The sequence below is a fragment of the Nostoc sp. genome (assembly GCF_036917435.1).
In the GTDB taxonomy this organism is placed as follows: domain Bacteria; phylum Cyanobacteriota; class Cyanobacteriia; order Cyanobacteriales; family Nostocaceae; genus Nostoc.
Genome location: NZ_JBALDM010000040.1, coordinates 57,672 through 169,966, shown reverse-complemented (window position 1 = coordinate 169,966; position 112,295 = coordinate 57,672). Strand labels below are relative to the sequence as shown.

Sequence of the window (112,295 nt, the reverse complement as noted above, 5' to 3'; positions counted from 1 at the left end):
TGCAGATCCTCAATAGCATAAAAGCTTTTCTCAATATCTTTGATGCGCCAGTACACAACACCGTCCACTTCCACAGAAATATTATCTTGGGTGATCACCTCTTGAGGCTTAATGTCTAGAATTTGCTCTCGTGTAGTATCTTCCATCACAACCTGATCTACCAAGGGAACAATAAAGTTTAGCCCTGGCTTAAGTTTCCGATGATACCGCCCCAAGCGTTCGACTAGGGCTTCATTACCTTGATTAATCAGTTTTGCAGAACCTAATGCATAACCTATAAGGGCTAAAACTATAGCAATAATTGGCTCCATGTATGCTCCTATTCAGCTTTCGGGAGAATTTAGTGTCAAAGATATGCTACTAGATTGTCATATCTTTAGAGTTTAATGTTTTAAGTCTGTAATTTTATCAACACCAGCAGCGATGTCGAGTCACTGCGCGTCTTGTACATATTTTGTAAGTAAAACTATTTTGCGGAATGCGATCGCTATTAAAGCACCTCGATCGCACCCTGGCAAGGACTAATTCATGTAATTAACATTACTTGTACTGATTTAACTCAGAGGTGGGGAGATAATACTCGCCATCGACTCAACCCCTGCTTCCTTAAGAATTATTCGTTAAGCATTTCCAACAACTGCGCCTCGGTTAACTGCGTAATTCCTAAAGAGAGCGCTTTTTCTAATTTAGAACCGGCATCTTCTCCTACCACCAGATAATCTGTTTTTTTACTCACGGAATCAGTCACTTTTCCACCGGCTTTTTGAATCAAAGCCTTTGCTTCATCTCGCTTTAAGGTTGGCAATGTCCCTGTAACGACAAAAGTCTTACCTGCAAACTTTTGATTACCATCACCAACTGCTTTTGTCTCTTCTGGGGCAGTTAATTGCAATCCTTCTGCTTGCAGGCGTTCTATCAAAGTTTGGTTGGCATCAATCCGAAACCACTGGTACACAGATTGGGCAATTTCAGCACCGATACCGTAAATTCCTTCAATATCTGATTGTTTTGCTGTGGCTAACTGGTCTACGGTGAAATATTTCTGAGTCAAAAGTTGAGCATTCACACTGCCAACGTGACGGATACCTAAACCATACAATACCCTTGACCAAGGTTGATTTTTTGATTGAGCGATCGCATCCACTAATTTCTCTGCTGACTTTTGTCCCATTCTTTCCAATTCATACAATTTGTCTGGTGTCAACTCATATAAATCAGCAACGCAACGCACGAAATCTTTATCAACGAGTTGATGCACACATTTTTCGCCCAAACCTTTAATATCCAAAGCATCACGACTTACCCAATGTTCAATAGAACCTTTGAGAATCGCCGCACAGCAAGCGTTGATACACCGAGTTACCGCCTCACCTGATTCTCTTACCACTGGTTGATTACACACTGGGCAATGGGTGGGCATAACGAAGGGTTCGGTATCAGCAGGACGGAGTTCTTTTAATACCCTCACCACTTCTGGAATGATTTCTCCAGCTTTGCGGATAATGACAGTATCGCCAATGCGGATATCTAATTGAGCAATGCGATCGCTATTATGTAAAGTGGCGCGAGAAACTGTTGTCCCCGCCAGTTGCACAGGGCGCATTTCTGCTAATGGTGTTAACGCCCCCGTTCGTCCGACATTTACAGCAATATTTTCCACACGGGTGGGTGCTTCTTCGGCGGGGTACTTTAACGCAACTGCCCAGCGAGGAAATTTCTGGGTAAACCCTAGCTGTTCTTGGAGTTTAAAAGAGTTCAACTTTACTACCACTCCATCAGTCATGTAGGGTAAATTCAGGCGTTCCGTATCCCAATATTCATAATATTTTGCCACTTCTGCGATCGCGGGACAAAGTTTGTGGTTGGGGTTGACTCGAAAACCCATCTTTTCTAACAACTCCAACGCTTCCCATTGGGTATTAGCAATACTGGTGTCATCTCTACCAGGAATGTGTAGGGTATAGCCAAAGAAATCTAATCGCCGTTTAGCGACAATGCGCGAGTCTAGTTGTCTAAGTGTACCTGCTGCGGCATTACGGGGATTGGCGAATAATTGCTCGCTCGCTTTTTGCCTTTCCTCATTAATTTGTTTAAATACTTCCAACGGCAAAAACGCCTCGCCGCGTACTTCCACCCTTTCGAGAATTTCTAACCCTTCAAAATTCAAACGCAAGGGAATTGAGCGAATTGTCCGTACATTTTGGGTGATATCTTCACCCATAACGCCATCACCCCTAGTTGTCCCTCTAACTAGAATCCCATCTTGGTAGGTAAGAGCCAAAGCAGAACCATCAATTTTCAGTTCAGTGACATATTCCACCGAATCTATTTTCGGTACTTGTCGCCGCCAACGCTGATCCCACCCTTGCAACTCATCAATATTGAATGCATTCTCTAGACTGTACAGGGGGATATTATGCCGCACCGAGGTAAACTGCGTTGCCGGTTTTTCACCCACGCGCTGAGTCGGACTATCGCGTGCTGTCAACTCTGGATATTCAATTTCTAGTTGTTGCAATTCTCGATATAGCTGGTCATAGACTGCATCCTCCATCATTGGAGCATCTAAGACGTAATAAGCATAGCTAGCTTGTTGCAATAACTGGCGCAATTCTTCTGTGCGCTTTACTTCCGGCTTAATCTGTGTCATTAGAATAATTACAAAATATCTAGCGAATAGAATTTAAAGATAATGAAGCCTATTGTTTGGATTGTTGCAACTAACCCGTGAAATCAAGGCTTTTAGGAATTAATCTTTATTATATTCTACCCAAATTGCATGTCTTGGTTGGCGATCGCCACAACAAGGGCAAGGAAGTACAGGATATCTTTCAGCAGCTTTCATTACTAGTAAAGCAATCTTGATTTATCCCAGATTACATAGTAGATATACACCTAAAGTATACAAACATAATATCAGTATCCTGAATTCAGGAATCGCCTACAAATCAGGGGTATACACAATTGCCAGCATTGCTAACTGGGTATTGCATAAAAAAATAAATCCAAACCTATTTAGTAAGCACAGTCCAAATTTAGAGTTTTATTTTCCTAATATGTTTATCCGCTCTTTAACATTTACTGCCTCTAGTGCAGCGTTACTTGCAACTTTAATCAGTTCCGCTTTTGCCGCTCCTATTAACTTTGCTAATAGTGTCAGCAATACCAAAACAAACACAAAAGTAATTGCTCAAAATGTTGTCCAGTTACAGAAAATTCCTCATGACACAAGACAAGCAATAGCTAACGGAAAAGAACGATATGCTGCTATTTGGGTCAAGTCTGGTGGTTCAGCTTGGGAAGCACGACATGGATTGACCTCAGCCCAGTATCAAGCGACTTTTGACAAACTGGTTGGTGAAGGATATCGATTAGTTGATGTCAGTGGTTATGATATCAACGGACAAGACCGATACGCCGCTATTTGGGTGAAGTCTGGCGGCCCAGCTTGGCAAGCGCGACATGGATTGACTTCATCTCAGTATCAAGCGACTTTTGACAAACTAGTTGGCCAAGGATATCGATTAGTTCACGTTAGTGGTTACAGCGTGAATGGACAAGACCGATATGCCGCTATTTGGGAAAAGTCTGATAGCCCAGCTTGGCAAGCACGACATGGATTGACTTCATCTCAGTATCAAGCGACTTTTGACAAACTGGTTGGCGAAGGATATCGATTAGTTCATGTTAGTGGTTATGATGTCAACGGACAAGACCGATACGCGGCTATTTGGGTGAAGTCTGGCGGCCCAGCTTGGCAAGCACGACATGGATTGACTTCAGCCCAGTATCAAGCGACTTTTGACAAACTAGTTGGTGAAGGATATCGATTAGTTGATGTCAGTGGTTATGATGTGAACGGACAAAACCGATACGCCGCTATTTGGGAAAAGTCTGATAGCCCAGCTTGGCAAGCGCGACATGGATTGACTTCAGCCCAGTATCAAGCGACTTTTGACAAATTGGTTGGTGAAGGATATCGATTAGTTGATGTCAGTGGCTATTAGTACAACATCTCCAATTATCATTGCACACCGAGGCGCTAGCGGCTATCGTCCAGAAGATACTTTAGCTGCTTATGAATTAGCCATTGCCTTGGGTGCTGATTATATTGAACCTGATTTAGTTTCTACCAAAGACGGCGTTTTAATTGCTCGTCACGAAAATGAGATTTCGGAAACTACTGATGTTGCAAGCCATGCAGACTTAGTTACTGCATCAGGTTTTGAAGAGATTGCTAATTCTAGAAAATACTCACTAAATCTAGGTAATTCTATAGGACTCCTATTTGATTTTTGAACAATCAAGCTGCCTAGAAGCTTGACATACAAAGCTTGACTTCTCAGTATACTGAGCAAGATTCAAGTAGGATTCCTATAGATATTTGGACTACTGTTGATAACCCTACCCCTCTCTCGGCTTCGGAGAGGGGAGTTTAGCTCGCCCAACCCTTGTAGGGTTAGGGGCTGGAGGGTTAGATTTTTGATTACTGAATCGATGGTCTAGAAACTATAGCTTAGGTGCTTAGACGCGCAGCGACTTGTCGTCAGAGATAGCGCTTGAACAAGACTATTTTTTATTTATGTACCACTACTAAAGTTCCATAGCTAGCCCAGTTGTAAACATTGCGTGCTTGCTTAACAGGTAAATTCACGCAACCGTGGCTAACTGGAGTGCCAAAACGATTATGCCAGTAAGCACCGTGGATGGCATAGCCTTCGTAAAAATACATTGTGTAAGGAACATCAGGAATATTGTAGCCCTTGCCTCGCATCCGGTGAGTGCGATACTTAGAATTAATCCGAAATCTACCTATGGGTGTGGGGGTAGATCGCTTTCCTCCAGAAATGCGGTATGAATAAACAAGTTTTTTGCCTTCCCATGCACGCAAGCGTTGCTCTGACAGGTCAATTTCAATCCAGCGAGGTTGGGATGTTTGCCTGAGATTAGATTGAGTGATGCCATTTTCATCGAGTGACGCAGCGATCGCTGTGGTAGAGTGGCGATCGCCTGCTAACGGTGCCGACCACGAAAATAAAGTCACTACCACCAACGCCACGCTTGTACAAAAAGTTTTTGAAGAACGAATCCCACCACTACGAATCCAGAATTGCATTATGCCTGACCTTCTAAAGTACGCAAAAATCATGAAGTGAAGGATTTACGCAATTCATCCGCTAATACTTTTCAAAACAAGTCCTAAACTAATCCGCATCTAATTAGTCATTGGTTGTTTATCATTCTTTACAGCAGATTGCAACAGGCGTGAGGTACAGATCCTCGTAGGGGCACAACATGTTGTGCCCCTACCCGTGTACTTCATTTACCCGCAATACGCTGTAATGACCAAGAACAACCTTTACAAAAAATATGTAATTTAAATGCGTCAATGCAAACTTTTCCCTAATTAATATTTGCATTTGTAGTTTCACACAGGAATTGTCAGGATTTACGCTTATTTATTTGGGGGAAAGCGGATAATATCAAATTAGGAAAAGACTTTTAATCCTCAATCCCAAATCTAAAATCCAAACTTGGGATGAATACCCTCTTATATATTTTATTTCAAATCCATTAATTCCGACTCCGAAGATTCCCAGCATAAAATATTGCTGGGAATCACTCAATTGTCTTGATTTGTTGTTATTAATGATTTTATCTAAATTGCCTTATGATTGCTTCAACTACTATTTCTGAATGACTATTGGTGTCCCTATGGATGCCCACTCGAATAGCCATTTTGCATGTTTAGGTGAGAGATTCACACAGCCGTGGCTGACTGGAGTGCCAAATCTTTTATGCCAGTAAGCACCGTGAATACCGTAATTACCTTGGTAAAACATCACATAAGGAACGTTGTCAACGTTGTAGTCTTCTCCGCGCATCCGCGTAGTTTTGAACTTGGATTGAATTTTAAAAGTACCAACAAGAGTGGGAGTAGCTTTTTTGCCAGAGGAAATTGCACTTCCATAAACCACTCTGTCACCTTCCCAAGCTATTAAGCGTTGCCTTGAAAGATCGATTTGAATCCAGCGCTTATCTGATTGTTGTAATGTCTGGATTGTTTGTGCAATCACTTGCTCTTTGGAATTCGCCCAAACTTCACTTGTTCCAGTAGTAGTAAAAACACTTAAAGAAAGTGCTGTACCAGTAAGAAGTATTTTTAAGCGACGCACCCAGTCAGAATAAATAAGTCTTTTCATTTTAGATACACTCACACTCAAATCATCAGGTATTGAGAAACTTATCAGGCTTCACTTTTATTTCCTTATCTATTACTTTAATAGACGTTAATTTTTGATGATTTGATTCTAATTTAACCTAACTGTTGCATGAGTTTTTTTGCCCTAGATGCGATCGCTTGCCAATTTCCCTCTGTGACAAGCTTTTTGGGAAATAATTCACCGCTCAAACCGATAGCGATCGCTCCGGCTTGCAAAAATTCTTTGGCATTTTCTAGAGTCACGCCGCCAGTAGGAATTAAGGGAATCTGACTTAGTGGCCCTTGCAAACTTTTGATATAATCAGCCCCTCCCACTGCTTGCACGGGAAACACTTTTACACAACTAGCGCCCTGATTCCAAGCGGTAACAATTTCTGTAGGAGTCAGCGCCCCTGGGATAATGGGTACATTTTCTTCTTGTGCTGCTTGAATCATTGCTGAGTCAACATGGGGTGTAAAGAGGAATTGCGCCCCAGATGCGATCGCTTCTTGTAGCTGTTCGACATTGAATAGCGTACCAGTACCAATGGTGCAGGCTGGTAATTCTGAGCGTAGTTGACTGATTAGTTCTCCAGCGCGATCGCTATTCCAGGTAATCTCAACGATCTGCATTCCCCCAGATGCTACAGCCATTGCCATTTGATGCCCCACTTCAATTTTAGGGGCGCGGATAACTGCGATCGCTCTATGTCTTTGCAACTGTGATAACCAAATTTGATTGGGCATTTTAACTGGGAATTAGGGATTGAGGACTAGGGAATGGGAACTAGAGAATAGTGAAAATCAAGTTGCTGCAACTACGCCCATAGTAGACATCGGCTGATTTTACTTCTTTTACATTACTTTAGAGACAGTCTCTGAAAACTCAGCTTAATTCTTCTAGTAGAGGAGAGAGCTAATTAAAAAGACATATACTACAATTACCAAGCAATAATTTGATACGGCTTCTAGTTAAAGACCTACTAGGAGCTTTTTTTAACTAATTATCGTGTAAATATCAATAAACCTAGTTGCAATTAAACTATTCCTCATGGATATTAACGATTAATTCTGATGGTAGATGAAATCAAAAGATTAAGATTGATAATATGTATTCGTGAGTGAAAGACGTTTACCCAATAAATAACAATGAATATTCTTGCTTGGATTGTTTTAGGTCTAATTGCTGGTGCGATCGCAAAGGCTATCTACCCCGGTCATCAAGGTGGCGGAATTCTGGGAACAATCTTGTTAGGAATCATCGGTGCTTTCGTTGGCGGTAGTTTAGGAGTATTTTTCAGTACAGGAACATTAAGTTTAGCAGCACCGAGTCTCAGCATTCCAGGTATTGCAGTAGCAGTCCTTGGTGCAATTGTTGCAGTTTTCTTGTGGAATTTAATAACCAACCGCAGTGCTGTATAAAAGCAAAGTTGCGGATAATGACTGAAGGATATTTAGTAAATTGTTTTAACTATCGTGAATTAAATTAAAAAAATAGCGCCAGCCTGTTATCAAGGTGGAGCTATTTTTTTATTACAAGTCTTAATTAGCTCTAAGAATTGCTATACCAGCTTCTCTTTCAATGTAATCGGCTAAATTGATAAAATCTTCACGCGGGTAACATCTTCCGCCAACCAAATCAAAAGCTAATCTACTCGCAGGATTTTCTGGGTTTTCAAGGATATGTATACCCCAGTAATAAAGGAGGTCGCTAGCGCGAATACAAACTTCTTCTGGATCTATACAATGAAACTTATTATCTATTTTACTAATTTCTTTATAAGCATTATTATAAACTTCTTTCAAAAGCCTTAAACGTTTAATTCCAGGGTCTTTGAAATTGTTAACTAACACAAATAAATGAGCTAAATTATTAATTTCACGTATTTGTGTAACAGTTTCTTTAATAACTTTACCATGCTTGCTTATCCCTAATGGATTAAAGGTTGTTGGGATAATACAATAATCTAATCGCTGAACTAGATTTTTAGGATTACGTTCTAGTGCTGGCGAGCAATCACAAATTACTATTTGACAGTCACGGGCAGCATCTTCATTCCAATCATCTCCATCAAATACTTGAATAGTTGTACCTACACCTTTAGGATTAGGAACAAAAACACCATCACCTACTAATTTGTGCAGATTTTGTTCTGGATCTAAGTCAACAAGTGCCACATTAAATCCTTGCAGTGCTAATGCCCCTGCCAAATGTCCTGCTACTGTTGTTTTTCCTACTCCACCTTTACAGGTAAAAATTCCAAAGTAAACTTTTTTTGGCGTGTCTTCGGTAGTATCCTTATTATCTCCGTTACCAATTACAGAATCGCCATCGCAATCAATCGCAACCAGTTTATTTTCATGGGCAATCCCACAGCGAACTTTAGTATCTTTACCCCAGCTTCTGATTAATGCCAATGCTGGGCCGCCAAATCCTTTTGTGGTTATGAACCAACCAAAATTAAATTTTTTGCCTTCGTTAGAATCTAAAAAGTCAGCAAATTTTAAAAGCTGGGGCGCTGTTACATTACCTTTTAGCCATTTAACCTGAATAACACCAACTAGGTTTCCTTTTTTGACCACTAGATCGTAGCCAGGTTGATTGGTCTTTGCAGTTTCAACTGTCCAACCCGCTTTATGGATCAGTTTTGCTACGTGCTGCTCAAAGTGGGTAAAATCCTGGATGAATTGTGGTTCTAATAGTGATGACATAAACAGCTTTAAGTGTTTTTGTTCGATCCGGTAGTATCTAATACAGTATAATCTACCAAAATAAACCGTGACCGTATAGTTGATTTATATACGTAACTTCAATCACTATCTGCCACTATCTGCTCGCTTATAAGATAAATGCAACATACTCTGAAAGAAAATAACAACAAAGCTGCGTCTAATTTAAGTGAGTATAAATACGCTACGAGATAGAGCTTTCATGAAATTTTAAAAAAGTTGCCCTAGTCGCTACATACAAAGCAACGATGTTTGGTTAAGCTGTAAACGCTATGATTAGAGTTTATTGAACGTCTTATGCACTGGTTATTATCCGGGCCGTTGAGTACTGAAAAATTGACGGTTAAGATTGCAGGGTTGCCTGCATCGTTACAAGGTAAGAAGCTGGTGCAGTTATCAGATTTTCACTACGATGGTTTGCGGCTGTCGGAAGAAATGTTAGAAAAAGCGATCGCAGTTACTAACGAAGCTAAACCAGATTTAATTTTATTAACTGGCGACTACGTAACTGACGATCCGACACCGATTCATCAACTGATACTTCGACTCAAACATTTGCAAAGTCGTAGTGGTATCTATGCGGCTCTTGGCAATCATGATATACATTACAAAAATGCAAAATCAGAAATTACAGATGCCCTTACTAGCATTGGTATCCACGTCCTTTGGAATGAAATTGCCTACCCACTAGGAAAAGAATTGCCACTCGTTGGACTGGCGGATAGTTGGTCACGGGAATTCAATCCTGTACCAGTGATGAATCAACTAAACCCCGACACACCCTGTATTGTATTATCCCACAACCCAGATACTGCGGAGACACTGCAAGCATGGCGAGTTGATTTACAATTATCTGGTCATACTCACGGTGGTCAAATCGTAATTCCCGGACTTGGGCCGGCGGCGTTGATTTACAGCAAGATTGCAAAAAACATACCCTTAGCAGTGCGCCGTCGAGTGCCATTTTTTGAAGTAAATGTTTCTGTAGTCAAGCATTGGGAATGGGCACAGGGTTTACATCGGATCGGAAAAAATCAGATGTATGTCAATCGTGGTTTGGGAACTTATCTCCCCGGACGGTTATTTTGCCGTCCAGAAGTTACTATAATTACGCTACAAAGTGAGTAAGCGATTCAAATTTCAAAATAAAAAACGGAATCACAGCAGGTATTCTGGCTAACGAGTACCTGCAAACTAAATCAAGGTCTTCTTTGTTTATCTTTAGGATTTAGGCTAATTAATTTTTTTGGAGCTTATGACATAAATTATTGCACTTTATCAAGTTACATTTTTATTTTTGGTAAGCTGTAAGCGCTGGTATGAGGAGTATTACTTGCCTTATGCATTGGTTGTTTACGGGACATTTAAGAGTAGATAAAATCACGGTTAAGATTGCGGAACTTCCAGCATCTTTACAAGGTACAACGCTAGTGCAGTTGTCAGATTTTCACTACGATGGTTTGCGGCTGTCGGAAGAAATGTTAGAAAGAGCGATCGCACTTACTAACGAAGCTGAACCGGATTTAATTGTATTAACTGGTGACTACGTAACTGACGATCCGACACCGATTCACCAATTGGTGCATCGACTCAAACATCTGCAAAGTCGCTGTGGTATCTACGCTGTACTGGGTAATCACGATATCTATTACAGCCATTCAAAAGCAGAAGTTACACAGGCGTTAACTAGCATTGGGGTGCATGTACTTTGGAATGAAATCGCCTATCCATTCGGAAAAGAATTACCATTGGTAGGACTAGCTGATTATTGGTCACGGGAATTTTACCCTGCACCAGTCATGAATCAATTAGATTCTGTTACACCCCGGATTGTTTTATCCCATAACCCAGATACAGCGAAGATACTACAACAATGGCGCGTAGATTTGCAATTATCTGGTCATACCCACGGCGGCCACATTGTAATTCCTGGCATTGGCCCTGTAGTTTTCTATTATAAAAAGTTACTCAAACAAATTCCCAAAAAATTACGGTCTTGGGTAACATTTTTACTAGGAGACTGTTCTAAAGTAGTACGATATTGGGAGTGGGCACAAGGGTTTCACAAAGTACAAGAAAATCAACTATATGTCAATCGGGGTTTAGGAACTTATAAACCAGGACGTTTATTTTGCCCGCCAGAAGTGACTGTAATTACCTTAGTTGGTCATTAGTCATTGGTCTTACATGATAAAGGACAGCCCTTATCTATCAGAGTGCAATTTCATTAATAACACTCAAAGCAGAAACCGCCGCAAGCTACGATGGATAAGTACAACATTAACCGTGAAGTGTAAGGGCACAGCAGTGCTGTGCCCTTACAGGTGTATCTCACTCAACCGAGAACCGCCATAACATTTATTGTCCTGCTGCCGAACTTTTTCGTTTTATGCTACCAGTCATCTATTCCGACGAATTTTTAGATCACAAGACTGGAAAATACCATCCCGAAAAACCAGAACGTTTAAGTGCGATCGCTACTGCCCTAAAAGCAGCTACATTTGCAGATAAAATTGACTGGCGATCGCCCACACCAACATCAGAACAGCCAGCGCTGATGTCTATGTTGGTTAAAGCCCACAGCCCAGCTTACATCAAAAAAATTTGGCAAATCGCTTCTAGTGGCGGCGGCCCTTTGGATGGAGATACGCCAGTTTCCCCGCGTAGTTATGATGTGGCTTTGCTAGCAGTCAGTGCATGGTTGGACGGTGTTGAGGCTGTATTAGAGTCGGCTAATCCAGCTTTTGTACTAGCACGTCCTCCAGGACATCATGCAGAAAGTGATGCGGGGATGGGCTTTTGCCTATTTTCTAATGCTGCGATCGCGGCTTTCTTTGCCCTCGAACAACCCGGAATTAATCGTGTCGCCATCCTCGATTGGGATGTACATCACGGTAATGGTACGCAAGCGATCGTTGAAAGTGAAGCACGCATCGCCTACTGTTCCCTACATCAATATCCATGCTACCCCGGTACTGGGAAAGCAACAGAACGCGGCTTTCATAATAATGTCTTAAATTTACCAGTACGCCCTGGGAGCGATATTGCCGAATATCAGCCACTTTTTGAAAAACAGGTAGTACCGTTTTTAGCCAACTTTCAGGCGGATTTACTGATTGTGAGTGCTGGTTATGATGGCAATGCCGCAGATCCTTTAGCAAGTATCAATTTACAGCCAGAAGACTACGCTTTATTTACTGATTATTGTTTAGGACTAACTCGTAAAATTCTTTTTGGCTTAGAAGGTGGTTACGATTTTGACACTCTTTCTCAATCAGTTGTAGCAACCATTGAGCGCTGTTTACTTTAACAATTGAAACTCAAAAACAGGTTTAATCATTGTTTATGCCCTTGTTTTTTCTTTAGACTTGTATCGATACTAGGACTAGCCCTTTCAAGGTGGCTCATAAAACTCTGCGGTCTCTGCGCCTCTGTGGTTCAATAAATTACTTTTAAACCGCAGAGGCACAGAGGACACAGAGTAAAGAGCTTAAAGAGGAATTTATCGACTAAAATTTTTACCTACCTTGAAAGGGCTAATCTTAGATATTTGACTATATTTATCATTACTGGATAAAAGTTAATAGAAATAGAAGAGGCAAAGATTTATTAAACACGTGAGTAGAGAGAAAGTTGCATAAATCTTTCCACTCTACTAAATGCCCAATGACATTTTTTGTCAAGTTTATCGAATCTTCAGAAATAAAAATTTTGAATGAGGTTCTGAAAGACCTAAAGTTTTGTTAAGATGCAATTGCTAGTACTTTCTCAGCGAAATTCGCCTATCTGGGTGTGGAGAAATAAAAAGCACTAGCAGCACAAAATTCAAAAGGTGAAGCAATGACCACCTACATTTTTTTCGATGAAGCCCTACGGATGCTAACCAACGCCTATTTGATATCAGTAGTATTGCTAATAGCAGCTTCTGGTATAGGTTTGGTGGTAATTGAAACAATAGAAAAGACAGGAGAACGCTGAGTTTACAAATGGCATTATAGTTTTTGCCAAAAACCATTGGGTGCAGGTGTTCGCTGTTGAGAAATCCTGGGAATACTAAAGCATGAAAGTCTCATAACGTTACAGTCTTACCTGTAAATTTACCAAACACACAGGTAGTAGTAACGCTATTGAGACTCTACCAAGGAGTCACTATAATGGGTCTACTCGACACTGTTTTGGGCACAGAAAACCAACCCCAAGCGGCACTCAATCCAGCAGAAGCGTTTGCTGTCATTGTTTTGATGGCAACAGCCTCAGACGGTTATCTTTCTGTTGAGCAAGAAAATTCTATCACTCTTGTGCTGTCTGGGATGAAACTTTTTCAAGGTTATCCCTATGAGATGATTCATAGACTGTTTGACAAAATCTTAGACATTCTCCAGGGAGATGGTTTTAATTCTTTATTTAATGCAGCAAAAGATTCTCTATCTCAAGACTTGCGGGAAGCTGCCTTTGCAGTAGCCACTGATTTCGTCTTAGCTGAAGGTATCACAACTGAAGAAGAAAAAAACTTCTTAAACGATCTATATCAAGCTTTAGGCATTTCTAGTGAGAAGGCAATGCAAATTGTGCAAGTAATCTTAATTAAAAATCAGGCATAGGCTGATCAAATATATGCTTAATTAAACTATACAAATAACTTATAAAGAAATCATACCAAAGGAGTTAAGCTTCTTTGGCACAATTTTTGGTGTTGTTATAACTAGGCTTTGGTTGGTAACTTTTTCGAGAAGTCGCAAATTTAAGACTTATAGTATTTATGTCAGAAATTTAAATTGTAAATTACTTATGCATTGTTCTGCTACCCTAACCCAACTGGTTGAAGTTCTTTTGGCTAGTCCGATAAACTTATCTGAAACTGCTTTAATACAAGTAAGTAGTGGTATACAAACAGATAGCCGTAGCCTAAAGCCGGGTGAAGTATTTTTAGCTTTGCGAGGCGATAAATTTGATGGACATGAATTTGTGCCAATTGCGATCGCAAAGGGTGCAATCGCTGCAATTGTAGATTTTGAATACGAAAATCCTGGTTTACCGGTTTTACAGGTAAAAGATACCCTCAAGGCATATCAGCAAATTGCTAGATGGTGGCGCGATCGCTTTAATATTCCTGTAATTGGTGTAACAGGTTCCGTTGGTAAAACTACAACCAAAGAATTGATCGCCGCAGTTTTAGGAACAAAGGGACGAGTTCACAAAACTTATGGAAACTACAACAACGAAATTGGTGTCCCAAAAACTCTCTTAGAACTTGGTGCAGAAAATGACTATGCCGTGATTGAAATGGCGATGCGGGGTAGGGGACAAATTGCCGAACTAACCCAAATAGCGCGTCCAACAATTGGAGTAATTACCAATGTGGGGACAGCACATATTGAATTACTGGGTTCCGAAGAAGCGATCGCTGAGGCAAAATGTGAGTTATTAGCCGAAATGTCTGCTGATAGTGTGGCAATTCTCAATCACGACAATCCTTTATTAATTTCCACGGCGGCGAAAGTTTGGCACGGAGAAGTTTTAACTTATGGCTTTTCTGGTGGGGATATTCAAGGGCAGTTAGTTGATAACGAAACTGTGGAAGTCGCAGGAATCCAACTACCTCTACCTCTAGCCGGTCGTCACAATGCGACTAATTTCTTAGCAGCTTTAGCGGTGGCAAAGGTGTTGGGGATCGATTGGGCAACCCTGAAAGCAGGTGTGGCGGTGGATATGCCCACAGGACGATCGCAGCGATTTAACTTGGCCAACGATGTGGTAATTTTAGATGAGACTTATAATGCTGCACCAGAAGCTATGATGGCGGCGTTGCAATTATTAGCAGATACGCCCGGAAAGCGAAAGATTGCCGTTTTGGGTGCGATGAAAGAATTAGGAGAGCGATCGCAGCAGTTGCACCAGCGAGTGGGAGAAACAGTGCGAAAGTTAAATTTAGACGGTTTGTTGGTTTTGGTAGATGGAGAGGATGCCGAAGCGATGGCTATTAGTGCCGAAGGCATCCCATCGGAGTGCTTTGCAACTCATGCCGAGTTAGTGGCTAGGTTGAAGATATTTGTGCAAACAGGCGATCGTTTATTATTCAAAGCCGCCCATTCTGTGGGACTAGATCGAGTTGTCAATGAGTTACGTGCAGAATTTCCTAGATAAGTCTAGATTTCAGGCGTTGTTGGAAAGACTAGTAGTCTGTAAAAAAGTAATTGACGAATAAATCTTCTGTAGAGATGGCGATTTATCGCGTCTTTCAAACCGTTAAAATGGGTTTGAAAGACCACTAGGGCTATTATTGTAGCGTATTTGATAAAGAATTGCTGCCAAGTTAGTCACCAAACAAGTGATTGCTAGCCACAGCAAGATGTAAGTAGGAGCCATCACCACACCAATCATAAACCAAGTATATACGTGCAATATCATTACAGAAGCGAAAAAGCTGGCAATTCCAGCAGATTGCCACACTTGATACGATGGGCGACGTAAGGCTACTAGGCTCATCGTTAAAATTGTGACAATCAAGTTCGCTGGTACGAGAAATGCACAAATACCTATGCAGTTGCAACGAGAGAAATCTACTAAGGTGTTAAAATCGGGCATTAATTTTCTTGGGATAGATGTTAGCTTTTTAGGAACTTAATTTATTTTAAAATAACTAAATTTACATTAACAGATGAGTGAGTACTCACATTGCAAACATAACATAAATTAAAATATTGAGTTGCGTTTTGATAAGTAGGTAGGCGTAATTAAAATATAAGATCAAACCTCACCCTCAATCCCTCTCCAAAGTATCGGAGAGGGAAGCCGGAGGCAGGGTGAGGTTTGATATTTAATTTGACTCATTTACTTACTACTCAATACTTAGTTAATTGTAAAGATTTTGGATAAGTAGGGTGGAAAACACCCACCCTAGCTGAATTAACCTGGTAAAATCACCGTATCGATAACGTGTATCACACCATTATCGGCTTCGATATCTGCTGCTAAAACTGTGGCATTTTTAACTTCAAAACCATCTGAAGAATGAATTTTAATCGGTGAACCTTCCACAGAATTAACCGTACCGAGTTCTGCTAAATCAGCCTTTAGAAGCTTTCCGGGAACGACATGATACTTTAAAATCCGCGTTAGCTGGGGAATATTCTGTAACAGAGTTTGGATAGTTCCGGCTGGTAACTTGGCAAAAGCATCGTCATTTGGTGCAAATACAGTGAAGGGGCCAGGACTTTTTAATGTTTCTACTAAACCAGCAGCTTGTACAGCCGCTACTAGTGTTTTAAAAGACTCAGCCGTAACTGCAATATCAACAATATCAGCCATATACTTTACCTACATTGATGCAAAAGATTTTAAAGGATGATAAACCTATTTGAAGTTTTATTAAACAAAATAAATTTAAAATCAGCCGTTTAATAAACTTGACGTGGACGCATACTTCACCGTCAGGCATTACCTTATGATGTTTATAGAAAAATTCCTATTTGGTTAAACACCTGATGTATGAAGTGGTGGCAGGGGATTATTAGCGATCGCTTCATTCAAACAACGCTCGATTATTTTATCGAGATGAAGCCTTATCGCCCAGCATAAAAATTGACTACACGAAGTAGTCTACGATAAAATTCATCACTTCGCAAGTCAAGTAAGGATGTTTGACAAACACGCCTTGGCTAGCCCTCTATCGAGGAAACTGAGCTTCTTGTTTTCTATCTCTTCACCAGCAGTACTAAGTAAATTTTGGTAGTATAAATAATAAAAATTTGCCTTTCCTTGTTCTTCAAGGTGAAGCGAATAATATTGCTAAATCCTTGACTACAGTACGTTTCGTAGAAAACAAAAAAGTAGTATTTATCCTATCATAGTGTAACTGATGACACCATTGCCAAAATAAGTTACAAATGAGCAGTTATTGACTTGGAAGGTAGAACATCTAGTTAGTGGTTTGTCAAATCCATTTTGACGGTTTGAGAGACGCGATAAATCGCCGTCTCTAGAGAAAATTTATTCGTCAATTATTTCTTGACAGACTACTAGAACTATTTGTTGGGAAAAATTCTTTTCATCCAAAGGCAGTACTTGCAGCCGGGGTTATTTAAGCCCTGGCTACTCTCTGATTTTCATATCCGCATCAACCAGTAATATTTTGAGGAGACACTAACTCATGGACTATCAAAGCCCTTTAAGCAAAAAATCCTCTCGCCGTGCACTAGTAGTGAGTGGGGCAGTCGGTGGTATAGCGACTGCATTGGGTTTGCCGATGATTGCCCAAGAAGCTGATGCTCGACCGGCAACTTATAATCAGAAAAACGATGCGAAAATACTGAACAATGCTCTTTATTACGAACACCAGGCGATTTGGGCTTATAGCGCTGCTGCTGGCAAACTAACTAATACTGAAGTTGGTAAAGCTGTTTTGGCTTTAGCGCTTCGCAACCAAGCCGATCATAAAAACCATCGGGATGCTTTAACAGCTACTATCACCAGTTTGGGTGGAACTCCAGTAAAAACAGAATCTAGCTATGATGTTTCATCATACATCAAAAAGGGTGAGGGGAACTTGGATAGCGATGTGAATATTGCCAAGCTAGCTTTAGCTTTGGAGACTGATGCCGCGATCGCCTATAGCCAAGAAATTGCTAAGTTGAAAACTCCAAAATTGATTACTATCGGGGCGAGTATCGGTTCTACTGAAACTGCCCATGCTGCGGCTATTCGTGCCACTTTCAAATCTCTGGGAGTAAATCTCGAAATTGTACCAGCGCCTTTTCTTAGCATTGAAAATCGTGAAGCCTGGGTTCTGAAAGTATAGGGAGTGGGGAATTTCACTTCTTTATTCAGAACTCAGGACTCCAACTATTTTGCCCAATGCCGATTAATTATGATTAGCTTTCCAGTTTGTTAAATCGGTTAAAGAGCGATCGCGGTAATGTCCGTAACGCTCTTGTTTACTTTTGATTTTTGTACCCAATTCGGGAAAAATCCCAAAATTGGGCGGCATTGGTTGGAAATGCTTCGGCGAAGCGGAACTAATAAATTCCAATAACGCACCCATCATTGTTGTTGCTGGTAAAACCAAAGTTTCTTTACCCAAAGCTAGCCGCGCTGCATTAATTCCCGCCAAGCAGCCACCCGCAGCCGCAGCAGTGTAGCCTTCAGTACCAATCAACTGTCCCGCAGCTAACAAAGTTGGACGTTCTTTAAATTGCAGAGTTGGATGCATTAACTGAGGTGCATTAAGAAAAGTGTTGCGGTGCATCACTCCCAACCGGACAAACTCTGCCTTTTCCAAACTGGGAATTAGCTGAAATATGCGTTTTTGCTCACCCCAACGCAGATTAGTTTGGAATCCTACCATATTCCACAGTTGACCGGCTTTGTCTTCTTGTCGCAACTGCACCACAGCATAAGGACGTTCCCCTGTGCGAGTATCTGATAATCCCACTGGTTTTAGGGGGCCGTAGCGCATGGTATCTTCGCCACGTTGTGCTAATTCTTCAATGGGTAAACAGGCTTCAAAAAATTTCGCTGTTTCCCGTTCAAAACCTTTGAGTTCTGTTTGTTCAGCCTTACAAAGTTCTTCTCTAAAGTGCAAATACTGCTCTTTATTCATTGGGCAGTTTAGATAAGCGGCTTCACCTTTGTCATAACGTGATGCCATAAAAGCAACGTCACGGTTAATCGATTCTCCCACAATTATCGGACTAGCAGCATCAAAAAAGCTGAGGTATTCCATCCCAGTAAAGCGTTGCAAATCCTCGGCTAAATCGGGACTGGTTAAAGGGCCAGTTGCCAAAACCACAATTCCTTCAGGAATCGCAGATACTTCACCCCGGCGAAATTCAATTAAAGGATGGCTGGCTAAAGTTTCAGTCAAGTCTTGGCCAAATTGCCCTCTATCGACGGCTAGCGCCCCACCAGCAGGTACGGCGTGTTCATCAGCTTTGGAAATGACGATAGAACCAAGTTGACGTAATTCTTCGTGTAATAATCCTGCGGCGCGATCGCTTGCCATTGCCCCAAAGGAATTACTACACACTAATTCTGCTAAATGTTCTGTATGATGAGCAGGGCTAAAGCGTTTTGGACGCATTTCATGGAGAATTACCGGTACTCCAGCTTGGGCTATTTGCCAAGCTGCCTCAGTTCCAGCTAGTCCACCTCCAATTACTTGTATCGGTTGTTGTTCCATAGTTAAATTTTTAGTTTCTATATCAATAAGTATCACAGAAGTAAAATTAAATAAAAAAAGGCTAACTCATGACTACTTCTGTAAATACAACAGCAGGAATTACAAATTATCTGTGTCAATTCCTTTTTCTTGGAGTTTAGCTAGCAATTCTTGATAGCGATCGCGCTCTTTTTCTAATTCTTGTAAAGCTGCTTCCTTTGCTTGACGTTCTTGTTCCCGTAACTGGTCAATTTCTACAGGACTCAAAAACTTTTGCCCAGAAGGAGAAAAAATTTCCAGGGTATCTGATGTTGGTTGAAAACGGATTCCCAAACGCGGACTTACCCAGCCATTCATCTCTTCAATGACTTCAAAACTATCCCCAGAACGAAGCAAGCCATTTAAATCGTTCTTATCAGGATCGTAAATATAATATTCTTCCACACCATAACGCTGATAAAACTGCAATTTTTTAGTCATTTCTTTGAGGGTGTTACCTGGTGAGAGAATTTCAAATACTACCTGTGGCGGTATATTCTCTTCATTCCACTGTAAATAGGAACCCCGTTTTCCTTTTGATCTGCCAAAAACTACCAGCGTATCAGGTGCTTGTTTAATATTAGGGCTTCCTTGAACTGGATACCAAAACAAATCTCCGGCGATAAATACATCAGCCGACGATACAAATAAGATTTCTAAATTTTCTTTAATTTTGACAATCCATGCAAATTGTTCTGTATTATCCGCCATTGGTTGCCCGTCGCTTTCTGGGTAGATGACTTCGATTGTGGTTTCTGGTGTGACTTGTTGTACCATTGCTGCACCTCCAAGTATGGGGTTTTTAGCTGATATTTATAATTTAGATAGCGATCGCGTTAATCATAAGATGCGTAGACGCATTAGCGCAGCGTCTACTAGAGAAGCGGCTTGTTCCCAAACATTGCTTCTGAACTTATTCATTTAGAGGCGTTTGCTGTAATGCTTGTTGGACTTGCGCGATATCCAAATCTAACACCTGTGCTATCTGTTCTACACTTAAACCCAGTGCTAGCAGTTTAGGTACAGCTTCTAACTTTGCCTCAAAACGACCTTCTTGTTTACCTTCTTGTTTACCTTCTTGTTTAGCTTCTTGATAAACCCGTGTTTGCTTTAACTCACTTAATCCAAACATCGCCTCTATCTCCTCTCGACACTATTAATTTAAAGGCGTTTGCTGTACTGCTTGCTGAACTTGTGCAATATCCAAATCTAACGCCTGTGCGATCTGTTCCACACTTAAACCTAGTGCTAGCAGTTTAGGTACAGCTTCTAACTTTGCCTCAAAACGACCTTCTTGTTTACCTTCTTGTTTACCTTCTTCTTTGCCTTCTTGTTTACCTTCTTCTTTGCCTTCTTGTTTAGCTTCTTGATAAACCCGTGTTTGCTTTAACTCACTTAATCCAAACATCGCCTCTATCTCCTCTCGACTTATGTTAGGCAATTTATAAACCAGAATCGTCTCTATTAATTCTAGTAATTGTTTTTGTGGCAGTTGCAAATTTACCGCTTGTTTTGTACGGTTAATTAGTTCTCTGGCAGTGGTAATAGTTGTATCTTCATTTTCAATTACTAATTTTAAGGTAGCAATACCTATTGGTAGTGATGCAGCTTCGCCTAGTTCATCTAAGTAAATTATACTAATGCGATCGCTATTGAAGAATTCGTGGCAATCTTGTCGTTCACCAGTATCTATATTCCTTCTGGGATAAATCACCACTCCTCGCCAAGAATTTTTAGATTTATTTTGGCGCAAATAGAGAAATGTTTCTGAAACTAGGCGCAAATAAATATCTGAGTCTGGTTGAAATTGGACTTCAACGAAATAAATCGGATTTGCTTCGTTTTGAGTGGGAAGAAATACACCATCTATTCTAAAGGCAGTTTGTTTGATTTCAACTGAAGAGAATTGATAGGTATTTGCAGTTTCAGGAGGATTGCCAATTAGTTCAAAGAAGATACTGGGAAATTCTTGAAATAGGCGATAAAATATACTGTCAGTTTTCACTCTGGATGTTGTAGCACAGTTTTTAACTTTAGCAATTTTATAATGCGCTGCTCTCTGATTGCATAAATTATCCCAGGTGGAAAAATGTTCAAAACTCAAGTGAATGGATTAAGTATGGCAATAGCACATCCCTCGAAGTCCTTTGTATTTCTTGTTACTAATGTAATTTGGTGAATTTCGGCGGTTGCGGCAATAATTATGTCCGCCTGAGTGCGAGGTTTTCCTTGGGTTTGTAAGTATCCTCTTAATTCACCCGCACGTTTAGCAATTTCTGGGCTGACAGAGATTACCTGACAATAAGTTACCAAAAAATTATCAAGCCAAGTTTTAATCCTGTGGTTGGGTTTTGCTGATAAACCATAGTAAATTTCTTCCAATGTAATAGCACTGAGAAAAATTGATGAGATGCTTTTACTCCAGGCAATGACTCCAGGATTGGGTAGTGGACGAGCTAACTCACTGATAATGTTAGTATCGCAAAGAAAGCTCATACTATTCTTCAGCAAATGGGATATGGCGATCATCGCTATATCGTGCAGGAGTTTCTAAAATATAATTTTCTTCAGCACAGAGTTGACGTAGTTCTGCAAAAGTATCTGCGAGAGAAGAGACTTTTTGTTGCTGATGCCAAGCAAGGAAATCTTGAAAAAGTTTAGGTTCTACAATCGCAGCAACTAATTTGTCCTGCTTGAAGATTAATTGAGGTTCTGATGCAATAGCATCAATCACCTCTGGCAGTTTTTGTTGTGCTTCGTCAAGTTTCCAGTTCATTTGTTTTCAGATTTAGTAGTAAGCCATTTTGATTTTAGTTTAGGTTAATTTTTCTGTATCTAGCTAAATATTCAAAACTGCTAACTCAGCACTCACTACTTTAGCCGCCAAATTTTGATAGTCTTGTCTCGACTACCACTAATAAGGTTTATTAAGTGCGCCAGTTCCCTGTACTTGCGGTGCAAATTGCTTGATTACACAATGCTCATTTAGTTTGTCTACATCTTCTGCCAAATAGGTTTTGCCAAATCCCCCACTACCTAATGATTTAATTGGGCGATAGTGGTTTCTCAGCACCACCAATCCTACACCGCAGTTGGAGCAAAATATTGTGCGATGGGGATTGGGCGGATTGTGGCAAGCTGGATTGAGGCAGCAGATCATAACTGTGCATCTATAAATTCAGTTATGGAAACTTCCTTTCTCTGACTTCTACAGCATAATCTTGCACAGCCTTGGTAATCGTCTCTCGCAAGTTGGTATAAACCTTGGCAAATGGTGGATGCTTCTCGGCAAGTCCGATTACATCTGAGGTAACTAAAACCTGTCCATCGCAGTGAGTTCCTGCACCGATACCAATTGTCGGAATACTCAATTTTTGTGTAATCTGCATTGCCAAATCTGCGGGGATATGCTCTAAAACTAGAGAAAATACACCAGCTTGTTCAAGAGCGATCGCTTCAAGTAAAATCCTCCCACTCGCTTCTTGCGTCTTACCTTGTTGTCGCAAACCCAGTTGATGTATTGATTGTGGTGTCAAACCCACATGATCCATAACTGGAATTCCGGCTTCTACTAAACGAGCCACAGTTTGGGCGATCGCTACATCGTGCAGGAGTTTCTAAAATATAATTTTCTTCAGCACAGATTTGACGTAATTCTGCAAAAGCGTCTGCGAAGGAAGAGACTTTTTGTTGCTGATGCCAAGCAAGGAAGGCTTGAAAAAGTTTAGGTTCTACGATCGCAGCAACTAATTTGTCCTGCTTGAAGATTAATTGAGGTTCGAACAAGGAAAAGAACCTTTTGCTAACTGGCTTGATTCTTTACGAGATAATAGGGCAATAGATAAAATAGAGAAAAGACTTACAAGAGTACAGTCCGAGAATTTAGGAGATTATAAATCAGTTGGTGAGGGTGTTTTTGAGCTAAGAATTCAATACGGACAAGGTTATCGCGTATATTTTGGACAAGATGGAAACTTAATTATACTCCTTTTGTGTGGTGGTATAAAAAACACTCAAGACGAAGATATTGAGAAAGCAAAGGAATATTGGAGAGATTATGAGCGAAGTCAAAACCCAAAGAAGTAGGCATTATCGAGAATATTTAATTGAATCTTTGAAAAACCCAGAACGTGCTGCTGGTTACATTAGGCTCATCGCTTACAATTAAAATAGCTCCTACTTTGAGGAAATTGTATGCAAGTCTCTTTGCCACCAGAAGTTGAAGCACTGCTACAACGACAACTGAATAGTGGTAAATATCAAAACGCGATCGAAGTTATTGTTGCGGGAATAAGACTTTTGGAGCAGCAAGAAGACATTTACCAAGGAAGATTGTCGGAACTGCAACAGGAAGCGCTGATTGGATTGGAAGCATCGCAGCAGGGTAAGGTTGTTGATGGATTGACTGCAATGAACCAAATTCGTGCTAATTTGCGTCAGCGATACGGTGCATCTGACGAAGTATGAATCGAGAATTTCGCCTTACCGAACCTGCTATTAAAGACATTGAAGAGATTGCAGATTACATTGCCAAACAATCTGGTTTACGGGAATCGGAGCTTTTTTTGAGCAAACTCGATGCAAAATTTGTCAAAATCGCGCAGTTTCCTAACCTTGGACGACAACGGGATGAAATATTACCTGGTATCCGTAGTCTGTCTGTAAATAGTTATTTAATACTTTATATGCCCATAGGGCAAGATGTTGAAATTTTTCGAGTTATTAGCGGTTATCGAGATTTAACTGCATTATTTAGTGATTCCGAATCTTGATTCTTGTTTGGTAATTATTGCGATCGCGCAGCGTTCCGTAGGAATATCGCATAACACTACCCCAGAGTATCGCACCAATGAAACTATAATTTCGCTGTAGTGCGATCGCTCCCCTTGCATCTCCGGTAAACGTGCTAATGAGGCTATTATTTCGCTGTAGTTGTATCTGTGTCTAGCTAAATAATCAAAACTGCGATCGCAGCACTCACTACTTTAGCCGCCAAATTTTGATATTGGTTTCATCACCATGACTAACAAGGGTTTTACCATCTGGGCTAAAAGCAACCCCCAAAACCACAAGATGATCCCCAGCAAGAGTAAACATTTGTTCTCCTGTTGCCCGACTCCACAGTTTGATTGTGCCATCTAAAGCACCACTGGCAATAGTTTCGCCATCGGGACTAAAGACGACAGACATAACCTTGTTAGAGTGTCCTATCAGATTACGAATTTGTCCTCCTGTTTCAAGGTTCCACAATTTGATGGTGTTATCAAAACTACCACTAGCTAGGATTTTGCTATCTGGGCTGATGGCAATGGACTTAACTTGGTCAGAATGCCCTGCAATAGTGCGAATTAGCTCTCCTGTTGCTAGATTCCACAACTTGATGGAGCCATCAGTAACACCACTAGCAATAATTTTACCATCCGGGCTAATAGCGATAGAAAGAGTAAATGAGCGGGAAGGCCCTATAAGAGTATTAATTTGTTCTCCTGTTACCAAATTCCACAACTTGATATTATTAATACGACCATTACTAATATCACTAGCAAGAATTGTTCTATCTGGGCTGATAGCGATCAACCCCAAACGTCCAGATTGCGTGAAAGTACGAATTTGCTCTCCTGTTGTGGGATTCCATAATTTTATGATGTCATCATTATGACTACTGGCAAGAACCTTACCATCTTTACTAAAGGCAATAGAATAAACCTGTTCAGTATCCCCAGCGATGGTGCGTATTTTCTCTGCTGTTGCTAAATTCCATAATTCTATGGTGCCATCAAGAGTGCTAGCAGCCAAGGTTTTCCCATCTGGACTGATAGCAGTGGAAAAAACATTACGTCGGGTGATAGTTCTTTGCAATAAAACTCCGCTTGGTATGCTCGCAATTACAGATATCGGATTAGTTGGAAATAAGCCATAGCGAACATGACCATATATTTGAGTTGCAACTATTGTAATAGCAGCACCCACCAAGAATCTTTTTCTCCAATTAGTATTTTGTCTAAATGCCTTTTGTAGCGCTACTTTTGGCTTTACTGGTGCTGGCGATGTTCCAGTTTGAGGCTGATGAAGCAATGTAGCAGGGAATGATGATGATGATTGAGTTATAACTACTGCCTGAGTTGGGTGTACTCGTGAAAGTGATGGTGACGGTGAACTAAAATCCTGTAAAACTTCCTCAGCAGATTGGTAACGTTGCTGATAATCTTTTTGCAGTAACTTATCAAGAAGCTGCGCTAATTCCTGGCTTTGTGGTTGTTGCAAATGCTCTCGCCAAGAAGAAACCCACCCATAACCTTGTTGTTCCGACATTATCCAAGGGTGAATTCCACTCAGTAAGTGAAAGCAAGTTGCACCAACACTATATAAATCACTCGCTGGATAAGCTTTACCATCCTGCATTTGTTCTAATGGCGCATAACCTTGGGAACCAATTGTTGTTCCTGGGTTAGTGATAACTGTCATGGTGAGTTGCTTGGAAATCCCAAAATCTATCAAGACTAACTTGCCGTCAGTGCTGCGACGAATGATATTTTCTGGTTTGATATCGCGGTGAATAACTTTGTGCTGATGAACCGTTTTCAGGATATTTAATAAATCAAGCAAAACTTCCCAGATTTTTTCTTCGTTGAAAGTTCCCTGTTGTTTTAATTCAGCTAATAAATTCTGCCCGTCGATAAACTGCTGCACTAAATACAGATTATTTTCTTCTTCAAAGTACGCCAACAGCGTGGGAATCTGCGGATGTTCTCCTAGTTGTTGCAGTCGCCTTGCTTCTTGCTCAAATAGTTCTGTGGCTTTGTTTATAGCCGCAGTTCCCTGTACTCGCGGCGCAAATTGCTTGATAACACAATATTCATTCAGCTTGTCTAAATCTTCTGCTAAATAGGTTTTACCAAATCCCCCACCACCTAATGATTTAATCGGGCGATAGCGGTTTCTCAACACCACTAATCCTGTGCCGCAGTTAGAGCAAAACATTGTGCGATCTGGATCGGGCGGATTGTGGCAAGCTGGATTTAGGCAGCAGATCATAACTGTGCATCTATAAGCAAATGTAATTATTATCCCTTAGCTATAAGTTATTCCTTGGATAAATTGCAAAAGATTAGATAAATTCAGTTATGGAAACTTCCTTTCTCGCACTTCCACGGCATAATCTTGCACGGCTTTGGTAATAGTCTCCCGCAAATTTGTGTAAACTTTGGCGAATGGTGGATGCTTTTCTGCCAGTCCGAGGACATCAGAGGTTACTAAAACTTGTCCATCACAGTGAGTTCCCGCACCGATACCAATTGTCGGAATTGTAAGTTTTTGTGTAATCTGCATTGCCAAATCTGCGGGGATATGCTCTAAAACTAAAGAAAATACACCTGCTTGTTCGAGAGCGATCGCTTCTTGTAAAATTCTCTCACCCGCTTCTTGGGTTTTGCCTTGTTGTCGCAAACCGAGTTGATGTACAGATTGCGGTGTCAAACCTACATGACCCATTACCGGGATTCCAGCTTCTACCAAACGGGCAATCGTTTCTGCGATCGCTGGATAACCACCCTCCAATTTTACCGCTTGAGCGCCCGTTTCTTTGAGTACTCGCCCAGCTGAGTGCATTGCTTGTTGGAGACTTTCTTGATACGTCAAAAATGGTAAATCTACAACTACCAATGCCCGTTTAACCCCACGACGCACAGATTTGGCGTGGTAGATCATCTCATCCAAAGTTATCGGCAGTGTTGTTTCATACCCTAGAACTACTGCCATAGAGTCACCCACAAGGATTAAGTCTACACCAGCTGCATCGATGAGTTGAGCGATCGCATAATCCCAGGCGGTCAATGCCACAATTGAACGTCCCTGTTGTTTCCATTGAATTAATTGCTGGGTAGTAATTGCCATTTTTCTAAGTGGGGAGTAGGGAGTAGGGAGTAGGGGGGTAGGAGTAAAGAGTAGGGAATTTCACCACTCCCCACTCCCCACTCCCCATTCCCTCATTTAACGGCGCGACTGAAAGCAATATGGGTTTTTGCACTGTCCGTTTTGGGCATTAACCAAGCTAGACCTTCACTGGTGCCGATCCATAATTTATTGGCGATATCAGGTGCAAGGGTAAGAACCCGACTAGAAGGAAGTCCAGCAACTTCTGCATCTAACACAGCGCCCGTATTTGGATTTAATCGTAACAAACCATTGCTAGTTCCAACCCAGACACTACCATCTTTAGCAAAACGCACCACCTTCACATCACGCCCACGTAAACGAGTCACAGACCTTAACACTGCACCAGTTTTTGGGTTAATAACTAGCAAATTATTCGGCATTCCCGCCCAAATTAACCCTTCTGGACTGATAGCTAAAGCTTGGACAGTCGTTCCTGGCAAATCGGCAATCCGCTTCATAATCCCAGCACTAGCAGTATTTACCCGCACCAATCCATCAAGAGTTCCAACCCACAGTTGACCTTCAGCATCTAAAGTTAGAGTGTTGGCACTGACACCAGGCAGATTTTTTACTGTTGTCATAATCAAACCTTGGTCGGGACTAATTAAAGCTAAACCGCTATCGGTTCCAGTCCACAAATAACCCCGCTTGTCAAGTAACAGTGACAAAACCCGTTTAGAAGGCAAAAATAAATTCTGCGCCGTAATTTCGCTAGTGCGGGGGTCAACTCGAAACAATCCCTCATAACTTCCCACCCACAAACGTCCTACTTTGTCTTGGGCTAAAGCACCAATAGCAACATTCGGTAAGCTAACGCGAGAAATAATCTTGCCAGTTTTAGGATCAATCCGCGATAATCCCCGCCAAGAACCTACCCAAAGATTGCCTGTAACATCTGCCAGTAAATTACCGACACGATAATCAGTTTCTGGTGAATTTTCTTGCACACTCCGCTCATCGGGTAATTGTTCTACTCGCTTCGGTGGTGCCGAAGCTGGGTAAGCGGGGGTTAAATCAGATGATTTAATGTCAGGGGTTTTTTGTGCCCACACCATATTTGGCACAGCTATCAACCCCAGTAAGATAGAACTAATCAATAAACTAGTACGCTTGCAAAACAATACCACGGTGATATTTCCTTTGGAGACAGCACCCATAGCCGTTACCTAATGTGGCTTTGGGTTAATTTCAGTGTTCCCCTAGCTGAGATTTTTTAAACATTGGGAATTGGGAATTGGGAATTGGGAATTGGGAATTGGGAATTGGGCATTAGGGGAGAGGTGATAGGTTGATAGGAAATAATCTGTACCCTCTAACCTGTAACCTATTCCCTTCTTCACTCCTAACTCCCCCGAACCTTCTTTACAGCTATTGATGACACTTTGTAAAGCATTTGTAACAAAATGTTTAAATCTTTATGTAATAACAAAACTAAATATATAAGTTCAAAACTTTGAAAGAATAACTTATCGAATTCTTGATATATTGTGAAACAAGTTACAAATTACGTGGTGTGCAATTTTTTATCTTTCGCTCATCACTCTGCTAAATCTGTGTCAAATAAATTCTTTTCTGGTGTCTTTTCCATCTACGGAGAAGATAAAAGGAGTGTAGAGGCGAGAATGTGTGCCAGCCAGGCCAATCCCCTGAATACCCCGATTTGTAGGGAAATTATCTAAATGCTAACCGCGAAAGCGGAAGTTTTGGTGAAATTGAGAAGGTTTAGTTGGGTGCAAAGAAGAGGTAAAAAATAATTTTGATTCGTAGCAACAGGAAACAGTAGAAGCGCTAGGTCGTGTACCCCTACAACGGGATAACACTGGTGAGGAGGGCTACCACCGCTACCAAAGTGTCCGCCGCAAAAAAACTGCAACCTTTTGCCAAAGACAACCCCTAACAAAAATTTTTCCTGAATCTTCCTCTCGCTCAAGGGGGGAAATATCTGGGTCGGGGGAAGTTGCACAAAACGTGATTTGATAATTAATTAAGAGTGATTTCAGGGAAGGATAAAATATGTCTTACGCTCAAACGAAGACTCAGAGCAAGTCTGGGTATCAAGCCGGGGTTAAAGATTACAGACTAACTTATTACACACCCGATTACACACCAAAAGATACCGATCTTCTAGCTGCGTTCCGCATGACACCCCAGCCTGGTGTTCCTCCCGAAGAAGCAGGTGCGGCTGTAGCGGCTGAGTCTTCTACAGGTACTTGGACAACTGTGTGGACAGACTTGCTCACCGACCTCGATCGCTACAAAGGTCGTTGTTATGACATCGAACCAGTTCCAGGTGAAGACAACCAGTACATCTGCTACGTTGCCTATCCTTTGGACTTGTTTGAAGAAGGTTCTGTAACCAACGTATTGACCTCAATTGTAGGTAACGTATTTGGTTTCAAAGCTTTGCGGGCACTACGTTTAGAAGATATCCGCTTTCCAGTAGCTTACATCAAGACCTTCCAAGGGCCTCCTCACGGTATCCAAGTTGAGCGCGACAAGTTAAACAAATACGGTCGTCCTTTGCTGGGTTGTACCATTAAGCCTAAATTAGGTCTTTCCGCCAAGAACTACGGACGCGCTGTATACGAGTGCTTACGCGGTGGTTTGGACTTCACCAAAGACGACGAAAACATCAACTCCGCACCATTCCAAAGATGGCGCGATCGCTTCTTGTTCGTTTCTGAAGCTATCAGCAAAGCCCAAGCTGAAACCGGTGAAATCAAAGGTCACTACCTCAACGTCACTGCCCCCACCTGTGAACAAATGTTGCAACGGGCTGAGTTCGCTAAAGAACTCAAACAGCCCATCATCATGCACGATTACCTCACCGCAGGCTTCACCGCAAACACCACATTGTCTCGTTGGTGCCGCGACAACGGTATCTTGCTCCACATTCACCGTGCTATGCACGCTGTAATTGACCGTCAAAAGAACCACGGTATCCACTTCCGTGTATTGGCTAAAGCCCTCCGGTTGTCTGGTGGCGATCACATCCACACCGGCACCGTAGTTGGTAAATTGGAAGGTGAGCGCGGCATCACAATGGGCTTCGTTGACCTATTGCGTGAAAACTACATTGAGCAAGACAAGTCTCGTGGTATTTACTTTACCCAAGACTGGGCTTCTCTACCTGGTGTAATGGCAGTTGCTTCTGGTGGTATCCACGTATGGCACATGCCCGCGCTAGTAGAAATCTTTGGTGATGACTCCGTACTACAATTCGGTGGTGGTACTCTGGGACACCCTTGGGGTAACGCTCCTGGTGCAACCGCTAACCGCGTCGCCTTGGAAGCCGTTGTTCAAGCTCGTAACGAAGGCCGTAACTTGGCTCGTGAAGGTAACGATATCATCCGCGAAGCTGCTAAGTGGTCTCCTGAACTAGCTGTTGCTTGCGAACTGTGGAAAGAAATCAAGTTCGAGTTTGAAGCAATGGATACCGTCTGATCTTGAAGTTAAAAGTTAAAAGTTAAAAGGTAAAAGAAAATAGTATTTCCTTCTTTTTACTTTTTACTTTTTACTTATTTGAGGCTGGGGTCAAGCATGAATCTTAAGCAAATTGCGAAGGACACAGCCAAAACTCTCCAAAGCTATCTGACTTATCAGGCTCTAAGGACAGTATTGGCACAGCTAGGCGAAACGAATCCTCCATTAGAACTTTGGTTGCATAACTTTTCTGCTGGCAAAATTCAGAATGGTGAATCGTATATTGATCAACTGTTGCGAGAAAAACCAGATTTGGCATTGCGAATCATGACTGTCAGAGAACACATTGCGGAAGAAGTTATGGAATTTTTACCGGAAATGGTTCGCACTGGCATTCAGCAAGCCAATATGGAACAGCGTCGCCAGCATTTAGAACGCATCACACGGATAGACACATCTAACCCCAGTCTGCAACCAGAACAGCAAGCAACTTCAGATCAGAATTTGGATAACTTATCCACTTAGTTTGGTCAATCTAGTAGTAAAAATCGCAACCCATTATCAAAAGCTATGCAAACTTTACCAAAAGAGCGTCGTTACGAAACCCTTTCTTATCTGCCCCCCCTGACTGATGCTCAAATTGCCAAGCAGATCCAGTACATTTTGAATCAAGGTTACATTCCAGCCATCGAGTTCAACGAAACTTCTGAGCCAACAGAATTATATTGGACAATGTGGAAGTTGCCTTTGTTCGGTGCTAAATCTACTCAAGAAGTACTGAGCGAAGTTCAAGCGTGTCGTTCTCAATTCAACACCAGCTATATCCGTGTTGTAGGTTTTGACAACATCAAGCAGTGCCAAATTCTCAGCTTTCTTGTTCACAAACCCAACAAAGCTAACAGATACTAAAGCAAGCGTTGCTCTAAGTAATTAGTTTATTGCCATAGGAGAGGTAGAATTATCTGCCTCTCCTATTTACTAGGTTTGTTTTTAAACGCAAAGGGACGCAAAGGGAAACGCAGAGAAACGCAGAGAATAACTCAGCGCCCCTTTGTGTAAACCTCTGCTTTTTTTTTAAATATAATAAATGGAATTACAGCATCTGCCGGAAGTAAGAATTTGTTTTGTTGGTGATTCTTTTGTTAATGGTACTGGCGACTCAGAATGTCTTGGTTGGACAGGGAGGGTATGTGCTAATGCTAATAAAAAAGGTTATGACATTACTTACTATAATTTAGGGATTAGGCGTGATACGAGTAGTGATATAGCAAAGCGTTGGTTACAGGAAGTATCACTGCGATCGCCCAAAGAATATGATGGCAGAGTTGTATTTTCTTTTGGATTGAATGACACAACATTAGAAAATGGTAAAACTCGTGTGGATTTGGCAGATTCTATCAAAAATTCCCGTGAAATTTTAAGTAAAGCTCAAAAGTTATATCCTGTTTTAATGATTGGATCCGCACCATACGCAGAACAAAAAGATAGTCAAAGAACGAACAGAAATACTGATTTATCTAAACAGTTTGCTTTAATTTGCAATGAATTGAACATACCTTATTTAGACGTTTTTCCCATATTAGAAAAATCAAATATCTGGATTAATGAAGCAAGAGCTAATGATGGTGTTCATCCTAAAGCCGGCGGTTATGCAGAATTTGCCAAAATAGTAGAAAATTGGGACGCTTGGTTAAATTGGTTCCCTGTGACTTAATCGAGCATTCAAAGTTAGGATAGTGGTGGCAGCTTATTTTTCCGTTCCAAGGTGGTAATTATGCAACAAATTACTCTAGCTGAAGCATCTCAAAACTTACCTGACTTAATTGAAGCAGCACTCGGAGGTGAGGAAATTATTATTATCAAAGATAATCAACCTTTGGTGAAGTTAACCCCTGTGTCGCCACTTAAACACCGCCGTCAACCTGGAAGCGCAAAGGGTTTAATTACAATATCTGATGACTTTGATGAACCACTCGAAGATTTTAAGGAATATATGGAATGATATTGCTGCTGGATACACATACTTTTATTTGGTATGTGACTAATAATTCAAGACTTAGTAATCGAGTACTAGAGTTAATCAACGATCAGAATAATGAAATTTTGCTAAGTATAGCTAGTCTATGGGAAATCGCTATTAAGCAGAATTTAGGAAAGCTTAGTTTCAATCAGCCATTTGAGATATTTCTCACACAACAACTCAACCTCAACGATTTTAGGTTACTCGATATCAAAATTAGCCACGTTACTGTTGTTGCGGCACTACCTTTACATCATCGCGATCCATTCGACCGAATTCTAATTGCACAATCACTCGCAGAAAATATACCTATACTGAGTGCTGATAAAATTTTTGATGCCTATCCAATTGAGCGTTTGTGGTAAATAACGCTCCTTTTCTACCAAAAGATAAATAAACAGCGATCGCCAAAAAAACTTAACATTACTTTAGGCAGTGCTAGGCAAAGATAATTATTATGGGTTATTACATCGCTCCCCGCTTTTTGGACAAACTGGCTGTCCACATCACCAAAAACTTTCTAAAGCTTCCTGGCGTGCGAGTCCCCGTGATTTTAGGTATTCACGGACGCAAAGGTGAAGGCAAAACTTTTCAATGTCAATTAGTCTTCGAGAAAATGGGTATCGAGGTGACTAACATATCTGGCGGCGAATTGGAAAGTCCAGATGCAGGAGATCCGGCGCGGTTGATTCGGCTGCGTTATCGGGAAACAGCAGAACTGATCAAAGTACGCGGCAAAATGTGTGTACTGATGATTAATGATTTAGATGCGGGCGCTGGACGCTTTGATGAAGGCACTCAATATACTGTAAATACGCAGTTGGTGAATGCCACACTGATGAATATTGCTGATAATCCCACAGATGTGCAGTTGCCTGGAAGCTATGATTCCACACCTTTGCATCGTGTGCCGATTATCGTCACAGGTAATGATTTTTCTACCCTCTATGCACCGTTAATTCGGGATGGACGGATGGAGAAATTCTACTGGGAACCAGACAAAGACGACAAAGTGGGAATTGTCAAGGGGATTTTTGAACAGGATGGACTGTCACAGAAAGAAGTTGAACAGCTAGTTGATACTTTTGTCAATCAGTCTATTGACTTTTTTAGTGCTTTGCGATCGCGCATTTATGACGAACAAATCCGCAACTACATCCATAAAGTCGGTTTTGAGCAGGTATCCTTGAGTGTGGTTAACAGCACTGAAGGGCCACCAGAATTTAAAAAGCCAGATTTCAGACTGTCTCACTTAATTGAGTCTGGTAACTTTCTCGTTGGTGAACAAAAACGGGTAGAAAATTCCCATTTAGTTGATGATTACAACCGACTCAATCGGGGTAGAAATTCTCAATCTGCACCTGCTGCGACACCAATTAATCAGCCGTCAAGCAATGGTGCAACTCAAGAAGCAAAAACTAATGGATTTCAGAAAAAGGAAGCATCCAGTAGCCATTTGACTCTAGATACACAAGCTCAAATTAGGCAATTATTGTCTCAAGGTTACAAAATCAGCATTGAACACGTAGATGAGCGCCGCTTCCGCATGGGTTCATGGCAAACTTGTGTTCATAGCCATATTGATGCAGAGTCTGATGCAATATCAAATTTGGAAGCAACTCTGGCAGAATATAGCGGTGAGTATGTGCGCTTGGTAGGTATCGATCCGAAAGCCAAGCGGCGGGTGGTGGAGACGATTATTCAGCGTCCAGATGGGAAAAATTAGTTATTAGTCATTGGTCATTGGTCATTGGCAAAAGAAAGTGGGGGAAAAATTCAAAGCCTCTCTCCTAAAAGGAGAGAGGAATGGAAGTGAGGGCAAAATTGTACTTCACGCTTGTCGAGAACCGTTATAATTCAAACCATGTTCTCTGACGGGGTGGGTATCTCAAGGACTAATGACTTTCACGTTTCGGTTTGATAACTGAATCATTACCTTTTACTTACAGGTAGGGGCTGAAGCCGAGTTCACTTTTCTTAAATCGCCACTGAATACGGCTGTGTATAGATAAGGTGATGAACCAGTGCAAGTCATGGAATTTGTATTAGTACCACGAGGAGTCCACCATGACTTTGCTTGCACAGTCAGATTTGTGCCATTCCATGATAAAGCTTGGACAACTAAAGAGTTTGTATTTCCATTATCCGGCTTTTTAGCAGATAAGAATGTGGCATAGTTAACCTCACCATTGGCTGGATTAATCCGGGCTATAACTGCGACTTTTGGCCCGCCTCCGCTACCATAGCTAGACAACCAACGCCCAGTTGCAAAGCGGCGAAAATCACTACCAGTTTGACTGCCGGTGGAAGAGTAAACGCCATATAAAACATCCCCACCATTCCAATACAATCCGTAACCTGTACCGTCATCATTCGTTGTTTCGTAATCAGTTCGACACCAGGATTTGATACCAGTATTGAAACGGATAGTTACAGGGTTTTTGTTATTAGATGAAACTTGCTGATAACCAATATAAAATGCTGTATTCCCATTAACTACTCTGGGGCCATTTTTAGCTTTGATTGTCGCTTCGCTATCATTGCAACTGAATGTCACACCACTACCAATAGATGAATTTACCGTTTGGGCAAAAGCTGGAGGGGTTTTTTGTGTGATGATTAAATCAGTCGCTAGTAATGCAGATAAGGAGAAAATTGCCAAATATTTCTGCAATTTGGGAGAATAAATCATGGTATAAACTTGCCGATAAACTGTAAGGGAAAAACACCGTATTACTATAAACTCTAATGAGAGTTCATACAAGCAAAATTGTTAAAAGTCGCAGATTGCAACATTTTTAATATCACGAAAAAGGATATTAGGCTACAAAATAGATAGGCTAATATGCATGGCATTACATGGTATTAACTGTATATATAGCGGTTCTCATTCAGATGCGGTACAAAATGATATCGCTTGGTGTAAGGGCACAGCATTGCTGTGCCCCTACGGGTGTACCTTACTAAGTCGAGAAACGCTATAAACCTTGATATATTTCTTAGAGATGGTTCTAGAGTTAGTTTGGCTTAGTAAAGCTGTTTTTTGGTTCAGTAAAATTCGTGAATAATTTTATTTTTGTGAAACTAATACATACATCTAAGTAATTTATCTTGATTCAGATGCTGCATCTGGTTTTTGGGATGATTACCTTAACGTTAGTGATTCATCATAATGGCTTCTAATGTAAGCCTATAGACGCATATCGGTTTGTCATCATCATCTATGAGGTGGAACTTCAATATGAAAGAAAACCAGAGTTAAAGGCAGTATTTATACAGAACAAGATAGTATTTTAATGACAAGCTTTAAAAATAAGACTTATGCATTGATATAAAATACTAAATATGAGTGTTTTGAAAAACTTCTCTTAATTAGATTTTTTTAGCAAATAAATGCTGCTTTAGCACATCTAAACGTGAACAATTCCAATAATCGATATGGGAGACAATCAAACCATCAGAATTAAGACCTAATTCACTCCAACCAGGAATAGAAATTCGTGGCTTCCAGGGAAGAGGAGTATTCCAACTGAGTGTCCACTCAGTTTTTATTGTGTCTCCTGAACGTTGAATATTATGTAAGTCCATCTTGATATCTAAAAACCAAGTTTGGATAAAATTAATCATTTCTTTGTAACGTTTAACGCCACTAAATTTATTCAGTGGATCTTGAAAATAAACATCTGGAGCGTAAATAGTGTAAGTTTGATTTACTGGGAATCTTTGATAGTCTTCTTTGAGGATTTCAATGATATCCATAATAAATATAGGAATCCGATTTGATTTCTGAACTTATTTGCGTAGGTGGGGAGTGGGGAGTGGGGAGTGGGGAGTGGGGAGTGGGAAATCAGCCTTTTTGACTTGTACGGAATTTTGTTCAAAAATCAAATATGAGTCCTATAGATATATTTGTAAATTATTTTAAGATGTAAACGAGCCTGGAGCGATGTCTACGACGGGCTGCGCCAACGCAGCAACAGCCGATGTGCCAAATAATTCTGTTAGTGTATCCGCAATTTCTTCAAGTGTCATAAGCCTTTGTTTAGAACATATAGCTTCTAGATTAGCGCAGAGATGCATCAGCTTATTCACTAAAACTCTGTGGTGCTGTTGCAAAACTTCCTATTGTAAAAAAGTTTCATTTCCCTTGAACACGCAGTGAGGGCATACAGCTAAGTGTACGCCCCCACAAATAATGTATTCCACTAAATTGAAATCTTTTATTTAGATCGTTGAATTGCTCAAAAACACGATACCGATCGCACAGAAAGCGAAGCCAGCAATGGTAATTTTCCAGGGTAAAGTTTGGTTGATTTCTCCCATACCCATTGCACTACCAATTTCTCTGGCACTCATGGCAACTGTAAACAGAGTTAAGCTCATACCTACTATATAGGCAATTAGCGGTATCGTTCCTGCGTCAATAATAGATTCAGCTACAGTGTAACCCTGAAATGAACCAGCACTGATGCCCATCAGAGCAAGTACCACAAAGCTTGGTTGATTTGGAATTATCAGCATAGTACCAAAAACGATGGTAGAAATGGCGATCGCTGCGCCCGCCGAAGGCATCGCTATTTCTGCACCTGGTAAATTTAGCTGGAATAGATGGATTACAATGCCCAATATTGCTGCTAAGACAAAACATCCAGCGATCGCAACGCCACGAACAAACATAGATGACAGTAAGCCAATAGCAATAATACCCACTAAACAATCCAAGCCAATTACTGGATCTGCCAATCCCCAGACAAAGCCTTCCCAGGGGTTAGTGATGGCATGATTGGCTGGTGTTCCACTCAATGAACTCAGTAAGCTAATTATAATTAAGGCTGCGATCGCTCCAATATGGCGATCCATTAACTTCGAGGTATAAAATTCTGGTGAAGCACGGAATTGCGATAATTTAGTTTTGAACATCACTCTATGCCAAATTAGTTTTTTCGGTAATTTATACTACCCAGCTTCCCCAAAAAACTAACGTGGTAATTACACCGCTTCGTACTAGCTTTATGAAGTTATACAAAGCCACGGTTACTGAAAAGTATAACGGGCGGCGTAGCCTCTTGTAGAGGGAGCATGTCACGATATCGCTACTAAAATTATCAACATTTGATATTCAAGACTGTATCTAATCGACTGCAAATGTAGTTTAAAAATCTAGCTATAATTTCGTTTTATTTTAGTATTTTCTCTCAGATATAATGCTCTCCTTTACCTAACCTAAAACTTATCTTAATTGAACTCTATTAAAAATAAGACTAATCTATAAAGTACCTTCATTGGAAGAGAGAATGAAATTCATTAAATTTCAACTACTTAGTGTTGCTCTCATCTTCTTTATATGGATTAGCCCACTACACGCTAGTCCAATAGCTCAATTGCCAACTTCTTTACTTCCAGTTTCACAACAGGAAACAACATCTCTGAAAAATTCACAGGATGTATTGACTGTTGCCACTTTTAATGTCGAGAATTTAGACCCGAAAGATCGACGCTTTGATAATATTGCCAAAATTATTGCCAATAATTTGAACGCACCAGATGTCATCAGTTTGGTTGAAGTTCAAGATAACAACGGGACAGTTGATGATGACGTTGTGGATGCAAACGAGACTTACCAAAAACTGATTGCTGCGCTTAACAATATCGGTAGTCCAGCATACGACTTTGTTGAAATTGCGCCCAGCGATGACCAAGATGGTGGAGAACCTGGAGGTAATATCCGTGTTGGTTTATTGTTTCAACCCAGCCGGATAACTCTAGCAAAACTGCCTAGAAAAGGCGGTTCATTAGATGCTGTGGCTATTACTCAAGGTGCAAATGGTCTTGACCTTTCACTCAATCCAGGTCGAATTGACCCTACGAATAGTGCTTTTGAGGCAAGCCGTAAGCCACTGGCGACAGAATTTATTTTTAACGGTCAAAAACTGTTTATCATTGCTAATCACTTTGTTTCTAAAAAGGGAGGTTCGCCTACCGATGTGAAACGAGTAAAACAAGCCGAAATCGTTAATGAATTCGTAGGACAAATACTAAAAGTTGACCCGCAAGCCAAAGTAATTGTACTCGGTGATTTAAACGATGTACCAGATTCTCTACCTCTGAATACCTTGAAGGGTAACATTCTGGAAAATCTGACAGATAGTTTACCTGCTAGCGATCGCTTTACTTTCAAATTCAAGGGAAAGACTGAACTTATTGACCATTTGTTGGTCAGTAAAAATCTTTCTCGTGCTGCTGAACCAAAAATTGATATTGTCCATGTCAACGTTGGCTTTAGTAAGCCTGTCAGCGACCACGATCCTGTGATTGCAGCGTTTACATTACCTGCGAACCAGTCCACCCTTAACACAACTCCTCCCGTTAGTCAATCCACTCCCGTAAGTGATTCGGCAATTATATTGCCTCAATTATCCAAAGTCGCTCTAGTTCAAGAACTTGCTAAGGAGTATAAACCTAGCAAAAGTTTGAACTACGATCGCGCAAAAGACGAAATGTTTGGCATTATTGACAACCAAGCAGGCACTGTGACAGATATCTATGCTAGTTACCAAATTCGTCTAAATGGTAATGGCGATCCTAGTCAGGAAGCTGAAAAGTTAGGACTGAATACCGAACACGTTTGGCCACAAAGTAAAGGGGCTGACAACGGTAATGCCAAAAGTGACCTTCACCATCTATTTCCGGCACGCAAAGATATTAATAGTGAACGAGGAAATAAACCCTTCGACGATATAGCTGACACAAGTACTAAAAAATGGTATCGAGATGATACTGTTCAATCTACAATTCCTAGTAGAGCAATTGACGAGTTTAGCGAATCGGCATCTGCTAAATTTGAGCCTAGAGAGAGAGTAAAAGGGGATATAGCTAGGGCAATTTTCTATTTTTACACTATTTACCGGAATCAGGCTGAGAAAGTAGACCAAAGTTACTTTCAAAATCAGCGTCAGACTTTGTGTAAATGGAATCAGCAAGACCTACCTGATATTACTGAAATAGAACGCAGTCGTGCGATCGCTAAATTTCAAGGTAATGACAATCCATTCGTGCTAGATGTCACATTAGCAGAACGGGCATACTGTAATTCCTAAAGATTTGGGTAGCACAACTGTGCTACCCAACAAACAATAAAATATGCTTTTCGGTCAAAACTTTAATGCAGTAATTCTTCAACTTGATGCTGACTCCACAAAGTTCTGTATAAACCCTGTTGTTGCAAAAGTTCTAAGTGATTTCCAATCTGAACAATTTTTCCCTTTTCCATCACAAAAATTCGGTTAGCAGCTGCCGCCGCCGATAATTGATGGGTAATAAAAATTACTGTTTTGCGTTCGGTACCACCGGAAAGATTTTTGAGGATTTGTGTGGCTGTTTGATTATCTACACTAGAGAGAGCATCATCCAAAATTAACACTGGAGCATTAACCAGCATGGCCCTTGCCAAAGCAGTCCGTTGTCGTTGACCGCCAGAAAGAGTAATACCGCGTTCACCAACAAGAGTCTCATATTGCTGGGGAAAATTATGAATTTCTGATTCAATTTGGGCAAGTTTAGCAACAGATTCTATCTGTTCTTGTTCGATAACTGGATCGCCGTAGCGGATATTATTTTTGATTGTAGTGCTAAATAGAAAACTATCTTGAGGAACGTAGGCGATCGCACCTCGTAAAGAAGCCAAACCTATTTTAGTAATATCCAGTCCATCTAAAAACAATTGTCCTGATTCAATATCCAACAAGCGCGGTAAAGCATTAGCTAAACTGGATTTCCCCGAACCAATTGCCCCAACAATGGCTACGGTTTCTCCCGCAGCAATGGTAAAGTTAACGTTTTCTAAAGCTGGCGTATTGGAACCAGGGTAAATGTAGGTGAGATTTTTAGCTGTCACTTCCCCTTGAAGTTCAGCCACTGGTATGTGTATGACATCATCTGCATCTTGAATTTTTGGTGTGACAGAGAGAATAGATTCTAGGCGATCTATACTAACTTCACCCCGTTGGTAGGCAGTAATTGTGAATCCTAAAAGGGCTGTGGGGAAAACTAGACGCTCTACATAAATTAACAGTGCTAAAAAGTCGCCAACCTGAAGCGTCCCAGAAGACATCCGCGCCGCCCCTAGCCAGATAATTACTAGCGAACTGACATTAGCTAGCCCACCAATTAGCGGAAAAAGTGTATTTCGGAGTTTTGCTAGTTCCAGGTTAGCAGTCAATAATTGTTGATTTTTCTTAGAGAAGGCTCGACGCTCGTTAGCTTCTTGAGCATAGATTTTAATTAAGGCAATGCCACTAATATCTTCCTGGATGAGTTCGCTAATGTCGGAAAGTTGCTCTTGGACTTCTGCTTGTTGTTTGCGTAAGCGATCGCTAAATAAACTCACCAACAAGAGCATAAAAGGGTAAACTGCCAGAGACGCTAGTGTCATATCCACACTAATCGCCAGCATTACTGGCAGTGTCAGGGCGTAGGCAAAAACCGTATTTGCCAAACTCAAAACCGCAAAACCCAATAACCGTTTGATATTGTCCACATCACTGGTAGCCCGATTAATTAAATCGCCAGCAGTATTACTGGCAAAATAAGCCGGTTCCAGCTTGAGTAAATGTTCAAAAATCCGTTGTTTGAGATCAAATTCTACCTGACGACCCACCCCAAATAGCCAAATGCGTGATGCCATCCGCATTAGCCACATCGCCGAACTGAGCAGTGCAATCACTACTACATAATGTATTATTTCGTTCCAGTTGAAGGTTGTCGAGAGTTTATCAATACCAGCACGAATCAACCAAGGGATATAAACGCCCAGTGCATTCACAGACAACAAAGCCAGAATGCCTAATGATGCTTCTCGCCAATGGGGTCGTAGGTAAGCAATGAGTTTAGCGATTCGTCGAGATTTTGCCATTAAAGCAATTTTGCAACTTTATCATCCTAGATTAACAACACTCAGTCCTGAGTGCTGAGTTCTGAGTGCTAAGTGCTGAGTGCTGAGTGCTAAGTGAGTAAAAAAAATACTCAGCAATTATGTACTCCGAGTATGAACTTCATCAGCTAAAGGAAGAAGCACAAAAACAAGGAGTGGGATGTCCGATGTTCTTAGAAAATGTATAGGTCAATTCTCAAAGCCGTCGTAGAACGACCTTGCTCTAAACCCAATTTTTCGGTAAATTAACAAGGAAAAATTTACAAGTCAGGAGCCAGAACTTAATTCTGAACTCTCTTTTACTTTTAGGATTTACGCAAAACTACAAGTGGTAGGGGCAATTGATGAATTGCCCTTAACTGAAAATCTTTCTTTTCGGCTCAAGTTTTGCGTAAGTCCTAATTACCGTTGAACACGCATGAACCTGTAAATTTCAACCAGATAACTTTCCCAAGTTCTTGTTGTCAATTGTAACGTTTCCGAATTTGGTACAAAGTCTTCAAGTCGTAAACCTCGACTGCGAATATCTTGAGGATTTCCTTGCAACAGGTAGGGAGGCACTGTCAGATTATAAGAAAGAATGCTATCCCCCCTTACATCTGAAATGTTTGCCGTGGTAGTTGGTTCTCCTAATGCTACCAGTGTCCCGGATGTTGGTGCAGCAGTTGCTACATAAGTTCCACCTGTCATTGCTAGAGGTGCCCTATAGAGGAAATAGGCTACTGCTGGTGTACTTGCCAACAGCAAAATCGTTAGTGCCCAACCTATCAAATATCCTCCCGGTTTTTCTATTCCGCCTCCTTTTATTTTTTGAGCTGCCAAAATCATCAGTAAAACAGAAGCTCCTAGAGGCTTGAGTGGAAAAGACAGCATTCTCCACAACGACGCTACAGCTGGTTCACTGGGGTTAAGAAATGATAGGGCTACGATTACCAAGATCACGACTAGGATTAATCGCCCTACAAAAGTTCCAGAGGGATAAAATCGCTGGAACAGCGAATATACGATAGTGCCAATCAGTAGCCACAGCAGTACTCGGCTTAACAATAGAAACATAGATTAACTCTCAAATTTTCTGGTGCAGTAAGCCAGTGTGGTGTTAAGACAGTCCACCTTACTAGGGGTTTCCACGCCATTGCTTCTTTGAACAGAAGAAGAAGTGGCTCCCCAGAAGGAACTGTCCTGCATGGTTTCCCTGTATAAAACAACTAGTGACTTCTTCGTTGCAACGCTAGAAGCGTCACCCGTAAGAGTCAAACTAGAGGTTTCGGGAAATGGATTTATTTTATTGTCAAATTGTAATCGTACTGTTTGACTCAAAATACCTCAAACCTCACACCCAAAGACTACCGTCGTAGTGATTTTAGTTCAAATTTTTAACACTGCGTCTATTATTTATAATTTTCCAGAAGAGTAATCTGGTACCGGTAAACTAAATTAATTGAGTAATCGACTCAAAAGGATAAAACTATGTCGCTTGGAAAACCTACCATTTTGGTAACAGGGGGAGCTGGATACATTGGTTCCCATACGGTGCTTGCTTTGAAGCAAGCGGGTTATAACGTTGTGATCCTTGATAATCTGGTCTATGGGCATCGTGACCTAGTAGAGAAGGTTTTACAGGTAGAACTGATAGTAGGGGATACTGGCGATCGCGCTTTGCTAGATCATTTATTTAAAACCCGCGATATTACTGCTGTGATGCACTTTTCTGCCTACGCCTACGTAGGAGAATCAGTGACTGACCCAGCTAAATATTACCGCAATAATGTCCTTGGTACTTTCACGCTGTTAGAAGCGATGCTGACGGCATCTGTAAAGAAATTTGTCTTTTCTTCTACCTGTGCCACCTACGGCGTACCAGAATTTGTACCGATTCCAGAAAACCATCCCCAAAATCCGATTAATCCTTATGGCGCTACAAAGTTGATGGTAGAGCGGATTCTTGCTGATTTTGATGTTGCTTATGGTTTTCAATCAGTGCGTTTCCGCTATTTTAATGCTGCTGGTGCTAATCCCAATGGCTTACTCGGCGAGGATCACAACCCAGAAACCCATTTAATTCCCTTGGTGCTGATGGCAGCTTTAGGCAAACGAAAATCTATTTCAATTTTCGGCACTGATTACCCCACGCCCGATGGTACTTGTATTCGTGATTATATTCATGTTAATGACTTAGCAGATGCCCATATTTTGGGATTGGAATATTTATTAAAAGGTGGCAATAGCGAAGTTTTTAATTTGGGTAATGGTAGCGGCTTCTCCGTCAGAGAAGTAATTGCAGCCGCCGAACAGGTGACAGGAACTTCGATAGCAGTAGAAGAACGCGATCGCCGTCCGGGTGATCCGCCAATTCTCATTGGCACTAGTGAGAAAGCTAGAACAATCTTAGGCTGGCAACCTCAGTATTTATCGATTGAGGATATTGTCGCTCATGCGTGGCAGTGGCATAAAAAGCGACATCAGTAGACTTGATGGCATGGAGCCGAGATGCAAATTTCACCTCGCGCATCTCGGCTTAATGCCTTAGCGACTTACTTGAAAGCTTTATTAATAGGTGGGATCTAGATTGAACCAAAAACAGAACAGTTAAGAGCGTTTTACAGTAGATGTGTAAGAGCAAGTAATATGTTTCAGCCGATCAACGTGGTGCGACTGGATGAAAGAACAAAGCGCATATACGTTTTAATTGGGGACACAATACAAATAGAGATATATCCAAATGGTGAGGTGACATTTCCATGACTAAACCTGATTATCAAGCCATGTCAGATGATGAATTAAGAGATTGGGTTAGATATCACCCACAGGACACCCAGGCATTCCATATTTTAATGGACAGGTTAGACCAACGACCAAAAATCATCACTCGCACCGATGAGGAATTTGAAACCGAGTTACAAAGGCGTATTAGCCAATCTATTTGATAGTAATTAAAATTAGCAAAAAACCACCACTATAAAAGCTGGTGGTTGAATGATTGTGTTAGATTGCGATCGCTAGGCGATATGGAATTCCTCTGGTAACTTGCGATGCAAAGATTCTCAATTACCGTCATGTACAAACTATCTGGTGAAATGACTTACAGAAAGGGAGGCACAAAAAAATGTCTCCCTACTCTTCTACTCTCCTATTCCCCACCACCTCTCATACTTCGCAGTACGACAACTAAGATGCCGATAAATCCAAAGATGGGAAGTGCGATCGCCCAAATTGGTAATTTCTGAGATTCACCCTCTCCTAAATTACTATTGCTGTTGACATCTCGCTGATTTTGTGTATTTTGTGTAGATCCACCTGCCACAGTAACTTCAAATTTGAATTGAAACGGTTTGAATCTTGCCCCAGAGACTGGTTTACCATTTAGTTGCAACTCATAAATACCTGGCTTGGGAAAGGTAATTTCAGCACCTGGAATACCTTGATAACGTTCTGCTGCCACAGGTTGTAACTGTGGTTCTAGGAGTGGTGGCTCTCCGGCTACGTAAGGCTCGGCATAAACAGCTAACCGACAATTACACTGTGACAGAGGAATCACCTTTCCACCTCTACGGGTAAGTGCAAACCAGGCTTGGGAGGGTTCTCCAGCGCGGGGATTATCATTTGGTTCAATGTGGAGAGTACCACCAACATCTCCAGCGACTTCCACCTTATGAGCAGATGCGGGGGAAAGATTAGCTATCGATATAACTAAGCAACTCAGGAATAATAAATACTTTATTTTTCCTTGATGCCAGGATTTGCCTTTGTGTAAGTAATGCCTCTGTTTTTGACTCGTTGGGATTGAGTCAGAAAATAAGGATGATTTACCGCGATTTGGTTGGGGGAACATAAAACTTTTCTACGGCTAACTTTGACCAAAAAAAGCGCGATCGCACCATCAATACACCGAGAGTAATAATTCCCATCAGTACTACCGCTAATTTATTTCCCCAAGTTGATTGCCAAGAACCCAAATAATGGGAACCAATCAACACAGCATGAATGGCACTCAAGAGCAAGGCTGGTACACCCAATAGATGAATCTGTCGCCAACGCTTGCCCAAAGATTTCTGCAACGATTCCCAACTCGTTAAAGCGGCGGGGGACATTAATATCAATGCTACAGCACCCGCAGCCATACCCCATTGAAATTCTGGCGGCATAAAAGCAAAGGCGGCAAAATTCCATTGCAATGAGTGTTCTATCATGTGGGCGGTGTGAACCACAGAAAGCACAAAAGAACCCACTCCCAAGGCGCGGCGGTAACGCAGTGGTGAAGCCCACAACCCACTAATAGGACGCGCAATTAACGCCAAAATTAAGCAGATTAACGCCGCGTGTCCGGTGTAATCTACCATTGTGTCACCAGTCCGCAACAAGGTGATGATGCCAATGGTGAGTGTTACCCAACCGCCTAATCGAAATAACTGACTGCGCCTGTCTTTACTTACCAATGATGTGGAAACGCCTACACCTAGCATCGTGGGCAGGGTTCCTAGTCCAAAAGCCAGCATGGTTGCCCCACCCATCCATAAATTGCCAGTTTCAGCAGCTTTTATTTGGGCAGCATAGAGAAAACCACAGGGCATTAAACCCCAAGTCATCCCCAAAAGCATTGGTGTCCACCATTTGGTTTTAAAGGAAAGCTTAACCATTCCTGTGCTGAGGCGATCGTGTAAGCTACCTTGTAATAAGGGGTGTAACACGGGAATGCGTGGCAGCAAATCGGGTTTTATTTGTCCTAAACCAAACCAAATCAGCATTACACCAGTTATAATTGCCATCCAGCGCCGGAAGTCGCTGCCAATGCCTGCTAGCTGTCCACTTTGCAGGAATACCGAACCCAGCGCTCCAATGCCAGCACCGACTAGAGCGTAGCTTAACATCCGCCCCAGGTTTAGCAGGATATGAAATTTTAATTGCTGTCGCCAAGTGTCGGACTTTTCTGAGGGTGATGTCCCTTTCGGCTGATGAGACAGAGAAAATGCCACTGTTAAAGGGCCACACATCCCAAAGCAATGCCCAAAACTGCCAAGGAACCCCAGGATCGCGATCAGCAACAAATCTACCATAAAAAAAGTCCTGAGTTCTGAGTCATGAGTTCTGAGTGTCAGAATAAAGATTTTGAAGAATCTAAGAAGAAATTTTTTTCTCTTTTTTGCTCAGTACTCAGTACTCAGCACTCCTCTAGTGGGGGACTGTAAATCAAGTTGTGTTCTCTGTTATAGATGGTAACAAAAGGGTAGCTTTCGTTTCGATGGCTACCTTTTTGATATTGAAGGGGTATTCTTTAGGAGTGCCACAAAAAGAAGTTGTATTAATCATAAAAAGACTTTCAATCGATCAAGAGACTCAAGAGTCGATAGCAGATTGGATTAAAGAAAATTGTATTAAAATAGACAATTAAACTTATTGCAAAGTGACTTTGCAGGTTGATTTAAGAATTTAAGGAACCAAAAGATTAAACCCTTCCTAGCAATCTTGGAAAGTTATGCCTGTGGATTTGCGCTACTCTAAGTCTGGAAGCCAAGGATAAATCACATGAAAAAATGGATTTGGCTGATGCTGTTGGTGCTGATGACAGTTGCTGCGGTGGGTAGTAGAGGTAGCACGTTTTTTGAACCGCGTCCCTCACCGACAATTGTTGAGCGCATTCCAGTGGAAACACGCGAACCACAGGCAGAGTCAAAGGAAGTTGACAGTGCGCCACAAGTGTCTACTGACAAGCTGTTAACCCATATCCAAAAGTTGAATTTTCAGCGCTACACAACAAAAGAGCGATCGCTTACTCGCACTTATATCACAACTGAACTCACAAAATTCGGCTGGAAACCCAAATTAGAAAAGTTTTCTGAGGGTGTGAATATTTTTGCTGAACGCCCAGGAACTGACAAAGCCGCTAAAGCAATTCTGGTTGCAGCGCATTACGATACCGTTGCTTTATCCCCCGGTGCTGATGATAACGCTAGTGGTGTAGCTGTAGTGCTGGAAGTAGCACGGTTACTCGGTTCTCGTCCCACACCACGGACGTTACAGCTAGCTTTTTTTGACAAAGAAGAAGCAGGGCTTTTAGGTAGTCAAGCTTTTGTGAGCAAGACAAGACGCTTACAAAACTTGGGGGGAGCGATCGTTATGGATATGGTTGGTTATGCTTGTTACACTGCCGGGTGTCAGAAATACCCTGCTGGATTGCCTGTTACGCCACCTAGCGATAAGGGTGACTTTTTGGCAGTAGTTGGTGATACAGAACATTTGCCTTTACTGAATGCTTTTCAAAGCTCACAGATGCTCCCCTCAAACGCCCTGAATAAACAAGAATCAAATCTGCCAGCAGTTTTGACAATACCAATTCCTTTTAAAGGTTTGCTCACACCTGATACTCTACGCAGCGATCATGCACCCTTTTGGTATCAAGGCGTGGGTGCTGTATTGGTGACAGATACCGCAAATTTACGGACTCCGCACTATCATCAACCTAGCGATATTCCAGCGACTATCGAGCGATCGTTTTTCACAGGAGCAGCACAGATTATAGTCAATGCTACTAGTACGTTGTTAAATAAAAATCAGGTTTTGGAAACTCAACCACCAAGCTAGGAAAAAGGCATTACAATCGCAGGGAAACTGGAAAATTTGTTAAACAAATTACCATTTCAGATATGAAGCTTCAATTCCCTGCTCACGGCGAATTCTACCATCTTTTTCAAACCACGCAATTACTTGCGGCGCTGTCAAATCTTCAATAGCAACACTATATTCTTGGGCAATATGCTTCAAAAGTTTCAGTGATGAAATTGTCAATCTTGTTAAAAACTTTTCTGGGGAAGACAGTAAAGCTGCGTCTACTTTTGCTGACTCTTCCAGAGTTAAAAATTGTGCTGATGGTTGCTGTGGTGGTACGTCCATAACGCTATCTCAAATTTAGTTGATTATTGGGAATTGGGTAGTAGTTTTCACTAATGACTAATGACTAATGACTAATGACGAATTTGTACCAAATAACCACAACGATGTTCGCCATCAATAATCCAGTGGGTGCGTTCTACGGTACAATCGGGTAATACGGCTGCAAACATTTCTAATTCGTGACCACAGATGCTGGGGAAAGATTCGGCAACGTTAGAAATGGCACAGTTATGCTCCATTAAGATAAAGCGATCGCACTCAAAAGAATCACTCACATCAACAGGGTGATACTCTGCCATGAAGCCTTCAGCTTTTCTCAACTCTACTAAGTTGGCTACACGTTCTCGCAGTGAACCATTACCAACGCGATCGCGGTATTCTAGAGCTTTACGCTGCCACTGTTTCTCTAATATCGATTTAAATTGATCGTGTCCTACCGTTTCGGCTAAGGTGTCTAGCAGCGAAACCGCAAAATGACCATGGCCATCACCAAAGCGATCGCTCATTGTTCGATGCAAGCGATCGCGTCCTTGACGACTCAGTTCATAAAGGTGCTGTGGCCGCCCCATACCCGCCGTCTGCATTGATGTCGAATACAAAACTAGCTCCTCCGTCTCCAAATCCTTGAGGTGGCGACGAATCGCTTGGGGGGTAACGTCTAAAACTTCAGCTAGCTCCAAAGCCGTTGCTTTTTCGTGTTTGTGCAGATACTCAAGGATATCTTGCTTGCTTGAGGACTGGTGAGTAGTCGCCATCTTCATTTGGTGCGAGGCGTTCAGCGAACGTCCCAAAAATTTCTTTGAAAATTTGACTTTGACAACATTGTTGTTGTTAATCTAGCGTAAAATGAAGATAGGTTAAACAACAAAGCTGTTGTTTTAGTCTCCACCACTATTCTAGCAGCCGTGTAACCATTGCGTAACCTGATATGGGGAATCGACTAAAGATAAAGTCCGTCTCCAATCCTAAAAGAGTTCAGAACACGAGAGATTATTACTGATGAGTGCCACTGTCAAAACCTTAGTCAACCAACCCTACAAGTACGGCTTTATTACTGATATTGAAGCCGACACTATTCCGCGTGGACTAGACGAGGACGTTGTTCGCTTGATCTCCTCTAAGAAGAATGAGCCACAGTTCATGCTGGACTTTCGCCTCCGGGCTTATCGCCAGTGGCAAAAAATGACGGAACCAACTTGGCCGAATGTCAAGTATCCGCCAATAAATTATCAGGATATCATTTATTACTCAGCGCCAAAACAAAAGAAAAAAAAGCTGAACAGCTTGGATGAAGTCGATCCAACCCTGTTAGAAACCTTTGAAAAGTTAGGCATTTCCCTATCTGAACAGAAGCGACTGGCAAATGTCGCTGTTGATGCAATTTTCGATAGCGTCTCTGTCGCTACTACATTTAAAGAAAAGCTAGCGGAAGATGGTGTTATTTTCTGCTCCTTTTCGGAAGCGTTGCAAGAACACCCAGAATTAATCAAAAAATATTTGGGTAGCGTTGTTCCCATCGCTGACAATTATTTTGCCGCCTTGAACGCCGCAGTATTTAGCGATGGTTCTTTTGTCTATATTCCTAAAGGCGTAAAATGCCCAATGGAACTGTCTACCTACTTCCGCATCAACTCTGGTGATACGGGACAATTTGAGCGGACTTTGATTGTCGCTGAAGAAGGTAGTTATGTTTCTTACCTCGAAGGTTGCACTGCACCGATGTATGACAGCAACCAGTTGCACGCCGCCGTTGTTGAACTTGTCGCCCTGGATAACGCCGAAATTAAATACTCCACTGTCCAAAATTGGTACGCTGGAGATGCCAACGGTAAAGGCGGTATTTACAACTTTGTCACCAAGCGCGGTTTGTGTCAGGGTGTAAATTCCAAGATTTCTTGGACTCAGGTAGAAACAGGTTCAGCAATTACTTGGAAATATCCTAGCTGTGTGTTGGTGGGTGATAACTCTGTGGGTGAGTTCTACTCGGTGGCGCTGACAAATCATAAGCAGCAAGCTGATACGGGTAGTAAGATGATTCACGTGGGTAAGAATACTCGCAGTACAATTATTTCTAAGGGAATCTCCGCAGGTAATTCTAGTAATAGCTACCGGGGTTTGGTGAAAGTCAATCCGACTGCTAAAGGGGCGAGAAATTATTCTCAGTGCGACTCGATGTTGATTGGGGATAATGCTCATGCGAACACTTTCCCTTATATTCAGGTGCAAAATAACGGTGCGAAGGTGGAGCATGAAGCTTCTACTTCTAAAATTGGGGAAGATCAGTTATTTTACTTTGCTCAACGGGGTATTTCTTCGGAAGATGCTATTTCGATGATGATTAGCGGTTTCTGTAAGGATGTTTTTAATCAGCTACCGATGGAGTTTGCTGTGGAAGCTGATAAGTTGTTGAGTTTGAAGTTGGAAGGCAGTGTTGGATAAATGGAAGCAAGGATAAACACAGGGGCATCGGCGTTCTGTGTTTATCTTTTGGAAGAATGACGAACCGCCAAGACGCCAAGAGCGCAGAGAAGGGAGAGAAGATGATTATTGAAAATAGTGAAGTTGTGCTGTCGGTTAGGAATCTGACGGCTAATGTTGATGGGACACCGATTTTGAAGGGTGTGAATCTGGAGGTGCGATCGGGTGAAATTCATGCGATTATGGGGCCGAATGGTTCTGGTAAGAGTACTTTTTCTAAGGTGTTGGCTGGGCATCCGGCGTATGAGGTGACTGGCGGTGAGGTGATTTTCCAGGGGCAGAATTTACTGGAGTTGGAACCGGAGGAACGCGCCAGAAGTGGTGTGTTTTTGGCGTTTCAGTATCCGTTAGAAATTCCGGGTGTGAGCAATTTGGATTTTTTGCGGGTGGCGTACAATTCTCGTCGCAAGGCGCAAGGTTTAGAGGAAATTGACGCTTTTGATTTTGACGATTTGATTGAAGAAAAGCTGGATGTGGTGAAGATGAATCCCAGTTTTCTCAGTCGCAGTTTGAATGAAGGGTTTTCTGGTGGCGAGAAAAAGCGGAATGAAATTCTGCAAATGGCGTTGCTGGAACCAAAGTTAGGAATTTTGGATGAAACTGATTCGGGTTTAGATATTGACGCACTCAGAATTGTAGCTAATGGTGTGAATCAACTGGCAAGTCCAGAAAATTCGACAATTTTGATTACTCACTATCAACGGTTACTTGATTATATTGTGCCTGATTTTGTGCATGTGATGGCACAAGGGCAGATTATTACGAGTGGTGGTAAGGAACTGGCGCTGGAATTAGAGTCTCGCGGCTATGACTGGGTACTGGCAGAATTTGCAGCTGCTGAGGTGGGTGTGTAATGTTTCAATCCCTGATAGGGATTTTTAATTCCAGCACTACTTAACATTGTAAACCAGTTTACGAGTATCTAATGAGTATTCAAATTTCTCCTAGTCCAATTCCTAACTCGAATGTGGTTAGTTTAACATCTACTTTTCTTGATAAAGATGCCTATTTAACTGAATTGTTAAATCAGGTAACTGCATCAAAAACAGAGGGGTGGTTGCAGGATTTACGCCAAGGTGCTGCTAATTGGGTACGTCACTCGACTATTCCCACTACCCGCGAGGAAGAATGGCGGTTTACTGATTTGTCGTCTCTGCGTAAGGTGCAATTTAATGTAGAGACGGTAAATTATGCGTCTTTGCAATTTGATATTTTGCCAGAAACGGCTAATAGTCGTTTGGTTTTTGTTAATGGCGTTTTTGCACCGGAGTTATCCGCAGTTACAGATTTGCCATCTGGAGTTGTGGTGAGTAATTTGGCTGGTTTGTCTGCGGTTGAGCAGGAAGGTGTACGGCAGTATTTAGCTCAAGCTGAGGGAGCGCAGGAAGTTTTTACTGCTCTCAATACGGCTGGGATAACTGATGCTGCTGTGGTGTGGGTGAAGAAGAATGTGGTGGTGGAAACGCTAATTCATTTGGTGTTTATTTCGGTTGCGGGGGAGACTGCCACGATTTCGCAGCCGCGTTGTTTGGTGGTGGCTGAAGGTGGTTCGCAGGTGTCGTTGGTTGAGGAGTATGTGGCAGGCAAGATGCCTACCCCACAAGAGGAAGTATATTTTACTAATGCGGTTACGGAAGTTTGGGTGGGTGACAATGCTGAGGTTAGTCACACTAGGGTTGAGCGGGAAGGTGCGGAGGCTTTTCATATTGGGAAAACTGCGATCGCACAATCTCGTGATAGTCGGTATACTTGTCATGCCATAAGTTTAGGTGCAAAGCTGTCACGGCACAATTTAGAGGTTTTGCAAACTGGTGAGCAGACACAAACTACTCTCAATGGATTGACGGTAATTTCTGGTAAGCAGTTGTCTGATACTCACAGTGCGATCGCACTTAACTATCCTCATGGTACAACTGACCAATTGCATAAATGTATTGTAGGCGATCGCGCTCATGCGGTGTTCAATGGTAAAGTTTTTGTACCCAAACTAGCGCAGTTGACTAATGCAGCCCAGTTGAATCGTAATTTACTGCTATCATCAAAAGCCAGAGTTGATACCAAACCCCAATTAGAAATTACTGCCGATAATGTTAAATGCGCTCACGGTGCTACCGTTAGCCAATTGGAAGATGACGAAATCTTCTATCTACAAAGTCGGGGAATTGATGAAAATGATGCTCGGAAGTTGTTAATTAACGCCTTCGCTGCTGAAGTCATCAACAAAATACCAGTTCCTTCTCTGCGAGAAATCCTTTTAAACACAGTCAATAATCTTAAGTCCCTGACTAATGACTAATAACCATTGTACAGACACAATTAATCGCGTCTGTACTGACTAATGACTAATAACTAATCTACCAATGACTTTTACCTCTACCAAAACCCTTGCTGATAAAGTTCGCGCTGACTTCCCGATATTGCATCAGGAAGTCAACGGTAAACCCTTGGTTTATCTCGATAATGCTGCAACATCGCAAAAGCCTTTGTTAGTATTAAATACTCTACGGGATTATTACGAGCAATATAATGCTAACGTACATCGCGGTGCCCATACCCTAAGTGCTAAAGCTACGGATGCTTATGAAGGTACTAGAGATAAAATTGCCAAATTCATCAATGCTGCATCGCGTCAGGAAATCGTCTACACCCGCAACGCAACTGAGGCGATTAACCTAGTAGCCTATAGTTGGGGAATGAATAATTTACAGCCGGGGGATGAAATTATTCTCTCGGTGATGGAACACCACAGTAATATTGTGCCTTGGCAATTGGTGGCGCAAAAAACGGGTGCAGTCCTGAAATTTGTAGAATTAACACCAGAAGAAACTTTTGATTTGGAGCAGTTTCAAAAGCTGATTTCCGACAAAACTAAGTTGGTGTCAGTGGTGCATATTTCTAATACTTTGGGTTGCATTAACCCAGTGGCAGAAATTGGTGCGATCGCACACAAATATGGTGCTAAATTCTTAGTCGATGCTTGCCAAAGTGTCCCTCATGTGCATGTCGATGTACAACAGATAGATTGTGATTGGTTGGTAGCTTCCGGTCATAAAATGTGCGCCCCAACTGGGATAGGATTTCTCTATGGCAAGTTGGAATTGCTAGAATCAATGCCACCATTTTTTGGCGGCGGTGAGATGATTGCAGAGGTATACTTAGATTATTCTACTTATGCAGAGTTACCGCATAAATTTGAAGCCGGTACACCTGCAATTGGGGAAGCGATCGCACTTGGGGCTGCGATCGATTATCTTAGCAATATCGGCATGGATAAAATCCACGCCTACGAAGCAGAATTAACAGCTTATTTGTTCCAACAATTAGAGCAAATTCCCCAAATTAGGATTTACGGCCCCAAACCAAATGCTAAAGGCGAAGGTAGAGCCGCTCTTGCGTCATTCACAGCCGGAGAAGTCCACGCTAACGACTTATCTACATTATTAGATCAAGAAGGCGTTGCCATCCGTTCTGGACACCACTGTACTCAACCATTACACCGTTACTTAGGTCTTGCTGCAACCGCACGAGCAAGTCTATCTTTCTATAACACCCGCGAAGAAATTGATATTTTCATCAAAGCCCTGAAAGAAACTCTGGACTTTTTTGCAGGTTTCCTTGCTTAAAGTTACAAAATATTCAGATACTAATTGTGCCAAATATCAGCAACATATCTTGCTAATAATTGGCACAATTTAATTATCTGGATTATTTACGGGAGCAACTAAAGTGTCATACAGTGACTTTACTTTAGACAGAGTTAGAAAAACTTTCGGTCTAACTATTTCTGATAAAGTTGATATATTTGCATCTGTACATGAAGTAGAGTGTCCACCATTACTTGAAGAACTATTGCGGGAAAATGTACCTTTAGCTCTGGCTAGTAATACAGAAAAATCCCGTTCAGAAATGATTATTGCACCAATCTTAATTGCTGTAAGAAAATATTTAAATAATCAAATAAGTTTATTTTCTGGTATCGATTTTACTGTTGATTCAGCACAAGGTTTAAATGGAAATTGCGATTTTATTATTAGCCGTTCACCAGAATTATTAATTCTTAACGCACCCGTTGTCACAATTGTAGAAGCTAAAAAAGAAAATATCAATGCAGGATTAGGTCAGTGTGTCGCAGAGATGCTAGCAGCTAAATTGTTTAATGAACGTGAAAACAATAACATTCAGACAATTTATGGTACTGTCACCACAGGAACTAACTGGAAGTTTTTGAAACTTATTGAGCAAGTAGTTGAAATTGACTTGAGCGAGTATTATATTAATGACATAGGTAAAATTATCGGGATTTTATCTACTATTGTGACGGAAAAAGTATTGTAATATGCTTGTCAAGTCAACCCTTGCAGAACAAAGAACAGTCTTACAAAATGTTAGCTGGGAAACCTTTGAAGCCTTGCTGAGAGATACAGGTGAAGATAGAGGTTCTCGGTTTGCTTATGACTGCGGTGTTTTAGAAATTATGACCCCACTTTTTGAACATGAAAATCCTAAAATTCAGTTTGACCGATTGATATTCGCTTTAGCAGTGGAATTAAAAATTAAAATTAGAAGTGCTGGTTCTACAACATTAAAACGTAAACCAATAACAAAGGGAATAGAACCCGATAGTTGCTATTATATTCAAAATGAGCCAGCAATTAGAGGTAAACAAGAATTAGATTTAAGAAGAGATCCAGCACCAGATTTAGCAGTTGAAATTGATATTACTAGCACTTCACTGAATAAGTTTAATATTTATGCGGCTTTAGGTGTAGGAGAATTATGGAGATATGACGGGGAAGTTTTGAAATTTTATCAACTAGTAGAAAGCCAGTATGTTGAGATTAAATCGAGTATAGCTTTTCCTTTAATTTCTGTTAGTGATATGAATAGATTTATCCAGCAGAGTAAAATTATGGATGAAATTGATTTGGTGCTATCCTTCCGCGCTTGGGTGCAGGGTAAAATAGGGTAAAGTATACCTCATTGATAAATTAGAAATTTTATCTACTATTGTGACGGAAAAGTATTGTAATATGCTTGTCAAGTCAACCCTTGCAGAACAAAGAACAGTCTTACAAAATGTTAGCTGGGAAACCTTTGAAGCCTTGCTGAGAGATACAGGTGAAGATAGAGGTTCTCGGTTTGCTTATGACTGCGGTGTTTTAGAAATCATGACTCCACTTTTTGAACATGAAAATCCCAAAATTCAATTTGACCGTTTTATATTCGCTTTAGCTGAAGAAGTCGGAGTAGAAATTAAAAGTGCTGGTTCTACAACACTGAAGCGGAAAATATCAAAGCGGGGAATAGAACCAGATACTTGCTACTATATACAAACTGAATCGAGAGTCAGAGGTAGGATAACGCTCAATTTAGAAATAGATCCGCCACCTGACTTAGCAATTGAGATTGACATTACCAGCAGTTCAGTTAACAAACTGGAGATTTATTCAGCGTTGGGTGTAACTGAACTTTGGAGATATGACGGACAAAATTTAAAATTTTATCAGTTGGTAGAGGGGCAATATGTTGAGTGTAAGTTTAGTATTGCCTTTCCTATAGTTTCAGTCAGTGAGATAAGCAGATTTATTGAGCAGAGTAAAACATCTGGGGAAATTGCTTTACTGAAATCATTTCGCGCTTGGGTGAGGGGAAAGTTAGGGTAAAGTATAGCTTATTCACTAATCTAATTATTAGCTAGTTTTTTCTAAAAAATATATATGCTTAGATTTAGTTTTTAATCTTATTCAGGCTACCAGATAATCTATTTATAGCATCTAATTCTGTACCATATTTTATAATAGCTTCCCATTCTTGAACTAAATCTTCAAGCACTATCCAATTACATTTTTTATTCATCTTAAGAGCCTGAAAACTGGGTCTAGATAATTCCTTTTTCACTTTTGCGACACGCGACTGAGGAACGACTACGTAAAGTGGAAAATTTAAGTTTGGAACAAGAGCAACTAAATCTGCCATCCTTAGTAAACCTGAGTAAATAGACGTAGTACATTCAATCTCAAAAGCTGCTGTAATCTGGTTATCACCACTCAACCAAACCACATCAATAAGAGTAACTACATTAATAACAACCATGCACCACATATTAAAAATCGATATTTCCGAACTAAGTGTATCTGAACGTATACAGCTTGCCCAGGAATTATGGGATAGCATTCTTACTACACCCGATGAAGTTCCTCTCAACGACGGCCAAAAACAAGAATTAGATAGACGCTTGGAGATGCATCACCAAAACCCAAGGCAAGGTTCAACATGGCAATCTGTCAAACAAAGACTAGGTTTATCTGAATGAACCAAATCAAGTCAAAGAATCTGGATCTATCCCCAACTTTCGCAATTCTTGCGCCAGCCTGTCGGCGCGTTGTTCGGCAGCGATCGCGCGTTCTTCGGGTGTTAGATATCTCACTCCTTGTTCGTCATACCAATACAACCAATCCCGCGTAATTCCCTGATAGCTTGCCCGTTCATAACCAATTGCTAAACCTATCTCTGATAACCAAACTAGATTTCCTGGCTGTAATACATATTCACCATTTACAAAGCGATAAACTTCTAAAGGTGGTTTTCTCCGGCGTTGGGGATTGTAGAGAACATAATACAAAATCTCCATATCCGCATAAAGTTTCTTTTTGTTGGTGTATTCCCCACGCCGTCTGTGAGAAACCACCTCAAGCGCCATAATTGGCATCACCTTTTCTTCCCACAACACATAACTCAAGCGCAAGTTCTCATCAAAAACTCGCTCGACTCCTAAACTTAAAAATCCATCAGGTACAATCGGCGGTAATTCGGGATCGTAATAAATACCCATATCAACCCCAAAAAACCAATCCATCCGGTTTGTCCACAGCCAAGCTAAGATGGCTTCTAGCAAGCCAGGAATCAAATGTTGTAGTTGATTATCCACAGGTTCATCGTCAGAATCGGGCAGATCCTCGGCGGAGGGTAAGCAGTGCAATGGGTTGTAATTTAACATGGTGGGTGCGATTGCAAACTTATAATATTGATGATATCTAATCCACCTCTGACTTTTTATTGCGATAATTCCCAAGGGGGACGCGCTCTCCATTGGCTACTAAAAGAGGAATAGATGACACTCAAGCGGTTAATTTTAATTTTTATACTGACACCGATCGCAGTTCTGTTGGCAGTTTCGGCTTTATTCAGTAGTTGGCAAGAACCTCAGTTCCAAAGTCGCCTAGAACTATACCAGACTAATATTGCTCTCCAAGCCCAAGCTTGGCAATCTGAAGATAGCAGCGATCGCAATCTCCAGACGATTCGAGAAGCAATACTGGGTGAACAACCCCTAGAAAGCGCCACAAAGCAATATCAAGAGGCGCATCAATCAGTTAAAGCTAATTTGGACAAAGTTAACAGCAAACTTGCCCAATTACGCTCTCAATCAGAAATAACTCCCACTCCTTCTAAACCTTTACCTGATGTTCCTCCGACTACTAAAACTTCTAAACAGGGAAAGCAACAGTTACAAAAGTCCCTCAAGCAATTACAAAAATTACTGGCTGAGTTAGACTTACGCCTGGGAATATTACAAGCACAGCAAGGACAAACGGATACAGCCCTCAAAACTTGGAGCGAATTACAACAACGCTCAGATATCAATCCAGAATTTGGAGAAACCGCAGCTGTATTGAGTGGAATGTGGAACAATCCTCCTCGTCTACTCCAAAATGCTCAAGAACGGATTCAAAAGAATTTAGAAGGTTGGTTTCGCTCTACTACTTTGGTTAAGCTATACCAACTCCAGCAACGACAAGATGCTTTATCAGCAGTTAAAGCTACACAACAAGAAACTGCTGCTCAAGCAGTGTTGAAATTAGCGCTTATTGGCACTATTCCAACTTTTGCAGCTTTAATTGGTCTAATATTGCTGATTTTATTATTTGCTCAACGCTTGTTGAAAGGAAAAGCCTCGTTACTAGCTCAAAATGCTGATATCCCTTGGTCAACGCCTTGGGATGGTGAAACGATTTTGCAGGTTTTTGTCGTCGGCTTTTTCTTCATGGGGCAAATCTTTGTGCCTTTAGCGCTATCGCTGATCCCTATCCCTCGTCCTGTCGCAGATGTGCGATTTCAAGCGTTTTATGTTCTAGTTAGTTACTTGCTGGTAGCATCCGGTGCGCTGTTAGTATTATATTTTTCTCTCAAGCCCTTTTTTCCGTTACCAGAATTTTGGTTTCGCTTCCGTTTTCAAGATAAGTGGTTTTGGTGGGGATTGGGAGGCTATTGCGTGGCTTTACCTATAGTTGTGGTGGTATCTTTGATTAATCAACAGCTATGGCAAGGACAGGGTGGTAGTAACCCTCTGTTGCAACTAGCCCTAGAAAGCCAAGATGGTATAGCACTAGGCATATTTTTCTCCACAGCCGCGATCGCAGCTCCATTTTTTGAAGAAATTTTATTTCGTGGCTTTTTGTTACCCTCTCTAACTCGCTACTTACCCGTATGGGGATCGATTCTGATTAGTAGTTTGTTGTTTGCGATCGCTCACCTCAGTTTGTCGGAAATTCTTCCCCTGACAGCATTAGGAATCGTTTTAGGGGTAGTTTACACGCGATCGCGCAACCTTCTTGCTCCTATGCTCCTCCACAGTCTCTGGAATAGTGGTACATTATTAAGTCTATTTGTATTAGGTAGTAATTAATACTATAAATGTACTGTTGCTGAAAATAAAATTATCTGCTTTTATCTGCATAAGTAAGGATAATTTACTAGTTATAATTGCTTCTTAAGCATAAATACTAGCTGAAAACCCAATTAAGATAATTGCAGAAGCAAATCAAAGAATGCTGTTAGCATAGACAACAAACTATCTACTTAAGCATTTATTCTGATCTGGGTGATTTTAGCCAAGAACTGATCTTGTCATTGGTGCGATGGCGTTTTATACCCATTGGAAGCGATAGTAAAAAAAACCCGGAAATAATACTGATGGACTTGTAAAAAGTGGTGTAGCAGTTTTTGCTGATTATTGAGGTTCATGATTCTCAAAATCAATGTATTACCTGAAAATCTGCAAAACTGCCGTACCAGGCTTTGCAAACATCCAATTTACCAAAATTTATTAAGGAGTGCCAGATTTTCAAACTATACCGGCAGACATTTTAGCGTCTCCTCTGGAAAGAAGAACACTGATTTTAGTCGTCCGTCTTGGGGCTTACTTGTACTGAAAAAATTAAAAATCTATTTATTAAGCAAGTAAAGGTATTTTGTTTCTGAATTCTGACTTCTGACTTCTGAATTCTTCTTCAAATCTCACTTATCAAGGAGTAGCACTTAATATGTCAAATTTCAACCCCAGTCACCCTACCAAACAACTTCTAGCTGGTTACTGTGGCATTATCCTTGGAGGATTTGGGGTTCATAAATTTATTCTAGGATATGCTCCAGAAGGCTTTATCATGTTGGTAATTTCTGTAGTTGCGGGTTCTTTCACCTACGGCATTGCCTTGTTAATTATGGTACTTGTAGGTTTAATTGAAGGCATGATCTATTTGAATAAATCCCCTGAAGAATTTGTAAATACCTACTTTGTCAATAAGCAGAGTTGGTTCTAAAAACTTAATATTTAAGCTGATGTGCAGCTAAATTGCATAACATGAAAACGTAAAATTATTGTAGTGCGGCACGAATTGCCCGCGTCGCATATACAAATTAAATACGCAACAGCTTATTTGCTAAAAAATTCTGAATCGTATTGCTATGCTAACCATCAAACGTAAACAGCTAATCTGGATACTCTTCTTATTGTTGGGCTTTAGCTATTTCAGTGTCATGTCTAATTTGGAAATTCACAATTTTTGGAAAAGTCTGGTTGTCGTGATGCCAATACAGGCTGGAGCGATCATTTATGTGACTTATTTACGCTGGAGCCGTCAGTGACCCTCAGCGATGTACGATAAATTAAGAAATTTAATAGGGTTGACATACAGTCGTAGTTCCATATTTAGCCTACGCTCAAATTAGAGATGCTTTTAGTCAAGCGTTGAATTTCTGTAGCGAATCTAAATACTTGCCATGCAACTTGTCCCAAAAACTAAGCTAGTCCCAGAACTTGACCCAATCCTAGAGAAAATTATTCTCGATGTTGGCGGTATGAAGTGTGCTGGGTGTGTGAATGCAGTAGAACGACAGCTAACCCAACATCCAGGAGTTAAGAGTGCCTGTGTAAACCTGGCCACAGAGGTAGCAGTTGTAGAGTCAGAAACTGGTTCAGTAGATGCAGATGCACTAGCACAAAGACTAACAGCCGTTGGATTTCCCACTCAACCCCGCAAAGCTAGGGGCACAGTAGCAGGTGAGATATCTACTTTAGTAGACCCAGCAGAACGACAACGCCGAGAAATGCAGTCTTCTTTAAGACAGTTAGCGATCGCTACGACGTTACTATTATTGTCTGGAAGTGGACATTTTGGTAATCTTGGTAGCTCAGTGCTGCCAATACTAAATAACATCTGGTTTCACTGTGGATTGGCGACAGTGGCACTATTGATTCCCGGTCGCCCGATTTTAGTAGATGGCTGGTTGGGTTGGCGGCGAAATGCGCCTAACATGAACACCTTGATCGGATTGGGAACCCTAACAGCCTACATTGCTAGTTTAGTAGCGTTACTCTTTCCCCAAATGGGTTGGGAGTGTTTCTTTGATGAACCAGTAATGATGCTGGGCTTTATTCTCTTAGGAAGAACATTAGAACAACAAGCTAGAGGTCGCGCGGCTGCCGCATTTAGGAAATTATTAGCACTCCAGCCACAGATAGCGCGATTGATTGCCAACCCAGAAAAAGGCGGAGTGGGATCTCCTAGTGTAGAGATTCCTGCTGAACAGGTGCGGGTTGGTGAATGGTTACAAGTGCTGCCAGGTGATAAAATTCCTGTCGATGGTGAAGTGGTGCTTGGTCAAACAACAGTCGATGAATCGATGTTGACTGGGGAAGCCGTGCCAGTTATTAAGCAGCCGGGAGATCCGGTGACAGGAGGCACACTCAACCAGTCAGGAGCGATCGCTATTCAGACAACCCGGATTGGAAGTGATACAACTTTAGCTCAAATTGTCGCTTTAGTAGAAGCCGCCCAAACTCGGAAAGCCCCAGTCCAAAAATTAGCTGATACAGTAGCTGGTTACTTTACTTACGGCGTGCTGACAGCATCTGTATTAACATTTGTCTTTTGGTACTTTTTCGGCACTCACATCTGGACTGATATCACCATGTCTAGTGACATGGAAATGATGAGCCACGCTTCCCACTCCCCACTCCCCACTCCCCACTCCCCTTTATTAATTAGTTTAAAACTAGCGATCGCAGTGATGGTAGTCGCCTGCCCCTGTGCTTTAGGACTTGCCACCCCAACAGCCATTCTTGTTGGGACTGCTATGGGCGCAGAACGGGGTTTGTTAATCAAAGGCGGCGATGTTTTAGAAAAAATACACCATTTAGACACCGTAGTTTTTGATAAAACTGGTACTCTGACCACAGGTAATCCCATCGTCACAGATTGTCTGTTAATTGAGGGATCGAGGACTGGGAATTCCCAATCTCTATTACAACTAGCAGCAGCTGTAGAAAGCGGTACTCACCACCCGCTAGCAAAAGCGATTCAGCAAGAAGCACTCAGGCAAGAGTTATCTATTCTAGAGGCTGTGGACTTTCATACGGAACCAGGATTAGGAGTATCTGCTGTGGTAGAGGGTACTGTTGTGCTGTTGGGTAATTGGGACTGGTTGAGTTGGCACGGTATTGCCATCAGTGAAACTGCACAACAGACAGCACAGAATTTAGCAACAGATGGTAAAACAGTCGTTTGCATAGCAGTTGGGGGAACTTTAGCTGGGCTAATTGCTGTTTCTGATACCCTTAGACCAGATGCCCAATCCACTGTAGACAAATTGCGTCAGATGGGCTTACGGGTAATGTTGCTCAGTGGCGATCGCCAAGAAGCAGCTAACGCCATAGCCAAACAGTTAGGATTAGACAGCGCCGATGTCATCGCGGGTGTACCCCCAGCTAAAAAAGCGGCTGCAATCCAATCCCTCCAGCAAGCAGGAAAAAAAGCAACTCCTGACTCCTCACTCAGCACTCAGCACTCCGTTGTCGCAATGGTAGGAGATGGAATCAACGATGCTCCAGCTTTATCCCAAGCAGATGTAGGAATTGCTTTACACTCAGGGACAGATGTGGCGATGGAAACTGCTGAAATTGTGTTAATGCGCGATCGCTTAAACGATGTCGTCGAATCTATTCAGCTTAGTCGTGCCACCTTCAACAAAATCCGCCAAAATTTATTCTGGGCTTTTGCCTATAATACTGTTGGCATTCCTTTAGCAGCTGGTGTTTTGTTCCCTAGTCTGGGTTTTGTGCTTAACCCATCTAGTGCGGCTGCATTAATGGCTTTTAGCTCTGTTAGCGTCGTCACAAACTCAATATTATTACGGCGATTAGCTCATAACTCGTAAAACTAAAATTTCCCAGCACAAATCTTAATTATTTCCATCTCAATTTGACAATTCGTAATTACTAAAATTATGCTCTCTACGAGACGCTGCGCGTAGCTTGCTTAATAACAGTGCTACGCGGATTCGCTAAATCCCCAACCATAAGGTTAGAGACTCTCACCCTTTTTTAATTACGAATTATTCGTTAAACTGAGTCGCTATTCAGGTTTTATGCAGATTACAAAGCTTGTTGAGACACCTACAAAAGCTATCATAGCTACTGGAGTAGAAGCCCAAGTTCTACTTTTTCAAGGTATTATGCAATTTTAAAGCTTATTTATATCAGCACCACAGACTTACGGTGCGCGAAAATGGCAAAATACGATACTAAACAAATCCTGTTAAATCATAGTTTCACCGATTTGTCAATGGCAGCAGAAAATAATGAAAACCATCTACTGATTATTGAAGACGATCAAGGTCGCAAAGAATTTTCTCTAGAGCAACCCGTCTACTCTATTGGTAGAGATCGCGAGTGTAATATCCGTTTGATGTCGCAGTTTGTCTCCCGCCGTCATGCCACATTAGTGAGATTGCCACGAGAGCATAATAGTCACAGCTACTATTACCGGATTGTAGATGGCGATGCCAAAGGTAAGGCAAGTTCCAACGGTTTGATGATTAATGGACGTAAGATACCAAACCACGATCTCAGAAATGAGGACGAGATCGTTTTTGGCCCTCAAGTTCGTGCCATTTATTACCTTTTAAAAAACACTCAGCGTTTGGGACAAACGGATTCGAGCGAGTACGATATTACACTAATAAACCCCGGAATGACCGAGGATCTGGAAGATTGAATTCTAAGTACCAATCACAGTCTGACACTCTCACGGCTTAAAGCCGTGGGATTGTCAATTTAATTACCAAAGTTATCCTGCAAGACTTTCAATCAAATGCCAATGGCGGCTATTTTCAATAGCCTGCTTGATAAATTCAAACATTTGTCGGCAGTAATTATCTAGTTGAAGTGGTAGTTCTTCATTTTTAATCACAATACTCATCCGGGTTTCCGTTTCAGTAGATTTTGATTTATCAATCAGTACTTCTACTGTGATCAATTTAGGAAAAGGAACATTACCACCAGGAATTTGACGAGCGATAATGTAATCGCCCGTGTGGTATTGAATATCCAACTGACAGTCCTGTAGAAGTTCTACAAGTAACGGCAACAGATGGTCACTAGGAACAGAAAGAACAAACGAACAGGTATAGCGAGCCATAATAGCCCCACGCCTTGCAACACTCTGTCCATCCTATAATATCGAAGCATCTAAACAGAAAGTCATTCAAATATTTACGCCCGATCCACTTGCATCTGTTCTATCCACAAAGAAAGTGCTGTAGGTTCAAAGTTCGATCAAAAACTTTACAATAAGGGTTTGGCTGAGGTAGAAAATGAATGAAAGTAGCAATTACTGGAGCAACAGGATTTGTCGGTAGTCTTTTGGTAAAACGACTCCACGCAGAAGATCATCAAATAGTAGTATTAACTCGGAACACCGCTTTTGCTAAAAAGGTTTTTCCATCTGAGGCTTTTCCAAATCTAGAAATTGTTGCCTATACACTCAATGCATCTGGTTCTTGGCAAAGTGTCATTGCTAGCTGTGATGGCGTAGTTAATCTAGCAGGAGAACCGATTGGTGAAGGACGCTGGACACCAGAACGAAAACAAGAAATCCTCAATAGCCGCAAGTTAGGGACACAAAAAATAGTTGAAGCAATTGCCAACGCTAACCCCAAACCAACCGTTTTAATTAACGCTTCGGCTATTGGCTACTACGGCACTAGTGAAACGGCAACCTTTGATGAAACAAGTCTATCTGGTAAGGATTTTCTTGCTGAAGTCTGCCAAGCCTGGGAAGCAGAAGCGAGAAAGGTAAAAGATGCTGGTGTACGGCTAGTCATTCTGCGTTTTGGGGTTATTCTAGGCAATGGTGGTGCTTTAGGTAAAATGATTCCACCTTTCAAACTCTTTGCTGGTGGCCCCATTGGTAGTGGTCGCCAGTGGTTCTCATGGATTCACGTAGACGATGTAGTTAACTTGATTATGCAAGCTTTAACGAAACCGGAAATAGAAGGCGTATACAATGCCACTGCCCCTAACCCAGTGCGAATGGCAGATTTAAGCCAAACTTTGGGACAAGTAATGAATCGCCCTTCTTGGTTGCCTGTTCCAGGTTTTGCGATTGAAGCTCTTTTAGGAGACGGGGCTATAGTAGTTTTAGAAGGTCAGGAGGTTATCCCAAAACGCACCATAGAAACAGGCTTTGAGTACAAATATCCTAATTTGCAATCGGCGTTAACGCAAATTCTTAATTAAAAGGGAGTGGGGAGTGGGGGAAATGATTCCAGGACAAAATAACAAGAGTAGTTTGTTACTCTCTTTAAATTTTATCTGCAAGTGCGATCACACCGCCTCCCCACAAATCGAAAAACTCCACAGCACATTGTTAAAACCACTACTCTATTGCTTCAAAAGCAATATTCATGTTATGTCTACGCCTAAAAATAAAAAACAATTGCGCGTATTTACTGATTAATATGAAGATTTTACCAAGTTAAGATGTAACTATATAGCAATTCTATTAGTTTTTCAGATTCAATCGGCTGAAACGTTTACTCTGTGTATGTTGTGGGTGACGGAAACTTTTCCTCAGCTAAAAACTCTAAACCTGATACAACCTAACGATTTTGTACGGATAAAACGCCATAAATCCCACATTTTGCAGGTGCGATCGCTGTAGGGAATCATCGGGTTATCTGGTTTGTGGCGAGGGCAGGGTTAGTCGTTATCCTCGCAATTGTTCATCAACTTGCGTAGGCGATTCGCGTAGGCGGCGTATGTTCTCAGGTTTGACGGTAAGCTGTGCGGGATTGGGTCAAATACAAACCTGATAGTCGTAATGGTTTTCTGTATCCAGGGTGATTGGGTATTGGGGAATGGAGAATGGGGCGATCGCAATTCCTACGATCGCTGTAATTAGTAACAGTGAAAGGTACAAAACCGCCCTTGTGAGGCGGTTTAGGCGTTTTTAGATAAAAAAGTTACCTTTAGTTCTAAAGTTTTACGATCCCTGTCATTTTCTTGATTTAATAAATCTGATATTTCTTGTAGTAGTTTTTCTGTACTTACATTTGTTCTGGAAGAAACTGTTCCGTCAATCGAAGTTATATCTACTTTTATTGGTGTAGCCATGTTGATTTTATAAATTGTTTTTAAGCATATTGTCTTTTTGGCTTTAATCTAATAGTAAAATTACTGAAATAATAGAGAAGTTTTGTTTCATCTGTACACTGACTCATATTCCCGTTGGCATCGTGTTTTTTCAGCCTTTTTATTGTCGTGGGTAGGAGTGAGAGGGTAACTCTCACCTTCCTTTTACGCTGTGCCATCGCACCAGACTACAATCCGAAAATTAATAATATTAATTTTATCTTTTTGTAATTTCATTAATTTTTCTAAGCAATTCGTTCTTCTGATCTTCATTTATCACTTTAATAGTATGTTCTACACGAATTGTACCTAACGCATAAATACTGAACGGAGTACCTTCTTCAATTGGATAGAACCAAGACAAAAAAATTAATTGATTAGGATACTTACACCAGTATCCTCTAGCTTCATAGTAAGCATTTGTTGGTAATGTACGAGATGTCATAATTTTAACTGAGGTCATGAATTCATCTCTATATAAAGAACCATCTTTGTTGAAAAAAAGTATTACAGATCCTGAATCATGTTGGCTGTAATACTTTTTAAGAAACATATCTTTGTTTTCTTCAATATATGTACTAGCGATATTTGCAATTAATGCCATTTTACTGACCTTAGTGTTTTGACAGATTATTTGGTTTATTTTCCAGCCTTATAGCGGTGTGCAGTTGAGTGAGATACAAAAACTTTACTGAAATGATTTCACAGCAAGGATTTTGGTGTTTTCATCCAATTGATAAGCGCTATAGTAAAGACACATCTTTAGAACCTGTTAGTTTTAATATTCCCATTTTTATAAGAAAATCTCATCTTGGAATAATTTATTCTTTGGAAGTCCCTTAATTAAAGATTCTATTACCAGTCAGCCACTTGCTTAACTGTAGCGATCGCTAATTTCAGTCAAGTAATTTTGACTCATTCGGTGTCAAAATCGTTGTAGGCTGTGAATCGCAGGGTCTACAGTCTCCCAGTGAAAACAAATCGTCATGGTCGTGCCAAGGTTCTTACTCAGTCAGAAATACAGCTAATTTTCAGTGACGGCTTAGATAATGACCGCGATTGCGCCTTGTTCGGTGTATGCCTATTTAGTGCAAAATATAATTACAACTTTGATTTAATGCCCACATAAGTTTTTACCGTTTAAACTATTATTTTCAATACACTCACTTGTCAATGGGGTATTTTGAGCAGGACGAAAGAAGTTTGATATTTGTCCAAAAATTGAAAGTAATATACTAGTAACTATAAGTAAACCAAAACAACCTAACCATGCACCTATAGCTGATCCTTGGGCACTAAGCCTTTTAAATTCTGTAAGCATTTCTAAACGGAGTTCTGCATAAGCAATTTCAGGATTTTCTGATGAAATTATCTTATCGTAAATAAAATTACACGCTTGCAAATCAAGTGTAATTCCTAAATATCTAAGTTCTTGAATAAGGCTATCTGCTAATTCCTTTGGGCTAGGAGACGTTAGGTCGTTAGTATTTGACATGACTTTAGTTTGTGTAAAAAGGTTCTTCAGTACTTAGTCATAGAGTTCCCTAAATATCAGTAAAGCTATCCTTAAGAGCAAAATTTTATATTTCTTATAGGATAAGTAAGTTAATGGTTGTGGGTAGATGTCGGGAAATGGGGTAAAATCATCTTTCTCAACCACCTTCAGCGATTGCACTCAACCACCAAAACAAAACCCCGTGCTGTATGAAGCGCTACGGGGTGAGAATTGGGGTTGTGGGGGAATGGGTGGGAGTGAATTTTCTTTTTAATCTATAATGCTTGCTCGAATATCTTTTAAAGTCATCATCAGTGTTAATGGTTCTATTGGTGATGGTTGAAACCCACGTTTTAAATAAAATCTTTTGGCTTCTTCATCTTTAGCGTGAACCAAAATACATCTAACACCTGCTATTTGGGATACTGATAAAATACGAATAATAGCATCTTTTAATAAGCCAGACCCTATACCCTGTCCTTCCCATTTGGTATCGACTGCTAGTCTACCAATAAGCATACACGGTATAGGGTCTGGTGCGTTCCGTTTAGCTTTGCTAACAGCTACTAAATGAGTTACAGATCCGGTTGCTAAACAGTAATAGCCTATTACTTGATTTTCAACAGTTACCACAAAAGTTCTAGCCGTATCCCCCTCATTTTTCAAAGCTTTCTCCTTCAGCCAGTTATTCAAAGCTTCTGATTTAGATTTAAACTCTAATACATCATGCTCATGAGTAAGTGGCTGAGGAGCATTAATAGTTTTTGTTTGTTCTATCATTAATCCCAAGGCGATTTAGTCGTTAATAATTTACGAATTTCTTCGTTCGCTTTAGGTGGTGAGTTCAACATAGCAAGGAAATTTTGATATTTTTCCTCGTTTAACGCGAAGAAAGTTTTGTCACAGATGACTTTTTCAGCTTCTCGGCAGGCTACCTCTAACACAAAGTCAGAACGGTTCTTACCAAGAATCGAAGCGGCATTATCAATTAAATCCCGTTGTTGTTCTTGAACTCTAATATTAATTACTTGGTTACGGCCAAGGTTATCCATTTTAGAACGGCCAAGCATTGGGTATCTTCCATTTGTGTATCTCATTTAGCGTTGCTGAATTAAGTTTCAAGCTTTATTCAGCAATGCTTAATATCTAATATAGAACATTGTGTATACAATGTCAACACAAGATTTGGGGTTGACGACTGTTGTCAAATTACGGATACTCGCCATTTGCATGACTGGATTTTTGGCAATGCTTCTATGAATAAGCAGGAAAGGGGCAGATTTCCTGGGGTAAGTGTCTCTTCTGCTGCGCTATTGACTGGAGAGAAATTTTTTGGAAACCCAACTGATAATACCACTGAGAATTGCACCGCCCATGAGGATACCGATCGCTGGGTTAAATACGGGTTGCCAGAGTTGATGCCACAAATCCAAACCCAGGTTTACTCCTACAGAATCTCCGATCGCAGCGATCGCTAACCAGACGAAACCAAACAAAACTAAAAAAACGTCTGCGACTAAAATCGTGTTTAGCCAATTTAACAATTTATCTTTCATAATTGCAATGGGGAACGGGGAACAGGGAACGGGGAATGGGGAATGGAGAGTTGGTATTAGCAAGACATAAGAAAGAAGACTTATTCAATAATTTCTCCTTTTCCCTCCACTCCCTACTCCCTACTCCCCATCCTCTACTCTTCAAACAGCCAGTTTTTGACTTTTTTCAAACCCTGCCAATCTGGTTTTCTACTTAAACCGTCTTCAATACTGTTTTTTATTTCATCCTGCCACTCTTCATTGACAAAAATCAACTGCTGTGCAATGTCAATATGTTCCCGTAAACCTTTTTGACCGGTTTCCAGCATTGCTAAGGCGATATTGACTCTAGCCTGTGGGTCTTGTGGATTTAACTTAACTGCCTTCTGTGCAGCTTTGTAAGCCAAGTTAGGTTTGTTATCGAGTAGATACAACCACGCCAAACAAATCCAAGCAGCACTAGTTTTAGGAGCGCGATCGCATACTTCTTTAAATACAGGGATTAAAGAATCTACCGCCTCTCCAGCTTTATAACGTTCCAAACCTGTATCAAACAGGGATTCTACTGTATTAGTCATTGGTCATTAGTCATTGGTCATTGGTCATTAGTCATTGGTCATTAGTTATTGGTCATTAGTCATTTGCAAATGAGAAACGAGAAATAACAAGGGACAAATGACAAATGACAATATTACACCCCAAATGACTTGCCGCAACCGCAAGTTTGGTTAGCATTGGGGTTGGTGAATTGAAAACCACCACCAATCATGGCATCGCTATAATCGAGCATTAAACCGTAGAGATATAACAGACTCTTGGGATCGCTAACAATTTTGAAGCCATCATAGTCAAAAACTTCATCCTGTGGGGTGATCTTGCTAGTGTCTTCAAAGTCCATCATGTAAGACATCCCAGAACAGCCGCCCTGACGGACTCCTACCCGTAAGCAGAAATCTGTACCTTGCTTGTCCCGGAGGGATTTTACTTGGTGCAATGCGGCTTCGCTCAACAGAATTCCGCGTTGTTGCGACTGAATTGCTTGTGTCATCTGCTTTTTAACTCCTTAATTAATCTAAGCTTTACCCAATATTGGCTTGTTAATGCCTCTGGGTTAACCTTGGTGTTTTTGTATTCATTCTAGCGACTTAAATGTCGTTAGATGCCAAATTGTAAACACTCCGTTAAAAGCAGCCAAAGATTTTTATTCTAGAATTGATAGACTCAGTGTGTTTAGAGATTCGGTATTTTTGGAGTTCAAGCGTGGCAGCAGTCTGAGAAGCAACCATCTTTCAGGTGCAGCCATAAAAACCTAATCCAAGGCGTGCTATCCCCCAAAGTTTACTTCCAAATTGCTTCTTTTGATTAACTTATTCTATGACAAGTTTTAATCGCTCTACCAGTCGTCGCTTGAAGAAATTAACGCAAATTCCTTCTGTATGGGAGGGCGATCGCCGTCCGTTGTCATCACCAAACCAGCATTCAGACTCCGAGGAAAAGGGAGAATGCATTCTTTGGGTAGATTACTCCCAAGGTGTGGTTCGAGGAATGGACGTGGTAGCTTCAGATATTGGCCCAGAAGCAATAGTTCGTACCTTAATGCGAGCAATGGAGCATCCTCACAGTCCGGCAAGACCTGCCAGACCCCAAAGAATTGTAGTCAAAGACCGCGAGATTCAATTTTACCTGCGGGGAGTGCTACAAGATTTGGATATTTCCATTGACTACGCACCAGAACTGCCTTTAATTGACGAACTTTTTCGCGGGTTCGCCGACATCCTCGATAGTCAAACCCCTGACTTACCCCCACAGTATGCCCAAATCTTGCGAGAGAAAGCATTTGCAATTTGGCAAGCAGCACCTTGGGAATTTTTGGAAGAACAGCAAATTTTGTCAATCGAAATTAATAAGTGGGATGTTGGCACAATCTACGCCTCAGTCATGGGAATGCTGGGGATGGAGTATGGAATTTTGTTTTATCGCTCAGAAGAATCTTTAAAACAGTTTCGTACCGCAGTTTTACAAGATGTAGAATCAACGGAGCATCTAGAAGAAGCCTTTCTCAAGCAAGATTGCCTGTTTCTCACCTTCGAGAGTGCTGATCAGGACGAAGATGACGACGAAGACGAAGAAAGTGATTTGGCGGATCTGCCGTTATCAGAAATTGACCCAACTTTCGGTAATATCCATCCCTTAGAAGGACTACGGTCTGTTTTGTATGACGAAGAAGCACTAGTAATCTTCGTTGCGATCGAAAGTCTGATTCGCTTTATTCGCGATCACCGTCGCCATTTGCATGAAGATATCTTCCCTACCCTCAGCCGTCGCTATCGTATTTCTCTGCCGCAATCGGAAGAATCAACTAAGTCTGTGGCTGTGACAGTCTCTACAATGCCGCAGTTAGCAGCAGAGTTAGAGGAAATGGCAGGCTTTGATGACGACGAGGAAGAAAGCGATCATCTTGACTCTGCGAATTTCCAATCATTGCAAGATGACTTGATACCAGAAGACTCTTTCCTCAGCTTAGGTGTAGTGTCCTGGGAAATGCTGGATAGCCTCCGTAAGGGGGTAACTTACTATGAGGCTGGTGAAATCAAACAAGTGGGTGACGGTTTGCCGGTAATTTTAATTCAAACTTCTCGGCCCAAGGCTAAGACTGTAATTGAAAGAATTGAAGCAGCAGGCGGACTGAGAGCAATTTGCTTTAATCCAGGTGCCGATCCTTTTGATGGCGATCGCTACGATCTCGGTTTATTGCAAACTCAAAATGAAGAATTATTCCTATTTGGTGAATTTTTAGATGAAGATCCGACTCATGTAGAAGCCCGGAAAAAGTGGAATCAACGCTGTAAAAATACTAAGGGCTACTGTGGCTTAATCATTGCCAAAGGACTCACGGGAGCCTCCCGTGGCAATCCTCAGTTACGAGACATGATGGCTTTGTTTGAAACGCGATCGCTTTCACCTAAAGATTTAGGTATTGGCACTCTCCAACTTATGCCCAAACTTGAATTGGAATAGTTGCACTAATCACCATAGTCCTTAATATCAGATTACGGCTATGAGAAATTAAGTTGATCTGTATTTGATTCACATATTGACCAAATTTAGCGCTAAGGAGCGAGTGGAACTATTGAATCTTAAGTGAAGTCAAGAATACTTAGCGTTGATGTGCTTAGTACAGCACGGTAGAAGTTTGCATACCTTTGACAAGAGTATTTTGTCTCAAATGTTGTCAAAGGTATGTTGGCTATATGTCGCCAAGCTGTACTATTACACACCCCTGATGATAGCTAACTTTAACTAAATTTCATGAAGTATCTATATTTCCAAAGCTTTTAATAATTTCATTTGGATCTTTACCAGTATAAATCAGTACAAATAACTAGAGACTTATTTACGAAGTTTGTTTTAATTGAAAGTAGGCAATCTACTTCAATATCGAATCTTTTTTTAATAATTCTTTGAGTTTCTGAGCTTATTATGTATCAATATCATTAAGCAAAAACTCATTTTCTCTATTTTTCTTTGTAATTTTTTTATAAACTTTGAAATTAGCTTATTTAGTGTCTAAGTAAAGTTTCTGGAAAGGGCATAAATCATAGCTATAATGAATACACTCAAAAAAATTAAACAGACAATCATTTGGAGCGGTTCATTTACCAATTAATAATGGTTGTAGTCTAAATCTTTTTTGTAGTAATTTACCCCTTAAATTTTCGATATCAGAAAGCGGTTAATAGTGAGAATATTAGCGTAAAAATAGGCTAAAAACGATTCGTATTATATCTAGATAGATAAATACGGTTAACTTCACAAAAACGCTGATTTTTAAATAATCTATATCGTCAAGAAGAGGAACAAAATATCTAAAAATTCATCGTATCTTTATGGTTATTTAGTGTAAAAAAATGAAGCAAAATGCAAATATCATTATGGACAGAATTCAAGTAAAACTATACCCAGTTTGAAATAATTTATCTGTGTAAAATTACAGATAATGCTATTAAACTTTAGCAACTAAAATAGCTCTTGATACTCAGAAAAATGAGTCCTTTCCCGTTTTTTCTGACCACAAGATTAACATGGAGAAGCAATCAGCTTAATCGCGGTAAGCCAAAAGCCTTAAGCGTTCAAGCAGATATTAGCTTGTTGATTACAACAATGGGTGTAAATGGATATTTGCTCTGGAGCGATCGCTTATTAGCCTACTTTTAAGTGATTGATCGCTACCTGTATATACCATCCTAAACCGCCTGCAAGCAATCATTTCAGCCTGATAATGATTCTAAAGCTTGATTCTCATCAGCTATACCAGATGTTCTCAACAAGTGAGTTGGATAAATTTGGTTAAGAGGGAAGGTTAAATGCTTTCCATAGAGAATAGCTTTGGAAATCTTGATTGAGTCAATAATAGGTGTCTCAAATTAATTTATAAAATTTTATTGTCAGGCTTTACTGATGCTATTAGTAGGGTTATTATTTTCAAAAGCAACTATGTGCTGTTTTTGCTGTCAAAATAGTAACAAATAAAGTGTAATTTTTTGATTTTTTTGGAAAATTATGAATGCTTTGACAAAACGAGAATTTTTGATACTAATGCTATTACTTGTTTCCTGAGACAAATTCTGATAATCTTATCTTCCCTCTTTAACTTACACTCTTTCGAGAATCTAATATATACAGCAGATAGCATGATAATGACAAATAAAAAATGGGCCGTAAAACGCATAACAGTTAATCTCGCAACACAGGAAGCGGAAAAGCTAGAAAAATATTGCCAACAAACAGGTAGACCTGCAACCGATGTGATTCGCGAACTGATTAGAAGTTTACCTGTCTCCGAGGATGGCAAAGATATAAATAAGTAAGAACATACTTTCACTACTTACTAGATAACTGCTTTGCCACCAAAAAAATAGCTTTGATACTTTTTTGAGTGTGCCGCAATGGACAAAAATTTGTCTAGCTGATACAGACGCGAGAACAACGCGTCTGATCAATTGCCGGGACTAAAAGAAGTAATCAAATAAGTTTTAGTATCGACATTGCCATGCTTTAACATGCTGGTCGAGTTGATATTAAGTAGCAAATTCCGACACCAACCCAGTTACAATCTGTAAAGAAACTGAAAAGGAACGACGGAATGCGTGTTGCAATCGTAGGTGCGGGACTGGCTGGACTAGCAACCGCAGTAGACTTAGCTGATGCTGGTTGTGAAATAGAGATTTTTGAGTCTCGTCCCTTTGTGGGTGGCAAAGTTGGCAGTTGGGTTGATGGAGATGGCAACCATCTAGAAATGGGTTTGCATGTATTTTTCGGGTGCTACTACCAACTATTTGACTTAATGAAGAAAGTGGGCGTGCTAGAAAACTTACGCCTCAAAGAACATAACCACACTTTTATTAATAAAGGTGGGGGCATTGGTGGTTTGGATTTTCGCTTCTTTACAGGTGCGCCTTTCAATGGCTTAAAGGCATTTTTCACGACTTCTCAACTATCGTTGCAGGATAAACTGCAAAATGCGATCGCTTTGGGTACTAGTCCGATAGTTCGCGGATTGGTAGACTTTAATGGGGCGATGAAAACTATTCGCAACTTAGATAAAGTTAGCTTTGCTGATTGGTTTCGCAGTCACGGTGGCAGTAATGGCAGCATTAAGCGCTTATGGAACCCCATCGCCTACGCATTGGGATTTATTGATTGCGAAAATATGTCTGCCCGTTGTATGTTGACGATATTCCAGTTATTTGCAGTTAGAACTGAAGCTTCAGTTTTGCGAATGCTGGAAGGTTCTCCATCTGAATATTTACACAAGCCCATTCTCGAATATTTAGAAGCTAGAGGCACTAAAGTTTACACCCGTCGGCAAGTTCGGGAAATTCAGTTTACAGAGTTAGACGAACAAACCCGCGTCACTGGTATAGTAGTTGCCCAAGGTGATACAGCAGAAACTATCACTGCTGATGCTTACGTTTTTGCCTGTGATGTTCCAGGAATTCAACGCATCCTACCCCAAGAGTGGCGTAAGTGGTCAGAATTTGACAATATTTATAAACTGGATGCAGTGCCAGTAGCCACAGTGCAATTACGCTTCGATGGTTGGGTAACTGAACTGAACGATGGAGAGGAACGTAAACAGCTAAATCATGCGGCTGGAATCGATAATTTGCTGTATACAGCCGATGCTGACTTTTCTTGTTTTGCTGATTTGGCGTTGACTAGCCCTGCTGATTATTATCGCCCAGGACAGGGATCTTTATTACAACTAGTGCTGACACCAGGAGATCCGTTTATTGCTCAAAGCAATGAAGCGATCGCAAATCATGTCCTCAAGCAAGTCCATGAACTGTTTCCCTCGTCACGAGAGTTAAATATGACTTGGTACAGCGTGGTAAAACTTGCTCAGTCTCTCTATCGAGAAGCACCAGGGATGGATGCGTACCGTCCCAACCAAAAAACACCTGTAGATAATTTCTTCCTTGCAGGTAGTTATACCCAGCAAGACTACATCGACAGCATGGAAGGTGCTACTATTTCTGGACGGCGGGCGGCAAAAGTGATTTTGGAAAGTTTCAAGAAATAACTAACCGCGAAGGACGCAAAGGAAAAAGAGAATGTCAGATTGGTTAGAGCATACTGTGCAGGTAGAAGTAGAGGCTCCAATAGATTTAGTATGGAGTCTCTGGTCTGATTTGGAGCAAATGCCCCGGTGGATGAAATGGATTGATTCTGTAAAAATTCCCCCAGATAATCCAGATATATCTCTTTGGAAACTTCGTGCTGGTGGCGGTCTGGAATTTACCTGGAAATCCCGAATTCTCAAAGTTATCCCAAACCAAATTATCCAATGGGAATCGATTGATGGTTTGCCGAATCAGGGAGCGATTCGCTTTTACGATCGCAATGGTAGTAGCATTGTCAAAATGACTATTTCTTACGCTATTCCCGGCATTATTGGCAAAATTATGGATAACTTATTTTTGGGGCGGGTAGTTGAATCGACGATTCAAGCTGATTTGGAAAGGTTTAAAGAATACGCGCTGAATGTTAAAGGTAATTGATATAAAGATAGGCAGTAGGAAACAAGGTATAAAAGTTTCTTACTGCTGAATTGAAAAATATGGATTTTTTAAGGGTTGGAGGAGGTGCAACCAAGCATTATTATTGGTTGATTGGAGCTTTTTAAAGCTTAAAAATTGGTTTTTGTCAATTACTAGAAGTAGGATCGAATTTTCCTGGATTCATCTTTTTTATAAAATCTACAACTTCAACGAATTCATCTCTGTCTTCTGCTTCCCCAAAAATTCTTAACAAGAAAACAGATTCATTTTTATAATCCGGTGGATAGCTTCCTTTTGGGAAAACATTTTTTTCTATCTTCAGCACTTTTATACGCAACTTCCTTTTTTTATCATTTATATTCCAATTAAGCCAAAAGAATTCATCTTGTGTTAGTCCAGGGTCAAAGTTATATGTTGCCACAGTCCAAAATATAGGCTGCTGATTGACAGTGAGCAGTGAAGTAACCTCAATTAGACAGATAAACATAATACTATATTGTAATCTCCATACATATTATCACTTGCTTAATCGGTTACTTTTTCAAAACCGATATAACTTTCTAATAATTCTAGCTTAATGTCTTCAAAGCCTTTATTTTCCAATAGCTTTATTACCATTTTGTATTTAAGCTTACTCATCTTGTTTCTTTTCCTCTACTTCCTTATCTGACCTTCTGAACTTAGAGGGTTAAAAAACTACCAAGTAGGATCGCTAAACAAATTAATCGTCAATTCCTCGCGTGGTGGTACTGCGGTAATACAAGCGCGGATGATCTCTCCATCCTCTAATTCGACAGTGCAAGCGTGACAAGACCCCATTAGACAACCGGTAGGAATAAATACCCCAGCCCGGTCTGCTACATCTAAAAGGGCTTCTCCCACTTCGGCATCTACTGTGACATCATCTGGTAAAAAACGGACACGAACAACCATTAATAATTCGTATTTAAATTTCCCATCAGAGCCTAGCTTAAGACAAAAATGGAGTTAAGTCTAAATGACTTTCTACTTCAGTGGCTAAAGAATCTAAAATCTGCTCTCGCTGTTCCCGATAGTTAGCAACGCCGGTGGGCAAAGATTTTAAACCGCGCTGTTGACGGAGGCGATTTAACCAAGCGCGTCGCCAAGGGCCATTATCAAAAAGCCCGTGGAGGTAACTTCCCCAGACTGATTGACAACTATCCACTAATCCTAAATTAATATCGTCAAATAGGGCATGGTACGATTGAGGGTCTACACCTTGCTGTTCGATGCGCGATCGCCCTTGGTGGATTTCAAAGCCATTTACTGGCAAACCCTGTTGTGGATAATTTGAGCTAACTTGGCGCTGGCGGGCAATTTTTTGTCCGGTAATTACAGTTCTGATTGGTAACAGATTTAACCCTTGAAATCTACCAGCTTGTCCTTCTATCCCTTCTGGATCGGCAATGATTTGACCGAGCATTTGATAGCCACCGCAGATACCTAAAACTGTTCCACCAGAAGCTGCATAGTGTTGAATAGCCTCTGCCATACCGCTTTTTTGCAGCAGTAGTAAATCAGCAATTGTGGTCTTTGTACCTGGGATAATTACGGCATCAGGATGTCCTAAATCTTGCTTAGGACTGAGATATTTTACTGAAACCGTGCTTTCTGATTCCAGTGGATCAAAGTCGGTGAAATTGGCAATTCTTGGTAAGCGGATAACGGCAATATTCAGGTCAGTTTGGGCTTTACTTGATGACGATTGACGTTCTAGCAGATCAAGGGAGTCTTCCGCCGGAAACACTTCTTGCATGTAAGGTATAACACCGACAACAGGAATACCTGTCCGTTCTTCTAACCATTTTATTCCCGAATCTAGCAGCGATCGCTGTCCTCGAAATTTGTTAATTACCACACCCTTAATTAGGGCGCGTTCATCGGGTTCCAATAACTCTAAGGTTCCGATGACATGGGCAAAAGCACCACCCCTGTCAATATCAACTACTAACATCGTTGGCGCATTCAAATATTTTGCCACCCGCATATTAGTTAAATCGCGGTGCTTGAGGTTAATCTCTGCGGGACTACCGGCACCTTCACAAACCACCATGTCAAATTCTGTTCCTAAATGCTGTAGCGATTCTTCAATTGTCTTCCACCCCAGGTCAAAATATTGCTCGTAGTAATCTGAGGCACTCACCTTACCTACAGACCTACCTTTGATAATTAGTTGAGAAGTCATATCTCCTTGGGGTTTGAGTAAAATTGGGTTCATTTCTACCCAAGGCACGACTCCCGCAGCCCAAGCTTGCACTGCTTGGGCATACCCAATTTCTCCACCATTGGCAGTTACATAAGCATTTAAAGCCATATTTTGACCTTTAAAGGGAGCCACCCGCCAGCCACGCCGCGATAGAATACGACAAATAGCTGTAGTTAAGAGTGATTTCCCTGCATGGGATGTTGTCCCCACGACCATAATTGATTTCATATTTGTTATTAGTTAGTTTTTCAAGATACTAGGGGAATTGGGCATTGGGCATTGGGCATTGGGCATTGGGCATTGGGGTAAGAGAGAAGGGGAGAATGAATTACCTCTTTCTCTGAGAAAGTAAGCGAATTTTACCCAAAACACACAGCGTAAGAGTTACAGCGCTTGCGGCTATTATGCAATACAGTTTTCCTCTTGCCCCTCTGCTATCATAGCTTTCAGCTTTGAGGATGTACCTCATAGCTGCCGTAAGTGCTGTAAGAGGAAAATGAATTACTTCTTTCTCCTTTTTTGCCCCATGCCCCATGCCCCATGCCCCATGCCCCATGCCCAATTCCAAATTCCCAATTCCCACCACATTGTAAAGACTTCATGAATAGATGTGGTGTTTCCGTATATATTATTCCCTTTGATTGCGTAATCCTAACTCTTGGGTTTTTTCTTCTAAAAGGGTATCCGCAACCAACGGATCGCAACATCGAATAAACGATCGCGCCATGAAGGTATCCGCCAATTTTTTCCTTGGTACTGTTCTACCAACTGACGACCCAAAGGAGTGAGTCGAAAACCATCTGTAATCCCCTGTCCATCGACTTCTCGGCGCAATACACCTACTTGAATCAGCCAGCCCAAGGCGTTATCACAGGCTAATTCTGATAAAGGGCGCTTTGTATAGCCCTGCTTAAGTCCATTTTCTGAGGCGATCGCTGTTAATGTCACACTCTGGTGTCCCATGACTTCAAATAAAGATAGATTGAAGGGCGAACACACTAGCGATCGCTCGGCTCTTTCTACTGTATTTTGAGGATAGACAAAAATATTTGGGTTTTGGGAATCAGCAGCCATTGTGTACGGGGAGAAATTTTTCTTCTAAAAAAGATTAATTCAAAAATATATTTTTTTCTACTACATACCCCATTTAACCAAAATTAGTTACCTAAAGTATAGTTATGTTATTTTTTAGCAATTATATTTAATCATTATAAATTAATGTAAAATTTCAAGTGCATCAACAATCTGAAACAGGAAAAGTTAATTATGCCTCTAGCAGTTGGTACGGATGCACCTGCATTTACCACCAAAGATACAAACGGCAACACAGTCTCGTTATCTGATTTTGCCGGTAAGACCGTCGTTTTGTATTTTTACCCCAAAGATGATACGCCAGGCTGCACCAAACAAGCCTGTAGTTTTCGGGATGCCCAATCTCAATATCAAGGTAAAGATGTTGTAATATTGGGAGTCAGTGCTGATGATGAAGTCTCTCATCAGGCATTTACCCAAAAATATAATTTGAATTTTCCCCTACTGGCTGACTCCGATAAATCCCTCATCAAAGCTTTCGATGTGGATGGCGGCGGTTATGCCAAGCGCGTCACTTATGTAATTGACCCCAAGGGTAAAATTACTCATGTTGACAGTGCTGTAAATACTACCACCCATGCTAGCGATATTTTAGCGGCACTTGGGCTGTAGTTTTTTACCACAATAACTAAGGATTTTGAAATAATCTCAACCCCAAGCTCTAATAATCTGTCAAGTTTAAATTGATGGGTAAACAATCTCGTAGTGAGTTAGCGCGATCTTGGGGGTTTCCCCCATGAGCGACTAACTTTCCCGTTGGGTAAGGACTTTAGTCCTTATTTTCTAAGCACTAAAGTACTTACTACAAACCCACAAAACTAGCTGACAAAGTATTAGAGGCTTGGGGTTCTTTGTTTGATTTCAGTTACCTGACGGTAATGGTAGCGTAACCGATGGCTGCGTAACCGATGGTAAAACGGGGGTTACTTGTTGTGGTTGACCTTGTTGAATTCGTTTTTGTTGACTTGCTCTAAAGACTGCTGCGGCTGAGTCTAATTGTTCATTTTTTTGGTTAGAATCCCAGTTAAGAGTCCCGAAATTCGCCCGATGAATCAGATCAAGCATATTGAAATTGTCTGAGTTTGAGCGGGCGAAGGGATCGGTATTTTGGTCTGTTGCACTATTACTAGGAAAAGCATCTGCTGGGCTGCTTACTTGAGCCGAACTTGGTTGAGATATGAGCAAGGAAGCAAAGCTCATACCTGCAACGGTAACTACAAAGAGTCTAGGAATTTGTAAAAATGGTTTTTTCATGGGATTTTGACCCTAAATAAAATTGCTCTATTTTATCTCTTTAAGCAAGAGTTCGCCGCAGTTGGGGTTGAATGCTCAGTAAGGCTACAAGGGAAAAGCCAAACAACACCAACAACGCTCCCCCAAAGGTAACATTGCCCCAAGGAGCCTGCATTACTACGCTACCTAATTCCCAACTTTTATGGAGATACAAATAGCGAATAGGTTCGATGGCATAGCTGAGAGGATTTAGGGTAGCTATAACCTGTAACCACTGAGGCATAAAGGATAAAGGAGCCAAAGCAGTACTAGCAAACAATAATGGCAGGTTGGTGACAAAAATTACTGCAATCAATTCAATGTGTCCCGGTAGGGCAAAAGCTAAACCAAGGGAGATAGCTGTTACACCCAAAGCTAAGAGGAATACAATGAGAGCGATCGCACTTAAACCAGTTACATCGGGTAGCCCAGCGCCCAAGAATGCCGCCGCCGCTACAATCACGGCTGCTTGCAGCAAACTTTGGCTGATGATAAAGATTGCTGAAGCAAAGACAATAGAAAACCGCGATGCTAATGGTGCTACCAGCAAACGATTCAAAAAGCCGAACTCACGATCAAACATTACGGGTAAACCAGCATTCAGCGCCCCAGCAAAGGCTGTAAACACAATAATGCCAGCAGCTAAAAATTGTCCGTAATTTGTTGTTGTATTGCCAAATATACCTTTGGGGGCATTTTGGAACAAAGCACCAAACAGTATCAACCACATGACTGGCTGAATAATTCCGGCAACCAAAGTTGAGGGACGGCGTTGCAGCTGAATAAACAAGCGACGAGTTAAAGCCAAAGTCTCTTGTACTAATTCACCGAAAAAGTTAGGTGCAGGATTAACATCTGCTTGTGGCGATGTTATCGGCTGCCAATTGATATCAGTTTTAGGAGTAACGCTCATAATTTGGGAATTGGGAATTGGGAATTGGGAATTGGGAATTGGGAATTGGGAATTGGGAATTGGGAATTAGGAATTAGGAATTGGGGATTGGGTATTGGGAATTGGGTATTGGTTATTAATTCATCTCCCTCATCTTCACCATGCCCCATGCCCCATGCCCCATGCCCCATTCCCTATCTCATAAGCTGCTTCTTCTCAGCTTTGGGATCGCGAGTGGCAACGGCTGCAAGTTCTGCATCCATTAGGGTGCGTCCTGTAGCGGCGAGGTAAACGTCATCGAGGCTGGGGCGAGATTGGGCAATACCAAATATGGGCAAGCCAGCAGTATTGAGCGCTTGCTGTATATTAATGAGAACATCGTTTTGAGGTGTTACCACTAAGTTTAGGGAATTACCTTGAGCGCTGTTGATGATCACTTCTTGGACAAAAGGCAACGTTTGCAAGAGGTTTTTGGCAATTTCTGCTTCTTCACTGGGGGAAAACTCGCGGATTCGTAAGGTTATGCGATCGCCCCCTACTTGATCTTTTAATTGGGAAGGTGTCCCAGAAGCAATTACCACGCCGCGATCTATAATTGCCACGCGATCGGCTAAAGCGTCAATCTCTTCTAAATAATGGCTGGTAATTACTACTGTCGTCCCAGAGGCGCGTAATTTTCGCAAGAAATCCCATACCACAAAACGGGTTTCTATGTCAAGTCCGACTGTTGGCTCATCCAATACCAGAACATCTGGTGCATGGAGCAATCCAGCAGCTAAGTCTAGGCGCTTGCGTAAACCACCGGAATAGGTTCCTGTCTTTTTATTGGCGTATTCTTGCAAACCAAGTAAATCTAATACCGTCTCAATGCGCTGTTTGGCTACTGTACGTGGAAGGTGATAAAGTGCTGCTTGCAATTGCAGCAGTTCTTTTCCAGTTAGCACCTTATCTATAGCTACTTCCTGAGCAACATAGCCTAGTCGTCGTCTTGCAACCCTGGGATTATCTAACACAGAGATGCCAGATACTTCGATTGTGCCAGCATCCGGTGTGGTTAGCGTACATAAGGCACGCAAGGTTGTAGTTTTCCCAGCACCGTTGGGGCCAAGTAAACCAAAGATTTCTCCCGGTTCTACCTGAAAAGAAACATCCTGAACGGCAACCACGGTGCCGTAACGTTTTTGCAAATTTTGAATGAAAACGGCGGGAGCCATGACAGCTTATCCCCAACTATACAAATCTCAACAAATTCTATCTTTATTGTAGAAGGTAGAGAGCAAGTTGATCTGGGTTTAAAGTTACTTTATCAAGCAAGTCACAATAGGCACGCCGGGAGCAAGAGAGCGAAAAGAATCTTGCCCCTTTGCTTCTTATTGACAAGATTGGTAATTGAGCAGAACTAAAAGATTAGCATTCCTAAATTCCAGTTAAAATCATCCACTGCTTTATTTACTAGGGCGGATATATCCTTCTGCTTCCAATTTTTTTAAGGCTCTTTGGGCTGCTGCTATTCCATATCTTTTCCCAACATCATAAGATTCCTGAGAGATTTGAGGAATAACGGTAATTGTTTTTTTTCCTACAGGTGTTTGATAAAATGCAATAAGTTGTTTAATTTCTTCATTAGTAAAGTATTTTTTATAAATAGGAAGAATCTGATCTACAAGTTCATCTGATTTGATTTCAGCAGCAAAACTTTCCCAAACTTTCAGAGGTACTTCTGAGTAATTGGACTTGAGTTCATTTATTAAGTTAGTGATTATCTGTTGAGAAAGATTTTTCACACCAGTTAACTCAAACAATTTCTTGATATTATTGTTTTTTTCGATTTCTTGAGTGTTACTATTTGGTGCAATAGTATTCGTTGGAGTTTGAGCAAAAGCCGCTATATTATAGGTTGTTGTCAGGGAAAGTACAACTGATAGGAACCAAAGATTTATCTTCATTGATTTAAATTTATTCTTAATAGAGGATAATTCAGGTAAATTTTACAAAGGGGTAAACATTGTGAGAAATGTCTTAAAGTTATCATATAAGTTATTGTTTGACTACCTTGATTTTGCGTAAATTAATGTCAGTAGAACCACTGATAAATCCTCCCATCATCTGAATTTGTTGCAGATATTCAAGTACGGGTTGTGTGATGATTTCTCCTGGCATTAAGACAGGAATTCCTGGGGGATAGGGACAGATGATTTCAGCACAGATGCGATCGTGTAGCGACTCGGAACGAGTATCGCTTGTTTGTGCTAAAGGCAATGTTTCACTGACGGCAAAAAAGGCTTCACGGGGAGAAAAATGTAAAGCATAACCCTGTGTACTTAAAAGATTTTGCCCATTAAGATTTGTCAGATTAAAGTTGGTGCGGTGATATTCTTTGGCAAGAGTGGTAAAACCTTGCACTAATTGCTCAATATCGGCTGCGGTGTTGCCCAAACTAATGATAAAGGTGAGGTGTTGCAGTGATGCGAATTCAGCAGTGACAGCAAATTTTTCATCTAGAATTTCCTCTGCTTCAAATCCGGTTAAGCCTAAACCCGAAACAGTTACTGTTAATCGCGTTTCGTCTAAAGCGAGAAAGCCGGGAGATTTCCCCAACTCTATAGAGAGTAAAGATAATCCAGGAATTTGGCTTATTTTTGTTCTTGCTTCATTAGCAAGTTGCAATGTACGAGACATCAGCATTTTTCCTTGGAGTGCCATTTGCTGACGGGCTGCATCTAAAGAAGCTAAAAGTAGATAGCTAGGACTAGTGGATTGTACTAGTTGCAAAGCTTTACTGATGCGATCGCAATCTATCCTGTCACCTTGGATATGCAGCATCGATGCCTGTGTCATTGCACCAAGTACTTTGTGGATGGATTGTACAGTTAAATCAGCACCTGCGGCTAAAGCTGGAGTGGGTAATTCTGGATGAAAGGCAAAGTGTGCCCCGTGTGCCTCATCTACAAGTAAAGGGATATTGTATTGATGGGTAATATTGGCGATCGCACTCAAATCTCCGCAAACACCGTAATATGTTGGGTAAACTGTTAAAACTGCTTTCGCATCGGGATGTTCTTGTAGTGCAGATTGTACGGCATTGGGCGTGATACTGTGGGCGATATCTAAAACTGGATCGTATTCAGGATTGAGAAAAATTGGGATTGCACCAGAGAGAATTAAACCTGCGATCGCAGAAGAATGCACATTGCGAGGCAAAATGATTTTATCACCTGTGCCACAGGTAGCGAGAATCGCTGCTTCAATTCCACAGGTAGAACCGTTGACAAGAAACCATGTTTGCAAAGCACCAAAAGCTGCTGCTGCTAGTTGTTGCGCTTCTTGAATAACACCTTGGGGTGCAAACAAATTATCTAAATCTGCTAATTCGGTTAAATCAGCGCGAAAGACAGTTTTGCCAAATAAATCAGCTAAAGGTTGAGAAATTCCCTCACCTTGTTTATGTCCTGGGGTGTAAAAAGGTGCATGAGGTCTTGTTGAATTTGCTTTTAAGGCCTCTAATAGAGGTGTTTCATTTTGATTGAGCATTTTTGGAGAAACGAACCGTTAATGATAAAATTTAAAATCTGTTTGTTAAATGAAAAAAGTTAAACTTTTAGATACTATTGCTACACTCAAGCCTATTCCTATTGAGAGATTACAACTAGTGGAAGAAGATTATACTTCTATCAAAAGTTTACCTAGTGGACAAGTTGGAACAATTGTAGAAGTGTATGAGCAAGAAGAAGAATATCATTATTTAGTTGAGTTTGCTGATACCGAAGGCTGTGCTTATGCAATGGCGACTTTGAGAGCAGATGAAATCTTAGTTTTACATTATGATTTGGCAATTGCCTAAATTTGTATCGAATTACGAATTATTCACATGAGGCCGTATCATCAAATCCCAATTTTCGAGTGTAGTGAACCGCTAATGGCGATTCCTTTAGAATTGTTTGCGGTGGAATCTCCCCACCCTTATGAAAAATTAGGTGCTACTTATGGCGAACACTCACCTTATTATCTCCGTCAAAGCATTATTGAAAGTTTGATCCAAGCCCAAAATTACCTTAATTTGCTGCATCCCAACTGGCATATCCAAATTTTTGATGCTTATCGCCCGATCGCAGTCCAGCAGTTTATGGTAGATTACAGCTTCGCTCAAGCAGTGCAAGACAGGGGATTAACTGACGTGGAGTTATCACCGAATCTTCGCCAAGAGATTTGGGAAGCAGTTTATGCAATTTGGGCTGCACCAAGTTTGGATGAAAAAACTCCCCCTCCTCACAGTACGGGTGCGGCGGTGGATGTGACGCTGGTAGATGATAGTGGGCAAATAGTAAACATGGGTTCGCCCATTGATGAAATGTCAGAGCGATCGCTTCCCGATTATTATGCCAATAATGACCATCCAGAAGCACAACAGTATCATGCTCACCGTCAGCTATTGCAAGATGTAATGTTAAAAGCCGGCTTTCAACGCAATCCTAGAGAGTGGTGGCATTTTTCTGTTGGCGATCAAATGTGGGCTTGGCTGAATAATCAATCGAATCCAGCCAATCCTGTCACAGCACGTTATGGACGTATTGAAGCATCTGAAGAATTCAGTTCCTTTAACTCGTCGGTAGTGTAAGTACCAATGGGAGTCCAAACTAGATAGGGAAGAAGTAACAGCGCGGCCATTAGGCATCTTGAGGATTGAGACTTATCATCTGCCAAGTGGTGTAAGTACCGATAGGACTCCAGAGTAAATAAGGAACTAGTAGCAATGCTGCCCAACCAGAAAAACCTAAAACTGCAAGTATTAATAAAGCACAAATGATAAAACCTGCGCCACCAAGAATTGTGCCTATTTTTAGACTGCGAAGCCTAAACATTACGGGCGTATAGGCAATAGTCACAATTTCTAAAAGCAAGTATAAACCCATGATTAACCAGGTTGAGGTGCTTCCTGGGTCTTTCTCCCAGACAATATAAGCCGACCAAGCACCGCAAATAAATATTACAGTCCAGATAATTGGAATCGCACCCTCAAAAGTTAACCATCTCGGTCTTTGTAAGCGCTTGAACCATTGGCGATCGCTAGGCGTAATCACGTTAGCGGCTAAAGCAACCAAGAAAGCTACGCCCCCAATCACCATCCAAGATTTAATCATGCCCGTTAGTCCTTTACGGAGTGTCAAAAGCGCTATCTATTGCTTAATATCACTTTTTATGTATGATTAAAGTTATATAATAGCAATACTTTTAGCCTCACATAAATTGCTAAATCTAGCCCTTTCAAATATCTGCCTAACTTAGGTTCTGTCCGCACCGCCCTAGATGATCCAGAACACGAATGGATATTTTGCTTTTAGAACAGCGCGATCGCTCTCTTAAAATCTTTTAAAAAGGCTTGTATTGGCAAGCTTTTTTTATGTAGTGTCTATGACGCCTACAGGCACTTTGAGATAATAGCGATCGCCACAATTATCTTGCAATGCAATATAATATATTGCATTGCAATTATTACAAGACGATGAGCAAAGAAAATATTACGTTTCGGATAGATACCGATCAGAAAGCTGCACTTGATGCAATCGCAGCCGGAATGAATCGCGATCGCAGTTACGTGCTTAATGAGGCGGTAGCCGCTTATCTAGAAATGTATCACTGGCAAATTGAAGAAATTCAAAAGGGGATTACAGAGGCGGATGCTGGAGACTTTGCCAGTAATGAGGAAGTAAAGGCGACTTTTGCAAGACTCACCAATGCAGATTAAGTGGCTACGTCGTGCGCTTCGTAATTTGGAACAAGCCCATAGCTACATCCTGAAAGAAAACCCACAAGCAGCGCCGGAAGTGATATTGAGGATTCAACTTGCTACCAGTCAACTTGAGAATTATCCTTTTATGGGGCGAACTGGACGTATAGAAGGTACAAGGGAGCTAGTAATTTCTAGCACACCATACATTGTTATTTATCGAGTCAAAGAAGAGTCAGTAGAAATTCTTCGAGTTTTCCACACGTCAAAGCGGTATCCAGATTAGCGATCGCCCCTCACCTCATTAAAATCAGCATCTCTGGTTACAACAGTAAATCCACTTTGTCACTTAATGATCAGCTGCATAGCTTAGGCAGTCCAAAATATCCTCTTGTATTAAATAAGGAAAATCATCAAGTACTTCCTCGTAGGTCATACCAGAGGTAATATATGATAAAACATCCTATACAGTAATTCGCATTCCTCGAATACATGGCTTACCACCTCATTTTCCTGGTTCGATCGTAATAATATTTTGGTACTGCATAGCTATTCAGTCTTCAAAAATCTTCATCATCAACAAAAAATTCGGCATCGTCTTCTAATCGAGAATTACCCCGCCCAGAAGCAGCAATTCCCCAGAGAGGTTGCAGCAGTGCCATGCCAATTAACCCTAAACCTGCACTAAAAGCGAGAACTAAACCCATTGGTATTTGAATTGATTGGAATGTTAAGAATTTTAACGATACGGGTGTGGCATTTTGGACTGAAATAATTGCGATCGCTATTACCGAAACTGCTAAAACTAGAGATGTCAAAAAAGGAGCGAGAGTTTTCATGCTTTGAGCAAAGTTAGGAGTGAGGAGTTATTAATTTAGAACTTGTAATTTATAACTAACTTTTAATAAGAGTTAGAAGTTAAGAATTGTTACTTTACAACTCTTAACTCCTAAATTATTATGCTTCTAATATGGGACTTTACCAATGACACTCTGTAACTCTTGCGCGATTTTGGTGAGTTTTTCGGGAGTGTTGGTTTCTAGGTAGACGCGCACTAGTGGTTCTGTACCAGAAGGACGTAGTAAAATCCAGCTACCTTCTTCTAAATAGAGCTTAATACCATCTTTACGCCCTACTTCCTTAACTTTAATTCCTGCTACCTCTGTAGGTGGATTTTTCGTAAAGGAGTCGATGAGGGCGGTTTTGTGTGCCTCTGTGAGGTGTAAATCTAGGCGATTGTTGTAAAGTGGGCCATTAGCTTCAGCGATCGCTTCTGCCACCATTTGACTTAGCGGTTTGCCTTCATAAGCGATCGCTTCTGCCACCAGCATATCGGCTAAAATCCCGTCTTTTTCGGGAATATGCCCAAGAATACTCAAACCGCCTGATTCTTCTCCACCAATTAATACGGCAGTTTCGCGCATTTTTTCGCCAATATATTTAAAACCAACTGCTGTTTCATAAATTTGCAGCCCATTTTTAGCAGCGAAATTATCCAGCAGGTGAGTTGTAGCCACAGTGCGGACGATCGCGCCTGTTTTACCTTTGTTTTTCAGCAAATGACGTGCTAGAACTAGCAGCACAGTATTGGGACTAAGGACAGTTCCTTGTTCATCAACAATGCCAAAGCGATCGCTATCTCCATCCGTTGCCAAGCCCAAATCAGCGCGATCGCGGACTACTGCTTCCCCTAACTCAACTAATTGTTCTCCTTTGGGTTCTGGCATTCCACCGCCAAATAAAACATCTCTCCAATCGTGAAAACTTTCTAACTCAACGCCACTATGTTGCAAAACTTCATCTAAATAGCCGCGAGAGGTAGAATACAAAGCATCGTATTTTATCTTTAAATTAGCGCTTTTGATTCTTTCTATATCAAGTAGGGTATAGATAAATTGCAGGTAATCTGGTTTGGGATCGAAAATAGAAATTGAACCTGATGGGTTACTCCCAGGCAATTCATCCGATGCGCTTTCTATATTTGCCACAATAGTATCAGTAATCTCTGGAGTGGCAGGCCCAGCATAATCGGGTATATATTTAATTCCACAGTAGCGTGCTGGATTATGGCTAGCAGTAAACATCAATGCCCCTGCCGATTTTAGGTGACGGGCGTTGTAGGCAATTACTGGTGTGGGGCAATCCCGATCGGTAATTTTCACTCTCCAACCCAAATCTGCCAGGACTTGGGCTGATGTTTGGGCAAACTGGTCAGCTAAAAAGCGAGTATCGTAGGCAATAAGTACTGGTCTGTCTTTTTTGTAGGCTGTTTCTAAATAAGTGGCGATCGCTCTTGTTACTTTCCGCACATTGGGAAAAGTAAAGTCATCGGCAATAATCCCTCGCCATCCATCAGTGCCAAATTTTATCTTGCTGGACATTTTTGCCACTTGCTTCTGTACATTATCAGTACTATAAAAGCTTCCCGTAAAGCTTGTGTAGCAGCAAGTATCCTCCGAAGTGATTTTCTAAGGAAGCCTTAGTTTAAAGTTATCCCCACCGTATTTTCTCTCACTGTTTCTGAGCAATGTCAACCCCCGATCGACCTTTTGCCAGTTATCACCTTTGGTCTCTAGTTGCCCCAGCGACTGGGCAAGAACGCTGGCATTGCCAGATGAGACGGGGGTTTATCAAAGCACGGCAACACGAACCACAAGTCAAAGCGCTTTTAGGGCAAGCCACCGCACCCCAGAGGATTGGTATACTGGCCCAAAAAGGCATTTATGAGTTTCATCATCACAGCTATCTGTTGAAGGAAGCAGATGGTGTAGCAAGAGTTGCACAGCTACTTAAATTAGGCAACTCAAGCGTTCAAGTTCAGCAACGAGTGCTACAAATTTTGCAAAAATATCATAATGCGCCGTTGCTGTTAGATAAAGATATTATTCAATTAACTCCGGGTGATGAAGGTTTTCCTAAACCGATAGTAGTTGAACAAGAGGATTATTGCTTTCGGTTGTATGCCGCTATGGACTGCGTTTTCATTGAGAGCGATCGCACTTTACATATTTTAGATTTCAAAACAGGTAAGTCAGCTTTTGACAAACGACAGGCATTAGTTTATTTATTAGCTGCCCGTTATCTTTACCCGGAACGAGAAGCTGTTGCATCATTTTATAATTTAGAAATATGTAAAAAGTCTGAGTTAATTAGCATCAATAATAGTGAATTAGAATCCTTAAAATTTGAGTTAGCTAATATTGCCCATAAGCATCAGCACGATTTACAAAAATATCAGGAAAAAACGAGTAACTTTAGTAAAATTTTTCCTCCTAATCCTGGTTCTCATTGCCGCTTTTGCCCATTTAATTCAATCTGTGAATTTGCCGATTTTAAGCAAACTCAATCATATCCACTGCCAAGTTTAAGAGTTAATGTTAATTTAAATCATCTATAGCAATACGATTTGATTTTTGAAAAGATATAAGTATATGTAGGGTGTCTTACGGCTTCCGTAACGCACCATTTGTAAGGATTTGGTGCGTTACGCTGTCGCTAACACAACGCCAGTAACGCTCCTTCTCCTGACGGAGACGCTACGCGAACGTCCGCTCAAGTCGGGAAACCCGCCCATGCGACTGGCTCCCCTGCGTATCTTTTCAGAAATCAAATACAAATATTAGTCCTATGTCAAAATAACATGGGCTAAGATAATTCCTTTCTATTCCGTAGATGAGCATGAGGCACTACAGAAATTTTTTGAATTGTTTGAAGAATACTTGCATCAGAACAAGAGTTCAGAAGTAGACGAAAATTGTGGTTAAGCAGAGAATATTAAGGTGCGTTAGCCTACGGCGTAACACACCCTACGTTTTCAGGGTTCTTTTCCCAATGCCCTAATTTAAAAGGGTGGTAATTCTTTAAGAATTGTAAACCTGATATGATTTATCGCTAAATCACCAATGGGGATATCTTCTTTGGTTAGCCGCGCACCTTTGCTTGTGACGGTTTCAAAGGTGATACCTTTGCCAATTTCAATGTGATACCAGCATAAGCCCATAAAAAAGCGCGTCGGATAAGGGCCACCTTCACCGATATCGTCAGGATTTGATTCCATTGGCAACCAACCAATATTCGGAACGTAGAACTCCAGCCAAACATGATTAAAGTCGGGTTGTAGCGGCACTCCTAGTAAGTCACTATGGGCGGGGCATTTGTACCTACCGACAGTCCGGCAGGGGATGCCATTTAAACGAGATAAGGCAAGTAATACACCGACATATTCGCCACAGGAACCAACGCCCCGTTCTAAAACTATATCTGGTGTGTCAATGTAAGGTTTAATACCATAGGACAACTGATCGTAGACGTAGTTGCGGATGCTGTGCATTTTCCGCAGCACATTAGTTTCAGAACCAATGGCTTCTCTAGCGGCACGGCGAACAATGGGAGTATCCATTGCTAAATCGTCGTCATCCACTAGGTAGCGTGTTTGTAATTCTGGGGAAAGTTCAGGTATATCTTCTACATCTCTGGGTGTGATGCGATACTTAATTCCTCGAACTTCTAAAAGTGCTTTCCAGCCAAATATATGCCGTTCTCCTGGTGCCAGAGAATCAAATTTAAAGACTGCTACACGTTGCCCTTCTATTACTTCTTCGGTAAATGGCATACCAATTGGTTCAACGTGTTTGACCTTTTGACGCTCAGTTTCTGATGGTAGAGCGATGCGCCATTCTACATCAGGGATATAAACCTCGTCTAAGGGGGCAATTTCTTCGGCATAAGACATTTCAATCAGATAGCCGTTAGAGAGGGCGTAACGCTTATCTGGCTGGTAATGATAATGCAGGGGATGAATGAAAGTGCGATCGCGGAATGTTAACTCATGACTCGGATCGGCATTGGGATTATCCCGAATATAAGCTTCTTCTGAGGCATAAGCGACGTAGATTGTTTCTTCGCCTGTTTCGCCATTTTTATGGATTGCAATGCCTGTAGGAGATTCAAAAGGTGTTAGAACACTAAATTGCAGTTCACCTGTGGCCCTGTCCATCGCGTAAATTGATTGTTCAGTGCGATCGCAAATCCAGAGCATTTCCTGAGTCACTGCCAAATTCTCTATCCCAACTCCAGGGGCATAAAATCTGGTAATCTCTTTTCGGGTTTCGCGGTCAAAAATCAAAATGTAGCCGAGCCTTTGGGAACTGACATAAACTGTTGTTTCCCAAACAGCAACACCATCAGCCGGATAAGGCAATGTTACAAAATGTTCTAAACCCAAAGCATTGAGCTTGCACAAGTAAACACTATTTTCGCGGCTCACCCAGAGGGTATCATCCCACACAGCTATACCAGTGACATCGGTAAATTCTTTAACTTGATGGGGGTTGATAATTTTGCTGTTGTCAGAGGTGGGATCGATCTCCAGTAAATGCCCTTTAATACTATCAATGGCAATAAGTCTATCTTTAATGAAAGTAATGCCACACAGGGTAGCAGCAGTAAGCGGTCGAATTGTTTTTTGCCCAAACATCTGGCTAACGGTCGTGGGGAGTGCAAAACTCATATTAAGCATATTTATTGAATGGTTTAGCACGCCTGGGTAATTCCAAATTCCAAATTCGGCTAGAAAAGTTTGCTAGATCAGGAAACCCTAATGGCACTCCAGTTTGCTTGAGTGGCGAAATACACAAGGGACTGGCTCAACTTTCCGCAAAATTAAAAATGAAGAAATGCAATCGTGCCATGCATCCTGGCTATTTACTACGGGATGAGATAAAAGGAATGGCAGCCTAAAATTAATAGTGGCATATCCTCTTTAACAGAGCTTATAAACTCTATTACTCACAATTATCGGTACAATGTGTTCCGATCAACTCTTTCGTGAGAAATAATACTATGTCAAACTAGGAGGAATTTACAAATGTTAAGAATTACATATACATTAATATAGCTGGGCGATCGCCTTAATGTAACTTTAGGAGATGGAATTCCTGCCATCACTAAATTATGATCGAATTTTGTAACCATTTGCTGTGACCTACACGATGTCTGCTAATTCTCTGCCTGAAGGTGCCGCCGTTTGGCATAGTTTAGAAGTTGATAAAGCGCTAGACCTGCTTGATAGTAATGCAGACAGTGGCTTAACACCCCAAGAAATTGAAGAGAGGTTGCAAAAGTACGGCCCCAACGAACTTGAAGAAACTGCTGGGCGTAGTACTTGGGAAATTTTGCTGGATCAGTTCAAGAACATTATGTTGTTGATGCTGATTGGCGTAGCCCTGATTTCTGGGTTTTTAGACCTGATGCGTTTGCAGTCGGGCGGATTAAAGCCTGGTGAAGTGCCATTTAAAGATACGATCGCTATTTTAGCAATTGTCATTCTCAATGGCATACTCGGCTACGTCCAAGAAAGCCGTGCTGAAAAAGCCTTGGCAGCTTTGAAAAAAATGACCTCTCCCTTAGTGCGAGTCATCCGCGATACTAGATTCGTGGAGATAGCAGCCAAGGAACTAGTGCCAGGGGATGTAATGCTGCTAGAAGCGGGGATGCAGATAGCCGCAGATGGACGCTTGATCGAACAGTCTAATTTACAAATACGTGAGTCGGCGCTGACTGGTGAAGCCGAAGCGGTGAATAAACAGGCATCACTAAAATTGCCGGAGGACACATCATTAGGCGATCGCCTAAATGTCGTGTTTCAAGGAACCGAAGTAGTCCAAGGACGCGGCAAGGTTCTGGTGACTAACACCGGCATGACAACAGAATTAGGCAAAATTGCCACGATGTTGCAGGCGGTGGAAAGTGAACCTACGCCTTTACAGCAACGAATGACTCAACTGGGTAACGTCCTGGTTACGGGTTCTTTAATTCTGGTGGCGATCGTTGTCGTCGGTGGTGTCATCAAGGATGGAGGTTTTAAAAACATCCAAGAACTTTTGGAAGTTTCCTTGAGTATGGCGGTTGCTGTAGTGCCAGAAGGTTTACCTGCAGTAATTACCGTAACTCTGGCACTGGGAACCCAGCGAATGGTGCGCCAAAATGCCTTGATTCGCAAATTACCAGCAGTGGAAACTTTGGGTTCTGTAACCACCATCTGTTCGGATAAAACCGGCACGCTGACTCAAAATAAAATGGTCGTGCAATCGGTTTTCACCAATAACAAAACTTTTCGTGTCACTGGCGAAGGTTATGCTCCCACTGGGGATTTTCAGTTAGATGGTCAAAAAATTTCCTTAGAAGAATCTCCAGAAATCTCCGCGTTGTCAGTCGCCTGTGCTGTTTGTAATGATTCAGTGTTGCAAAAAGAACAAGGCGAATGGGCAATTTTGGGAGATCCGACAGAGGGGGCATTATTAACACTGGCGGGAAAAGCTGGAATTGAAAAAGACCAGTGGAACAGTAAGTTACCTCGCGTTGCCGAATTTCCATTTTCTTCGGAACGGAAGCGGATGAGCGTGATTTCTCAGGTAGAGGGAGTCGCCACAGGTGAAGCATCTTCCAGAGGCGTTGATCCAGCAATTTCTGGTTTTCTCCAATCTGAACCTTACTTAATGTTTACCAAAGGTTCCCCAGAGTTAATCTTGGCACGTTGTACTCAGATTCATTTGGGCGATGACACAGCCCCCGTGACTGAAGCACAACGTCAGAACATTTTGGCAGAAAATGACAAAATGGCAAGTAAAGGTTTGCGAGTACTAGGTTTTGCCTACAAACCCCTCACAGAAGTTCCACCGGAAGGTTCAGGTGAAGAATCTGAGCAAGGCTTGGTGTGGCTGGGATTGGTGGGAATGCTGGATGCGCCACGCCCAGAAGTAAGGGCAGCTGTGCAAGAGTGCCGAGCAGCCGGAATTCGCCCAGTGATGATTACTGGCGACCACCAATTAACCGCACGAGCGATCGCTACCGATTTGGGAATTGCTGAGGAAGGCGCACGTGTCCTCACAGGTCAAGAATTGCAACGGATGAGTGACCAGGAATTAGAGCAAAACGTTGATCTAGTAAGCATCTACGCTAGGGTTTCCCCAGAACACAAACTGCGAATTGTCCAAGCACTGCAACGCCGGGGCCGATTCGTCGCCATGACAGGCGATGGTGTCAACGATGCCCCAGCCCTCAAACAAGCTGATATTGGGATTGCAATGGGCATTACTGGCACTGATGTCAGTAAAGAAGCCAGCGATATGGTCTTACTTGATGACAACTTCGCCACCATTGTTAGCGCCACCAAGGAAGGTAGAGTTGTTTACACAAATATCCGCCGCTTTATTAAATACATTCTGGGCAGTAACATTGGTGAAGTTCTGACAATTGCCGCCGCACCCTTAATTGGTTTAGGAGGCGTTCCCCTTACCCCCTTACAAATTTTGTGGATGAATTTGGTGACAGACGGTTTACCAGCTTTGGCATTAGCCGTGGAACCTCCAGAACCGGATGTAATGCAACGTCCGCCTTTTAGTCCCCGTGAAAGTATTTTCGCTAGGGGATTGGGTTCTTATATGATTCGCATTGGGATAATATTTGCCATTATCAGCATTACTTTGATGTGGTGGGCTTATCAACATACCCATGCAGCTGGGTATAAGGGAGATCCAGAGACTTGGAAGACGATGGTATTTACTACCTTGTGTATCGCCCAAATGGGACATGCGATCGCTATTCGTTCCAACAACCAACTGACCATCGAAATGAATCCCTTCTCCAATATCTTTGTACTAGCGGCTGTTGTCGTCACCACGATTTTGCAGTTGATGCTAGTTTACGTCCCACCCCTGCGAGATTTCTTTGGTACTCACTACCTCAATATGCAAGAATTGGGAGTTTGTATTGGCTTCAGTGCCTTAATGTTTGTCTGGATTGAAGCGGAGAAGATATTTTTGCGGATTATGGGCAAGAAGGCTGTCTAAATTGGGAATTGGGCATGGGGCATGGGGCATGGGGCATGGGGCATTAATTATTCTCCTCTGTACCTCTGCTCTCGTGCTTCTTGTTTGTCTTTCTCCTTTCCAATGTCCAATACTTCTCTACGAGACGCTAGGCGAACCCTCAGTACAAGTCCCCCCAATGCCCAATTCCCAATGCCCCATGCCCAATCCTCATCTATGTACCTGAAAACTCTAAATCTCCGACAATTTCGCAATTACCAAGACCAAAAGGTTGAGTTTAATGCTGCCAAAACAATTTTGGTAGGTAATAACGCTCAGGGAAAATCGAATTTGTTGGAGGCGGTAGAGTTGCTAGCGACATTGCGATCGCACCGGATGACCCGCGATCGCGATTTGGTTCAAGAAGGGGAAGCCATAGCCCAAATTAATGCCACCCTTGAGCGACAAGCAGGTGTTAGTGACCTGACTTTAACTTTGCGCCGTAATGGTCGCCGGAGTGTTGCGATCAATGGTGAATCTATCCGCCGTCAAATGGATTTTCTTGGCGTTCTCAATGCAGTCCAGTTTTCTAGCTTGGATTTAGACCTAGTACGCGGTGGCCCCGAAGGTCGCCGTAACTGGTTAGATACACTCTTAATTCAACTGGAACCTGTTTATGCTCACATTTTGCAGCAGTATAACCATGTGTTACGTCAGCGCAATGCCTTTTTAAAAAAAACTCAAGACTCAGAACTCAGCACTCAGCACGGGCTAAACGCCCCGCTACCGCTAACAGCACTCAGCACTCAGCACTCAGAACTAGCGGTGTGGGATGCACAGTTAGCTACCACAGGAACTAGGGTAATTAGAAGACGCGATCGCGCCATACAAAGATTAGCCCCTATTGCTAGTGCTTGGCACGCCAGTATTAGCGGCAGTACAGAAATTCTGCAAATTAATTACGTACCTAATATTCCTTCAGGAGATAACCATCCAGAAGAAGTGCAACAAGCTTTTTTAGCAAAGATTCAACAGCGAGCCGTTGCTGAAATGCACCAAGGTAATACTCTTGTCGGCCCCCATAGAGACGAAATCGAATTAATTATTAACCAAACACCCGCTCGTCAATACGGTTCTCAAGGTCAACAACGAACGCTGGTTTTAGCCTTAAAATTAGCCGAATTACAATTAATTGAAGAAGTCGTCAAAGAACCACCATTGCTATTACTTGATGATGTTCTTGCTGAACTTGATTTATCCCGTCAAAATCAATTGCTTGATGCCATTCAAGACCGCTTTCAAACCTTAATTACTACCACTCACTTGGGTTCTTTTGATTCCCAATGGTTGAAGTCCTCCCAAATTCTTTTTGTGAAAGCAGGAGAAATAATCCCAAATTTATCATGATTATTGAGTTATTAGCATTTGATCAAAATTAATATTTTGACAAAACGACCTACATGTGTTAGTAGCTTAAGTATTTTTACTCAATTTTAGTTTCTGCCATATCAAAATTTTGTCCGCGTTGTTGTACAATAAAAAATGGAATGTATCCGTACAAGTGCGGTATATAAGATAACTTACTGAATTATTTATCTTACAAACTATTCAAATTGTTTTGTCGCACCATCAAGGAGTAAAGATTCTTGGAAAAATCGTTAAAATCTTCCCCTGGAAGTAATCCAAAGACTTCGTCCGGTGCAAATGCACACTCAAAATTCTACATACCATCTCTCGATGGGATAAGAGTTGTTGCTTTTTTAATTGTCTTTTTATCCCATGCAAAAGTTGCCGAGCTTTTTCCCGGAGGCTTTGGCGTAACAATATTTTTCTTTCTCAGTGGCTACTTAATAACAACTATTCTTAGACGAGAATACGATCGCTATCAAACTATTGACTTTAAGTTGTTTTATACTAGACGAATCCTGCGTATTTGGCCCTCGTTTTACCTAGTCTTGTTGTTAGGGGTTGCCTTAACTATCGTAGGATTTATTCATGGAGAAATTCATTTATCAGCGTTTTTGTCTCAGTGTCTACACTATAACAATTACTATGCAATTTTTACTGGCACAATTGTTACTGGCAATGGAGCTACTCCCGGCAGTGCGGTATATTGGTCTCTAGCTGTCGAAGAACACTTTTACTTACTTTTCCCACTGCTGTATCTGGCTCTACGTAAGCTGCATGTAACTCCACACAGACAAATGCTAATTCTTTGGGGATTATGTTTAGCGGCCTTACTCTGGCGGTGTTTTCTGGTTTATGGTTTTGGAACATCTCCAGAACGTATATTTTATGCCACAGATACTCGGGTAGATAGTATTTTATTCGGTTGTGCATTGGCAGTTAATAATAACCCCATGCTGGATGAACAATATTATTCTAAAAAAATATGGAACTATTTTTTGCTGCCTATAGGAATAATCTTGATTATTTTTTCATTTTTATATCGCACACCTGAGTTTCAACAAACCTTTCGTTATACTATACAAGGAATTGGATTATATCCCATCTTTATTACCGCTATTCGCTTTCCCAATTGGGGATTATTCCCTCTACTCAATTTAAATTGGATGCGCTTTTTGGGTATGCTATCCTACTCTCTGTACCTTGTCCATTGCACTGTGATTTTTGTTGTTAGCACATATTTACCCCAATTTAATAAATTTATTCAAGCAGGAATTTCTCTATTAATTTCTTTTGGATTAGCATATATGATTTACCAGTTTATAGAGTTGCCATTGGGACAGCTACGCAAAAAGTTTTCACGGGCGTAAATGGAATTATTTTTTCGGTTCAGGCCCCGCCCCTTGTGGGTGCAGTAAATCTAAAATCCAAAATTGTTTCACTATTGATGACGTTTTTCTAGCCTTTTAAAAACGTTGAGAATCAGAAAGGTAAGCAGAGTAGCAATCAATCCTAACTGCCAAAAACCACACCCGGCAGCAATTCCTAATGCAGCCGAGATCCAAATAGCTGCTGCTGAGGTAAGTCCGTGAATTTCAAGTCGCTGTGATTATTGAGAAGATTGGCGGACAACTTCTCCAGCACCGAGAAATCCTATACCGGCTGCAATCCCTTGAATAACGCGGCTAAGTGCATCAGGACTATTTTGCACTCCTCCTGCTTGAATAATTATTAAGGTAAATATGGCTGAACCTAAACTCACCAGCGTATGAGTTCGTGACATCTCCTACACTCATCGGAGTACCGATAGAGTGTAGGCTTCGCAACCAATCCAGCTATCGCTTAGGAGGCGTTGCGCTTTAAGAACCGGATGACCCTCGGCTCTATTCTTTATATTTATTGCGGCATTATGATCGCGATCTAAACTGCACCCGCAACTAGGGCAATAGTGCCATCGGATATGCAGTTTCTTGGGAACTTTCACACTACAATTAGAACAGTCTTGACTAGTGCCTGATGCCTTGACTGGGACAACTAATAAACCAGCGTTTGCGGCTTTGTTTTTTAGTATTGACAGAAAGCTTGACCATCCGGCATCTAGTATCGATTTAGCTAATCGGGTACGTACAAGTCCTCTTACATTCAAGTCTTCAACCGCAATAATATCATATTTTTTCAATAAGTCATTCGCGGTTTTGAAGTGAAAGTCTTTTCTTTTATCTGCAACTTTTTTGTGTTGCCTTCCTAATTCTTTGACAGCTTTTTGTCTGCGCTTACTACCTTTTTTGCGGCGTTGACACTCGTTTTTGAATAACCCTCAACCGTTTTTGAGACTTGCGATAATACTGGGGAATGGCGACAACTTCATTCTCGGAAGTCGTCAAGAATTCTTTTAGCCCAACGTCAATACCTGTTATTGAATCAGGATTGAAATCTGGTTTAATTGTAGGCACAGTCTTATCTTCGAGACTTAGAGTTACATAATAACCATCGGCTTTTTTGGTAATGGAACAAGTTTTGATTTTGAAGCCATTAGGGATAGGACGGTGTTGCACTAACGTTACTTTCCCAAACTTAGGCAGGGTTATAAAACCATTCTCAATACAATCACTTTTGACTGTTGGATAGGTAAAAGTTTTGTATTGATTGGCTCCTTTGAATCTTGGTCTTCCACTTCGTTTGCCATTACAGTCACCGCCAAGAAATCTATCAAAGGCTAGCTCTACTCGTTTAGCTACATTTTGCAACACCTGAGAGTGAATTTCTTTGTACCAAGGTCTATCTTTTTTTTAGTTGTGGTAAAGAGTCTTGCTGACTGTTGTAATTGGGATTATTTCGTAACTCTGGTATATGACAAACTAATATTGAGCAAGAAGTAATTGAACATCGATTTTCTTCATACCAACAAAACCGATCCCCAAACAGATAGTTGTACTGGCAGCGTAGCATATCTAGCCACCTATCAAATTGAACAGCCTGTTGTTTTGTTGGGCGTAATCTGTATTGGTATGAAGTTTTCATTTATTTTCCTCCTGACAACTATGATAATATAAACGTATGGCTATTGGGTGGAAAAATGAAAGAATGTAGAATAAGCTTGAGGGTATCAGTGCGAAGGATGAATAAGTTTCGGAACTATGCGGTGAATCAGGATAAAACTTTGACGCAGTTAATAGAAGAGTATATTGACTCGCTACCAAATGCTAAGATTGGCAATTCGTCATCGACCGACCTTCCTCAATGACCTGTGGTCATTATCGCCTGTCGGTCAATTCCTTATTGCCCACCTTATATCCCGCCACTGAGCTGGGTACAGGTTCAGTGGCGGGATATAAGGTGTAATAGTTAAACCGGCCGGTTTGCGACTAATTTGCCGTTCTAAGCCGATAATTGCTCCAATAGCCAATGCAATGCATAGTCTGAGGCTGATATTTAGCCAATCATTAGTTGCAAGGTAGTAAGTGTTTGACAATGCTTAGTCTCGTATAGAGTATTCTATATAATAGATTAACTGGTAATATTTGTATTAATAGAGTTTAATCCAATGAGGCAGTGCAATACCTGCTCTCATATTGTGATTCTATTAATTCAGGAATGCTTTTTAACCTACTAAGTTAATATATTTTATTATTAGGATTATTTTTCAATAATATTTTTTTTTGGAAAATAAATTAAGGTTTGCATTGTCAAATTATGGCAACGGTCATAATTTGGGCAAACTACATGACTTTTAAATTTATTAAATACTTTTTGGACTATTTAAAATGACTGATGATATAAAATTTTACTTTGAATTGCTAGATTTAACCCATACACTCAATCAACTGACAACTACTAACAAATTGAGTGGATAAACTCTACTGGCTAGACCAAATTAAACTACAAGACCGCGCCAAAGTAGGTGAGAAAGCGTTTCACTTGAGCAAAATTATCCAGCGTGGCTATCCGGTGGTGTCTGGTTTTGTCGTTTCAGGGGAAATCTTACAACAATTTCTCGAAAATCTCAACAGTTCAGAGTCATTAGTGGCTGACTTACCCCATTCTTCATTACACCTGGATGTCACTAATTGGCGGCAACTTCAGCAGGTGGCGAGTGGCTTACGTCAAGAAATTTTGACTGCGACAATGCCACAGCACTGGGTGAGTACAATTTTCCAAGCAGCTAGAGAGTGGCAAACTGGCTGTTTGATTCTTCGACCTACTTTAGCAGTATCAATTGCTAACCCAGGGATGAAGAATATATCAGGTTTACTAGAGTCGGTGTTTTGCCAGTGCGAGCCGGAAGCGATCGCTTGGGCATTAAAGCGCACCTGGAGCCAGATATTTCGTGCCAGAAGTCTCCTATACTGGCAACGAGCAGGAATTAATCTGCAACAAATAAATTTAGCAGTGTTGGTGCAACCTGTTGAGAATGCGATCGCTAGTGGTTTACTCAAAGCCAATTCTTCTGGCTGGGAAATTGAGGCTACTTGGGGATTAGGAATTGCGATATCTCAAGGTGAAATCCAGCCAGATGTCTACTACATCCAACAGGAAACTGGGGTTGTCCTTGAGCAACAATTGGGCAATAAAATGCTGGCTTATGGTGTTGATGCAGCACCTGAAGCTTTTTCACAACCCGCGCCTAACTCAGCGCTAACCCCAGATCATACTTGTCTGATTACCTACGTACTTCAAGAAGCCCAGCAAAAACAGTACGCTTTACAAGAAGAATATTTACAACAAATAATTGCTCTGGGAACTCAACTAGTAAGTGAACTAGGTAAAACTTTTACCATTAAATGGACTATTGCTCAACAAACCACATCTAACAAGCTCTACATCACACAAGTTAGTTCTTCCCAATCCGTAATTCCCCCCGGACAGTTCATCATAGGACTAGGAGCAGCAGGGGGACGTGTTGTGGCCACTGCCTTAGTAATTACTAATTCGCAACAGAAACCTGAAGAACTACCCAAGGGAGTCATTTTAGTAGTACCAACAATCACTCCTGATTGGCTACCATTACTACACCAAGTTGCTGGTATTATCACAGAGCAAGGCGGATTAACTAGCCATGCTGCCATTCTTGCCAGAGAATTAAGGATCGCAGCCGTAGTAAACGCAAAATCTGCCACAACTTTAATTCAAACAGGCGAACGACTGCTCCTTGATGGCGACAGAGGAGAAATTTATCGAATCAAAGGAGACTCAAAGAAGGAGATGGAAAAAGGCAGAGAACAAGAAGGTGGAAAACTGGGAGGAGAAAATTTTGTTTCCCCAAATTACTCCAAAGCGCTCCATTCTTCTGCTGTTACTACTCATCTACCCATGATTGCTACCCAACTACTGGTTAACTTGAGTCAGTCCAGTTTAATAGAAGAAGTGCAAAACTTCCCTGTGGATGGGGTGGGATTGTTGCGCTCAGAATTGATGATATTAAATATATTAGACGGGCAACATCCTAACAACTGGATTTTAGGTGGTCGTAAGGCAGAATTATTAGAGCTATGGTCTGAGCAGATTATGCAGTTTGCTCGTGGTTTTGCACCCAGACCAATTTTTTATCGTTCTTTAGATTGGCGATCGCAGGATTTACCATCATTGAGCGATAATTTAGAATCTTCGCCGCAGTCGATGTTGGGTGAACGCGGCACTTTTAGCTATTTACGAAATCCCGCAGTATTTGAGTTAGAACTACAAGCTTTAGCGAATGTACAGCAAGCTGGTTACAGTAACGTCAACTTACTATTGCCCTTTGTGCGGACTGTGGAAGAATTTGTTTTTTGCCGTCGCAAAGTTGAGCAAGCTCTTTTAACCGAAGTGTCGCAGTTTCAATTGTGGATGATGGCAGAAGTTCCAAGCGTCCTGTTTTTGCTGCCGGAATATGTGAAAGCAGGTGCAGCCGGAATTTCTATTGGTACAAACGACCTAACTCAATTGTTGCTCGGAGTGGATCGAGAACAAGGACAACTAGCAAAAGTATTTAACGAACGTCATCCGGCAGTTATGAGTGCGATCGCTCAATTGATCCAAATGGCTAGAAGTGCCGGTATACCTTGTTCAATCTGCGGTCAAGCACCAGCCCTCTATCCAGAAATCATCGATAAATTAGTAGAATGGGGTATAACTTCCATTTCCGTGGAACCGGAAGCAGTTGAGCGAACATATCAAGCGATCGCTCGTGCTGAACAACGTCTAATTCTAGCAGCAGCACGAGAAAAACTTCATTAAATACGATACACAATCATGGGTGTTATGAAAGTATTAATTACTGGCAACGGAGGAATGATTGGTTCGGTTGTTGAAAATTTTTGCGGTTACGATACAATCCACACTAGAGATTTACCAGACCATATTAAAAAACAAATTTTGTTACATACAGTAGGCTTTAGCTTCCCGTTCTAGACGTTCAATTTCTCTTTTCCACGACTCAAGCCTGTTTTCTCGCTGTTGCAATTTATCTGCTGTCGGCTTCCTGGAAGGCTGGGTATTTTGATTAGGCAGAATTCCATGATTTTTAAGCCAAATGGGGGAAAATTCCTGCCAAAGAAATAGATGATCGTGCTTATCGCCACCTAGACAACGAATCCGCTTGACTGAAAGAGTAGATTCACCAAAGAGGATTTGCTCATTTCTGGAATTTTTCGGAAATAGGCGCGTCTCACTACCTCTTCCACGAAAGAATTCGACTACAAACCACTCACCAAAATCAAATATACAAACCTCTGTTGGATCGCTACCATCATCCTCTAACAGATCAACATCACCTTGGATTTGATACCCGATAGCAATTTGTGATGTTTTGGGTAACAAGATGCGAAGCCGTTCAAAGCGGTTACTGTAATTAGCCCAAAAGTCTCTGCGTCTACATAGCTGATTTAACTCGAAGTCTTGTAAATCTAGCCTATTCAATATGAGATTTACTAACTTTTGGAAGTCACCATAATTGATACCTCCAATCCACTCTCGAAGTTTTTGCCTTGCCGGATCTGAAAGCTTATACCAATTTTCACCATTTCTATAGTTATTTCGCAACCAATCAACGAGTAAAGAATGATTGCTTGCTATATTATTGGAAACATTCATGAGTAAATAATTAACAGCTTTTATTTGCTGAGTATCTGACATTTCATCCAAACATATTAACAGCCATTTTACCTGCTGATGATTTGGAGAAGTAATTGTAGTAAAATACGGAGTTATATCTTCTATGAATTGGCTAAATAATGGAATATAAGCAGGTAAAATGTCTCGGATATTATTTAGCAATCCAGTTCTATTAACACTTTTTTCACAAGCAAGTTTCGCTAATTCTCTACCTGGTTTTTTACTGCAAAACGCCCGAATAATTTGAACTGATAGCAGGTGACTAACTAAGCCAGAATTAGCAAAGATATCAAAAGATTCAGCTAAAGACTCTGCTAACACCTGTTCTTGCCGATCGCCATAATAAAGAGCTAAATGCCACAATAACTGATGCTGCAACCATAAATTAGAAATTCCTACGTTCCAAATAGCTGCTGATGTTTTTACGGATCGGTCAATATTTTGCTGATCCCACTCTGCTTTAGCATGGATGCAGTAAACCCAGTCCAATTTACTTACTCGATCGGCTTTACCCTGTTCAATAGCTTCTAATACTTTATCAACACTTGGTATTGATATCGTTGCATTTGGTAACTTACTTGCAAGCTGAATAAGTTGATTAGGACTACATTGGGGAGTTTCAGGTAGGGAAGGAATGGAAAATTGAGAATTCAAAATTATTTATCCTTTAAAGAGAGGTTTTTGCGATATCTTTCTTTAACTCATCACTGCGAAACTGAAAACGGAAAACTACCTTGCGATCGCTTGGGTTATCACGTGTTTTATCAGATTCAATTTCTCCACGACCAGCAGCTAATATTTTCTGGCTTAAAGGTGCTTTTGTAGGGAAATTCATATCATAAAAAATATATTTGTAAACTGATGCCGAGCGCAACAAGCTTAGTTGTAGATTGGTTTTATCGTCTCCATCTGAGCTAGTGTGACCTTCTATAACTACACGGCTAATTTCCTGCTCAAATTCTGGTTTTGAGAAAATCACCCCACTGTAAACGGGAATAAAGCGACGTAAAAAGGCTTTACCATCTGGTTTAAGCTCGGTACTCCCTTTGGCAAAAAGAATTGATTCTTGGATACTTATATCCCCAGTTTCTGGGTTAACTTTGACATTAATATTGTTGCTTTTCATTTGTCCGACGACATTACCAATTACTACCCGTTTTGGTGCATCCTTTTCTGCTAGCTGGAGTAGTACAGTGATAAATAGCAAAGCAAAAAACATTAGTAAACTAGACATCATATCGGCAATAGACAAATAGATACTAGAATCATCATCGGGAATTTCTGTATCCACAAATTCGTCGCTGACAAAATCAGACATTGTAATTACTCCATTGGTAATTTAGTATTTCTTATTTGCTGCTACCAGCACTTCTGCTGTTTTGAGTAAATCTCCACAAACTCTAGCCATAGAAGTATCTGCTTGTTTGAAAAAGCTTTCCTGTAAGTTAACAGTCCTTTGCATAGAAACTTCAAGATGACCCTGCCAAGACTGAAGGCTATTCTCAAACTTTTTATTCAAATTTTTGTATGAATTGTCAACTATGTTCACTTGCTTGGCAATATCAGTAGTAAGATTTGCTAGTTGTATTAGTCGTTGTGAATCGTTTAATCCAGCCGCACAAACTAATTGATTAATTTGTTCCACAGACTCCTGAATTTTAGTCATACTTTTGTCCACTTCTTGAGTCAATTTACTACGTCTTTCAAATTCCTCTCTGAAGACTTGATCAAGATTGTTCACAACTCTAGATAATCCATCCTGTTGTTTGCCTAGCGTCCCCTCAAGTAAGTAGTTTTGTTCTTGAAAGAATGTCTGTAAATTTGCTTGATATTCTTGCCGGAATCTCGTCAAATCATCTTCTACTGTTTGGCGAGTTGCTGTAAGTGTTGCGTCGATATTTCCTAAAGTAGCCAAAAGATTATCCTTTGCATCATTCATCAATCCAGAAGCTTGATTACCCACTGTTTGTAGAGTATTAGTTTGCTCATGAAAGGTTGTGTTTGCTTGAGTGAGAATTTGGATAATTCCAGTCCGAGTAGCTTGAAGCATCTGTTTTTCTACTGCGGCGCGTTCTTGTAGCGCTGTTTGCAGTTCCTCTCGAATTCCTCGGAAGGTAGCAGCAGCTTGCACTGCGCTGGCTTCAAAAGCACTTCGCTGGGCTGTCATTCCTTCGATACTGTGAACTACGGCTCGATTAATTTCCTGTCCTGTTTCTTGTAAAACACCTCTTGTATCTGTCTGGAATTGATTGAGAGTGTCTCCCAAATTATTAGCAAATCCTTTAAGTTCTACCAAAGTTTCTTTTTGAAATTTCTCAATTGTCAAGATGGAACTTGCCAAATTTTTAGAGATACCACCTAATTCTCTATGCAGTGTTAGTACTGCGGTAGAAGCTTGCTGTGTTAACTCTGCACTTCTATCTAATCTATCTGCAATGGGTTCGAGTACCTGAACTCGCAGATCCTTGATGAGTTCTTCTAAAACTTTTTGTCCCTGATTTTCCTGGAGTTCTCGGAGTTGTTTCTGCTCTTTGAAAATTGCTTCTAAAGCTGGAAATATCTGCTGACGCACCGCTAGGGCAATAGCTTGGGCTGATAATTGATTTAACCCGGCGAACTGTTCTGCAATACTCTTACCTACAGCTTGACCAATGCCTTCTGCATTTAGCTGCTTTAGTCCAGTTAAATTTTTTGCTACAAGGCTAAGTGCTTCAGTGACTTCACGGTTGGCATTTTGTTCTGCAATACTCTTACCTACAGCTTGACCAATGGCTTCAGCACTCGGTTGGTTTAACCCTGACAATTTATTTCCTACACGGATAAATGCTTCAACTAGATCGCCATTGCTATTATCTGTTGTTTTTAAAGTTGTGATCGCATTGAGTTTATGGCGTAAACTATCACGCCTTCTCTGCCGTCCCGAATCACATACAAACAAAACTAAGGTGAATACACTACCAGAACCAAGCCCCATCATGGAAGTGGAGAAAGCTGTTTTCATTCCCACTAGTAGCTCTTTACTCGCAGTCATTAGTTCTTTAGGATTTTCTGTAGATAAATTGATTCCTTGGAGTCCCTGTTGTATACCATAAAAAGTTCCTAAAAGCCCAATAGCAGTACACAAGGTTGTCACGAAACGCAGGGAACTACGAGGTATTGGGTGGGTTAAGACAGATGGATACTTTATAAGTACGAACTTGCTATCCTTTTGCGCTTGTTGACTACTTCTAATTCTGCTTAGATCGTTGGTTCCTAAGTGGTCTGTTAACCAGGAGCGAACTTTATCTAAAAGCTTTACATTTTTATCCTTTTTCAAATTACTCAAAAATTTAATTGCGGCTTCAGTTGTGCCACACTCTGAGAGCCAATATTGCCATAATGTGTAAAGCTCGATAATAGTTGCGACTATTAACACAAAAGCAATTGCCCAATGAAAAGGTTCGTTATGCCAAATAATGTCCCAAACTTTTGCCATTTCGACGCTGCACCCCTCTTGTTTATTTTGGTTATATCTTTTTGAATTGCTCTAATTCTTTATCTGCAAGAACTTCTTGAGCTACCCGCATTGGGAGATGTTCTGCATACAGCCGATTTCCTATAGGTTCCCGCAGACGTAAGCTATAAACTGGCTCACCTTCTGCCTTTTTGTCCTCAATTAGATAAACCTGTTCTGGTGCATAGCTTCGCAACAAACGCACCTGCAAACAGGTTTTTAAATCCCGTGAAGAAATAGATAGGGGTGAATCTTCTCCAAATAATTCACGAGCTACTTTCCAAGCGTGGTTAACTGCCACAATTTCGTTAACCAATTTTTCCATCGAGGGATACAATAGACATCTCCAGGATTGAGGTATTGACCCTGACTGCACAAGGCTTTGATCTTCTTTTTCAGAGATGTCTAATAGTGTTGTAGTTTCACTAATCAATGCTTTTGACCTACTTGCCTGAGCTTCAATAGGTCTATAGTTCCCAGAATGGAAATTTATTTAACTTTGTAAAGCTATTTTTATAAAAGTTGTTTCTGATGCCAAATTACTCTTTGCGCGTTAAAAAATGTAGAGTGTGTTACCGCGTTTAAAGCACCGAAAATCTGAAATGGTGCGTTACGGAAGCCGTAACACACCCTACAGATGCAATATCAAACAGCAATCAAACAGCGATCGCTCTTTCTCATAAGTAGCAAATTCTCCGCGCACCTCTGCGCTTACCTTTGCGCCCCTCTGCGTTTCAATTTCCGCCCTCAATTCGCCACAATTTTACGTAAAACTAGCAATCGAATTATTCAAGGTGTGTCATTAAGTTCATAGTTCACTCTACCACTACGCAACTCAAAATCTCACAAAATCTCTGCCAACTTTACTAGCAGACTGTTTACTAAATCAAATAACCTGATATCATTTGTACTAATACTATTTCCTTCACCACCTAACAAGTGTCTTACGGCAGATAACCTGTCATTAGGTTCAGAAATTCTCCAACATTCTTCTAAGTTTACTGCAAAATCAAATAGCGATCGCTCTCCTAAATGCTCTCTTACTTTCACAGCGACACTATCATGACTTACCAAAAATTCTTTGATAGCATCTAATTGAGAATTACCTAATATCTCGTCATGTCCCCACGTTTCTAGCCAGTCTCCATCAACATCATCAACGTAAAAATTTACAAAATCAACCCCGTAAGTTAACCAGTTCTGCTGCATTTGTCGCGCTGTTGCTAAAGCTTCAGCAAATGTATCTACTTGATTGTTGCAGTGAGTTTCTCTTTTGTTAGCCATAAAAGCTCTAATTAGCACGTAAGTATGTAGGCTGAACACAAATCTGGAATATCAAATTCCTTAAAGTTCACGAAAATTTTAAATATTTGCCACCAGAAAGGTAATCACTGTTATACAGGGCCACGTTGACTAACTGGTTGACAAAGTTGGCATCCTTGGGATTGTAACTTAAGAACAATCCTCTCTCTATTTCCCACGATCGCAGTGTATTTTGCCAAGCTTGGTACTTTTGGTAATTAAGTTCTTCAGAGACACTAGTAACTTGAATACAAAGTGGTTGATTGTTACGACTACTAACAATTAGGTCTGTTGCCATCGATAGGTCGGCGATATAGCGCTGCCAAAAACTACCTTCTCGACTAACAACATCTTGAGCTATTGATTTAATGATATCATCATCAACCTGATTAAATTCACCTGACATCAATTTTTGTTTCCAAATATAAAATTTGGAGTCACTTGCATTAATCCATCTGGGAAATAGATAACCATACCAATATCTCTCAATCGGTGTCATCAACTCAAACTTTGCTTTCTGTTCTTCTTCCGAAGGTAAGGATTTGATTATCAGCCAAATAGTAGAATCCGTAATTACCTCTAAGAGAAATGCAATCACAAATGGTTTTGCAGTCAGGGAACCTGGCTTGATATTCTTTACCCAACGATTGATTTCATCTAATCTTCTCGCCAAATTATGATCTACCGAGGAAGCTTGCTCGATAAGGGATTTTAACTTATCCTTAATCTCTGTTGCTTGCAAACTATGCCCTACTTTCAGAAGATAACGCTTTTTTTACACATTTATAACTAAATTCTAACTTGAAAGTGTACTCAATTAATTTCCTAATGTCGTTAAATATTTTCTAAGTCGATGCCCTGTGTACGTAATACTTCCCGCAATCGAGCAAGTTCTTGCTCTGCTTGTTGGGCACGTTCTTCTGCCTGTTCAGCACGTAAACGTTCTCGTTCAGCTAGTTCCTCTGATGATAATATCAATTGATTTTCAGTAGTGAAGAATCTTAATTTACCTTCATATACTCCCAAATAAAGTTCTAACTGCTGGCTCCACAAACGTCCATCAGTGGTTACTTGAATTTCTTGATACTTCCCATCAACTAAATGAAATCCCTGAAGTTCCATTGTTACAGGGTGAAACCAGAAATAATCTGGTGTACGGAAGGTATCTTGATAAACTTGTTTTTTTAAACCTTTATCAACTACTGTGGTTGAACTTGACAAAATTTCTACAATCACGTTAGGATACTTGCCGTCTTCTTGCCAAACTACCCAACTCTTACGGTCTTTTTTCTCGGTTCCCAAAACTACAAAAAAGTCTGGGCCTCGGAAATATTCTGATTTTTTCTGATTAGGACTATAATAAACTGTCAAATTACCAGAAGCATAAAAATCTTGCCTTTCTCGCCACCATAATTTTAGGATGCGAATCAGCAGATCGATTTGGTCACGGTGTAAATCGCTTTCCAGGGGTGGTTCGTCACTCAGTATATCGCCATGAGGAAAAATTACTTCTTCTTCTGAAATATTATCAGAGATTAACTCTAAAGTAGCAGGTTCCGACATCCGCGATCGCTCCGCAATTTATTTACTGAAAATTTGGTAACTTACAGATAGCTTTGAAAACTTGCAATAACTCAATCGCATCTGGAGATTCGTTTAAACTTAATAATGGCATTAACTGATAATTTGGCTGCTCGTCACGTCTTAAATGAACAAATTGATAACGTAGTCCGTTAGTTGCCAGTCCCCAAACTGATGTTTGTTGCTCTAAACTCTTAAAAGCATAAGTGAGTAATTGAGGTAAACCTTCACCAACTTCAACAGCACTATTTTTTGTTTCAATCACTACAACCCAAAATGGCGGCGCAATATTACTTTGAGGACTGTTGATTGCTAAAATATCCATCCGTCCGGTAATTCTTCTGTCTTCATCTTCAACTGCGATCGCAATGCTATCTTCCATTGTCAACCGAATTGGTATGTCGTAAAATCCTGCTAACCGCATTAGTGGCGCAATTGTTAAAAATTTGACTAAACCTTCAGAAATTTTACGATAGCTTAAGTAACGATCAAAATCGTTTCTGATTCGTAATAAATCCTGCTGTTCAAACTCAGAGAGTGGTTCTAGACTCAAGAAGTCTGTAAATGAACCAGTCGCAAGCTTATCTAATTTAAGAAAGCGATGTACATCGTTGAGAGATAGGCTGCTAGCTTCGACGGTAAGCGTCATAGTTTCAGGCGTTGTTTGTCAAGACTACTTATATTTTGCAACATTCCCGGTAGATAGGCTGCAATCTCATATCTTTACATTTTTCGATGCTTGCTTTTAGTAGCTGAAAATCAATGT

At 41.1% G+C, this 112,295-nt stretch carries 123 protein-coding genes and 6 pseudogenes (1 of these 129 only partly in view); 57 read left to right on the top strand and 72 right to left on the bottom strand.

All coding sequences use genetic code 11. From position 1 onward, the window contains the following. On the bottom strand, nt 1–311 hold the start of the coding sequence (locus V7K98_RS19890) for an SPFH domain-containing protein (RefSeq protein WP_335024867.1). 535 nt of this gene lie to the left of the window's left edge; only the first 311 of its 846 coding nucleotides appear in the window; it begins with the start codon at nt 309–311; the stop codon falls past the left edge of the window. A 302-nt stretch (nt 312–613) separates the two neighbouring features. Continuing rightward, nucleotides 614–2,650 carry an NAD-dependent DNA ligase LigA gene (gene ligA, locus V7K98_RS19885; RefSeq protein WP_335024865.1) on the bottom strand — a complete coding sequence of 679 codons (2,037 nt, stop codon included), beginning with the start codon at nt 2,648–2,650 and terminating at the stop codon, nt 614–616. A gap of 406 nt (nt 2,651–3,056) precedes the next feature. On the opposite strand from ligA, the gene V7K98_RS19880 reads away from it, so the two are divergent. Both V7K98_RS19880 and V7K98_RS19875 read left to right on the top strand, forming a co-directional pair. Further along, nucleotides 3,057–4,007: a hypothetical protein gene (locus tag V7K98_RS19880; RefSeq protein WP_335024863.1), complete on the top strand. Its 951-nt coding sequence runs from the start codon at nt 3,057–3,059 to the stop codon at nt 4,005–4,007. Then, complete coding sequence (locus tag V7K98_RS19875) at nt 3,991–4,299, top strand: glycerophosphodiester phosphodiesterase family protein (protein ID WP_335024861.1); 309 nt, start codon at nt 3,991–3,993, stop codon at nt 4,297–4,299. Before V7K98_RS19880 ends, V7K98_RS19875 begins: the two co-directional genes overlap by 17 nt. A gap of 277 nt (nt 4,300–4,576) precedes the next feature. Here the strand turns inward: V7K98_RS19875 and V7K98_RS19870 are convergent, their stop codons facing one another. The 3 genes from V7K98_RS19870 to V7K98_RS19860 all read right to left on the bottom strand — a co-directional run bounded on the left by V7K98_RS19870 (nt 4,577) and on the right by V7K98_RS19860 (nt 6,949). Further along, complete coding sequence (locus tag V7K98_RS19870) at nt 4,577–5,116, bottom strand: L,D-transpeptidase (protein ID WP_335024859.1); 540 nt, start codon at nt 5,114–5,116, stop codon at nt 4,577–4,579. A 571-nt stretch (nt 5,117–5,687) separates the two neighbouring features. Beyond that, a complete protein-coding gene (locus V7K98_RS19865) occupies nt 5,688–6,203 on the bottom strand; it encodes a L,D-transpeptidase (RefSeq protein ID WP_335024857.1) in 516 nt (171 codons plus the stop codon). Nucleotides 6,204–6,316: 113 nt separating this feature from the next. Further along, nucleotides 6,317–6,949 (bottom strand): bifunctional 4-hydroxy-2-oxoglutarate aldolase/2-dehydro-3-deoxy-phosphogluconate aldolase, encoded by a 633-nt coding sequence (locus V7K98_RS19860; protein WP_335024855.1) that lies wholly within the window; start codon nt 6,947–6,949, stop codon nt 6,317–6,319. A gap of 402 nt (nt 6,950–7,351) precedes the next feature. Between V7K98_RS19860 and V7K98_RS19855 the strand changes: the two genes are divergently transcribed. Further along, nucleotides 7,352–7,624, top strand: coding sequence for a GlsB/YeaQ/YmgE family stress response membrane protein (locus V7K98_RS19855; RefSeq protein WP_322644566.1), 273 nt, complete (start codon nt 7,352–7,354; stop codon nt 7,622–7,624). 120 nt (nt 7,625–7,744) lie between these two features. Here V7K98_RS19855 and V7K98_RS19850 read toward each other — a convergent pair whose 3' ends face one another. Continuing rightward, a complete protein-coding gene (locus tag V7K98_RS19850; protein WP_335024851.1) occupies nt 7,745–8,914 on the bottom strand; it encodes a nucleotide-binding protein in 1,170 nt (389 codons plus the stop codon). Nucleotides 8,915–9,229: 315 nt separating this feature from the next. Between V7K98_RS19850 and V7K98_RS19845 the strand changes: the two genes are divergently transcribed. The 6 genes from V7K98_RS19845 to V7K98_RS19820 all read left to right on the top strand — a co-directional run bounded on the left by V7K98_RS19845 (nt 9,230) and on the right by V7K98_RS19820 (nt 15,076). Beyond that, nucleotides 9,230–10,060 (top strand): metallophosphoesterase, encoded by an 831-nt coding sequence (locus tag V7K98_RS19845; protein ID WP_335024849.1) that lies wholly within the window; start codon nt 9,230–9,232, stop codon nt 10,058–10,060. Between the two features lie 212 nt (nt 10,061–10,272). Then, nucleotides 10,273–11,106 (top strand): metallophosphoesterase, encoded by an 834-nt coding sequence (locus tag V7K98_RS19840; RefSeq protein WP_335024848.1) that lies wholly within the window; start codon nt 10,273–10,275, stop codon nt 11,104–11,106. Nucleotides 11,107–11,321: 215 nt separating this feature from the next. Further along, nucleotides 11,322–12,242, top strand: coding sequence for a histone deacetylase family protein (locus V7K98_RS19835; RefSeq protein ID WP_335024846.1), 921 nt, complete (start codon nt 11,322–11,324; stop codon nt 12,240–12,242). Nucleotides 12,243–12,772: 530 nt separating this feature from the next. Further along, nucleotides 12,773–12,910, top strand: a complete 138-nt coding sequence (locus V7K98_RS19830) for a hypothetical protein (protein WP_335024844.1) — start codon at nt 12,773–12,775, stop codon at nt 12,908–12,910. A 176-nt stretch (nt 12,911–13,086) separates the two neighbouring features. Further along, complete coding sequence (locus V7K98_RS19825; RefSeq protein ID WP_335024842.1) at nt 13,087–13,533, top strand: tellurite resistance TerB family protein; 447 nt, start codon at nt 13,087–13,089, stop codon at nt 13,531–13,533. A gap of 187 nt (nt 13,534–13,720) precedes the next feature. Further along, nucleotides 13,721–15,076 carry a UDP-N-acetylmuramoyl-tripeptide--D-alanyl-D-alanine ligase gene (locus tag V7K98_RS19820; RefSeq protein WP_335024840.1) on the top strand — a complete coding sequence of 452 codons (1,356 nt, stop codon included), beginning with the start codon at nt 13,721–13,723 and terminating at the stop codon, nt 15,074–15,076. A gap of 102 nt (nt 15,077–15,178) precedes the next feature. Here the strand turns inward: V7K98_RS19820 and V7K98_RS19815 are convergent, their stop codons facing one another. Then, nucleotides 15,179–15,517 (bottom strand): hypothetical protein, encoded by a 339-nt coding sequence (locus V7K98_RS19815; protein WP_335024838.1) that lies wholly within the window; start codon nt 15,515–15,517, stop codon nt 15,179–15,181. Nucleotides 15,518–15,838: 321 nt separating this feature from the next. After that, the gene (locus tag V7K98_RS19810; RefSeq protein ID WP_335024836.1) at nt 15,839–16,240 is read right to left on the bottom strand and encodes a fasciclin domain-containing protein; all 402 of its coding nucleotides are present in this window, start codon (nt 16,238–16,240) and stop codon (nt 15,839–15,841) included. 841 nt (nt 16,241–17,081) lie between these two features. Between V7K98_RS19810 and V7K98_RS19805 the strand changes: the two genes are divergently transcribed. After that, nucleotides 17,082–17,729 (top strand): ferritin-like domain-containing protein, encoded by a 648-nt coding sequence (locus tag V7K98_RS19805; RefSeq protein ID WP_335015441.1) that lies wholly within the window; start codon nt 17,082–17,084, stop codon nt 17,727–17,729. A 63-nt stretch (nt 17,730–17,792) separates the two neighbouring features. Here V7K98_RS19805 and trmFO read toward each other — a convergent pair whose 3' ends face one another. The 9 genes and pseudogenes from trmFO to V7K98_RS19760 all read right to left on the bottom strand — a co-directional run bounded on the left by trmFO (nt 17,793) and on the right by V7K98_RS19760 (nt 22,913). Then, the gene (gene trmFO / locus V7K98_RS19800) at nt 17,793–19,109 is read right to left on the bottom strand and encodes an FADH(2)-oxidizing methylenetetrahydrofolate--tRNA-(uracil(54)-C(5))-methyltransferase TrmFO (RefSeq protein WP_335024833.1); all 1,317 of its coding nucleotides are present in this window, start codon (nt 19,107–19,109) and stop codon (nt 17,793–17,795) included. Nucleotides 19,110–19,208: 99 nt separating this feature from the next. Continuing rightward, the gene (locus tag V7K98_RS19795; protein WP_335024831.1) at nt 19,209–19,904 is read right to left on the bottom strand and encodes a Uma2 family endonuclease; all 696 of its coding nucleotides are present in this window, start codon (nt 19,902–19,904) and stop codon (nt 19,209–19,211) included. A gap of 136 nt (nt 19,905–20,040) precedes the next feature. After that, nucleotides 20,041–20,277 (bottom strand): annotated as a pseudogene (locus tag V7K98_RS19790) (Rpn family recombination-promoting nuclease/putative transposase); the annotation flags it as partial. Nucleotides 20,278–20,283: 6 nt separating this feature from the next. Continuing rightward, complete coding sequence (locus tag V7K98_RS19785) at nt 20,284–21,132, bottom strand: Rpn family recombination-promoting nuclease/putative transposase (RefSeq protein WP_335024829.1); 849 nt, start codon at nt 21,130–21,132, stop codon at nt 20,284–20,286. Between the two features lie 95 nt (nt 21,133–21,227). Further along, nucleotides 21,228–21,623 carry a type II toxin-antitoxin system VapC family toxin gene (locus V7K98_RS19780; RefSeq protein ID WP_335024827.1) on the bottom strand — a complete coding sequence of 132 codons (396 nt, stop codon included), beginning with the start codon at nt 21,621–21,623 and terminating at the stop codon, nt 21,228–21,230. Between the two features lies 1 nt (nt 21,624). Beyond that, nucleotides 21,625–21,903, bottom strand: a complete 279-nt coding sequence (locus V7K98_RS19775; RefSeq protein WP_335024826.1) for a prevent-host-death protein — start codon at nt 21,901–21,903, stop codon at nt 21,625–21,627. A gap of 147 nt (nt 21,904–22,050) precedes the next feature. Continuing rightward, nucleotides 22,051–22,287: pseudogene (locus V7K98_RS19770) on the bottom strand (4-Cys prefix domain-containing protein); the annotation flags it as partial. A gap of 22 nt (nt 22,288–22,309) precedes the next feature. Further along, nucleotides 22,310–22,714 (bottom strand): annotated as a pseudogene (locus V7K98_RS19765) (3-methyl-2-oxobutanoate hydroxymethyltransferase); the annotation flags it as partial. Then, nucleotides 22,617–22,913: a hypothetical protein gene (locus tag V7K98_RS19760; protein WP_335024824.1), complete on the bottom strand. Its 297-nt coding sequence runs from the start codon at nt 22,911–22,913 to the stop codon at nt 22,617–22,619. The pseudogene V7K98_RS19765 and the gene V7K98_RS19760, both read right to left, overlap by 98 nt. Between V7K98_RS19760 and V7K98_RS19755 the strand changes: the two genes are divergently transcribed. The 3 genes from V7K98_RS19755 to V7K98_RS19745 all read left to right on the top strand — a co-directional run bounded on the left by V7K98_RS19755 (nt 22,899) and on the right by V7K98_RS19745 (nt 23,899). Further along, on the top strand, nt 22,899–23,213 hold the full coding sequence (locus tag V7K98_RS19755; RefSeq protein ID WP_335024822.1) for a type II toxin-antitoxin system RelE/ParE family toxin: 315 nt from the start codon (nt 22,899–22,901) through the stop codon (nt 23,211–23,213). The genes V7K98_RS19760 and V7K98_RS19755 overlap by 15 nt on opposite strands. Nucleotides 23,214–23,321: 108 nt before the next feature. Further along, nucleotides 23,322–23,594, top strand: a complete 273-nt coding sequence (locus tag V7K98_RS19750; protein ID WP_335024820.1) for a ribbon-helix-helix domain-containing protein — start codon at nt 23,322–23,324, stop codon at nt 23,592–23,594. Beyond that, nucleotides 23,591–23,899, top strand: a complete 309-nt coding sequence (locus V7K98_RS19745; RefSeq protein WP_335024818.1) for a type II toxin-antitoxin system RelE/ParE family toxin — start codon at nt 23,591–23,593, stop codon at nt 23,897–23,899. The genes V7K98_RS19750 and V7K98_RS19745 overlap by 4 nt, the downstream gene beginning before the upstream one ends. A 208-nt stretch (nt 23,900–24,107) precedes the next feature. Here V7K98_RS19745 and V7K98_RS19740 read toward each other — a convergent pair whose 3' ends face one another. The 4 genes from V7K98_RS19740 to V7K98_RS19725 all read right to left on the bottom strand — a co-directional run bounded on the left by V7K98_RS19740 (nt 24,108) and on the right by V7K98_RS19725 (nt 28,402). Continuing rightward, the gene (locus V7K98_RS19740; protein WP_335024816.1) at nt 24,108–26,162 is read right to left on the bottom strand and encodes a serine/threonine-protein kinase; all 2,055 of its coding nucleotides are present in this window, start codon (nt 26,160–26,162) and stop codon (nt 24,108–24,110) included. Nucleotides 26,163–26,249: 87 nt separating this feature from the next. Further along, the gene (gene panB, locus V7K98_RS19735; RefSeq protein ID WP_335024814.1) at nt 26,250–27,020 is read right to left on the bottom strand and encodes a 3-methyl-2-oxobutanoate hydroxymethyltransferase; all 771 of its coding nucleotides are present in this window, start codon (nt 27,018–27,020) and stop codon (nt 26,250–26,252) included. Nucleotides 27,021–27,112: 92 nt separating this feature from the next. Beyond that, a complete protein-coding gene (locus V7K98_RS19730) occupies nt 27,113–28,219 on the bottom strand; it encodes a ligand-binding sensor domain-containing protein (protein WP_335024812.1) in 1,107 nt (368 codons plus the stop codon). A 42-nt stretch (nt 28,220–28,261) separates the two neighbouring features. Then, nucleotides 28,262–28,402: a hypothetical protein gene (locus tag V7K98_RS19725; RefSeq protein WP_335024810.1), complete on the bottom strand. Its 141-nt coding sequence runs from the start codon at nt 28,400–28,402 to the stop codon at nt 28,262–28,264. Nucleotides 28,403–29,075: 673 nt separating this feature from the next. Between V7K98_RS19725 and V7K98_RS19720 the strand changes: the two genes are divergently transcribed. From V7K98_RS19720 to V7K98_RS19690, 7 genes are all read left to right on the top strand, one after another. After that, a complete protein-coding gene (locus V7K98_RS19720) occupies nt 29,076–30,506 on the top strand; it encodes a form I ribulose bisphosphate carboxylase large subunit (protein WP_335024808.1) in 1,431 nt (476 codons plus the stop codon). A gap of 96 nt (nt 30,507–30,602) precedes the next feature. Further along, nucleotides 30,603–31,010 carry a RuBisCO chaperone RbcX gene (gene rcbX, locus V7K98_RS19715; protein WP_335024806.1) on the top strand — a complete coding sequence of 136 codons (408 nt, stop codon included), beginning with the start codon at nt 30,603–30,605 and terminating at the stop codon, nt 31,008–31,010. Nucleotides 31,011–31,055: 45 nt separating this feature from the next. Further along, nucleotides 31,056–31,394, top strand: a complete 339-nt coding sequence (locus tag V7K98_RS19710) for a ribulose bisphosphate carboxylase small subunit (RefSeq protein ID WP_292701182.1) — start codon at nt 31,056–31,058, stop codon at nt 31,392–31,394. A 178-nt stretch (nt 31,395–31,572) separates the two neighbouring features. Further along, nucleotides 31,573–32,199, top strand: a complete 627-nt coding sequence (locus V7K98_RS19705) for a GDSL-type esterase/lipase family protein (RefSeq protein WP_335024804.1) — start codon at nt 31,573–31,575, stop codon at nt 32,197–32,199. 60 nt (nt 32,200–32,259) lie between these two features. After that, nucleotides 32,260–32,487, top strand: a complete 228-nt coding sequence (locus V7K98_RS19700) for a type II toxin-antitoxin system Phd/YefM family antitoxin (RefSeq protein WP_335024802.1) — start codon at nt 32,260–32,262, stop codon at nt 32,485–32,487. Beyond that, complete coding sequence (locus V7K98_RS19695) at nt 32,484–32,870, top strand: type II toxin-antitoxin system VapC family toxin (RefSeq protein WP_335024800.1); 387 nt, start codon at nt 32,484–32,486, stop codon at nt 32,868–32,870. The genes V7K98_RS19700 and V7K98_RS19695 overlap by 4 nt, the downstream gene beginning before the upstream one ends. Before the next feature lie 92 nt (nt 32,871–32,962). Next, complete coding sequence (locus tag V7K98_RS19690) at nt 32,963–34,231, top strand: ribulose bisphosphate carboxylase small subunit (protein ID WP_335024798.1); 1,269 nt, start codon at nt 32,963–32,965, stop codon at nt 34,229–34,231. 213 nt (nt 34,232–34,444) lie between these two features. Here the strand turns inward: V7K98_RS19690 and V7K98_RS19685 are convergent, their stop codons facing one another. From V7K98_RS19685 to V7K98_RS19670, 4 genes are all read right to left on the bottom strand, one after another. Further along, nucleotides 34,445–35,197, bottom strand: a complete 753-nt coding sequence (locus V7K98_RS19685) for a hypothetical protein (RefSeq protein ID WP_335024796.1) — start codon at nt 35,195–35,197, stop codon at nt 34,445–34,447. Between the two features lie 680 nt (nt 35,198–35,877). After that, nucleotides 35,878–36,264: a DUF2358 domain-containing protein gene (locus V7K98_RS19680; protein ID WP_335024794.1), complete on the bottom strand. Its 387-nt coding sequence runs from the start codon at nt 36,262–36,264 to the stop codon at nt 35,878–35,880. A 162-nt stretch (nt 36,265–36,426) separates the two neighbouring features. Further along, nucleotides 36,427–36,621, bottom strand: a complete 195-nt coding sequence (locus tag V7K98_RS19675; protein ID WP_335024792.1) for a hypothetical protein — start codon at nt 36,619–36,621, stop codon at nt 36,427–36,429. A gap of 108 nt (nt 36,622–36,729) precedes the next feature. Further along, entirely contained in the window at nt 36,730–37,425 is a 696-nt protein-coding gene (locus V7K98_RS19670; protein ID WP_335024790.1) for a HupE/UreJ family protein, read from the bottom strand. Between the two features lie 374 nt (nt 37,426–37,799). On the opposite strand from V7K98_RS19670, the gene V7K98_RS19665 reads away from it, so the two are divergent. Beyond that, nucleotides 37,800–39,602 carry an endonuclease gene (locus tag V7K98_RS19665; protein WP_335024788.1) on the top strand — a complete coding sequence of 601 codons (1,803 nt, stop codon included), beginning with the start codon at nt 37,800–37,802 and terminating at the stop codon, nt 39,600–39,602. A gap of 62 nt (nt 39,603–39,664) precedes the next feature. Here V7K98_RS19665 and V7K98_RS19660 read toward each other — a convergent pair whose 3' ends face one another. Both V7K98_RS19660 and V7K98_RS19655 read right to left on the bottom strand, forming a co-directional pair. Then, nucleotides 39,665–41,416, bottom strand: a complete 1,752-nt coding sequence (locus V7K98_RS19660) for an ABC transporter ATP-binding protein (RefSeq protein WP_335024786.1) — start codon at nt 41,414–41,416, stop codon at nt 39,665–39,667. Nucleotides 41,417–41,836: 420 nt separating this feature from the next. Continuing rightward, the gene (locus V7K98_RS19655) at nt 41,837–42,490 is read right to left on the bottom strand and encodes a hypothetical protein (protein WP_335024784.1); all 654 of its coding nucleotides are present in this window, start codon (nt 42,488–42,490) and stop codon (nt 41,837–41,839) included. Nucleotides 42,491–42,904: 414 nt separating this feature from the next. Here V7K98_RS19655 and galE point away from each other — a divergent pair, with 414 nt between their 5' ends. From galE to V7K98_RS19645, 3 genes are all read left to right on the top strand, one after another. Next, the gene (galE, locus tag V7K98_RS19650; RefSeq protein ID WP_335024782.1) at nt 42,905–43,903 is read left to right on the top strand and encodes a UDP-glucose 4-epimerase GalE; all 999 of its coding nucleotides are present in this window, start codon (nt 42,905–42,907) and stop codon (nt 43,901–43,903) included. Nucleotides 43,904–44,002: 99 nt separating this feature from the next. Then, entirely contained in the window at nt 44,003–44,179 is a 177-nt protein-coding gene (locus V7K98_RS28935; protein WP_442940428.1) for a DUF6888 family protein, read from the top strand. Then, nucleotides 44,176–44,361 carry a DUF6887 family protein gene (locus tag V7K98_RS19645; RefSeq protein WP_335024779.1) on the top strand — a complete coding sequence of 62 codons (186 nt, stop codon included), beginning with the start codon at nt 44,176–44,178 and terminating at the stop codon, nt 44,359–44,361. The genes V7K98_RS28935 and V7K98_RS19645 overlap by 4 nt, the downstream gene beginning before the upstream one ends. 203 nt (nt 44,362–44,564) lie before the next feature. Here V7K98_RS19645 and V7K98_RS19640 read toward each other — a convergent pair whose 3' ends face one another. Both V7K98_RS19640 and V7K98_RS19635 read right to left on the bottom strand, forming a co-directional pair. Then, nucleotides 44,565–45,266 (bottom strand): hypothetical protein, encoded by a 702-nt coding sequence (locus V7K98_RS19640; protein ID WP_335024777.1) that lies wholly within the window; start codon nt 45,264–45,266, stop codon nt 44,565–44,567. Beyond that, nucleotides 45,241–46,488 carry an urease accessory protein UreH domain-containing protein gene (locus tag V7K98_RS19635; protein ID WP_335024775.1) on the bottom strand — a complete coding sequence of 416 codons (1,248 nt, stop codon included), beginning with the start codon at nt 46,486–46,488 and terminating at the stop codon, nt 45,241–45,243. Before V7K98_RS19635 ends, V7K98_RS19640 begins: the two co-directional genes overlap by 26 nt. Before the next feature lie 469 nt (nt 46,489–46,957). Between V7K98_RS19635 and V7K98_RS19630 the strand changes: the two genes are divergently transcribed. Beyond that, nucleotides 46,958–48,013 (top strand): M28 family peptidase, encoded by a 1,056-nt coding sequence (locus V7K98_RS19630; protein WP_335024773.1) that lies wholly within the window; start codon nt 46,958–46,960, stop codon nt 48,011–48,013. Between the two features lie 48 nt (nt 48,014–48,061). Here V7K98_RS19630 and V7K98_RS19625 read toward each other — a convergent pair whose 3' ends face one another. Both V7K98_RS19625 and sufR read right to left on the bottom strand, forming a co-directional pair. Then, entirely contained in the window at nt 48,062–48,322 is a 261-nt protein-coding gene (locus V7K98_RS19625) for a hypothetical protein (RefSeq protein ID WP_335024771.1), read from the bottom strand. A gap of 71 nt (nt 48,323–48,393) precedes the next feature. Further along, the gene (gene sufR / locus V7K98_RS19620; RefSeq protein WP_335024769.1) at nt 48,394–49,077 is read right to left on the bottom strand and encodes an iron-sulfur cluster biosynthesis transcriptional regulator SufR; all 684 of its coding nucleotides are present in this window, start codon (nt 49,075–49,077) and stop codon (nt 48,394–48,396) included. Nucleotides 49,078–49,321: 244 nt separating this feature from the next. Between sufR and sufB the strand changes: the two genes are divergently transcribed. The 7 genes from sufB to V7K98_RS19585 all read left to right on the top strand — a co-directional run bounded on the left by sufB (nt 49,322) and on the right by V7K98_RS19585 (nt 56,463). Then, nucleotides 49,322–50,761 (top strand): Fe-S cluster assembly protein SufB, encoded by a 1,440-nt coding sequence (sufB, locus tag V7K98_RS19615; RefSeq protein WP_334893131.1) that lies wholly within the window; start codon nt 49,322–49,324, stop codon nt 50,759–50,761. A 101-nt stretch (nt 50,762–50,862) separates the two neighbouring features. Beyond that, nucleotides 50,863–51,654, top strand: coding sequence for a Fe-S cluster assembly ATPase SufC (sufC, locus tag V7K98_RS19610; protein WP_335024767.1), 792 nt, complete (start codon nt 50,863–50,865; stop codon nt 51,652–51,654). A 71-nt stretch (nt 51,655–51,725) separates the two neighbouring features. After that, entirely contained in the window at nt 51,726–53,096 is a 1,371-nt protein-coding gene (gene sufD / locus V7K98_RS19605; protein ID WP_335024765.1) for a Fe-S cluster assembly protein SufD, read from the top strand. 64 nt (nt 53,097–53,160) lie between these two features. After that, nucleotides 53,161–54,423 (top strand): cysteine desulfurase, encoded by a 1,263-nt coding sequence (locus V7K98_RS19600; protein WP_335024763.1) that lies wholly within the window; start codon nt 53,161–53,163, stop codon nt 54,421–54,423. Nucleotides 54,424–54,526: 103 nt separating this feature from the next. After that, nucleotides 54,527–55,135: a hypothetical protein gene (locus V7K98_RS19595; RefSeq protein WP_335024761.1), complete on the top strand. Its 609-nt coding sequence runs from the start codon at nt 54,527–54,529 to the stop codon at nt 55,133–55,135. Nucleotide 55,136: 1 nt separating this feature from the next. Then, nucleotides 55,137–55,769 carry a Uma2 family endonuclease gene (locus V7K98_RS19590; protein WP_335024759.1) on the top strand — a complete coding sequence of 211 codons (633 nt, stop codon included), beginning with the start codon at nt 55,137–55,139 and terminating at the stop codon, nt 55,767–55,769. A gap of 61 nt (nt 55,770–55,830) precedes the next feature. Beyond that, on the top strand, nt 55,831–56,463 hold the full coding sequence (locus V7K98_RS19585; RefSeq protein WP_335024757.1) for a Uma2 family endonuclease: 633 nt from the start codon (nt 55,831–55,833) through the stop codon (nt 56,461–56,463). A gap of 64 nt (nt 56,464–56,527) precedes the next feature. Here the strand turns inward: V7K98_RS19585 and V7K98_RS19580 are convergent, their stop codons facing one another. Beyond that, nucleotides 56,528–56,893, bottom strand: a complete 366-nt coding sequence (locus V7K98_RS19580; RefSeq protein ID WP_335024755.1) for a hypothetical protein — start codon at nt 56,891–56,893, stop codon at nt 56,528–56,530. On the opposite strand from V7K98_RS19580, the gene V7K98_RS19575 reads away from it, so the two are divergent. Further along, complete coding sequence (locus V7K98_RS19575; protein ID WP_335024753.1) at nt 56,892–57,113, top strand: addiction module protein; 222 nt, start codon at nt 56,892–56,894, stop codon at nt 57,111–57,113. The two genes, V7K98_RS19580 and V7K98_RS19575, sit on opposite strands and share 2 nt — an antisense overlap. Before the next feature lie 6 nt (nt 57,114–57,119). On the opposite strand, the gene V7K98_RS19570 is transcribed toward V7K98_RS19575, so the two are convergent. Beyond that, entirely contained in the window at nt 57,120–57,797 is a 678-nt protein-coding gene (locus V7K98_RS19570; protein ID WP_335024751.1) for a Uma2 family endonuclease, read from the bottom strand. Between the two features lie 114 nt (nt 57,798–57,911). On the opposite strand from V7K98_RS19570, the gene V7K98_RS19565 reads away from it, so the two are divergent. The 5 genes from V7K98_RS19565 to V7K98_RS19545 all read left to right on the top strand — a co-directional run bounded on the left by V7K98_RS19565 (nt 57,912) and on the right by V7K98_RS19545 (nt 64,134). Then, entirely contained in the window at nt 57,912–59,486 is a 1,575-nt protein-coding gene (locus V7K98_RS19565; RefSeq protein ID WP_335024749.1) for a CPBP family intramembrane glutamic endopeptidase, read from the top strand. A 637-nt stretch (nt 59,487–60,123) separates the two neighbouring features. Then, the gene (locus tag V7K98_RS19560) at nt 60,124–60,399 is read left to right on the top strand and encodes a TM2 domain-containing protein (protein ID WP_334861175.1); all 276 of its coding nucleotides are present in this window, start codon (nt 60,124–60,126) and stop codon (nt 60,397–60,399) included. Between the two features lie 145 nt (nt 60,400–60,544). Further along, the gene (locus V7K98_RS19555) at nt 60,545–60,724 is read left to right on the top strand and encodes a hypothetical protein (protein WP_335024747.1); all 180 of its coding nucleotides are present in this window, start codon (nt 60,545–60,547) and stop codon (nt 60,722–60,724) included. A 135-nt stretch (nt 60,725–60,859) separates the two neighbouring features. Next, nucleotides 60,860–63,295, top strand: a complete 2,436-nt coding sequence (locus V7K98_RS19550; protein ID WP_335024745.1) for a heavy metal translocating P-type ATPase — start codon at nt 60,860–60,862, stop codon at nt 63,293–63,295. Between the two features lie 350 nt (nt 63,296–63,645). Further along, a complete protein-coding gene (locus V7K98_RS19545; RefSeq protein WP_335024742.1) occupies nt 63,646–64,134 on the top strand; it encodes an FHA domain-containing protein in 489 nt (162 codons plus the stop codon). 72 nt (nt 64,135–64,206) lie between these two features. Here the strand turns inward: V7K98_RS19545 and V7K98_RS19540 are convergent, their stop codons facing one another. Continuing rightward, nucleotides 64,207–64,557: a hypothetical protein gene (locus V7K98_RS19540; protein ID WP_335024740.1), complete on the bottom strand. Its 351-nt coding sequence runs from the start codon at nt 64,555–64,557 to the stop codon at nt 64,207–64,209. A gap of 179 nt (nt 64,558–64,736) precedes the next feature. Here V7K98_RS19540 and thyD point away from each other — a divergent pair, with 179 nt between their 5' ends. Beyond that, a complete protein-coding gene (gene thyD, locus V7K98_RS19535; protein ID WP_335024738.1) occupies nt 64,737–65,657 on the top strand; it encodes a thylakoid membrane protein ThyD in 921 nt (306 codons plus the stop codon). Nucleotides 65,658–66,216: 559 nt separating this feature from the next. Here thyD and V7K98_RS19530 read toward each other — a convergent pair. The 3 genes from V7K98_RS19530 to V7K98_RS19520 form a co-directional block, all read right to left on the bottom strand. After that, on the bottom strand, nt 66,217–66,339 hold the full coding sequence (locus V7K98_RS19530) for a hypothetical protein (RefSeq protein WP_335024736.1): 123 nt from the start codon (nt 66,337–66,339) through the stop codon (nt 66,217–66,219). Nucleotides 66,340–66,359: 20 nt separating this feature from the next. Then, entirely contained in the window at nt 66,360–66,533 is a 174-nt protein-coding gene (locus V7K98_RS19525; protein ID WP_335024734.1) for a hypothetical protein, read from the bottom strand. A 235-nt stretch (nt 66,534–66,768) separates the two neighbouring features. Beyond that, nucleotides 66,769–67,155, bottom strand: coding sequence for a hypothetical protein (locus V7K98_RS19520; RefSeq protein WP_335024732.1), 387 nt, complete (start codon nt 67,153–67,155; stop codon nt 66,769–66,771). Nucleotides 67,156–67,494: 339 nt separating this feature from the next. Here V7K98_RS19520 and V7K98_RS19515 point away from each other — a divergent pair, with 339 nt between their 5' ends. Further along, nucleotides 67,495–67,680, top strand: a complete 186-nt coding sequence (locus V7K98_RS19515; RefSeq protein WP_335024730.1) for a hypothetical protein — start codon at nt 67,495–67,497, stop codon at nt 67,678–67,680. Here the strand turns inward: V7K98_RS19515 and V7K98_RS19510 are convergent. From V7K98_RS19510 to V7K98_RS19485, 6 genes are all read right to left on the bottom strand, one after another. Beyond that, on the bottom strand, nt 67,666–68,046 hold the full coding sequence (locus V7K98_RS19510) for a hypothetical protein (RefSeq protein WP_335024728.1): 381 nt from the start codon (nt 68,044–68,046) through the stop codon (nt 67,666–67,668). The two genes, V7K98_RS19515 and V7K98_RS19510, sit on opposite strands and share 15 nt — an antisense overlap. Before the next feature lie 270 nt (nt 68,047–68,316). Further along, nucleotides 68,317–68,826, bottom strand: coding sequence for a GNAT family N-acetyltransferase (locus V7K98_RS19505; RefSeq protein ID WP_335024726.1), 510 nt, complete (start codon nt 68,824–68,826; stop codon nt 68,317–68,319). Further along, a complete protein-coding gene (locus tag V7K98_RS19500; RefSeq protein WP_335024724.1) occupies nt 68,826–69,116 on the bottom strand; it encodes a type II toxin-antitoxin system TacA family antitoxin in 291 nt (96 codons plus the stop codon). The genes V7K98_RS19505 and V7K98_RS19500 overlap by 1 nt, the downstream gene beginning before the upstream one ends. A gap of 240 nt (nt 69,117–69,356) precedes the next feature. After that, entirely contained in the window at nt 69,357–69,602 is a 246-nt protein-coding gene (locus tag V7K98_RS19495) for a hypothetical protein (protein ID WP_334827329.1), read from the bottom strand. A 134-nt stretch (nt 69,603–69,736) separates the two neighbouring features. Continuing rightward, nucleotides 69,737–70,159 carry a tetratricopeptide repeat protein gene (locus tag V7K98_RS19490; RefSeq protein ID WP_335024722.1) on the bottom strand — a complete coding sequence of 141 codons (423 nt, stop codon included), beginning with the start codon at nt 70,157–70,159 and terminating at the stop codon, nt 69,737–69,739. Between the two features lie 113 nt (nt 70,160–70,272). Beyond that, nucleotides 70,273–70,629 (bottom strand): iron-sulfur cluster assembly accessory protein, encoded by a 357-nt coding sequence (locus V7K98_RS19485; RefSeq protein ID WP_094330260.1) that lies wholly within the window; start codon nt 70,627–70,629, stop codon nt 70,273–70,275. Between the two features lie 326 nt (nt 70,630–70,955). Here V7K98_RS19485 and V7K98_RS19480 point away from each other — a divergent pair, with 326 nt between their 5' ends. The 5 genes from V7K98_RS19480 (at nt 70,956) to V7K98_RS19460 (ending at nt 76,642) form a co-directional block, all read left to right on the top strand. Further along, entirely contained in the window at nt 70,956–72,599 is a 1,644-nt protein-coding gene (locus tag V7K98_RS19480) for a DUF6930 domain-containing protein (RefSeq protein WP_335024720.1), read from the top strand. Nucleotides 72,600–73,625: 1,026 nt separating this feature from the next. Then, nucleotides 73,626–73,796: a hypothetical protein gene (locus V7K98_RS19475; protein WP_335024718.1), complete on the top strand. Its 171-nt coding sequence runs from the start codon at nt 73,626–73,628 to the stop codon at nt 73,794–73,796. Between the two features lie 476 nt (nt 73,797–74,272). Beyond that, nucleotides 74,273–74,449: a CopG family transcriptional regulator gene (locus tag V7K98_RS19470; RefSeq protein WP_322641006.1), complete on the top strand. Its 177-nt coding sequence runs from the start codon at nt 74,273–74,275 to the stop codon at nt 74,447–74,449. Nucleotides 74,450–74,724: 275 nt separating this feature from the next. Then, nucleotides 74,725–76,164, top strand: coding sequence for a 9,9'-di-cis-zeta-carotene desaturase (gene zds / locus V7K98_RS19465; protein WP_335024716.1), 1,440 nt, complete (start codon nt 74,725–74,727; stop codon nt 76,162–76,164). Between the two features lie 31 nt (nt 76,165–76,195). Continuing rightward, nucleotides 76,196–76,642, top strand: a complete 447-nt coding sequence (locus V7K98_RS19460) for an SRPBCC family protein (RefSeq protein WP_335024714.1) — start codon at nt 76,196–76,198, stop codon at nt 76,640–76,642. 145 nt (nt 76,643–76,787) lie between these two features. On the opposite strand, the gene V7K98_RS19455 is transcribed toward V7K98_RS19460, so the two are convergent. The 6 genes from V7K98_RS19455 to V7K98_RS19430 form a co-directional block, all read right to left on the bottom strand. Further along, nucleotides 76,788–77,063: a hypothetical protein gene (locus tag V7K98_RS19455; protein WP_335024712.1), complete on the bottom strand. Its 276-nt coding sequence runs from the start codon at nt 77,061–77,063 to the stop codon at nt 76,788–76,790. A 275-nt stretch (nt 77,064–77,338) separates the two neighbouring features. After that, nucleotides 77,339–77,575: a 2Fe-2S iron-sulfur cluster-binding protein gene (locus tag V7K98_RS19450; protein WP_334827311.1), complete on the bottom strand. Its 237-nt coding sequence runs from the start codon at nt 77,573–77,575 to the stop codon at nt 77,339–77,341. Between the two features lie 37 nt (nt 77,576–77,612). After that, complete coding sequence (gene cobQ, locus V7K98_RS19445; protein ID WP_335024709.1) at nt 77,613–79,097, bottom strand: cobyric acid synthase CobQ; 1,485 nt, start codon at nt 79,095–79,097, stop codon at nt 77,613–77,615. A 12-nt stretch (nt 79,098–79,109) separates the two neighbouring features. Continuing rightward, nucleotides 79,110–79,241 carry a hypothetical protein gene (locus tag V7K98_RS19440; protein ID WP_335024707.1) on the bottom strand — a complete coding sequence of 44 codons (132 nt, stop codon included), beginning with the start codon at nt 79,239–79,241 and terminating at the stop codon, nt 79,110–79,112. A gap of 74 nt (nt 79,242–79,315) precedes the next feature. Beyond that, nucleotides 79,316–79,471: a hypothetical protein gene (locus V7K98_RS19435; RefSeq protein ID WP_335024705.1), complete on the bottom strand. Its 156-nt coding sequence runs from the start codon at nt 79,469–79,471 to the stop codon at nt 79,316–79,318. Between the two features lie 70 nt (nt 79,472–79,541). Next, a complete protein-coding gene (locus tag V7K98_RS19430) occupies nt 79,542–79,943 on the bottom strand; it encodes an Npun_F0494 family protein (protein ID WP_335024703.1) in 402 nt (133 codons plus the stop codon). A 192-nt stretch (nt 79,944–80,135) separates the two neighbouring features. On the opposite strand from V7K98_RS19430, the gene V7K98_RS19425 reads away from it, so the two are divergent. Further along, on the top strand, nt 80,136–80,573 hold the full coding sequence (locus V7K98_RS19425) for a peroxiredoxin (protein WP_335024701.1): 438 nt from the start codon (nt 80,136–80,138) through the stop codon (nt 80,571–80,573). A gap of 249 nt (nt 80,574–80,822) precedes the next feature. Here the strand turns inward: V7K98_RS19425 and V7K98_RS19420 are convergent, their stop codons facing one another. The 6 genes from V7K98_RS19420 to V7K98_RS19395 form a co-directional block, all read right to left on the bottom strand. After that, the gene (locus V7K98_RS19420) at nt 80,823–81,215 is read right to left on the bottom strand and encodes a hypothetical protein (RefSeq protein WP_335024699.1); all 393 of its coding nucleotides are present in this window, start codon (nt 81,213–81,215) and stop codon (nt 80,823–80,825) included. 40 nt (nt 81,216–81,255) lie between these two features. Beyond that, nucleotides 81,256–82,146: an ABC transporter permease gene (locus tag V7K98_RS19415; protein ID WP_335024697.1), complete on the bottom strand. Its 891-nt coding sequence runs from the start codon at nt 82,144–82,146 to the stop codon at nt 81,256–81,258. Next, the gene (locus V7K98_RS19410) at nt 82,143–82,316 is read right to left on the bottom strand and encodes a hypothetical protein (RefSeq protein ID WP_335024695.1); all 174 of its coding nucleotides are present in this window, start codon (nt 82,314–82,316) and stop codon (nt 82,143–82,145) included. The genes V7K98_RS19415 and V7K98_RS19410 overlap by 4 nt, the downstream gene beginning before the upstream one ends. A 3-nt stretch (nt 82,317–82,319) precedes the next feature. Continuing rightward, nucleotides 82,320–83,339, bottom strand: coding sequence for an ABC transporter ATP-binding protein (locus V7K98_RS19405; RefSeq protein WP_335024693.1), 1,020 nt, complete (start codon nt 83,337–83,339; stop codon nt 82,320–82,322). Nucleotides 83,340–83,570: 231 nt separating this feature from the next. Beyond that, nucleotides 83,571–84,071 (bottom strand): DUF2059 domain-containing protein, encoded by a 501-nt coding sequence (locus V7K98_RS19400; protein ID WP_335024691.1) that lies wholly within the window; start codon nt 84,069–84,071, stop codon nt 83,571–83,573. A gap of 91 nt (nt 84,072–84,162) precedes the next feature. Then, entirely contained in the window at nt 84,163–85,656 is a 1,494-nt protein-coding gene (locus V7K98_RS19395) for an aminotransferase class I/II-fold pyridoxal phosphate-dependent enzyme (protein ID WP_335024689.1), read from the bottom strand. Nucleotides 85,657–85,705: 49 nt separating this feature from the next. Between V7K98_RS19395 and V7K98_RS19390 the strand changes: the two genes are divergently transcribed. Together V7K98_RS19390 and V7K98_RS19385 are read left to right on the top strand one after the other, a co-directional pair. Beyond that, nucleotides 85,706–85,966: a DUF4926 domain-containing protein gene (locus V7K98_RS19390; RefSeq protein WP_335024687.1), complete on the top strand. Its 261-nt coding sequence runs from the start codon at nt 85,706–85,708 to the stop codon at nt 85,964–85,966. A gap of 27 nt (nt 85,967–85,993) precedes the next feature. Next, a complete protein-coding gene (locus V7K98_RS19385; RefSeq protein ID WP_335024685.1) occupies nt 85,994–86,740 on the top strand; it encodes a M15 family metallopeptidase in 747 nt (248 codons plus the stop codon). 49 nt (nt 86,741–86,789) lie between these two features. Here V7K98_RS19385 and V7K98_RS19375 read toward each other — a convergent pair whose 3' ends face one another. Then, nucleotides 86,790–87,263 carry a TspO/MBR family protein gene (locus V7K98_RS19375; protein ID WP_335024683.1) on the bottom strand — a complete coding sequence of 158 codons (474 nt, stop codon included), beginning with the start codon at nt 87,261–87,263 and terminating at the stop codon, nt 86,790–86,792. A gap of 362 nt (nt 87,264–87,625) precedes the next feature. On the opposite strand from V7K98_RS19375, the gene V7K98_RS19370 reads away from it, so the two are divergent. Both V7K98_RS19370 and V7K98_RS19365 read left to right on the top strand, forming a co-directional pair. After that, nucleotides 87,626–87,868 (top strand): CopG family ribbon-helix-helix protein, encoded by a 243-nt coding sequence (locus tag V7K98_RS19370; protein WP_335024681.1) that lies wholly within the window; start codon nt 87,626–87,628, stop codon nt 87,866–87,868. Then, nucleotides 87,843–88,136: a type II toxin-antitoxin system RelE/ParE family toxin gene (locus V7K98_RS19365; RefSeq protein ID WP_335024679.1), complete on the top strand. Its 294-nt coding sequence runs from the start codon at nt 87,843–87,845 to the stop codon at nt 88,134–88,136. The genes V7K98_RS19370 and V7K98_RS19365 overlap by 26 nt, the downstream gene beginning before the upstream one ends. A gap of 63 nt (nt 88,137–88,199) precedes the next feature. On the opposite strand, the pseudogene V7K98_RS19360 reads toward V7K98_RS19365, so the two are convergent. From V7K98_RS19360 to V7K98_RS19350, 3 genes and pseudogenes are all read right to left on the bottom strand, one after another. After that, nucleotides 88,200–88,301 (bottom strand): annotated as a pseudogene (locus tag V7K98_RS19360) (DUF433 domain-containing protein); the annotation flags it as partial. A gap of 109 nt (nt 88,302–88,410) precedes the next feature. Continuing rightward, nucleotides 88,411–88,689, bottom strand: a complete 279-nt coding sequence (locus V7K98_RS19355) for a LapA family protein (protein ID WP_335024677.1) — start codon at nt 88,687–88,689, stop codon at nt 88,411–88,413. Between the two features lie 126 nt (nt 88,690–88,815). Continuing rightward, nucleotides 88,816–90,231, bottom strand: a complete 1,416-nt coding sequence (locus tag V7K98_RS19350) for a phosphoglucomutase/phosphomannomutase family protein (protein WP_335024675.1) — start codon at nt 90,229–90,231, stop codon at nt 88,816–88,818. A gap of 146 nt (nt 90,232–90,377) precedes the next feature. Here V7K98_RS19350 and V7K98_RS19345 point away from each other — a divergent pair, with 146 nt between their 5' ends. After that, nucleotides 90,378–91,247, top strand: a complete 870-nt coding sequence (locus V7K98_RS19345) for a PD-(D/E)XK nuclease family protein (protein WP_335024673.1) — start codon at nt 90,378–90,380, stop codon at nt 91,245–91,247. A 444-nt stretch (nt 91,248–91,691) separates the two neighbouring features. Here V7K98_RS19345 and V7K98_RS19340 read toward each other — a convergent pair whose 3' ends face one another. Then, a complete protein-coding gene (locus V7K98_RS19340) occupies nt 91,692–93,359 on the bottom strand; it encodes a transglutaminase family protein (RefSeq protein ID WP_335024671.1) in 1,668 nt (555 codons plus the stop codon). Between the two features lie 14 nt (nt 93,360–93,373). Between V7K98_RS19340 and V7K98_RS19335 the strand changes: the two genes are divergently transcribed. Next, nucleotides 93,374–93,589, top strand: a complete 216-nt coding sequence (locus tag V7K98_RS19335; RefSeq protein WP_335024669.1) for a hypothetical protein — start codon at nt 93,374–93,376, stop codon at nt 93,587–93,589. Nucleotides 93,590–93,694: 105 nt separating this feature from the next. Here the strand turns inward: V7K98_RS19335 and V7K98_RS19330 are convergent, their stop codons facing one another. Further along, a complete protein-coding gene (locus V7K98_RS19330; protein WP_335024668.1) occupies nt 93,695–93,823 on the bottom strand; it encodes a hypothetical protein in 129 nt (42 codons plus the stop codon). Between the two features lie 17 nt (nt 93,824–93,840). Between V7K98_RS19330 and V7K98_RS19325 the strand changes: the two genes are divergently transcribed. From V7K98_RS19325 to V7K98_RS19310, 4 genes are all read left to right on the top strand, one after another. Next, a complete protein-coding gene (locus V7K98_RS19325) occupies nt 93,841–96,699 on the top strand; it encodes a cation-translocating P-type ATPase (RefSeq protein WP_335024973.1) in 2,859 nt (952 codons plus the stop codon). A gap of 28 nt (nt 96,700–96,727) precedes the next feature. Then, a complete protein-coding gene (locus tag V7K98_RS19320) occupies nt 96,728–96,904 on the top strand; it encodes a hypothetical protein (protein ID WP_335024666.1) in 177 nt (58 codons plus the stop codon). Beyond that, nucleotides 96,895–98,064 carry a DNA replication/repair protein RecF gene (gene recF / locus V7K98_RS19315; protein ID WP_335024971.1) on the top strand — a complete coding sequence of 390 codons (1,170 nt, stop codon included), beginning with the start codon at nt 96,895–96,897 and terminating at the stop codon, nt 98,062–98,064. The genes V7K98_RS19320 and recF overlap by 10 nt, the downstream gene beginning before the upstream one ends. A 239-nt stretch (nt 98,065–98,303) precedes the next feature. Further along, nucleotides 98,304–99,434 (top strand): acyltransferase family protein, encoded by a 1,131-nt coding sequence (locus V7K98_RS19310; RefSeq protein WP_335024664.1) that lies wholly within the window; start codon nt 98,304–98,306, stop codon nt 99,432–99,434. A gap of 71 nt (nt 99,435–99,505) precedes the next feature. On the opposite strand, the pseudogene V7K98_RS19305 reads toward V7K98_RS19310, so the two are convergent. The 3 genes and pseudogenes from V7K98_RS19305 to V7K98_RS19295 form a co-directional block, all read right to left on the bottom strand. Next, a pseudogene (locus tag V7K98_RS19305) lies at nt 99,506–99,847 on the bottom strand (MgtC/SapB family protein). A gap of 9 nt (nt 99,848–99,856) precedes the next feature. Further along, nucleotides 99,857–101,085: pseudogene (locus V7K98_RS19300) on the bottom strand (RNA-guided endonuclease InsQ/TnpB family protein). 247 nt (nt 101,086–101,332) lie between these two features. Next, nucleotides 101,333–101,536: an MgtC/SapB family protein gene (locus tag V7K98_RS19295; RefSeq protein ID WP_335024662.1), complete on the bottom strand. Its 204-nt coding sequence runs from the start codon at nt 101,534–101,536 to the stop codon at nt 101,333–101,335. 374 nt (nt 101,537–101,910) lie between these two features. On the opposite strand from V7K98_RS19295, the gene V7K98_RS19290 reads away from it, so the two are divergent. After that, nucleotides 101,911–104,277, top strand: coding sequence for a putative PEP-binding protein (locus tag V7K98_RS19290; protein WP_335024659.1), 2,367 nt, complete (start codon nt 101,911–101,913; stop codon nt 104,275–104,277). Between the two features lie 141 nt (nt 104,278–104,418). On the opposite strand, the gene V7K98_RS19285 is transcribed toward V7K98_RS19290, so the two are convergent. The 8 genes from V7K98_RS19285 to V7K98_RS19250 form a co-directional block, all read right to left on the bottom strand. After that, complete coding sequence (locus V7K98_RS19285) at nt 104,419–105,807, bottom strand: EH signature domain-containing protein (RefSeq protein WP_335024657.1); 1,389 nt, start codon at nt 105,805–105,807, stop codon at nt 104,419–104,421. Nucleotides 105,808–105,820: 13 nt separating this feature from the next. Further along, complete coding sequence (locus tag V7K98_RS19280) at nt 105,821–106,471, bottom strand: OmpA/MotB family protein (RefSeq protein WP_335024655.1); 651 nt, start codon at nt 106,469–106,471, stop codon at nt 105,821–105,823. Nucleotides 106,472–106,492: 21 nt separating this feature from the next. Next, on the bottom strand, nt 106,493–108,628 hold the full coding sequence (locus V7K98_RS19275; protein WP_335024653.1) for a hypothetical protein: 2,136 nt from the start codon (nt 108,626–108,628) through the stop codon (nt 106,493–106,495). A 31-nt stretch (nt 108,629–108,659) separates the two neighbouring features. After that, on the bottom strand, nt 108,660–109,079 hold the full coding sequence (locus V7K98_RS19270; RefSeq protein WP_335024651.1) for a hypothetical protein: 420 nt from the start codon (nt 109,077–109,079) through the stop codon (nt 108,660–108,662). Between the two features lie 410 nt (nt 109,080–109,489). Continuing rightward, complete coding sequence (locus V7K98_RS19265) at nt 109,490–109,930, bottom strand: hypothetical protein (protein WP_335024649.1); 441 nt, start codon at nt 109,928–109,930, stop codon at nt 109,490–109,492. A gap of 67 nt (nt 109,931–109,997) precedes the next feature. Next, the gene (locus tag V7K98_RS19260) at nt 109,998–110,690 is read right to left on the bottom strand and encodes a hypothetical protein (protein WP_335024647.1); all 693 of its coding nucleotides are present in this window, start codon (nt 110,688–110,690) and stop codon (nt 109,998–110,000) included. Between the two features lie 92 nt (nt 110,691–110,782). After that, nucleotides 110,783–111,511, bottom strand: a complete 729-nt coding sequence (locus V7K98_RS19255; RefSeq protein WP_335024645.1) for a Uma2 family endonuclease — start codon at nt 111,509–111,511, stop codon at nt 110,783–110,785. 22 nt (nt 111,512–111,533) lie between these two features. Next, the gene (locus V7K98_RS19250; RefSeq protein WP_335024643.1) at nt 111,534–112,178 is read right to left on the bottom strand and encodes a restriction endonuclease subunit R; all 645 of its coding nucleotides are present in this window, start codon (nt 112,176–112,178) and stop codon (nt 111,534–111,536) included. Between the last annotated feature and the right edge of the window lie 117 nt (nt 112,179–112,295).

What these genes read in the sequence shown, in the direction of transcription:
- ligA (WP_335024865.1), bottom strand. Translation starts at nt 2,650, where the DNA reads ATGACACAGATTAAGCCGGAAGTAAAGCGCACAGAAGAATTGCGCCAG.
- V7K98_RS19880 (WP_335024863.1), top strand. Translation starts at nt 3,057, where the DNA reads ATGTTTATCCGCTCTTTAACATTTACTGCCTCTAGTGCAGCGTTACTT.
- V7K98_RS19875 (WP_335024861.1), top strand. Translation starts at nt 3,991, where the DNA reads ATGTCAGTGGCTATTAGTACAACATCTCCAATTATCATTGCACACCGA.
- V7K98_RS19870 (WP_335024859.1), bottom strand. Translation starts at nt 5,116, where the DNA reads ATGCAATTCTGGATTCGTAGTGGTGGGATTCGTTCTTCAAAAACTTTT.
- V7K98_RS19865 (WP_335024857.1), bottom strand. Translation starts at nt 6,203, where the DNA reads ATGAAAAGACTTATTTATTCTGACTGGGTGCGTCGCTTAAAAATACTT.
- V7K98_RS19860 (WP_335024855.1), bottom strand. Translation starts at nt 6,949, where the DNA reads ATGCCCAATCAAATTTGGTTATCACAGTTGCAAAGACATAGAGCGATC.
- V7K98_RS19855 (WP_322644566.1), top strand. Translation starts at nt 7,352, where the DNA reads ATGAATATTCTTGCTTGGATTGTTTTAGGTCTAATTGCTGGTGCGATC.
- V7K98_RS19850 (WP_335024851.1), bottom strand. Translation starts at nt 8,914, where the DNA reads ATGTCATCACTATTAGAACCACAATTCATCCAGGATTTTACCCACTTT.
- V7K98_RS19845 (WP_335024849.1), top strand. Translation starts at nt 9,230, where the DNA reads ATGCACTGGTTATTATCCGGGCCGTTGAGTACTGAAAAATTGACGGTT.
- V7K98_RS19840 (WP_335024848.1), top strand. Translation starts at nt 10,273, where the DNA reads ATGCATTGGTTGTTTACGGGACATTTAAGAGTAGATAAAATCACGGTT.
- V7K98_RS19835 (WP_335024846.1), top strand. Translation starts at nt 11,322, where the DNA reads ATGCTACCAGTCATCTATTCCGACGAATTTTTAGATCACAAGACTGGA.
- V7K98_RS19830 (WP_335024844.1), top strand. Translation starts at nt 12,773, where the DNA reads ATGACCACCTACATTTTTTTCGATGAAGCCCTACGGATGCTAACCAAC.
- V7K98_RS19825 (WP_335024842.1), top strand. Translation starts at nt 13,087, where the DNA reads ATGGGTCTACTCGACACTGTTTTGGGCACAGAAAACCAACCCCAAGCG.
- V7K98_RS19820 (WP_335024840.1), top strand. Translation starts at nt 13,721, where the DNA reads ATGCATTGTTCTGCTACCCTAACCCAACTGGTTGAAGTTCTTTTGGCT.
- V7K98_RS19815 (WP_335024838.1), bottom strand. Translation starts at nt 15,517, where the DNA reads ATGCCCGATTTTAACACCTTAGTAGATTTCTCTCGTTGCAACTGCATA.
- V7K98_RS19810 (WP_335024836.1), bottom strand. Translation starts at nt 16,240, where the DNA reads ATGGCTGATATTGTTGATATTGCAGTTACGGCTGAGTCTTTTAAAACA.
- V7K98_RS19805 (WP_335015441.1), top strand. Translation starts at nt 17,082, where the DNA reads ATGGACTATCAAAGCCCTTTAAGCAAAAAATCCTCTCGCCGTGCACTA.
- trmFO (WP_335024833.1), bottom strand. Translation starts at nt 19,109, where the DNA reads ATGGAACAACAACCGATACAAGTAATTGGAGGTGGACTAGCTGGAACT.
- V7K98_RS19795 (WP_335024831.1), bottom strand. Translation starts at nt 19,904, where the DNA reads ATGGTACAACAAGTCACACCAGAAACCACAATCGAAGTCATCTACCCA.
- V7K98_RS19780 (WP_335024827.1), bottom strand. Translation starts at nt 21,623, where the DNA reads ATGAGCTTTCTTTGCGATACTAACATTATCAGTGAGTTAGCTCGTCCA.
- V7K98_RS19775 (WP_335024826.1), bottom strand. Translation starts at nt 21,903, where the DNA reads ATGAACTGGAAACTTGACGAAGCACAACAAAAACTGCCAGAGGTGATT.
- V7K98_RS19750 (WP_335024820.1), top strand. Translation starts at nt 23,322, where the DNA reads ATGCAAGTCTCTTTGCCACCAGAAGTTGAAGCACTGCTACAACGACAA.
- V7K98_RS19745 (WP_335024818.1), top strand. Translation starts at nt 23,591, where the DNA reads ATGAATCGAGAATTTCGCCTTACCGAACCTGCTATTAAAGACATTGAA.
- V7K98_RS19740 (WP_335024816.1), bottom strand. Translation starts at nt 26,162, where the DNA reads ATGATCTGCTGCCTAAATCCAGCTTGCCACAATCCGCCCGATCCAGAT.
- panB (WP_335024814.1), bottom strand. Translation starts at nt 27,020, where the DNA reads ATGGCAATTACTACCCAGCAATTAATTCAATGGAAACAACAGGGACGT.
- V7K98_RS19730 (WP_335024812.1), bottom strand. Translation starts at nt 28,219, where the DNA reads ATGGGTGCTGTCTCCAAAGGAAATATCACCGTGGTATTGTTTTGCAAG.
- V7K98_RS19720 (WP_335024808.1), top strand. Translation starts at nt 29,076, where the DNA reads ATGTCTTACGCTCAAACGAAGACTCAGAGCAAGTCTGGGTATCAAGCC.
- rcbX (WP_335024806.1), top strand. Translation starts at nt 30,603, where the DNA reads ATGAATCTTAAGCAAATTGCGAAGGACACAGCCAAAACTCTCCAAAGC.
- V7K98_RS19710 (WP_292701182.1), top strand. Translation starts at nt 31,056, where the DNA reads ATGCAAACTTTACCAAAAGAGCGTCGTTACGAAACCCTTTCTTATCTG.
- V7K98_RS19705 (WP_335024804.1), top strand. Translation starts at nt 31,573, where the DNA reads ATGGAATTACAGCATCTGCCGGAAGTAAGAATTTGTTTTGTTGGTGAT.
- V7K98_RS19700 (WP_335024802.1), top strand. Translation starts at nt 32,260, where the DNA reads ATGCAACAAATTACTCTAGCTGAAGCATCTCAAAACTTACCTGACTTA.
- V7K98_RS19695 (WP_335024800.1), top strand. Translation starts at nt 32,484, where the DNA reads ATGATATTGCTGCTGGATACACATACTTTTATTTGGTATGTGACTAAT.
- V7K98_RS19690 (WP_335024798.1), top strand. Translation starts at nt 32,963, where the DNA reads ATGGGTTATTACATCGCTCCCCGCTTTTTGGACAAACTGGCTGTCCAC.
- V7K98_RS19685 (WP_335024796.1), bottom strand. Translation starts at nt 35,197, where the DNA reads ATGATTTATTCTCCCAAATTGCAGAAATATTTGGCAATTTTCTCCTTA.
- V7K98_RS19680 (WP_335024794.1), bottom strand. Translation starts at nt 36,264, where the DNA reads ATGGATATCATTGAAATCCTCAAAGAAGACTATCAAAGATTCCCAGTA.
- V7K98_RS19670 (WP_335024790.1), bottom strand. Translation starts at nt 37,425, where the DNA reads ATGTTCAAAACTAAATTATCGCAATTCCGTGCTTCACCAGAATTTTAT.
- V7K98_RS19665 (WP_335024788.1), top strand. Translation starts at nt 37,800, where the DNA reads ATGAAATTCATTAAATTTCAACTACTTAGTGTTGCTCTCATCTTCTTT.
- V7K98_RS19660 (WP_335024786.1), bottom strand. Translation starts at nt 41,416, where the DNA reads ATGGCAAAATCTCGACGAATCGCTAAACTCATTGCTTACCTACGACCC.
- V7K98_RS19655 (WP_335024784.1), bottom strand. Translation starts at nt 42,490, where the DNA reads ATGTTTCTATTGTTAAGCCGAGTACTGCTGTGGCTACTGATTGGCACT.
- galE (WP_335024782.1), top strand. Translation starts at nt 42,905, where the DNA reads ATGTCGCTTGGAAAACCTACCATTTTGGTAACAGGGGGAGCTGGATAC.
- V7K98_RS19645 (WP_335024779.1), top strand. Translation starts at nt 44,176, where the DNA reads ATGACTAAACCTGATTATCAAGCCATGTCAGATGATGAATTAAGAGAT.
- V7K98_RS19640 (WP_335024777.1), bottom strand. Translation starts at nt 45,266, where the DNA reads ATGTTCCCCCAACCAAATCGCGGTAAATCATCCTTATTTTCTGACTCA.
- V7K98_RS19635 (WP_335024775.1), bottom strand. Translation starts at nt 46,488, where the DNA reads ATGGTAGATTTGTTGCTGATCGCGATCCTGGGGTTCCTTGGCAGTTTT.
- V7K98_RS19630 (WP_335024773.1), top strand. Translation starts at nt 46,958, where the DNA reads ATGAAAAAATGGATTTGGCTGATGCTGTTGGTGCTGATGACAGTTGCT.
- V7K98_RS19625 (WP_335024771.1), bottom strand. Translation starts at nt 48,322, where the DNA reads ATGGACGTACCACCACAGCAACCATCAGCACAATTTTTAACTCTGGAA.
- sufR (WP_335024769.1), bottom strand. Translation starts at nt 49,077, where the DNA reads ATGGCGACTACTCACCAGTCCTCAAGCAAGCAAGATATCCTTGAGTAT.
- sufB (WP_334893131.1), top strand. Translation starts at nt 49,322, where the DNA reads ATGAGTGCCACTGTCAAAACCTTAGTCAACCAACCCTACAAGTACGGC.
- sufC (WP_335024767.1), top strand. Translation starts at nt 50,863, where the DNA reads ATGATTATTGAAAATAGTGAAGTTGTGCTGTCGGTTAGGAATCTGACG.
- sufD (WP_335024765.1), top strand. Translation starts at nt 51,726, where the DNA reads ATGAGTATTCAAATTTCTCCTAGTCCAATTCCTAACTCGAATGTGGTT.
- V7K98_RS19600 (WP_335024763.1), top strand. Translation starts at nt 53,161, where the DNA reads ATGACTTTTACCTCTACCAAAACCCTTGCTGATAAAGTTCGCGCTGAC.
- V7K98_RS19590 (WP_335024759.1), top strand. Translation starts at nt 55,137, where the DNA reads ATGCTTGTCAAGTCAACCCTTGCAGAACAAAGAACAGTCTTACAAAAT.
- V7K98_RS19585 (WP_335024757.1), top strand. Translation starts at nt 55,831, where the DNA reads ATGCTTGTCAAGTCAACCCTTGCAGAACAAAGAACAGTCTTACAAAAT.
- V7K98_RS19575 (WP_335024753.1), top strand. Translation starts at nt 56,892, where the DNA reads ATGCACCACATATTAAAAATCGATATTTCCGAACTAAGTGTATCTGAA.
- V7K98_RS19580 (WP_335024755.1), bottom strand. Translation starts at nt 56,893, where the DNA reads ATGGTTGTTATTAATGTAGTTACTCTTATTGATGTGGTTTGGTTGAGT.
- V7K98_RS19570 (WP_335024751.1), bottom strand. Translation starts at nt 57,797, where the DNA reads ATGTTAAATTACAACCCATTGCACTGCTTACCCTCCGCCGAGGATCTG.
- V7K98_RS19565 (WP_335024749.1), top strand. Translation starts at nt 57,912, where the DNA reads ATGACACTCAAGCGGTTAATTTTAATTTTTATACTGACACCGATCGCA.
- V7K98_RS19560 (WP_334861175.1), top strand. Translation starts at nt 60,124, where the DNA reads ATGTCAAATTTCAACCCCAGTCACCCTACCAAACAACTTCTAGCTGGT.
- V7K98_RS19555 (WP_335024747.1), top strand. Translation starts at nt 60,545, where the DNA reads ATGCTAACCATCAAACGTAAACAGCTAATCTGGATACTCTTCTTATTG.
- V7K98_RS19550 (WP_335024745.1), top strand. Translation starts at nt 60,860, where the DNA reads ATGCAACTTGTCCCAAAAACTAAGCTAGTCCCAGAACTTGACCCAATC.
- V7K98_RS19545 (WP_335024742.1), top strand. Translation starts at nt 63,646, where the DNA reads ATGGCAAAATACGATACTAAACAAATCCTGTTAAATCATAGTTTCACC.
- V7K98_RS19540 (WP_335024740.1), bottom strand. Translation starts at nt 64,557, where the DNA reads ATGGCTCGCTATACCTGTTCGTTTGTTCTTTCTGTTCCTAGTGACCAT.
- thyD (WP_335024738.1), top strand. Translation starts at nt 64,737, where the DNA reads ATGAAAGTAGCAATTACTGGAGCAACAGGATTTGTCGGTAGTCTTTTG.
- V7K98_RS19525 (WP_335024734.1), bottom strand. Translation starts at nt 66,533, where the DNA reads ATGGCTACACCAATAAAAGTAGATATAACTTCGATTGACGGAACAGTT.
- V7K98_RS19520 (WP_335024732.1), bottom strand. Translation starts at nt 67,155, where the DNA reads ATGGCATTAATTGCAAATATCGCTAGTACATATATTGAAGAAAACAAA.
- V7K98_RS19510 (WP_335024728.1), bottom strand. Translation starts at nt 68,046, where the DNA reads ATGTCAAATACTAACGACCTAACGTCTCCTAGCCCAAAGGAATTAGCA.
- V7K98_RS19505 (WP_335024726.1), bottom strand. Translation starts at nt 68,826, where the DNA reads ATGATAGAACAAACAAAAACTATTAATGCTCCTCAGCCACTTACTCAT.
- V7K98_RS19500 (WP_335024724.1), bottom strand. Translation starts at nt 69,116, where the DNA reads ATGCTTGGCCGTTCTAAAATGGATAACCTTGGCCGTAACCAAGTAATT.
- V7K98_RS19495 (WP_334827329.1), bottom strand. Translation starts at nt 69,602, where the DNA reads ATGAAAGATAAATTGTTAAATTGGCTAAACACGATTTTAGTCGCAGAC.
- V7K98_RS19490 (WP_335024722.1), bottom strand. Translation starts at nt 70,159, where the DNA reads ATGACTAATACAGTAGAATCCCTGTTTGATACAGGTTTGGAACGTTAT.
- V7K98_RS19485 (WP_094330260.1), bottom strand. Translation starts at nt 70,629, where the DNA reads ATGACACAAGCAATTCAGTCGCAACAACGCGGAATTCTGTTGAGCGAA.
- V7K98_RS19480 (WP_335024720.1), top strand. Translation starts at nt 70,956, where the DNA reads ATGACAAGTTTTAATCGCTCTACCAGTCGTCGCTTGAAGAAATTAACG.
- V7K98_RS19475 (WP_335024718.1), top strand. Translation starts at nt 73,626, where the DNA reads ATGAGTCCTTTCCCGTTTTTTCTGACCACAAGATTAACATGGAGAAGC.
- V7K98_RS19470 (WP_322641006.1), top strand. Translation starts at nt 74,273, where the DNA reads ATGATAATGACAAATAAAAAATGGGCCGTAAAACGCATAACAGTTAAT.
- zds (WP_335024716.1), top strand. Translation starts at nt 74,725, where the DNA reads ATGCGTGTTGCAATCGTAGGTGCGGGACTGGCTGGACTAGCAACCGCA.
- V7K98_RS19460 (WP_335024714.1), top strand. Translation starts at nt 76,196, where the DNA reads ATGTCAGATTGGTTAGAGCATACTGTGCAGGTAGAAGTAGAGGCTCCA.
- V7K98_RS19450 (WP_334827311.1), bottom strand. Translation starts at nt 77,575, where the DNA reads ATGGTTGTTCGTGTCCGTTTTTTACCAGATGATGTCACAGTAGATGCC.
- cobQ (WP_335024709.1), bottom strand. Translation starts at nt 79,097, where the DNA reads ATGAAATCAATTATGGTCGTGGGGACAACATCCCATGCAGGGAAATCA.
- V7K98_RS19435 (WP_335024705.1), bottom strand. Translation starts at nt 79,471, where the DNA reads ATGAAGTCTTTACAATGTGGTGGGAATTGGGAATTTGGAATTGGGCAT.
- V7K98_RS19430 (WP_335024703.1), bottom strand. Translation starts at nt 79,943, where the DNA reads ATGGCTGCTGATTCCCAAAACCCAAATATTTTTGTCTATCCTCAAAAT.
- V7K98_RS19425 (WP_335024701.1), top strand. Translation starts at nt 80,136, where the DNA reads ATGCCTCTAGCAGTTGGTACGGATGCACCTGCATTTACCACCAAAGAT.
- V7K98_RS19420 (WP_335024699.1), bottom strand. Translation starts at nt 81,215, where the DNA reads ATGAAAAAACCATTTTTACAAATTCCTAGACTCTTTGTAGTTACCGTT.
- V7K98_RS19415 (WP_335024697.1), bottom strand. Translation starts at nt 82,146, where the DNA reads ATGAGCGTTACTCCTAAAACTGATATCAATTGGCAGCCGATAACATCG.
- V7K98_RS19410 (WP_335024695.1), bottom strand. Translation starts at nt 82,316, where the DNA reads ATGGGGCATGGGGCATGGGGCATGGGGCATGGTGAAGATGAGGGAGAT.
- V7K98_RS19405 (WP_335024693.1), bottom strand. Translation starts at nt 83,339, where the DNA reads ATGGCTCCCGCCGTTTTCATTCAAAATTTGCAAAAACGTTACGGCACC.
- V7K98_RS19400 (WP_335024691.1), bottom strand. Translation starts at nt 84,071, where the DNA reads ATGAAGATAAATCTTTGGTTCCTATCAGTTGTACTTTCCCTGACAACA.
- V7K98_RS19395 (WP_335024689.1), bottom strand. Translation starts at nt 85,656, where the DNA reads ATGCTCAATCAAAATGAAACACCTCTATTAGAGGCCTTAAAAGCAAAT.
- V7K98_RS19390 (WP_335024687.1), top strand. Translation starts at nt 85,706, where the DNA reads ATGAAAAAAGTTAAACTTTTAGATACTATTGCTACACTCAAGCCTATT.
- V7K98_RS19385 (WP_335024685.1), top strand. Translation starts at nt 85,994, where the DNA reads ATGAGGCCGTATCATCAAATCCCAATTTTCGAGTGTAGTGAACCGCTA.
- V7K98_RS19375 (WP_335024683.1), bottom strand. Translation starts at nt 87,263, where the DNA reads ATGATTAAATCTTGGATGGTGATTGGGGGCGTAGCTTTCTTGGTTGCT.
- V7K98_RS19370 (WP_335024681.1), top strand. Translation starts at nt 87,626, where the DNA reads ATGAGCAAAGAAAATATTACGTTTCGGATAGATACCGATCAGAAAGCT.
- V7K98_RS19355 (WP_335024677.1), bottom strand. Translation starts at nt 88,689, where the DNA reads ATGAAAACTCTCGCTCCTTTTTTGACATCTCTAGTTTTAGCAGTTTCG.
- V7K98_RS19350 (WP_335024675.1), bottom strand. Translation starts at nt 90,231, where the DNA reads ATGTCCAGCAAGATAAAATTTGGCACTGATGGATGGCGAGGGATTATT.
- V7K98_RS19345 (WP_335024673.1), top strand. Translation starts at nt 90,378, where the DNA reads ATGTCAACCCCCGATCGACCTTTTGCCAGTTATCACCTTTGGTCTCTA.
- V7K98_RS19340 (WP_335024671.1), bottom strand. Translation starts at nt 93,359, where the DNA reads ATGAGTTTTGCACTCCCCACGACCGTTAGCCAGATGTTTGGGCAAAAA.
- V7K98_RS19330 (WP_335024668.1), bottom strand. Translation starts at nt 93,823, where the DNA reads ATGGTTACAAAATTCGATCATAATTTAGTGATGGCAGGAATTCCATCT.
- V7K98_RS19325 (WP_335024973.1), top strand. Translation starts at nt 93,841, where the DNA reads ATGTCTGCTAATTCTCTGCCTGAAGGTGCCGCCGTTTGGCATAGTTTA.
- V7K98_RS19320 (WP_335024666.1), top strand. Translation starts at nt 96,728, where the DNA reads ATGGGGCATGGGGCATTAATTATTCTCCTCTGTACCTCTGCTCTCGTG.
- recF (WP_335024971.1), top strand. Translation starts at nt 96,895, where the DNA reads ATGTACCTGAAAACTCTAAATCTCCGACAATTTCGCAATTACCAAGAC.
- V7K98_RS19280 (WP_335024655.1), bottom strand. Translation starts at nt 106,471, where the DNA reads ATGTCTGATTTTGTCAGCGACGAATTTGTGGATACAGAAATTCCCGAT.
- V7K98_RS19275 (WP_335024653.1), bottom strand. Translation starts at nt 108,628, where the DNA reads ATGGCAAAAGTTTGGGACATTATTTGGCATAACGAACCTTTTCATTGG.
- V7K98_RS19265 (WP_335024649.1), bottom strand. Translation starts at nt 109,930, where the DNA reads ATGGCTAACAAAAGAGAAACTCACTGCAACAATCAAGTAGATACATTT.
- V7K98_RS19255 (WP_335024645.1), bottom strand. Translation starts at nt 111,511, where the DNA reads ATGTCGGAACCTGCTACTTTAGAGTTAATCTCTGATAATATTTCAGAA.
- V7K98_RS19250 (WP_335024643.1), bottom strand. Translation starts at nt 112,178, where the DNA reads ATGACGCTTACCGTCGAAGCTAGCAGCCTATCTCTCAACGATGTACAT.